62 protein-coding genes and 1 pseudogene (1 of these 63 running past the window's edge) are annotated in these 83,650 nt (G+C 65.7%); 38 read left to right on the forward strand and 25 right to left on the reverse strand.

The genetic code is table 11. The features are described from left to right. From nusA to K1X74_10180, 6 genes are all read left to right on the forward strand, one after another. Positions 1 to 954, forward strand: partial view of a transcription termination factor NusA gene (gene nusA, locus K1X74_10155; GenBank protein MBX7166696.1) — the 3' portion only. 402 nt of this gene lie to the left of the window's left edge; only the last 954 of its 1,356 coding nucleotides appear in the window; the start codon falls outside the window, past its left edge; it ends in the stop codon at positions 952 to 954. 311 nt (positions 955 to 1,265) lie between these two features. Next, a complete protein-coding gene (gene infB, locus K1X74_10160; GenBank protein MBX7166697.1) occupies positions 1,266 to 3,896 on the forward strand; it encodes a translation initiation factor IF-2 in 2,631 nt (876 codons plus the stop codon). A gap of 42 nt (positions 3,897 to 3,938) precedes the next feature. Then, positions 3,939 to 4,394 (forward strand): 30S ribosome-binding factor RbfA, encoded by a 456-nt coding sequence (gene rbfA / locus K1X74_10165; protein ID MBX7166698.1) that lies wholly within the window; start codon positions 3,939 to 3,941, stop codon positions 4,392 to 4,394. Between the two features lie 67 nt (positions 4,395 to 4,461). Beyond that, complete coding sequence (locus K1X74_10170; GenBank protein ID MBX7166699.1) at positions 4,462 to 5,460, forward strand: hypothetical protein; 999 nt, start codon at positions 4,462 to 4,464, stop codon at positions 5,458 to 5,460. A gap of 244 nt (positions 5,461 to 5,704) precedes the next feature. Beyond that, the gene (locus K1X74_10175) at positions 5,705 to 8,026 is read left to right on the forward strand and encodes a tetratricopeptide repeat protein (protein MBX7166700.1); all 2,322 of its coding nucleotides are present in this window, start codon (positions 5,705 to 5,707) and stop codon (positions 8,024 to 8,026) included. A 35-nt stretch (positions 8,027 to 8,061) separates the two neighbouring features. Continuing rightward, on the forward strand, positions 8,062 to 8,814 hold the full coding sequence (locus tag K1X74_10180; protein MBX7166701.1) for a YebC/PmpR family DNA-binding transcriptional regulator: 753 nt from the start codon (positions 8,062 to 8,064) through the stop codon (positions 8,812 to 8,814). A gap of 65 nt (positions 8,815 to 8,879) precedes the next feature. Here the strand turns inward: K1X74_10180 and K1X74_10185 are convergent, their stop codons facing one another. From K1X74_10185 to K1X74_10210, 6 genes are all read right to left on the reverse strand, one after another. Beyond that, positions 8,880 to 10,562, reverse strand: a complete 1,683-nt coding sequence (locus K1X74_10185) for a hypothetical protein (protein MBX7166702.1) — start codon at positions 10,560 to 10,562, stop codon at positions 8,880 to 8,882. A 191-nt stretch (positions 10,563 to 10,753) separates the two neighbouring features. Next, positions 10,754 to 11,941 (reverse strand): DUF1573 domain-containing protein, encoded by a 1,188-nt coding sequence (locus K1X74_10190; protein MBX7166703.1) that lies wholly within the window; start codon positions 11,939 to 11,941, stop codon positions 10,754 to 10,756. A gap of 68 nt (positions 11,942 to 12,009) precedes the next feature. Beyond that, complete coding sequence (locus tag K1X74_10195; protein MBX7166704.1) at positions 12,010 to 14,142, reverse strand: O-antigen ligase family protein; 2,133 nt, start codon at positions 14,140 to 14,142, stop codon at positions 12,010 to 12,012. Continuing rightward, on the reverse strand, positions 14,139 to 15,320 hold the full coding sequence (locus K1X74_10200; protein ID MBX7166705.1) for an undecaprenyl/decaprenyl-phosphate alpha-N-acetylglucosaminyl 1-phosphate transferase: 1,182 nt from the start codon (positions 15,318 to 15,320) through the stop codon (positions 14,139 to 14,141). The genes K1X74_10195 and K1X74_10200 overlap by 4 nt, the downstream gene beginning before the upstream one ends. Further along, positions 15,317 to 15,880 carry a DUF4416 family protein gene (locus K1X74_10205; protein MBX7166706.1) on the reverse strand — a complete coding sequence of 188 codons (564 nt, stop codon included), beginning with the start codon at positions 15,878 to 15,880 and terminating at the stop codon, positions 15,317 to 15,319. Before K1X74_10205 ends, K1X74_10200 begins: the two co-directional genes overlap by 4 nt. Positions 15,881 to 15,923: 43 nt before the next feature. Continuing rightward, complete coding sequence (locus tag K1X74_10210; GenBank protein ID MBX7166707.1) at positions 15,924 to 17,657, reverse strand: proline--tRNA ligase; 1,734 nt, start codon at positions 17,655 to 17,657, stop codon at positions 15,924 to 15,926. Positions 17,658 to 17,927: 270 nt separating this feature from the next. Here K1X74_10210 and K1X74_10215 point away from each other — a divergent pair, with 270 nt between their 5' ends. Then, on the forward strand, positions 17,928 to 18,914 hold the full coding sequence (locus K1X74_10215) for an HD domain-containing protein (GenBank protein ID MBX7166708.1): 987 nt from the start codon (positions 17,928 to 17,930) through the stop codon (positions 18,912 to 18,914). Next, a complete protein-coding gene (rnr, locus tag K1X74_10220; protein MBX7166709.1) occupies positions 18,911 to 21,301 on the forward strand; it encodes a ribonuclease R in 2,391 nt (796 codons plus the stop codon). Before K1X74_10215 ends, rnr begins: the two co-directional genes overlap by 4 nt. Positions 21,302 to 21,337: 36 nt before the next feature. Here the strand turns inward: rnr and K1X74_10225 are convergent, their stop codons facing one another. Further along, complete coding sequence (locus tag K1X74_10225) at positions 21,338 to 21,673, reverse strand: hypothetical protein (GenBank protein ID MBX7166710.1); 336 nt, start codon at positions 21,671 to 21,673, stop codon at positions 21,338 to 21,340. Positions 21,674 to 21,954: 281 nt separating this feature from the next. Here K1X74_10225 and K1X74_10230 point away from each other — a divergent pair, with 281 nt between their 5' ends. The 19 genes and pseudogenes from K1X74_10230 (at position 21,955) to K1X74_10320 (ending at position 43,962) form a co-directional block, all read left to right on the forward strand. Continuing rightward, positions 21,955 to 23,520, forward strand: a complete 1,566-nt coding sequence (locus tag K1X74_10230; protein MBX7166711.1) for a hypothetical protein — start codon at positions 21,955 to 21,957, stop codon at positions 23,518 to 23,520. Positions 23,521 to 23,764: 244 nt separating this feature from the next. After that, positions 23,765 to 24,916, forward strand: a complete 1,152-nt coding sequence (gcvT, locus tag K1X74_10235; protein ID MBX7166712.1) for a glycine cleavage system aminomethyltransferase GcvT — start codon at positions 23,765 to 23,767, stop codon at positions 24,914 to 24,916. Then, complete coding sequence (gcvH, locus tag K1X74_10240; GenBank protein ID MBX7166713.1) at positions 24,913 to 25,314, forward strand: glycine cleavage system protein GcvH; 402 nt, start codon at positions 24,913 to 24,915, stop codon at positions 25,312 to 25,314. The genes gcvT and gcvH overlap by 4 nt, the downstream gene beginning before the upstream one ends. Positions 25,315 to 25,374: 60 nt before the next feature. Further along, a complete protein-coding gene (gene gcvPA / locus K1X74_10245; GenBank protein MBX7166714.1) occupies positions 25,375 to 26,745 on the forward strand; it encodes an aminomethyl-transferring glycine dehydrogenase subunit GcvPA in 1,371 nt (456 codons plus the stop codon). After that, positions 26,738 to 28,189, forward strand: coding sequence for an aminomethyl-transferring glycine dehydrogenase subunit GcvPB (gcvPB, locus tag K1X74_10250; GenBank protein MBX7166715.1), 1,452 nt, complete (start codon positions 26,738 to 26,740; stop codon positions 28,187 to 28,189). The genes gcvPA and gcvPB overlap by 8 nt, the downstream gene beginning before the upstream one ends. Next, positions 28,177 to 28,995, forward strand: a complete 819-nt coding sequence (locus K1X74_10255) for a hypothetical protein (GenBank protein ID MBX7166716.1) — start codon at positions 28,177 to 28,179, stop codon at positions 28,993 to 28,995. The genes gcvPB and K1X74_10255 overlap by 13 nt, the downstream gene beginning before the upstream one ends. Before the next feature lie 4 nt (positions 28,996 to 28,999). Next, complete coding sequence (locus K1X74_10260; protein MBX7166717.1) at positions 29,000 to 29,653, forward strand: hypothetical protein; 654 nt, start codon at positions 29,000 to 29,002, stop codon at positions 29,651 to 29,653. 502 nt (positions 29,654 to 30,155) lie between these two features. Further along, positions 30,156 to 30,953 carry an FHA domain-containing protein gene (locus tag K1X74_10265; GenBank protein ID MBX7166718.1) on the forward strand — a complete coding sequence of 266 codons (798 nt, stop codon included), beginning with the start codon at positions 30,156 to 30,158 and terminating at the stop codon, positions 30,951 to 30,953. Between the two features lie 144 nt (positions 30,954 to 31,097). After that, positions 31,098 to 34,133: a hypothetical protein gene (locus K1X74_10270; protein ID MBX7166719.1), complete on the forward strand. Its 3,036-nt coding sequence runs from the start codon at positions 31,098 to 31,100 to the stop codon at positions 34,131 to 34,133. Between the two features lie 85 nt (positions 34,134 to 34,218). Then, a complete protein-coding gene (locus K1X74_10275; protein MBX7166720.1) occupies positions 34,219 to 34,464 on the forward strand; it encodes a hypothetical protein in 246 nt (81 codons plus the stop codon). Positions 34,465 to 34,612: 148 nt separating this feature from the next. Further along, positions 34,613 to 35,170, forward strand: coding sequence for an RNA polymerase sigma factor (locus tag K1X74_10280; GenBank protein ID MBX7166721.1), 558 nt, complete (start codon positions 34,613 to 34,615; stop codon positions 35,168 to 35,170). Continuing rightward, complete coding sequence (locus tag K1X74_10285) at positions 35,160 to 35,990, forward strand: hypothetical protein (GenBank protein MBX7166722.1); 831 nt, start codon at positions 35,160 to 35,162, stop codon at positions 35,988 to 35,990. The genes K1X74_10280 and K1X74_10285 overlap by 11 nt, the downstream gene beginning before the upstream one ends. A gap of 178 nt (positions 35,991 to 36,168) precedes the next feature. Beyond that, positions 36,169 to 38,070: a DUF3352 domain-containing protein gene (locus K1X74_10290; protein MBX7166723.1), complete on the forward strand. Its 1,902-nt coding sequence runs from the start codon at positions 36,169 to 36,171 to the stop codon at positions 38,068 to 38,070. A gap of 282 nt (positions 38,071 to 38,352) precedes the next feature. Beyond that, a pseudogene (locus K1X74_10295) lies at positions 38,353 to 38,625 on the forward strand (hypothetical protein). A 312-nt stretch (positions 38,626 to 38,937) separates the two neighbouring features. Continuing rightward, positions 38,938 to 39,708, forward strand: a complete 771-nt coding sequence (locus K1X74_10300; protein MBX7166724.1) for a tetratricopeptide repeat protein — start codon at positions 38,938 to 38,940, stop codon at positions 39,706 to 39,708. A gap of 192 nt (positions 39,709 to 39,900) precedes the next feature. Next, positions 39,901 to 41,526, forward strand: coding sequence for a phosphoglycerate dehydrogenase (gene serA, locus K1X74_10305; protein MBX7166725.1), 1,626 nt, complete (start codon positions 39,901 to 39,903; stop codon positions 41,524 to 41,526). A 36-nt stretch (positions 41,527 to 41,562) separates the two neighbouring features. Continuing rightward, complete coding sequence (locus K1X74_10310) at positions 41,563 to 41,967, forward strand: hypothetical protein (GenBank protein MBX7166726.1); 405 nt, start codon at positions 41,563 to 41,565, stop codon at positions 41,965 to 41,967. Between the two features lie 169 nt (positions 41,968 to 42,136). Continuing rightward, positions 42,137 to 43,534 (forward strand): M48 family metalloprotease, encoded by a 1,398-nt coding sequence (locus tag K1X74_10315; GenBank protein ID MBX7166727.1) that lies wholly within the window; start codon positions 42,137 to 42,139, stop codon positions 43,532 to 43,534. Between the two features lie 209 nt (positions 43,535 to 43,743). Then, complete coding sequence (locus K1X74_10320) at positions 43,744 to 43,962, forward strand: BON domain-containing protein (protein ID MBX7166728.1); 219 nt, start codon at positions 43,744 to 43,746, stop codon at positions 43,960 to 43,962. Between the two features lie 61 nt (positions 43,963 to 44,023). On the opposite strand, the gene K1X74_10325 is transcribed toward K1X74_10320, so the two are convergent. Then, positions 44,024 to 44,401 carry a hypothetical protein gene (locus tag K1X74_10325; GenBank protein ID MBX7166729.1) on the reverse strand — a complete coding sequence of 126 codons (378 nt, stop codon included), beginning with the start codon at positions 44,399 to 44,401 and terminating at the stop codon, positions 44,024 to 44,026. A gap of 327 nt (positions 44,402 to 44,728) precedes the next feature. Here K1X74_10325 and tpx point away from each other — a divergent pair, with 327 nt between their 5' ends. Next, positions 44,729 to 45,253: a thiol peroxidase gene (gene tpx, locus K1X74_10330; protein MBX7166730.1), complete on the forward strand. Its 525-nt coding sequence runs from the start codon at positions 44,729 to 44,731 to the stop codon at positions 45,251 to 45,253. A gap of 179 nt (positions 45,254 to 45,432) precedes the next feature. On the opposite strand, the gene K1X74_10335 is transcribed toward tpx, so the two are convergent. After that, complete coding sequence (locus K1X74_10335; protein ID MBX7166731.1) at positions 45,433 to 47,424, reverse strand: thioredoxin family protein; 1,992 nt, start codon at positions 47,422 to 47,424, stop codon at positions 45,433 to 45,435. Positions 47,425 to 48,039: 615 nt separating this feature from the next. Further along, positions 48,040 to 49,065, reverse strand: coding sequence for a Holliday junction branch migration DNA helicase RuvB (gene ruvB / locus K1X74_10340; GenBank protein ID MBX7166732.1), 1,026 nt, complete (start codon positions 49,063 to 49,065; stop codon positions 48,040 to 48,042). A 257-nt stretch (positions 49,066 to 49,322) separates the two neighbouring features. Here ruvB and K1X74_10345 point away from each other — a divergent pair, with 257 nt between their 5' ends. After that, complete coding sequence (locus K1X74_10345; protein MBX7166733.1) at positions 49,323 to 51,488, forward strand: penicillin acylase family protein; 2,166 nt, start codon at positions 49,323 to 49,325, stop codon at positions 51,486 to 51,488. Between the two features lie 5 nt (positions 51,489 to 51,493). Here the strand turns inward: K1X74_10345 and K1X74_10350 are convergent, their stop codons facing one another. The 3 genes from K1X74_10350 to K1X74_10360 all read right to left on the reverse strand — a co-directional run bounded on the left by K1X74_10350 (position 51,494) and on the right by K1X74_10360 (position 55,568). After that, positions 51,494 to 52,372 (reverse strand): cation diffusion facilitator family transporter, encoded by an 879-nt coding sequence (locus K1X74_10350; protein ID MBX7166734.1) that lies wholly within the window; start codon positions 52,370 to 52,372, stop codon positions 51,494 to 51,496. A gap of 58 nt (positions 52,373 to 52,430) precedes the next feature. Then, entirely contained in the window at positions 52,431 to 53,894 is a 1,464-nt protein-coding gene (locus tag K1X74_10355; GenBank protein ID MBX7166735.1) for a cryptochrome/photolyase family protein, read from the reverse strand. 99 nt (positions 53,895 to 53,993) lie between these two features. Next, a complete protein-coding gene (locus K1X74_10360) occupies positions 53,994 to 55,568 on the reverse strand; it encodes a long-chain fatty acid--CoA ligase (GenBank protein MBX7166736.1) in 1,575 nt (524 codons plus the stop codon). A 378-nt stretch (positions 55,569 to 55,946) separates the two neighbouring features. Here K1X74_10360 and cyaB point away from each other — a divergent pair, with 378 nt between their 5' ends. Together cyaB and K1X74_10370 are read left to right on the forward strand one after the other, a co-directional pair. After that, positions 55,947 to 56,492: a class IV adenylate cyclase gene (cyaB, locus tag K1X74_10365; GenBank protein ID MBX7166737.1), complete on the forward strand. Its 546-nt coding sequence runs from the start codon at positions 55,947 to 55,949 to the stop codon at positions 56,490 to 56,492. A gap of 41 nt (positions 56,493 to 56,533) precedes the next feature. Continuing rightward, positions 56,534 to 58,447, forward strand: coding sequence for a redoxin domain-containing protein (locus K1X74_10370; protein MBX7166738.1), 1,914 nt, complete (start codon positions 56,534 to 56,536; stop codon positions 58,445 to 58,447). Positions 58,448 to 58,493: 46 nt separating this feature from the next. Here the strand turns inward: K1X74_10370 and K1X74_10375 are convergent, their stop codons facing one another. The 5 genes from K1X74_10375 to K1X74_10395 all read right to left on the reverse strand — a co-directional run bounded on the left by K1X74_10375 (position 58,494) and on the right by K1X74_10395 (position 64,394). Next, positions 58,494 to 60,755, reverse strand: a complete 2,262-nt coding sequence (locus K1X74_10375; GenBank protein MBX7166739.1) for a redoxin domain-containing protein — start codon at positions 60,753 to 60,755, stop codon at positions 58,494 to 58,496. A 104-nt stretch (positions 60,756 to 60,859) separates the two neighbouring features. Further along, positions 60,860 to 62,194 carry a Gfo/Idh/MocA family oxidoreductase gene (locus tag K1X74_10380; GenBank protein ID MBX7166740.1) on the reverse strand — a complete coding sequence of 445 codons (1,335 nt, stop codon included), beginning with the start codon at positions 62,192 to 62,194 and terminating at the stop codon, positions 60,860 to 60,862. Positions 62,195 to 62,333: 139 nt separating this feature from the next. After that, a complete protein-coding gene (locus K1X74_10385) occupies positions 62,334 to 63,116 on the reverse strand; it encodes a DUF374 domain-containing protein (protein MBX7166741.1) in 783 nt (260 codons plus the stop codon). Between the two features lie 61 nt (positions 63,117 to 63,177). Then, positions 63,178 to 64,035 carry a diaminopimelate epimerase gene (gene dapF / locus K1X74_10390; protein ID MBX7166742.1) on the reverse strand — a complete coding sequence of 286 codons (858 nt, stop codon included), beginning with the start codon at positions 64,033 to 64,035 and terminating at the stop codon, positions 63,178 to 63,180. Positions 64,036 to 64,070: 35 nt separating this feature from the next. Further along, positions 64,071 to 64,394, reverse strand: coding sequence for a Rieske 2Fe-2S domain-containing protein (locus K1X74_10395; GenBank protein ID MBX7166743.1), 324 nt, complete (start codon positions 64,392 to 64,394; stop codon positions 64,071 to 64,073). A gap of 141 nt (positions 64,395 to 64,535) precedes the next feature. Here K1X74_10395 and K1X74_10400 point away from each other — a divergent pair, with 141 nt between their 5' ends. The 5 genes from K1X74_10400 to K1X74_10420 all read left to right on the forward strand — a co-directional run bounded on the left by K1X74_10400 (position 64,536) and on the right by K1X74_10420 (position 69,796). Continuing rightward, positions 64,536 to 65,333: a 2-dehydro-3-deoxyglucarate aldolase gene (locus tag K1X74_10400; GenBank protein ID MBX7166744.1), complete on the forward strand. Its 798-nt coding sequence runs from the start codon at positions 64,536 to 64,538 to the stop codon at positions 65,331 to 65,333. 35 nt (positions 65,334 to 65,368) lie between these two features. Beyond that, positions 65,369 to 66,607, forward strand: a complete 1,239-nt coding sequence (locus K1X74_10405; GenBank protein ID MBX7166745.1) for a Tm-1-like ATP-binding domain-containing protein — start codon at positions 65,369 to 65,371, stop codon at positions 66,605 to 66,607. After that, positions 66,604 to 67,449 (forward strand): phosphoenolpyruvate hydrolase family protein, encoded by an 846-nt coding sequence (locus K1X74_10410; protein MBX7166746.1) that lies wholly within the window; start codon positions 66,604 to 66,606, stop codon positions 67,447 to 67,449. The genes K1X74_10405 and K1X74_10410 overlap by 4 nt, the downstream gene beginning before the upstream one ends. A 28-nt stretch (positions 67,450 to 67,477) precedes the next feature. Further along, positions 67,478 to 68,185 (forward strand): methyltransferase domain-containing protein, encoded by a 708-nt coding sequence (locus K1X74_10415; protein ID MBX7166747.1) that lies wholly within the window; start codon positions 67,478 to 67,480, stop codon positions 68,183 to 68,185. Positions 68,186 to 68,308: 123 nt separating this feature from the next. Further along, positions 68,309 to 69,796 carry a DUF1570 domain-containing protein gene (locus tag K1X74_10420; GenBank protein MBX7166748.1) on the forward strand — a complete coding sequence of 496 codons (1,488 nt, stop codon included), beginning with the start codon at positions 68,309 to 68,311 and terminating at the stop codon, positions 69,794 to 69,796. Positions 69,797 to 69,874: 78 nt separating this feature from the next. Here K1X74_10420 and glnD read toward each other — a convergent pair whose 3' ends face one another. The 6 genes from glnD to K1X74_10450 all read right to left on the reverse strand — a co-directional run bounded on the left by glnD (position 69,875) and on the right by K1X74_10450 (position 79,872). After that, entirely contained in the window at positions 69,875 to 72,493 is a 2,619-nt protein-coding gene (glnD, locus tag K1X74_10425) for a [protein-PII] uridylyltransferase (GenBank protein MBX7166749.1), read from the reverse strand. 83 nt (positions 72,494 to 72,576) lie between these two features. Continuing rightward, positions 72,577 to 72,915, reverse strand: coding sequence for a P-II family nitrogen regulator (locus K1X74_10430; protein ID MBX7166750.1), 339 nt, complete (start codon positions 72,913 to 72,915; stop codon positions 72,577 to 72,579). A 115-nt stretch (positions 72,916 to 73,030) separates the two neighbouring features. Next, positions 73,031 to 74,560, reverse strand: a complete 1,530-nt coding sequence (locus K1X74_10435) for an ammonium transporter (protein MBX7166751.1) — start codon at positions 74,558 to 74,560, stop codon at positions 73,031 to 73,033. A 315-nt stretch (positions 74,561 to 74,875) separates the two neighbouring features. Then, positions 74,876 to 75,223, reverse strand: coding sequence for a hypothetical protein (locus K1X74_10440; protein MBX7166752.1), 348 nt, complete (start codon positions 75,221 to 75,223; stop codon positions 74,876 to 74,878). 156 nt (positions 75,224 to 75,379) lie between these two features. Then, the gene (locus K1X74_10445; GenBank protein ID MBX7166753.1) at positions 75,380 to 78,502 is read right to left on the reverse strand and encodes a DUF3971 domain-containing protein; all 3,123 of its coding nucleotides are present in this window, start codon (positions 78,500 to 78,502) and stop codon (positions 75,380 to 75,382) included. Further along, entirely contained in the window at positions 78,502 to 79,872 is a 1,371-nt protein-coding gene (locus tag K1X74_10450; protein MBX7166754.1) for a glycosyltransferase family 39 protein, read from the reverse strand. The genes K1X74_10445 and K1X74_10450 overlap by 1 nt, the downstream gene beginning before the upstream one ends. 381 nt (positions 79,873 to 80,253) lie before the next feature. Between K1X74_10450 and K1X74_10455 the strand changes: the two genes are divergently transcribed. Beyond that, a complete protein-coding gene (locus K1X74_10455) occupies positions 80,254 to 81,888 on the forward strand; it encodes an MFS transporter (GenBank protein ID MBX7166755.1) in 1,635 nt (544 codons plus the stop codon). Here the strand turns inward: K1X74_10455 and K1X74_10460 are convergent. Then, a complete protein-coding gene (locus tag K1X74_10460) occupies positions 81,835 to 82,896 on the reverse strand; it encodes a transposase (GenBank protein MBX7166756.1) in 1,062 nt (353 codons plus the stop codon). The two genes, K1X74_10455 and K1X74_10460, sit on opposite strands and share 54 nt — an antisense overlap. A gap of 250 nt (positions 82,897 to 83,146) precedes the next feature. Here K1X74_10460 and K1X74_10465 point away from each other — a divergent pair, with 250 nt between their 5' ends. After that, the gene (locus K1X74_10465; protein MBX7166757.1) at positions 83,147 to 83,563 is read left to right on the forward strand and encodes a transposase; all 417 of its coding nucleotides are present in this window, start codon (positions 83,147 to 83,149) and stop codon (positions 83,561 to 83,563) included. The last annotated feature ends 87 nt before the right edge of the window (positions 83,564 to 83,650 follow it).

The raw sequence follows: 83,650 nt of genomic DNA on the forward strand, positions 1-83,650 counted from the left end.
GAGCAGATTCCTGGCGAATCGTATCACGCCAACGAACGCGTCCGGGCCGTGGTCTGCGAGGTCCGCAAGCAGGGCACCCGGGTCAAGGTGATCCTGAGCCGCACGCGCGCCGACCTGGTCCGCCGGTTGTTCGAGCAGGAGATTCCGGAAATCAGCGACGGCGTGATCGAGATCCGCGCCATGGCTCGCGAGCCCGGCTATCGGACCAAGGTGGCGGTCAGCTCGAGTGATCAGCGGGTCGATTGCGTTGGCGCCTGCGTGGGCGTGCGCGGCAATCGCATCAAGAACATCGTCGAAGAACTGGGCGGCGAGCGCATCGATATCGTCCGCTGGAGCGACGATATGCAAACGCTGATCCCCAATGCCCTCCAGCCGGCCGAGGTCGACGAGGTAATCCTGTGCCAGATGCTCGGCCGGGCCATTGTGCTTGTGCGCGAGGACCAGCTATCACTGGCCATCGGCCGCCGCGGCCAGAATGTCCGGCTGGCGAGCAAGCTCTGCGGCTGGGACATCGAGATCATGACCCGCGAGGAGCTGGACGAGCAGATCGAACGGGCCGTGGCCGGTTTCTGTTCGATCGAGGGGGTCGAAGAGAGTTTGAGCGAGAGGCTGGTGGGCGAAGGCTTTTTGACCTACGATGATCTGTCCGTCATTGAGCCCGACGCCCTGATGGAAATGGGTGATTTGACGGAAGAGCAGGTCAACCACATCGTCGCCCAGGCCGAGGCGAAAGCCGCCGAGGCCGAGGCCGCCGCTGCCGATCAGCGCCGCCGCCAACGCGAGCAAGAGCGTGCCGCCGGCGAAGCGGAGGCAGCCGCCGTGGCCGAACCCGTCGCCGAGGCGGAAGGCGACGGGGAGACCGCCGCCGAAGCCCCGGCTGAGTCGGCAGAGGTTTCCGAATCGTCGGAAGGCGCAGACACGGCCGGAACGGGGGAAGTGGCGACCGACGCGTGAGTCGGCTCGATGACTGAGTAGATCGTCGGCGCATGGCCGGGACCGTTCGAGACCCCGACCCAACGCGTGTCCGACGGTCCTACCGAGTGGCGAGTTGGCACTGGTTGGCCCTGTGACCTGCGGCATTGGCCGCGGCACGGGCAGCCGACTGGCGACATGAACGCTTGCGTGACCGTGGCCTCTGGGCGCACGGCCAGGCAAGGCGGGCATCCAACAGGAGACGCGGAATGAAGTGGTAATTGCGCAAGACGGTTTCCGGAACCGGGGTGCGTACGAACCCACGGCCGGAACACCTGACGGGAGAATGACCTTTGGCATTGCGGATCTATTCGCTCGCAAAAGAGCTGAAAATCGACAGCAAAGAGCTCGTCGACATCTGCGCGAAGGCGGGTGTCACGGGCAAGGGGTCGGCGCTGGCGAGCCTGACGGACGAAGAAGTCGTCAAGCTCAAGGCCTACCTGGCCGGTGGCGCAGCGCGCCATGCTCCTCCCAAGCCGGCTGCGCCTGCGGCCCCCGCGCCGCCGAGCGCTCCGCTCGCTCCGCAGCCCCCGTCGCGCGATGCCATGCGGCGCGAAGATTACGTCGCCCCGACTGGTGCGAGCGGACGCCCGCCGGTCATGCCGCCCCGCACCGAACGTCCGGCCGGCGACCAGCGGCGCAAGCCCCCGGCCGGCGATGCTCCGCCGAAATCGGCCCCGGCGATCAAACTGGCGCCGTTGCCGCCTTCGCAGCAACCCGTTGCGCCGGCCGCCAGTAGCGAGCCGGCCCCGCAGAAGCCCGACATCAAATTGCCGCCCGACGCGATTCGGGCAAGCAAGCTCGGCAGCAAGCCGCTGCAGGAGCACATGCGTAAGCACGAGGCCCGGCGGCGCGACGCCGAGACCACCTCACCGCCATCGGCCACGCCTTCGCCCCCGGGAGGGCCGCGCGGTCCACAGCCCGCCACGCCGCCGCTCGACCTGACTCCGGGGCGTGAACGTCGCCGCACCGGCGGCCCCAAAGAAGTCGCGGCCACGGGCGAAGCCGTTGATCTCGGTGGGCGCGAGTTGCGTCAACTCAAGCGCAAGCGAGCCCAGACCGACCGCCCCCGCCCCGAGGACGAAGGGGACAGCGGACCCTCACGGCGGATCACCCGGCAGCGACGCGGGGGCTCGACTTCGCTCGCGCCGCACAAAGGCAAGGTGACCATCGAACTGCCCTGCACGGTGCGCAGCCTGTGCGAGACGGCAGGCATCCCGGCGCGGATGGTGCTCGGCAAGCTCCTGGCGCTCGGCAAGATGGGCAACATCAACGCCGAGATGGACGCCGAAACATTGGAATTCCTCGGCATCGAGCTGGGCATCGAGCTCGAAGTGAAGCGCCCGCTCAGCATCGAGGACCAGGTGCTCACGTCGCTCGAGCAGCAGGAAGACAGCGCCGAGACGCTCGAACCTCGTCCGCCGATCGTGACTTTCCTGGGCCACGTCGACCACGGCAAGACCTCGCTCTTGGACCGGATCATCGGGACCAACGTCGTCAGCGGCGAAAGCGGCGGCATTACCCAGCACATCCGCGCCTATCGCGTCGAAAACAACGGCCGCCCGATTGCCTTCGTCGATACGCCCGGCCACGAGGCGTTTACCGAGATGCGGGCCCGCGGCGCCAACGTCACCGACGTCGCCGTGCTCGTCGTGGCGGCCGACGACGGCATCATGCCGCAGACCGAAGAGGCGATCAGCCATGCCCGTGCCGCCGGCGTGCCGCTGGTCGTGGCGCTCAACAAGATCGACTTGCCGGGCATCAACATCAATCGCATCTACGAACAGCTCGCGGCCAACGATTTGCTGCCGAGTGAATGGGGCGGCGAAACCGAAGTCTGCAAATGTAGCGCACTGACCGGCCAAGGCGTGGACACGCTGCTCGAAACGATCCTCACGCTGGCCGAGTTGCACGACTATCGCGCCAATCCGCATCGGCAGGCGCTGGGCACCTGCCTCGAGTCCGAGCTGCACGAGGAGCGCGGCGTCATGGCCAAGCTGATCGTGCAGAAAGGCACCCTGCACGTGGGCGACGTCATCGTCTGCGGCGCCGCGCACGGCCGCGTCAAGGCCATGTACGACACGCTCGACGGCCGCAAGACCTATCAAGAAGTGGGGCCCTCGACGCCCGTCAACGTGACCGGGCTCGACATCGCCCCGGGCGCCGGCGAGCACTTCTATGTGCTCGACGACATCACCCAGGCCCGCGAGATCGCCGAGCAGCGTGCGGCCCAAAGCCGCAAGGTCGCGCTGGGCGGCGGGCGCACGCACATCACCCTCGAAAACCTGCTCGACCATATCGGCACCGATACGCCAACCTTGAACTTGATCCTGCGGGCCGATACCCGCGGTTCGATCGAGGCGATTCAAAAGGAGCTATTGAAGCTCTCGCATCCCGAGGTGCAGGTGAAAGTGCTGCAGGCCACGGTCGGCGGGATTACCGAGGCCGACGTCTACCTGGCCGATGCCTCGGACGCGGTGATCATCGGTTTCAACGTCGTGCCCGACGAAAAGGCCCGCGCCATGGCCGATCAGCGGCGGGTGCAGATTCGCCGCTACGACATCATCTACAAGTTGGCCGAGGACTTGAAAGCCGCCTTGGAAGGCATGCTCAAGCCCGAAGAGCGCGAGACGGAGTTGGGCCGGGCGCTGGTGCTGAGGCTGTTCACGATCAGCCGCGTGGGCACCGTGGCGGGCTGCCGGGTGTTGTCGGGCACCATCGAGCGCAATTGCCGGATCCGCTTGATCCGCGAGAACCGCGTCATCGGCGACTATGGCTTGGGCTCGTTGCGCCGCGAAAAGGACGATGCCAAAGAAGTCCGTGAGGGGTTCGAGTGCGGCATCCGCCTGGCGAACTACAACGACCTCAAGGAAGGCGACGTGCTCGAAGCCTACAAGATCGAGGAAGTTGCCCGCACGCTGTAAGCCGTGCCTGTCTGTTTCGCCCGTTATTTGCCGCGCTTGGTCATGAGCTCTCGACGCGTCCTGAAAGTTGCCGAAGCGATTCGTGAGGTGGTCGGCATGGCCATCCTCACCGATTTGAACGATCCGCGCATTCAGGACGTCACGGTCACCTCCGTCGAGGTCGCGCCGGATTTGCGCAGCGCCAAGGTCAATGTGTCGGTCATGGGCGACACGACCAAGCAAGAGCTGAGCCTGCGCGGCCTGCAAAACGCTGCCGGCTATCTGCAAAGCAAGCTCAAGAACCGCATCGACACCCGGTATACGCCGCGGCTGCAGTTCGTGCTCGATCAGGGCGTCAAGCGCTCGATCGCCATGGCCAAGCTGCTGCGCGAGGTGCTCCCTCCGGACCATCCCGCCGCGGCCGAACTCGATCTCGCAGACCACGGCTCGCTGGCCGCGGATGAATTGCCCCCGCCGGCGCCGACCCCCGACGAAGAGCCGTCGGAACCGGCGTCGTAGTGCCTGGGAGTGCCTGCCGCTCCTGGATTACCGTTCGACTCCACCATCCGATTGACGATTTCGAAGCATGCCCAACCTGAATCGCAACGCCTTGATCGCTCGGCTGCAGAAGGTGCTCCGCAAGCACTACAAGCCCTGGACGCCGACCGAACGCCCGACCCTCGAACAGCTCTTGTTCGCCTGTCTGCTCGAAGATGCTCCTTACGGCCCGGCCGAGCAATGCTTCGCGATGTTGCAGGAACAATTCTTCGACTGGAACGAGGTCCGCGTGAGCACGGTCAAGGAACTGGCCGAAGTGCTCAGCCCCTTGCCCGGGCCGGCCGAGGCCGCCGCTCGCCTGCGCCGCGCGCTGCAGCACGTCTTCGAGGCCACGTATACGTTCGAGCTCGACTCTCTGCGCAAGTTGAAGCTGTCGCAGAGCCAGCAAAAGCTCGAAAAGATGGACGGCGTCACGCGCTTCGGCGTCTCCTTTCTCACGCAGGTGGCCCTGGGCGGTCACGCGATTCCACTGGACCGCTCGACCTTGGCTGCCTTGTCGGTCGTCGGGCTGGCCGATCCCAAGGAAGTCGCCGCCGGTGCCGTGACCGGACTTGAACGCGCAATTCCCAAGAGCAAAGGCGTCGAGTTCGCGTCGTTGCTGCACCAGTTGGGCGCGGAATACGCAGTGAATCCTTACGCGCCGAGCCTGCACGAGATCCTGGTCGAGATCAATCCGGCAGCCAAGGACAATCTGCCGAAGCGTCCGACCAAGAAGCAGATCGCCGAGGCGCAGGCCGCGGCCAAGGCCGAACAGAAGAAAGCCGAAGAGGCCAAGCGGTTGGCCGCCGCCAAGGCCATCGCCAAGAAGGTTGCCGCGGCCAAAGCAGCGCACGAGGAAGCGGCCGCCGCCAAGCGCACCCCTGTTCCCGAGAAGGCGCCCGCTCCCGCCACTCCCAAGGCGAAAGGTGACGGCAAGAAATCGGCGGCCAAGGCCAAAGCTGCTCCGGCGGCGAAGCCGGCCGCCAAGAAACCAGCCACCTCGGCCAAGAAGAGTACCCCCAAAGTGGCATCGAAAAAGCCACGATAACTGCGTCCTTCTCGCGACTTACTCCGGCCAGGTCCGCCGGACGGCGAGCCCCGTCGCCAGGTCGGCGATAGCCTGCGCCGCGAGCCGGCGATAGACTATCAACAGCCGTGGACGAGCTTGTGGATTGCCCCAAGTGCAATGCGCACCTTGGCTTCCGCTTGCCGGCTCGCGATTCCCGACGGCCCTCGACAGTCCGGGCACAACGTGCCCCTTCCGCCGGGCAGCTCCGGCTGAGGAACTCGACGTGAACCGTTCTTTGCTGACCTCGGCAGTATTGCTGACCGGTTTCCTCGTGCTGCTCGGCGATTGGCTGCCGGCGCTGCGCGCTGAGGCGCCGGCTCCGGCCGCCGATCCGACCGACTCGAGGCCGCCCGCCGAACTCTCACGGCCACTGGCGACCGAAAAGCCGGTCAGCGAGGTCGTCACCGACGCAGCGGGCAATCCGCTCGAACCGCTCGATCCCAAACAGGTCGCGACGGAGGCCGATCGCGACCACCTCGAAGCCCTGAGTCTGTTTGCAGCCGCGCGCACCAAGCAGCAGCGCGAAGACCTGCCTGGTGCCTTGCGGCTATACCAACGCGCCCTGCGTTTCGACCCGGCGTCGGAAATGATTCTGCAGCAAATCGTCACGCTGGCCACCGAGCTCGAACGCATGGGCGAGGCGATCCGCTACGCGGTCAAGGCCGCCGACGTAACGCCCGAGGGCCCCGTCGTCTTGTTGAGAGCGCTGGCATTGCACCTGGCCGAACAGGGACAACCCGAGCGGGCCATCGCGCTGTACGAGCGAGCGCTCGCTTCGCCCGATCTCGATCGAGAGTCGCCGGCCTACATCCTGCTGACGTCTGAGTTGGCACAGCTATACATGGCCCACGACCAGGCGGACAAGGCGGCCGAGTCATTTCGCCTCGTGCAAGAGCGCATCGAAGCGCAGGGCGGTGGAGCCGGCGAAGAACGCGTCCGCGCCGTCGTGCTCGAAGGGCTCGGCGGGCAGCAAGGGGCCTACTTGAGCTTTGGCGATGCCTATTTTGCCGCCAACCGACTTGAAGAGGCCACGGCCGCTTTCCGCGCCGCCGATGCGGCCAAGCACGACGAAGCGCTGCTCGGCTACAACCTGGCCCGCGTGGCGTTCGCGCAAGCGAACCCCGACAAAGCCCTGGAAGAACTGGGCAAGTATTTGCATGCCAAGTCCGACAGCGCAGGCATCGCGGCCTACGAGCTGCTGGCCAATATTCTCGAGCGGCAAGGTGCAAAGGGCGCGTTGGTCGAGCGGCTCGAAGCCTTGCAGACCGACGATCCCAAGAATGTGCCCTTGGCCTATTACCTGGCCGAGCGCTACCGCGAAGCGGGCCAGTTCGACAAGGTTGCCGCCTTGCTGCGGCCGCTCGTGTCCGAACGGCCCACGGTCGAAATCCTGCAAGCCTTGGCCCGGGCCGATCGCGAGTTGAAACAATTCTCGGGGCTCGTCGATACGCTGGCGGTCTGCAGCGGCGAAGGCCGCTCGCTCGACGTCCTGGGCGAAGAGTTGGACGCCATCCTGGGCGATGCTGCGGTCATCGACGGCCTGATCGCGGCCCTGCGCCAGCGCATGGCCGACGAGCCCGACAAGCTCCCGGCGGGAGCGCATTTGGCCGTGGCGTTGCTCGCGCTCGAGGCGGGGCGGTTGGACGTGGGGCAAGAGTTTTTCACGCTGGCCCTGGGCCCGCGGTCGCCGCAGGAGCAGGGTGAACTGTTGATCGATTGGGGCGTCGCGCTGCTGTCTGCCGAACACCCGGCGGCTGCGGCCGAGCATCTGCGCCGCGCAGCCGACGTGCTGCCGAAGGAGGCCCCACAGTCGATCCTGGCGCGCTACTACCTGGCCGGCGCGCTCGAATTAGCCGGCCAGACCGACGAGGCCCTGGCCGTGGCCCGCGAAGCGACGAGCGCCGGAGAAAAGAACGCCCGATTTGCTCCCTTGTTGCAAAGCCGCCTGGCCTGGGTCCTGTACCATGCCAAGCGGTTCGACGCGGCCGAATCCGAATATCGCAAATTGATCGCCCTGTTTGATCAGGACTACACGATCGAAGAGACCCGCGAGGTGCTCCGCGACACGCGATTGATCCTCTCCAATCTGCGCGTGCTGCACGATGATTTGCCGGCCGCCGAAGAATGGCTCGAACAAGTGCTCGACGAATTCCCCGACGATATCTCGGCCCAGAACGACTTGGGCTACCTCTGGGCCGACCAGGGGAAACGCCTCAGCCACGCCCTGGCGATGGTTCAAGCGGCCGTGAAGGCCGAGCCCGACAACGGGGCCTATCGCGACAGCCTGGGCTGGACGCTGCACCGGCTGGGCCGCGATGAAGAAGCGCTGGCCGAGCTGCGGCAAGCGGTCGCCGGCGACGATCCCGACGGCGTGATCCTCGATCACCTGGGCGACGTGCTCCTGGCCTTGGGTCAGGTCGCCGAGGCGCGCGAGGCCTGGACCCGGGCCGTGGCGGCGTTCGACCCCGCGGTCGAGAGCAAGCAGATCGAGGCCACGCAGCAGAAACTCGCTGCACATCCGGTCGACGCAGCACCGCAGAACTAGGCAGCATTCCAGCGTTTCACGACGGACTTCCTGTTATGGCCGGTCATTCGCATTGGGCGGGCATCAAGTACAAGAAAGCCCTGATCGACAACAAGCGCGGCAAGCTGTGGAGCAAGCTGTCGAAGACGATCATCGTCGCTGCGCGGGTCGGCGGAGGTGACACCTCGACCAACCTGCGGCTGCGCTATGCGATCGACGCGGCACGTGCCGTGAGCATGCCCAAGGACAACATCGCCCGTGCCATCAAAAAAGGGACCGGCGAGCTCGAAGGCGGCAACCTCGAAGAGGTCTTGTACGAGGGCTACGGTCCCGCGGGCGTGGCCGTGTTGTGTGAAATCCTCACCGACAATCGCAACCGCACGGCGCCTGAGGTTCGCAAGCTGTTCGAAACGTACGACGGCAAGCTGGGGGCGACCGGCTGCGTGGCGTGGATGTTTGAACGCAAGGGGCTGTTCCTGGTTCCAGCGGCCGGGATCGACGAAGACCAGCTGATGGAAATCGCGCTGGAGGCCGGTGCCGACGACGTGCGTCCACAGGACGGCAAGTTCGAGATCACCTGCGACCCGAGCAGTTTCCAAAGCGTGTCCGACGCCCTGGCGTCGCACTCGATTGCACCCGAGGTCGCGGAGATCTCCCGGATTCCGCAGAACACCGTCGATCTCGACGCGGAGACGGGTCGCAAGGTGTTGCAACTGCTCGAAAAGCTCGACGACCACGACGACGTGCAAAGCGTCTCGGCCAACTTCAACATTCCCGACACGGCCATGGCCGAAATCACGGGGAGCTGAGCGTCTGGCTCACGCAGCAGGTCGCTCGGCGGCTGCGCACCAGTTCAGTGCCACGCCGCCGCGAACTAGTCGCGCCACGGGTGCGCGATTTCTTTCCAATACGTCTCGAAGTTGAACTCCGGACTATTGTCGTGGTCGTGACATTCGGCGCAGGCGCGCTTCTCCGATTCGGCCAGCGTCACGCGCATCGCGGCCCGTAGCTCCTCGGCGTTGTCGGCCGCGTTGGTCTCGGCGTCGACGTGCGCGGCGCCCGGCCCGTGGCAGTTTTCGCAACCATTGCCTTTCAGCGCCGGCGTCTCCTCGATGCTCGTGTAGCCCGTGAGGTAGGCGAAATACTGCTGCGGGTTCCACCCCGTCACGTGGCAGCTCAGACACTCCGGGTCGTGCAGCCGAGGCGGGTCGGAGATGTTTGCCAGCGTGTCGGTCGCATGCGCATGCGGCGTATTCTGCCACTTTTCGTACGCCTGCGAGTGGCAGGTTCCGCACGTTTCGGAGCCCACGAATTGCGCCCGCAGATCCTCGGCGTCGGTCCCCTTGGGATGCACAGCCGGCGGCGGGCAAAGCGCGGCGAACGTGGCCGCTTGCAGGCTTTCCTGGTATTCGACCATCAGTTGTTGCATCTCGGGATCGTCGACAAACCGCACGTCGAGCGGCACGCGCTGATAGACCAGCTTGCGGAGCGGGTTCTGTTTCGAAAGCCCCATCACCGCAGCAAACATTCCCTTGTGGCCCACCTCGACCAGCTTGCCCCGGGCCCCGGGGATCGGCAGCGGCTCGGCGGGCGGCTCCTCGTGCCCGCCGGCGGTGACGATCATGTCGATCTCGGCAAATCGTTTGGCCAGCGCCTCGCTCTCCTCGACCGGAGCGTGCGACAGCACGATGACGAAGTCGCAGGCCTTGCGCAAGTTCGGCAGAATCTGGGCCAGCACCGCCTCGGGATCGCCGAGTTTCAAGTCGGGATTCTTGATGTCACGCTGGTATTTCTTTCCCAGCACAGCGGTCACGCCGATCTTGTGCCCACCAACTTGCAAGACGCGCACCGGCTGACCGATCCGGTCCATGCCCGTGGTTTCGGGATTGAACTCGATGTTGGTGACGACGAACGGGTTGGTGTCGTCGGCCGCCGCGGCTACGAGCGACTCGGTCGAAAGCTGCAATTCTTGAGCCCCCAGCGCCACGGCGTTGTAGCCCATCTGCCGCAGCCCGCGGAGGGCGATGTCGAACTTGATTTCCTGCTGCGGCCCATAGCGGCGGACCTGCCCGCCCAGGTCGAGCAGCACCAGCGGCCAGCCGCGTTCTTCGCGCAATTGCTTGATCAGCGTGAAGCGGCGTTTGAACCCACCCTTCATGTTCTCCAGCCCGGCGCAACCACACGGTTCGAGATAGCCCAGTTGTTCGCCGGTGATGACGATCGCGACGTCGATATGCTGCCAGCGGTCGCCAACGAAGATGGGCCCGTTCACTTTGACCGGGTCGATCTTGGGCTGTTCCTCGCGCGGCTGCTCGTCGTTGGGCAGCTTCGGCACGCGGGGGGCGCGCACTTTGTCTTCCTGGGCGACGGCCGGTTCGACCGGCGCCGGTTCGAGCTCTTGCACCGGCAAGCCAACGGCCGCCGTCACCTCGGCGACCACAGGGGCCGGCGTCTCCGCCACGGCCGGAGGCAATTGCTCGGCTTGATCGTCGTAGACCTGCAACGGGGCAGGGGGGGCCGCTTCGGCCACTTCATCCGCGGTCGGGGAGGCAGACATTTCGATCGCAGGAGGCTGCGGCTGAGCTTCGCCCTGCGCCGGCGGCGCAGAAGACCGGTCGCATCCGTGAGCCAGCAACGCTGCCAAGACAAAGAGCACAACCGCAGGCACAATGCGCCGATCCATCAAGGTAGCCTTACTCTGCAGGAAACGAATTCTTCCGTGAACTCAAATCGGCCGCACTCGGGCACCTACCGCTCGCGAACGACGAACTTCAGCTTGATCTCGTAACGCGGAATCTCGGGGTGGTTGCTTTCGAGCACCAGGATTCCGTACGGGGCCGTGGCCGTGCCCAGGTGGGTCTGCGGGGGCAACTGGTTGGCAATCGTGATCGTGAGCGGGTACAGGACGGCATGCTCCGTGCGGCTCGGTTCTCCCAATTGGCCCGTGACTCCGGCCAGGTCGACCTGTGGCGTCTGAAACTTGATGGTGTCGCGCAGCGGGCCGGCAACTTTCAAGCTCAACTGCCGGGTCGCACCCTCTCCCGGGGCCAATGACCCGAGGTCAACCACCTGCGTCAGCCGGTTCCACCCTTTGCCCAGGATGTTGAAATCGCTGTCAAGGTAGCCCAGCACCGGCAGTTCGAACTCGGGGGCCTGCTCCAAGTTCGTGGTCAGCAAGATTCTCTGTTCAATCTGTCCGAGCGGCAAGCCGGGTTTCAGGTGTGCCAGCAGCTCATATCCGCTGTGGGCCGTATCGAGCCGAAACTCTTCGCGTGCTAGCGGTCTCAACTTCACCTCGAAATAGGCCGCGATGCTCGGATTGGTCAACGAGAACTGCTTGATTTCGAAGGGCCCGGCGAACTGGCTATAGACGTGAACGACGGCCGTCTTTTCCTCCGTCCGTAGCATGCGGCCGAAATCGAGGTGGTTCGGCACAGCCACGATTGTTTCGCTGATGCGCCCCTGAACGACCAGCACCAGCCGGGGACTTTGGCGGTCGTTGGTAAATACGACGGCTTCCTGGCGAAAGCTCTCGCCAAAGGCCGTGCGCACGGTCCACTCGAGCGTCACCTCGGCGGTTCCCCCGGGGGGCACCGGTTCAGTGCCGAGCTTGCTGATCGTGCACTTGCAGGTGGTATCGCCTTGAGTCAGGACCAGCGGACCCTCGCCTGTGTTACGAATATTGAAGACGTGGACACCCTTGGTGTTCGTATCGGCCGCCCCGAAGTCGTACAGCGGCTCGTCGACCACCGCCTTCGGCTGCGGCTTGCCCTCGGGGATCAAGGCCGGCGCGCGGGCATCGTTGACGGGAGCGGGCTGTGGTCGGGTGGGATCGGATACACCCCGCAGAATGCCGAACGTCGGCAGCGCCGATGCTCCGCCCACGGCAGCGCCCAGCAGCGCCGACAAACACGCCAACAGCAAGAATCTGCGCATCAGTCGCTCGGTCCAATAAGGCCTTTGCGTTCCGCTAACGTCGATCGTAAGAACGGTCTGCGCAACCGTCAATTTGCGCGCGGCTCGGGCCACCCCTGGCGTTCGAGTGCCGCGCGCAGCTCCTCGGGCAGCTTCTGGTCGGCATGCGGGGTAAGCTGATCGAGGCGCCAGGCTTGCTGGGCCTCGGCAGCCGACTGTGGATATTTGGCCTCGGCCAAGGCCAAGGCCAACTTGGCCCGCCGCACTGCATGGTGCGGGTACGTCTCGACCGCCCGGCGGTAGGCCTGCACGGCCGCGTCCAGGTCGACGGGTTTACCCTGCAAATGAAACGCGGCGAGGTACAGGTCGCCGGCGTGCAGCCACGCCGCGCTGCTCGCCGGGCTGGCATGCGCGAGCCAGGCGGCAGTTGCCTCGCGAAACGATTCCAGATCGCCGGGCCGCTCAGGGTCTTGCCGGGCCGACTCCAGCTCAAGCTGGGCCAGGTTCGACCAAGGCTCGGGCGCCAAGGGATCGGCGGCCGCGGCCTCGAGCAACAAGGCGCGCTGCTCGTCCGGCGGGTTGGGCATGGCTGAGACCGACTCCAATCGTGCCTGACAAGCGATCACCGGCAAGAACGAGCCGGAGTAGACCAGCAGCATTGCCGCGAGTAGGCACACCGCTGCGACCGCGGCCCGGAGCGGTTGCACGGCGGCGGCCGCGCTAGCTGGCGGCGCGATGGCCACGGTCAGCGCCACCAACAACCACAAGCTGCCGGCCACACTGGGAAAGCCGATGCCTCCGGCGGCCAGGAGATTGATCAGCAAAGCGGCCGCACCGTACAGCATCGCGCCACCAAGCGGGGCCATTGAGCGCCTCCAACCGATCAGCAGCAACCACGCCCCGCCGCCGGCCAGGTAGACCAGCAACAGGTCGATCGCCGTGAGCGGAACACCTATCAGGATGCTGGCCGCGAGCGCGACAATCGGTGCCGCGACCGCTCCCGCGGCGATCCAGTGCTCGAGCTGATCGTTGCCGGAGGGTTTCGTCGGCACGCTTGAAGGCTGCACGCCGCTACGAAAGAAACCCACCAGCACGACGGCAAGCAACACGCCCGCGAACATCCCCGAATTGGCCCAGGTTTCGAGCACGAAGTTGTGCGGATCAGCGATTTCTTCGCTGGCTTCCGGCAATTTGAACCGGGTGTATTGATCGGCGAAGTTGCCGTATCCGACACCCCACCACGGCGACTGCCGGATCATCTGCCCAGTGGCCTGCCAGTATTGAAGCCGGTAGCCGAGCGACTTGGGAGCTTCGGTCAGGACCTCGCGATCCAGCCCGCCCGTCGCCAGCGCGCCGGCGACAGCCGCGGTAAGCACGACGACGGCCAGCAGCACCCGCGGCCATGAAATCCAACCCCGGTGAGCGAAACGCCGCAACGCGAGCACGCCAAGCACCACGGCCCAAGCCACGAGCGCGCTGCGGCTCTTGGTAAGCAGCAGCACCACGCCGAGCGGCAGACCAACCAACCAGGGGCCCCAGCGAGCCACGAACGACACGGCCGGCACATCGGCGCGCGCGGCCGCCAGCACGACGAGCCACACCAGCAAGAGCCCAGCCAACGAATTCGTCAGCTCGAACCGGGCCAGGGGTTCCGTGCTTGCCAAGCGCTGCTCGAACAACGCCCTTTGGGCTGAGCCCGGTGGCGCGTCGATGCCTGCCTCCCGCAGCGACAATTCGGGCTGCGCGCGGTATGCGGCCCGGGTGGCGGGCATCGTGACGGCGTATTGATAGAGCCCCAGCGCCGCTTCGGCCACGGCCAAGGCGATCATTGCGGCCAACAATGCCCGTGCTGTTGACATGCTCGGAATCAGTTGCCGCAGCAGGAAATAGCTCAATGCCAGCGCGATTTGTTCGCCGGCGAGGTTCAGCGCCGGGCGCGTCGCACCCTCAGCGGCGCAGGCCACCGCGACGGCGGCCTGGATACCGAACAGCGCCAGCACCAGCAGATCGATCAGGCGCAACCGGACAGCGCCGACGCGCCCCAGCGCAAGGCACGCCGCCCAGACGGTGCCCAGCAGCAGCCAGGACACGACAAACAACTGGCCACCGCCGCGCGCGGCCGACATCTCGCTGGGCACCAACGGTCGGGCCACGACGAGCGCCGTGGCACACGCCAAGAGCAGCCCGGCCAGTGGTGGCTGCGGCTTGGGCGACGGTTTCATGACGTGGTCACGACCCCAGTTTTCGATCGCCGTGCCGCTTCGGCCTGTTCGCGGCGCAATTTTCGCCGAGCGCTCGTCTCCAGCACGCCGATCAGCACCAGCACACAAGCGACCAGCAGCACAATCACGATGGCGCCGCCGAAGTCGACCTGGTGCAGCAACAACGCCCCCAGCCCGGTCGTGGCCGTCGTGAGGTAAATCGTCAGCACGGCCTGGGTCTTGCTCAGACCCAATTCGACCAGGCGGTGCGAGAAGTGATTCTTGTCGCCTACGAAGGGGCTCAGGCCCGAACGCAGGCGAATGAGCACGACGGTCGCGGTGTCGTAGAGCGGCACGGCCAGCACGCACAAGGGGGCAAGGATGGCGTGCCGGGGCAGGGCCCCGCCCGAGAAGGTAGCCATCATCGTGCCCATCGCGATCCAAAAGCCAATGAAATAAGCACCGGCATCACCCATGAAAATCCGGGCCGGCGGTCGATTGTGGAACAGAAAGCCAGCCAGCGAGCCGACCAGCAGCAGCAAGAAACCCGCGACGAACAACTGAGGGTGATTCGTCGCGGGCTCGGGCGTGAGCAGCATCACGGCCGCGAGCATGGCCGACGAGATGGCCGCCACGCCGCCCGAGAGCCCGTCCATGTTGTCGAGCATGTTGAAGGAATTGATCAGCCCAACGATCCAGAAGACGCTCAGCAGGCCGGTCAGCAGGGGCGCATCGAGGAACATCGTCAACCGCCACCCGCCACCAAAGACCAGCAACGCCGCCAGGCCGAATTGAACGCTTAAGCGCAACCGCCAATCGAGCGCCCGACGATCGTCGGCCAGGCCCAGGGCCATCATCACCGTACCGGCCGCCACGAGCCCCCATAGCCGCGATGCTTGTTGTTTGAGCCCTCCCAGATGCGTGGCAGCCCGTTCGGGAAGCTCGATTCCCAAGACCGTGTGGCGCCCAGTCGCGGGCACATCGACCAGCCACAGCGCGACCTGGCCGGCGGCAATCGTCGCGACGACGCCGAGCCAGATGCCCAACCCTCCGCCCAAGGGCGTGGGATGCTCGTGGACCTTGCGATGCCCCGGGCGATCGACCAGGCCCCAGGTGCCGGCCTTGCGCCGCACGACGAACAACGCCAGCCAACTGACGAGTGCGGCCGGGATCGTGGCACCAGCGATCAGCTCAATCACGCGCCTGGTCCTTCGCTTGGCCGCAGTCCCTGCTGCCGCTGCCGATAGTACTGGCGACACGTCTCCAGAAACTCTTGCACATCGGCCCGACGATAGTCGGCATAGGTCCACGCCTGGGGCTGCCACCGGCGATCGCGCACGTGCAGGGTGACCTCGCCGAAAATCCCCTGGCCCAGATACAGACGGTGGGCATGATCCTTGGTCGAGGCCAACACCAGCTTGGCCGCGGTGACGTAGCCGGGGTCGAGATTCAACGGCCGCGCCTCGGGATGCCTCTGCCAACTAGCATACGTGCTTTCCCAGGCATTGGTTTGGTGCTTCCAGGCAGGCAGCTCCTCGGGCGGAGCCAGGGGTTCGAAGGCCCACAGCGTTTTCCACAAGCCCGGGCCCATCGACGGCGCGTAATAGTCGGTCTCGGCAAACTCAAAGCGGGGGCCTTCGAGCGCCACGGCGCCCCAGGCGGCGACGGCCTGCTCGCGCCCCCAGTCGAGAGCTGCTTCATAGCGGCTGAAGGCCGCTAGAATCCGTAACACCGGCGGGTGCGGGTGCGGATGGCCCATGGCGTGCAGCTTCGTGGCCCAAGGAAAGGGGCAGTCGACGCGCTTACCGGCCCACCTGGCAGGCCGCTTCGACCAAGAGCCGCTGGATGGTCTGCGCTGCGTCGGCCAGGGGGATATTGGTCGGCTCCGCATCGCGTCGCCACTTGATCTCCAACTGCCCAGCCTTCAAGCCTCGGTCCCCCACGACCACGCGCAACGGGATGCCGATCAGGTCGGCATCCTTGAATTTGACCCCGGCGCGGACATCCCGGTCGTCGAGCAGCGTCTCGATCCCGGCTGCCTCGAGTTCGTCGTGCAGTCGCTCGGCAGCGGCGAGCACTTCTGGCTGCGAAACGTTCAAGGGATCGACGATCACCTGGTAGGGCGCCAGCGCCAAAGGCCAGATGATGCCGGCAGCGTCGTGCGAAGTTTCGATCAACGCGGCCAGCATCCGGCTGACGCCGATCCCGTAGCAGCCCATGATCATCGTGTGCTGCGTTTCCTGGGCGTCGAGAAATTTGGCGGCCAGCGCATCGGAGTACTTCGTGCCGAGCTTGAACACGTGGCCCACCTCGATCGCCTTGCGCAGTTCGAGCGTCTGCTGGCAGCGCGGACAGGGATCGCCGGCCACGACGTTGCGCAAGTCGGCCAACGCCTCGACTTGGAAGTCACGGCCGAGATTAGCCCCGGTGTAATGCTTGTCAGCCTCGTTGGCGCCGACCACCGCATCGGCGACCGCGGCCACGTCGTAGTCGGCCAGGATGCGAATCTTCAGGCCGCACGGCCCGGCAAACCCGACCGGCGCCCCGGTCGCGCGCTCGATCACGTCCGGCGGCGCGAGGACGAGTTGTGCGGCGCCGCTGGCGCGGCGGACCTTGCCCTCGTTGGCCTCGTGATCGCCGCGCAGCAACACTGCCAGCGGCTGCTCGTCGGCCAGGTAGATCAGCGTCTTCAGCACCTGTTCCGGACGGCATTTGAGCAGTTTGCTCACCTGCTCGATGCTGCCGACCTGCGGAGTGTCGACCTTGGTCAGCGGCTTGCTGCTCGCAGCGGCCGTACGTCCGGCGCGCTGGCCGGTTTCCGCCCGCTCGAGGTTGGCCGCATAGCCGCAGCCCGGGCAATGCACGACGGTGTCCTCGCCGTTCTCGGCCGGGACCATGAATTCATGGCTGGCATCGCCGCCGATCGGACCGCTTTCGGCCTCGACCGGCAGGTAGGGGAGCCCGCAACGCGCAAAGACGCGGCAGTAGGCGTCGTACATCTTCTGGTAGCTGGCCTGCAGCCCCTCGACGCTCGTGTCGAAGCTGTAGGCGTCTTTCATCAAGAACTCGCTGGTCCGCAGCACGCCGAACCTCGGACGTTCTTCGTTGCGATACTTGGTCTGGATTTGGTAGAGCGTGATCGGCAATTGCCGGTAGCTGGAAATGTGGTGCGCCACCAGGTCGGTGATCACCTCCTCGTGCGTAGGACCCAGCGCCAGGTGAATGTCGCGGTTCTGCCGGCGGACCTTGAACTGGATCAACACCGAACCGAACGCCGAGATGCGACCGCTCTGCTCGAACAGCGAAATCGGCATCAAACCCGGCATCAGCAATTCGATCGCCCCGGCGCGGTCCATTTCTTCGCGCACGATCCGCTCGGCCTTTTTGAGCGCCCGCAGCCCGAGCGGCAGGTAGGTGTAGGCCCCGGCCATGAGCTGGTTGACCATGCCGGCGCGCAACATCAGCACGTGGCTGGGGATTTCCGCCCCCTCGGGCGATTCCTTCATGGTGGGGATGAACGTTTGGGTCCAGCGCACGAAAACCTCGGCATGGGCTGCGGTCGATGTTGCTTCCGCCTCGCTCGAAATTGAGGCGCGGTTCGCGAAAACCGTTCGCGCGGCATTCTACGGAAAGCCCGCAGGTTGAGTAAGGCGAGTCGCCGCCGCCGCGGCGGGGCCTTGCCTTGTGGGGCAGTCGAGCGCGTCCTAGAATCCAGGCCATAGCGATCGATTGCACCTGGTTCTTGCCCGATCTGGCGGCCGCGCCGGGGTTCGGTCCAAGCGCGGCAACCTGAGAGGCGCGGCATCATGGTCCGGCGGTTCATTGCGGAACTGGGTCACCAGGAACACATCGAAGAGGTCTACCTCGCCTCGGGCAAGCAACTGCGCCCCAACAAGAACGGCGACCTCTATCTCCAGGTCGAGCTGGCCGATCGCTCGGGCACCGTAACGGCCCGGCTGTGGAACGCCAACGACACAGTCTATCGCGCCTTCGAAGACGGCGATTTCGTCCGGGTCACCGGCACGGCCCAGGTTTACCAGGGCTCGATGCAGATGATCGCTACGCGCATCGCCCGGGTAAGCCCCGAGGAAGTCGACGCGGACGATTTTCTGGCGCAGCCCGCCGTGCCGGTCGACACGTTGTTGCGCCGGCTGCAGGCATTGCTGCGCTCGCAACAAGATCCGCAGCTCAAGGCGCTGGCCGAATGCTTTCTGCAGGACGCCGCCTTGATGCGCAAGTTGTGCCGCGCGCCGGCCGGCGTGAAGCATCATCACGCCTACCTGGGCGGCCTGCTCGAACACGTCGTCAGCCTGATGAATGTCGTCGACCGCGTCGTCGAGCTGTATCCGCAGCTGAACCGCGACTTGATGCTCTTGGGCGCCTTGCTCCACGATCTGGGCAAGGTCGACGAGCTCGACTTCGAACGCGCGTCGCTGGGCTATACCGACTCGGGCCAATTGCTCGGCCACCTCGTGCTGGCCATCTCGCTCTTGGACGAGAAGCTGCAGGAAGTCGCCCGGCAGACGGGCCAGGCGGTGCCCGAGGAACTCGTGCTGCGTCTCAAGCACATGATCGTGAGCCACCACGGGCAATACGAATTCGGCAGTCCCAAGGTGCCGATGACTCCCGAGGCGCTGGCGTTGCACTATCTCGACAGCCTCGACGCCAAGCTGCACTGTTTCCAGCAATTGATGGATGAAGACCCGAACGTCGAAAGCTCGTGGACGCTGTACCACCAATCGCTGGGACGAAAGTTGTTCAAAGGTCGCGGTGCTTCGGCGGGCGCGTCATGAATGCCGACGACGAACCGCTGGCTGCAGACGCAGATGATCCCGCGGGCGACGACGCTTCGCCGCCGGAGGCGAGCAACGAGGGGGACGATTCGCTCGCCGGCCGGGTGCTGGCGCTGGTACGGACGCCGGGCTATCGGCCCGCCAAACCGAGCGTGATCGCCAAACTGCTGGGCCTGAACGCCACGGAAAACCGGGCGCTGGCCCGGCTCGTCAAGCGGCTCGTGAAACGCGGTGAACTGAATTACGGCCCGCGCCACCTGGTCGAAGCCGGCACGCAGCCGCCGGCGCATCCGGCCCCGCCCACGCGCGCGGCGCGGCCACGCACTGGCCAAGAAGCCGGACTGACCGGCACCTTTATCCGCAAGGCGGGCGGCTTCGGCTTCGTACGCCTCAAGCGCCCCTCGGGTAGCGAACCGGGCGACGACATCTTCATTCCGGCCAAGGCCACGGGCGACGCCTCGACCGGGGATACGGTGCTCGTGCGTTTGACCCGCGACGGCCGCTACGGCGCCGGGAATCGCCAAGGTGAAATCGTCCGCATTGTCGAGCGCGACACGCACCAGTTTGTCGGCACCTATTTCGAGACCGGCGGCTCCGGCTACGTGCAGGTCGACGGCACGCTGTTTGCCGCGCCGATCTTCGTCGGCGACGCCGGCGCCAAGAGCGCTCGCCCCGACGATAAGGTCGTCTTCGAAATGGTGCGGTTTCCGTCACCGGCACACGACGGTGAAGGCGTAATCACCGAGGTGCTCGGAGCCCGCGGCCAGCCGGGCGTCGACACCTTGTCGATCGTCCGCGAGTTCGAGCTGCCCGAGGTATTCGACGAAGACGTGCTGGAGCAGTGCCGCCAACAGGCCGAATTGTTCGACGAAACGAACCTGGGCGACCGCACCGACTTCACGGCCGAAACGGTGATCACGATCGACCCGGTCGATGCCCGCGATTTCGACGACGCCATTTCGCTCGTCGAGCAAGAAAACGGCCATTGGCTGCTAGGGGTGCATATCGCCGACGTGGCGCATTTCGTCCCGCCCAAAACGGCGCTCGACCGCGAGGCCTATGCCCGCGCGACGAGCGTCTACTTGCCCGACCGGGTGCTGCCGATGCTGCCGGAGCTGATCTCCAACAGCCTGGCAAGCCTGCAGCCCGACCGCGTGCGGTACACCAAGTCGGCGATCATCGAGTTTTCGCCCGAAGGGGTCCCGGTGCATGTCGAGCTGCACCGCTCGGCGATCCGCAGCCAGCGGCGCTTCGCGTATGAGGAGGTCGACGACTACCTGGCCGCGCCTGACGGCTGGCGGGCGAAGCTGACGCCGGTTGTCCACGCGCTGCTCGAGCGGATGCACCGGCTGGCCATGATCCTCCGCCGGCGGCGATTTGCGCGCGGCGCGCTGGAGCTGTCGATGCCCGAGGTCAAGATCGACCTCGACCGCGAGGGGCGCGTGAGCGGCGCCCACCGTGTGCAGAACACCACCAGCCACCAAATCATCGAAGAGTTCATGCTCGCGGCCAACATCGCCGTGGCCGAAAAACTCCATGCAGCGGGTTGGCCGTTCTTGCGCCGCATCCATCCTACGCCCGACCCGCGCAAACAGAAGCTCTTGACCGATTTCGTCAACGAGCTGGGGTTCGCGGTCGACAGCCTGGAAAGCCGTTTCGAACTGCAGAAGCTGCTGAACCGCGTCGTCGGGCACCCGGCCGAATACGCCGTCAACTATGCCGTCTTGCGCAGCCTGCAACGGGCCGTCTACAGCCCGATCGAAGAAGGCCATTATGCCCTAGCGAGCGATTGCTATTGCCACTTCACGTCGCCCATTCGCCGGTATCCCGACCTGACGATCCACCGGCTGGTCGATGCGCTGCTACTGGGACGCAAGGTGCGCCACGACCTGGGCGAGCTGGCCGCTCAAGGCGAGCACTGCTCGGAACGCGAACAACGTGCCGAGGCGGCCGAGCGCGAACTGATCAAGCTCAAGTTGCTGCATTACCTCAGCGAGCGAATTGGCGATGAGCTGCGGGCCGTCGTGACCGGCGTCGAAGACTACGGCTTGTTTGTCCAGGGACTGGAGCTGCCCGCCGAAGGACTGATCCACATCACTTCGCTGCAGGACGACTTTTACCGTTACGACCGGGCCTCGCACACGTTGACCGGCCGCCGTGCTGGGAACGCTTTTCGCCTGGGCGATATCCTGCAAGTCGTCGTCGCCCGGGTCGATCTCGACCGTCGCGAGCTGGATTTCAGGCTTGCAGGGCGCGAAGCCTCGCCGCGCACTCCGCGACCGGAGCGTTCGCCGCGCGGCGACCGCCGCGGCACGTCGCGGCAGCCGGGCAAGACCCCGCAGCATCGCCCCCCGAACAAGGGCCGGCCCAAGCGCGGAAGGCGCTGAAGCCGCATTGCGCTTCGCACGCTTAGCGCCGCGGGCTCAGTTGCCCAGCACCGAGTAGACGTAATCGGACAGGGCCTGCCTCTCCGTCGAATTCAGACTCGCTCGCCCCGACATGTCGTCGATCAGGTGATTCCATTCGCTGGGGCTGTAGCTGGTGATCTTCTTGGCCGAATGGCACTCGGTGCAGCGCCCGGTATAGAGGGCGCGGCCAAGATCGATGCCGCTGAGATTCGTTCCGGTCACGGGCGTAGGGCTCGTGGCCTGCGTCACGCTGCTCGACTTCGAATTGTGCGAGCAGCCGTTTGAGACCAGCGCAACGACGCCGCACAACGCCAGCGCATAGCGCAGCCCTTGGTGCGCGCAAGTGAACATGCAACTCGTCCGTGAGTTGATCGCGCCCTGACTGGCACCGGAAGACCGCCGGGCAAAGAACCTTGCCCCGAATGATGCGAACTGCTGCCGAACAGGGCGGCAGAGTATTCGCGGTTTGCACGCCGAGCGGCAAGCGGAAATTACCTGACAACTCCCTTGCAAGAAGTTTATCTGCCGGGCCCGGGATGACCTTGCCCGTGCGGGTTTTGGCCCGGTAGAGTCTGCCACCCTGTCGGGCGCGCTGCTCTTCTCACACCGGCGCTGTCGCCGAGGTCACGGCCATGCCGATCGTTCGAGCGTTTCTTGGCTGCGCTGTTGCGGCGATGGCCCTCGCGGCCGCTACGGCGATGGCGCAATTGCACGAGGCGCCCGTGGCCGACGCGGCCCACGAAGGCGAAAGCGCCAGCACTGCCAGCCCCGAATCGACCGAGCCGGTACCGCGGCCCGACGCCGAAGCCGACGCCGAGCTGATGGCTGCTGGCAAACTCGCCTTCGAGCGATCGTGCGTGTCGTGCCACGACGCGGAGAAATCGCTGGCCCAGTCGAAGGACTTCGAAGCCTGGCAAGCGACCGTCGCGCGGATGGCGCAAAAAGACGGCGCCGAGATCTCGCCGGTGACGCACGAGGCGATCGCCGCCTGGCTGACCTCAGTGGCCGGTCCCACCGATCCCGCGCACCTGGCGGGACCGCCGTCGGGCGGTTTCGCGTTGCCCCCTTTGTCGGCCACGGCCGCCTTGGCGGCGACGTTTCGCGGCGGCGTCGAAGACGTCGAAAACCAGAATCATTTCGGCGACGTGTGGTTGGGCATTTTCGCGCAAAACGGCAGTCCGGTCAGTGGCCGGGTGACGAGTTGCGTCGCCTGCCACAACCAGGGTTCGCAATTCGGCAATCTCGAGCTGGTCGAGGCTTGTCTGCGGCTCGATCTGGGGCAATGCGCCTTCGGCGAAGCCGCCGCCGGCCTGCCCGTCCAAGCCAACATCGAGGCGGGGCGCTTCGTGGTGCCCTTCGGGCGGTTTTATCAACAGGTCAACCCGGGCATTCAGCGTTCGGTCACCGCGCCGTTGATCTACAACATGGGACAGATGGTCCACCCCAACGACCTGGGCGATCCGGTGCTACCGATGCCGTATTCCGACGAAGGCGCCGCGTTGAATCTGGCCGCGGCGCTGTCCGACAACTGGAACGCCACGTTCCACTTGTATCTCGTCAATGGACTCTCCGGCGGCCCGCAAGGCATCGACTTCGATTACAGCCGCGACTACGTCGACAACAACCGCAGCCCGGCCGTCGGCGGGCGAGTGGCCGTGGGCAACGACGTCATCTCCGTGGGCACTTCGGCCGCGACGGGGCGTTACTCGCGGAACGATCCGTATAGCCCCTGGCTCAACGATCTGCAGTACGCCTTGTTCGGCGGCGACGTGGCCCTGCATTGGCAGGATTGGTTCTGGTTTCAAGCCGAATACGCGGAGCGATGCAACGATCGCGCCGGCTATTGGTACGTCGGCCCCCTGTCGGCGACGACGGCCGATCTGCTCGCGCTGCCGCCGGTGCCGTTTGTGTTTCACGAGCATGTGCGCGGCGGCTACGGGCAGATCGAAACGCTCTTGTCGCGCGCCTACCGAATCAGCGCGTTTTTCCGCTTCGACGTCCAACAAACCGACAGCAGCGTGCCGCCACCGGGAAGCCGGTTGCCCAGCGGCAATTTCGACGTCGATCGATTCACCTACGGCCTCAATTTCACCCTGCCGGGCGGAAGCTTGTTGCTGCTCAATCACGAGCACTGGTGGCTGCCCCACCCGTTGCCCGGCGCCGACGTGATCGGCGTGCGCTGGGCGGCGACGTTCTAGGCCCTCGGGCAGGGTGGCGCTAGGGCAAGTTGACCGCGGCCGCGCGGCCATTTTTCGGGCCGAAAATCGAGCGGGCGCGTCCCCTGGCAGCAGCAGCCCACGGCGGTACAATACCCGCGGAGGCGTGCGACCAGCGGTGGTCGTCGCCTCTCTCTTTGGCATCTCGGCAACCCTCGTACACCCCCCGGGTTTTGGAACCTTCCGGCGGGGGTTGCATGTCCTTCGCGCTGTGAGTGGTCCACGGATGACCGACACCCTGGCAAAAACGCCGCTGGCGGACTGGCACGCCGCGCACGGAGGACGGATGGTCGACTTCGCCGGCTGGCTGATGCCGACGCATTACTCGTCGATCGTCGAAGAACACCTCGCCACGCGCACGGCCGTGGGCGTGTTCGATATCTCGCACATGGGCCGGCTCTGGTTCGTCGGCGACGCGGCGGCCCGGTACGTCGATTCGCTGGTCACCCGCGCGACGGCCGCGATGTCGCCGGGGCGGATTCGCTATGCCCTGGTCACCAACGACGCCGGCGGCATCCTCGACGACGTACTCGTCTATAACTTGACCACGACGGCGAACGAGCCAGCGCGGCTGGTCGTCGTCAACGCGAGCAACCGCCCCAAGCTCTTGAACTGGTTCGCGGCGCATCCCGCGCCGGCCGGCGTCGAGCTGCGCGACGGCACCGTCGCGACTGCGATGATCGCCGTGCAGGGCCCACGCGCCATCGAGTTGGTCGCTCCGCTCACGTCGTCGCCCGTCGGCGAACTGAAATACTACACCGCGTGCCACGCGCGGCTCGGCGACGTCGAAGCCGTCGTCAGCCGCACCGGCTACACGGGCGAGGATGGTTTCGAGCTGATCGTTCCGGCCGCGGCGGCCGAGCGTTTGTGGCAGGGGCTGGTCGAAGCCGGCGCTCAGCCGGTCGGCCTGGGTGCGCGCGACACGCTGCGGCTGGAAGCCGGGATGCCGCTGTATGGTCACGAGCTGAACGAACAGATCGACCCCTATCAGGCGGGCCTCGGCTCGTCGGTCGATCTGCAGAAGCCGTCGTTCGTCGGGCAAGCAACCTTGGCGCAGTTGCGCGACGACGCCGCGCGGCCGCGGCGCGTCGGCCTGGCCGTGGCCGGTCGCAGGATCCCGCGCGAGGGGGCGACCCTGCTGTCGGCCGAACGCTTGATCGGTCACGTGACCAGCGGCACGTTTTCTCCGTCGCTCGAGCGCACGATCGCCATGGGCTACGTCGAACCGGCGTTCTCGCCGCCTGGGACCGAACTGGTCGTCGAGGTCCGCGGCCATCGCGACACGGCCACGGTCGTGGCGCTACCGTTCTATCAACGCGGCGCCGCTCCGCAGCGCGCCGCTTCCCTGTCCTCTGCCGGGAAAGGATCGATCGCTTGACACCGCAAGAGCTGCGCTATGCGACCACGCACGAATGGGTACACGTCGGGCTCGACGAACGCGGCGAAAAGATCGCCACCGTGGGCATTTCCGCCTTCGCCATCGAAGCGTTGACCGACCTGGTGTTTATGGACCTCGCGAAAGTCGGCACGCAGGTCACCGCCGGCGAATCGTTCGGCGAAATCGAATCGGTCAAGGCCGTGAGCGATCTCTACAGCCCGGTCGACGGCGAGATCGTCGCCGTGAACGAAGCCCTGATCAAGAAGCTCGAGACGCTCAAGGACGACCCCTATGGCCAGGGCTGGCTGATCAAGGTCCGCCTCAAAGACGAATCGGCGCTCGACGATTTGCTCGATTACGACGCCTATCAGAAACAGTGCGCCGAGGAGGGGCACTAGCGCGGTCCAGGGGGCGCTCTCGCGACGGTTCCGCTAAGGAGACTCAGGGAACGGCAACGTATGGCATATTTTCTCAACACGGAGGACGATCGGCGCGCGATGCTCGAAACAATCGGCGTCCGCTCGATCGAAGAGTTGTTCGCAATGGTGCCCGACGAGCTGCGGCTCAAGCGGGCACTCGATCTGCCGCCGGCACTGTCCGAGCTGGAATTGACCTCGCATCTCGCCGAGTTGGCCGGGGCCAATCGCTCGGCCACCGATGCCGTGTGCTTTCTCGGGGGCGGCTGCTACGACCATTTCGTGCCGGCGGTCGTCGACGCGATCGGCTCGCGCAGCGAGTTCTACACCTCGTACACGCCCTATCAGCCCGAGGCCAGCCAGGGCAATTTGCAGGCCTTCTTCGAATACCAGACGCTGATCACGCAATTGACCGGCATGGACGTCTCGAACGCCAGCCTGTACGACGGCGGCAGCGCGGCGACCGAAGGCGTGCTGATGGCGCTGTCGACCTCGCGTCAGAAAGGGCGCGTCGTCACGTCGGCCGGCGTCCACCCCGAGTACCGCGCGATCCTGCGGACCTATCTGCAAAACCTGGGCGTCGAGCTGGTCACGGTGGGAACCCCCACCGGCACGCTGACGCCCTCCGACCTGGCCGCCGCGCTCGACCAGAACACCGCGTGCGTGTTGCTCGCGCAGCCCAACTTCTTCGGCTGCGTCGAAGACACGGCCGAACTGGTGCGCGTCGCACATGAAGTCGGCGCCGCGGCGGTTGTGGCCGTCGACCCGCTCAGCCTCGGCGTGCTCAAGCGTCCGGGCGACTACGGCGCCGACATCGTCGTGGCCGAGGGCCAATCGCTGGGCACACCGATGTCGTTCGGCGGTCCCTTCCTGGGCATCCTGGCCTGCCGCGAGCAGTTCTTGCGCAAGATGCCAGGCCGCGTGACGGGACAAACGGTCGATCGCCGCGGCCGGCGCTGCTGGGTCCTGACGCTGCAAACCCGTGAGCAGCACATCCGCCGCGAGAAAGCCACGAGCAACATCTGCACCAACCAGGGGCTCTTCGCCCTCCGGGCCACGGTCTACCTGTCGCTGCTTGGTCCGCACGGCCTGCGCGCGCTAGGTTCGCTGTGCCTGAACAAGTCGCGCGACGCGATCGAGCGCATCACGTCGGGCGAACGGTTTTCGCTGGCCTTCGATCGGCCGACGTTCAAGGAGTTCGTCCTCCGCGACGCGCAGGGGCGCGTCGCCGACCTGCTGGCCGAAGCGGCCGACGAGGGCGTGTTCGCCGGCGTGCCGCTGGGGCAATGGTACCCGGAGATGTCCGATTGCTTCCTGGTGGCCGTCACCGAGCAGCGCACCCGGGCCCAGATCGACCGGCTGGCAACGACGCTGGCCCAAGCCACACGGGAGACCGCGCCGGCCCATGCGTAATACCCGCGCCACGCAACTGCTGTTCGAACTTTCCAAGCCCGGCCGGGGCACCAACATCCTGCCGGCGTGCGACGTGCCGGAACACGCGCTGGGCGAGCTGCTGCCGGCCGACGCGCTGGCCGAAGGCCCGCCGCCACTGCCCGAGCTGGCCGAGCCCGACATCGTGCGTCATTTCGTGAACTTGTCGACGCAGAACATGTCGGTCGACACGCACTTCTACCCGCTCGGCTCGTGCACGATGAAATACAACTCGAAGCGCAACGAGCGGGTCGCCGCGCTACCGGGCTTTGCGCAATTGCATCCCTACCAGCCGGAATCGTCGCTGCAGGGCATGCTCGAGCTGCTCTATCGCTGCGGACAGATGCTGGCCGAGATCGCCGGGTTGCCGGCCGTCTCGCTGCAGCCGGCAGCCGGCGCGCAGGGCGAGTTGACGGCCCTGCTCGTGGCGGCGGCCTACTTTCGCCACCTCGGCCAGGAGCGCACCCGGGTGCTCGTGCCCGACAGTGCCCACGGCACCAATCCGGCCAGTGCTGCGATGGCCGGGTTCGAAGCGGTAACGGTCCGCAGCACCGACGACGGGCACGTCGACTGGGACGACCTGACCCGCAAGCTCGACGATCGCATTGCCGTGCTGATGATCACCAATCCGAACACGCTGGGGCTGTTCGAGCCGCGGATTGTCGAGATCGCCGCGGCCGTGCACCAGCGTGGTGGGTTGGTCTATCTCGACGGCGCAAACATGAACGCGATCCTGGGCATCACGCGGCCGGGCGATTTCGGGGCCGACATGATGCACTTCAACCCGCACAAGACGTTCAGCGGCCCGCACGGCGGCGGCGGTCCCGGCGCGGGGCCGATCGCGGTGCGCGACTTTCTCGAGCCGTTCTTGCCATCGCCGGTCGTCGTCAGGCAGGGCAATCGTTTTCATCTCCAGCACGATCGGCCGCAGTCGATTGGTCGCGTGCGGTGTTTCTTCGGGCAGGTTGGCGTGTTGATTCGCGCCTATGCCTACCTGCACACGCACGGGCCCGAGGGCTTGCGGCGAGTTTCGGAAGAAGCCGTGCTGAATGCCAACTATCTGCTGGCCAAGGTGAAGCACATTCTGCCGGTGCCGCAAGGCGACCGCTGCATGCACGAATTCGTCGCTTCGGCCGCGCGGCTCAAGGCCGATAAAGACATCTCGGCGATGGACATCGCCAAACGGTTGCTCGACTACGGATTCCATGCGCCGACGGTGTATTTTCCGCTGGTCGTCCGCGAATCGATGATGATCGAGCCCACCGAGACCGAAAGCCGCGAGACGCTCGACGCGTTTGCCGCGGCCTTGTTCCGCATCACGGAAGAACCGGCCGAGCTGTTGCACGAGGCGCCGCATACCACCACGATCAGCCGGCCCGACGAAGTGCGCGCCGCGAAAGAGCCCGTGCTCGTTTGGAAACCCTGACTCCGCCCTACGACTGCCGGCTGTTTCGCGACCCGCCGCTCGCCGGGGCGTTCAACATGGCGCTCGACGAGTTGCTGCTCGACGAGGTGTCGGCAGGCTCCGGACCGACGCGCGGGGCAGGGCAGCCCGGTGCAGCAGAGCCGGGGCCGCAGGCGCCGCTGCCCGCCTGGCGTTTCTACCAGTGGGCCGAGCCGACCGTCTCGCTCGGCTACTTTCAGCATCACGATGAGCGCACGCAGCACGGGCCGAGCGCCGCCTGCGCCTTGGTACGGCGACCCACCGGTGGCGGGGCCATCGTCCACGACGCCGAGTTGACCTACAGCTTCGTCGTTCCGGCGGGGCACCCATTGGCCGGCGATGCGATGTCGCTCTACCGCGCCATCCACGGCACGCTGATCGAGACCCTGGCGAGCTTGGACGTGCCGGCCGAGATGTCGGCCATCGCGACCGAGGGCCCCGCAGCCGAGCAACCGTTTCTGTGTTTCGAACGCCGGGCGGTGGGCGACGTGCTGTTGGGCGGTGCCAAGATCGCCGGCAGCGCTCAGCGGCGCCTCGCCGATGCGGTGCTTCAGCACGGCAGCATCCTGCTGCGGGCCTCGGTTGCGGCCCCAAACGTGCCCGGCATTGCGGAGCTGACCGGCCGCGAATTGCCGGTCGCCGAACTGATCGACCGCTGGCAAACGGGCCTCGCCGCGGCGCTGGCCGTGCGCTGGCAGATTGCCCGCTGGACTTCTCGCGAGCTTACGGCCGCCGAACGTCTGGCGACGACAAAATACGCGACTACCAGGTGGAATCGCTTACGCTGAGGGGATGTCCCCGAAGGTCAAGCGACTGTCGCTGCTGGTGGCCACATCGCCGCTGGCGATTCTGCCGGTTTCGAGCTGGCTGGCGACGCAACCGTTCCGACTCTGGGATTACTTCCTCCTGGATGTGATCGTGGTGTTCGCGGCTACCGGCGCACTGCTGACGCTGCCCATCGTCGGGGCGATCTATCTGGCGTTTGCCCTATCGGGCAAGTGGGACGCGTCAGGGCAGCGAGTGCGGCTCTATGTGCATGCGGCCCTGCTACTCGTCGTATGCACATTCCTTCCCACTCGTGTTCTTTGGCCCTTGCGCAGGCTTGGACTCGACGCGTTCAGCCGGCGAAGCCAAGAGCTCGTCACGGCCATTTCGACGTACGAACGCGTCAACGGTCGCCCGCCGGCGGCGTTGGCTGAGCTGGTGCCCAAGTATTTGCCGTCGATTCCCTGGACAGGCATGTCGCGTTACCCCGACTACGAATATCGCTGCGACTCGAGCACGCCCAAGGAGTACGGAGGTAACCCTTGGGTGTTGCTGGTCGAGACCACCGTGGGCTTCATGAACTTCGACCAGATGCTCTACTTCCCCAAACAGAACTACCCCGAGTATGGTTACGGGGGCTCGCTCGAGCGGATCGGCAACTGGGCCTATGTGCACGAGTGACGCGCTGCCTGTGCGGCGGTCGGCGGCGAACGTGAATGACGATCTCTGCCGAAATTTTTTGACTTTTCTCGACCGCTTGGACTATCATCCGAAGGTTGATTCGGGTGGTCGCCCATATATCATCCAGACCGCCTGGACTGCCCCAGATCGTGGGGGTTGAGTGCCGACTGTGGCACTCCATAATTCGTTTATCCGGCATCGGTTACAGACGAACCTGTTCGCACGGCATCATTTTCGCTTGTCATTTGTTGGTTGAATCGCAGTTTGGGTTGGTCTGAAGGTTCGTTGATCGTAACCCGATGCTGACAAAGGAGGCTCCCGGGGAGCCTCAGCCGAACGCGGAAGTGGGGAGCGGCAAACGCCGTAGTGATTCGTCGCCAGTGGGGACTCGCGCGGCGATCACGGACTTCTGCTGCTGCGGCAGCTTGGCGCAAAGGGAAGGTGTTCGAGGCCGTCGTCCCGAGGAGCGCTAAGGCGCATGCATTGCGCCAGACGAAACGACATGGTGGAGGTCAAGCTCAAGGTCAAGGCGGGCAAGGCGGCCGGGCAGGAAATTCGACTGCCAGGCTCCAAATTCATCATTGGCCGCGCCGAAGATTGTCATCTTCGGCCCAATAGCGATCTGGTCAGTCGCCACCATTGCGCCATCCTGTGCGACGAGGGGTTCGTCGTCGTCCGGGAGTTTGGCAGCAAGAACGGCACCTACGTCAACGGCAACCGCATTGCCGGCGAATGCGAACTGAAGACGGGCGACACCCTGAAGGTGGGTCCGCTCGAGTTCGACGTTGTGGTGACGGCCAGCGCCGTGCCTGCGGCACCCGTGACCGCGGCGAAAGGAGCCACTTCGCCTGGGCCGGCCGCGGTGACGCCGGCGAAGAAGCGTCCTGCCGTGCACAGTATCAAGGAAGCCGCCGCGCGTACGGCGCAGAACGCCTCCGCGGGCAATTCGGGAGGCTCCGACATCGACGAATGGCTGGCAGAACCCGCCACGGAATCGACGTCGCAAACGGTCAACATTCGCGATGCCGAAACCGAAGAAATCGCCCTCGGGGGCACGATGTCGATCCCCGCGATGCCGACCCTTCCCGTCAACACTCCGCCTGTGAATGTAGACCCCGGGACCGACGCAGCCACCATTGCGCCCGACGCCCCGACGCGAGAAATCTCGCAATCGGGAGTTACGCCCGCAACACCGGCGGCCCCCAAGCCGATGGGCAAGATGCCGCCGGCCGCGCCCAAGGGCAAAGACAGCGGCTCCGCGGCTGCCGAGACTTTGCGCAAGTTCTTCAATCGCCGTTAGACGGCCGCATCGCTCGCGCCGATCGAGTTGCCGGCCGACGGCCGACGGCTTGCAGCCACCGGCGCCCGGGTCCATGATCTTCCCCGGAATCCAAAGTCGGGGTCGCGCCTCGACCTTCTACTAGCACTCCGGGAGAACGGTGGCGTGCGCGTCGAACGTCTGGCCCGCCGATGTCTGGTTGCCTCGTGCGCGTGGGTCGCCTTGGGCGTCGGCCCCGGGTTGTTCGCGGCTGAGGCGCCCGACACGCAACAAGACCCGCCACCCCGCGCCACGGCCGAGCAGGCCGCGGCGTTGATGCAGGCGCCGCCGGGATTTCGCGTCGAAGTGTTCGCCGCCGAGCCGCTCGTACGCCAGCCGATTGCGATCGCCACCGACGCGCGAGGTAGGTTCTGGGTTGCCGAAAACAACTCCTACACGATCGAACACCGCGACGACGAAGCCGCGCTGCGCGATCGCATCGTCTGCCTGATCGATACCGACGGTGACGGCCGCGCCGACGAACAGCACGTGTTCTGGGACCAGGCTTACGAGTTGACGAGCATCGAAGTCGGCCGCGACGGCCTCTGGGCACTTTGTCCACCGCGATTGTTGTTCCTACCCGATCGCGATCACGACGATCGCCTCGACGGCGATCCGGAAGTGGCGCTCGACGGCTTCGATCTGGTCGCGGCGAATCGGCACAACTTTGCCAACGGGCTGAAGTGGGGACCCGACGGCTGGCTCTACGGCCGCAATGGGATCACGCACACCGCGCACGTCGGCCGCCCGGGAGCCTTGCCCACGGAGCGCGTCGAGATGGGCCCGGGCATGTGGCGTTTCGACCCGCGCAGCGGCCGCTTCGAGGTCGTCGCCACCGGGACCACGAACCCCTGGGGACACGATTGGGACCGCCACGGCGAGTTGTTCTTCATCAACACCGTGATCGGTCACCTCTGGCATGTGGTGCCCGGCGCACATTTCAAGCGGATGTTCGGGGCCGATCCGAACCCCTACGCATACGAATTGATCGACCAGACGGCCGATCACTTTCACTGGGACACGACCGAACCGTGGCACCAGATCCGCCAGGGCACCTCATCCACGACCGCCGCGGCCGGTGGCGGCCACGCGCATTCGGGCCTGTTGATCGATCAAGGCGGCAACTGGCCGGCCGCCTATCGCGATCGACTGTATACCGTCAATCTACACGGCCACCAGTTGAACTGCGATCGGCTCGAACGCGTCGGCGCAAGCTACGTGGCCCGGCACGGCGAAGACCTATTCGCGACGAGCGATCCCTGGTTTCGCGGCATCGACCTCTTGAACGGTCCGGACGGCGCCGTATATCTGGCCGATTGGTCCGACGTCGGCGAATGCCACGAGCGCGACGGCGTGCACCGCAGCTCGGGGCGCATCTATCGGCTCGCCTACGGCAAGCGGAAGTCCAAGTCGCCGGGTGACTTCAACCGGCTGTCGAATCCCGAACTCGTCGCGCAGTTACGCAGCGACAATATCTGGCACGCCCGCTGGGCACAGCGCGTCCTGCAATTCCGCCATGAGGCGGGCCAACCGGTTGCCGAGGCGCGCGACGAGTGCCTGGCCCTGCTCGAATCGACGGCGCCGGTCGAACATCGATTGAGGGCCTTGTGGACGCTGCACGTCACCGGCGGCGTCGACGAACCGCGGTTGTGCCGCCTGCTCGCGACAGCCGAGGACGAACATCTGCGCGTCTGGGCGGTGCGGCTGTTGGTCGATCATGGACCGCCGTCGGACACGGCAATCGACGACCTGGCGAAGCAGGCCTCGACGGAAACATCCGGCCTGGTCCTCGTACACCTGGCATCAGCGGCCGGCCGTCTGCCGCTCGACCGCCGGGAAGCTGTGCTTCAGCCGCTGGTCGCCCGCGGCGAGCTGGCCGACGATCGGGTGTACCCGTTGATGTTGTGGTACGCCGTCGAGCCGCTCGTGCCTTTGGCCCCGCGGCCGATGGCGCAACTGGCGGTCGAGACGCGCATCCCGCGCTTGGCGCGGCTCGTCGCGCGGCGCGTGGCGCAGGGCTATCCGACCGCCTGCCATGAAGGTCTGGACATCCTGTTGGCTGCGATCGCAGGTGGCGAGCCGAACGCGACGGTTTTGTTGCCGGGCATCGGCCAAGGGCTGCATGGCCGCCGCCGGGCCCCGAAACCGCAGGGGTGGGACGCGGCTGCCGAACGCGTGCTACGCGGCGCCGATGCCGGCCAGGCAGCGCTCGTCCGCCGCCTGGCCGCAGTCTTCGGCGATGGCCTGGCCGTGGCCGAACTGCAGGATTTGGCGCGCGACACGAGCGCCGACGCCACTGCACGACGCGACGCGATCCGTTCGCTCGTCGAGACCGACGCCGCCGGGACGCTCGAACTGCTCGCGGCGCTGCTGGCCGACCACGACGTCGCCGCCGAAGCGGTCCGTGGATTGGGCGCGCTGGCGCCGAACGAAGCGCGAGCTGCGATTCTGGCCCGGCTCGGCGATCTGATTCCCCCGGCGCGCGAGGCGGCTCTCGGGGTGCTTGCCGCCCGACCCGCGTCGGCCGTGTTGTTGCTCGAGCGTGTCGTTGCCGGCAACATCGCGCGCGACGACGTCGCACTGGCCGACGTGCGGCTGATGCAATCGTTTGCCGACCCGCGCGTCGCCGAGCTGCTGCGCCAGGCATGGCCCGAGCTGCGCCCCGTGACTGCCGACAAGCAGGCGCACATCGCCCGTCTGAAGCAGCAATTGCAGGGCGCAGAATTGGCCGCGGCCGACATGCAAGCGGGACGCGGTCATTGGGAACGCCTGTGTGCCAAATGCCACACGTTGTTCGGCAGCGGCGGCAAGATCGGACCCGACCTGACGGGAGCCCAACGGGCCAATCTGGACTATTTGTTGGAAAACATCGTCGACCCGGGCGCCAGCCTGGCGCCGGCGTTTCGTATGTCCACCTTGGAACTCAGCGACGGGCGTGTCGTCCAGGGTGTGATCGTCCAGCGGACCGCCGAGTCGATTGAAGTGCAAACCGCTACGGAACGGTTGACGTTGGCGGTCACAGATGTCGAAACCACAGAAGAGTCGGCCCTGTCGCTGATGCCCGACGGCCTGCTCGATTTGTTGTCCCCGGCCGATACGGCCAGCCTGATCCGTTTCCTGCAAAGCGATGGCTCGGCGGCAGGGACGGGTGCCGGACGCTGATCCTGCGTATAATCAAGGACCGCCGCAACCGGTGGATATCGGTTGGTCCGGCGGCGGCCACACGCCTTGCGATGGATTCCCGCCCGTGAAATCTGCCAAGAAAGACCAGCCGCGCACGGCACTGTTGGGGCTCGGATTGGACGGTACGGACGGCCATACCCGCATCACCCGGGGGGACAGCGTCTTCCTCGTAGGCGGCTCGCAGGAGACGCACGCCCGGATGCAGGAAACCGTGATCAAGGTGACCGAGCGGCTGGAAAAACGCGGCAAGCGGCTGGAAGAGACCGGTCTGCGCGAGTTGCGCGACGTTTTTCACGACGTGATGAAGTAGTTTGGCTGGCTGCGGCAACTCCTTGAGGGATGCCCCTCTATGGGGGAAATCCCCAGGTCTGGCCTGCGACATTCTGCCCGAAACCAGCCACCCGTCGAATGGGTAGTCTCCTATAGACTGGAGCGGCTCCAATCGGGGGAGCGGCCCTTTGTCGGACGAAATCCGTGATCTGGTCCAGCGGTGCCTGGCCGACGACGAGTCGGCCCGTGTCGATTTGGTCGAGCGCTTCCGCGGCCAGGTATTCGGCCTGTGCTACCGCATGTTGCGGCACCGGCAGGACGCGGAGGACGTCACGCAAGAGGCGTTCGTCCGGGTGTTCCGCAGCCTGAAAAGCTGGGATCCCGAGCGAGACTTCCGGCCTTGGCTGCTGGCGATTGCAGGCAATCGTTGCCGCAGTTGGCTGGCAGCCCGCAGCCGCCGCCCCCAGTCGAAAGACCTTTCCAGCGAGCTGGCCGACGACAGCCCCGATCAGGGGGCCCATCGGCAGCTGGCCGAAGAGGTCGAGTTGGCACTGGCCGAGTTGAGGGACGAATACCGCAAGGCCTTTCTGCTGTTCCACGAGCAGCAGTTGAGCTACCAGGAGATCGCCGACGCGCTCGGCTGCCCCCTGGGGACGGTCAAGACGTGGGTCCACCGGGCTCGGCGTGAAATGGCCGACTACCTGCGGCGCCGCGGCGTGGTCGAGGAGATCAGTAATGAACTGTGACGAATTCGAACTGCGGCTACAGGACACGCTCGACGAGCGCCGGCCCCTCGAAGCGGAGAGCGCTCTGCGTGGCCATGCGCGTTCATGCCCGGCCTGTCACGAACTGATGCAATCGTTCCAGTTGCTGCTCGAAGGCGTTCGTCGCCTGGAGATCCCCACGGCTTCGCCGACGCTCGCCACGCGCGTGCTCGTCGATCTGCGGCGTGAAGAATTGCAACCCCGGAGTGCGGAGCCGTCGACCACCGCGCGACAGACTTTGCGCTGGGCGATGGGCTTGGCCACCGTGGCGGCCGTCGTAGCGTTGGCCGCTTGGCTTTCGATGCCCGCGCCGGGCAATCGGCCGGAACGGCTGGCAAATGCCCCGCAGACTGGTGTCGCGCAGAACGCGTCCGCGCCGGCACCCGTTACGCCTGCGACAGCGGATTCTGGTGCGGTGGAATCTGCTCCGGCGGATGCGGCGGCTCCCAACCAGATGGCTGCCGAAGCGTCGCTCCGCCAACTCATCGCCAACAGCGGCGAGCAATACGAAGAATTTCTGCACACGACCGGTACAAGTTTGAGCCAGTTGGCACTGTTGCTGCCGGGCGCCTTGGCAACCTCGCCCCAGCAGGCTGCTCCGCAGGTAGAACCAGCCGCCGACAGCGACCAGGCTCCGGCAGCCGACGTTGCCGCGCAACCAGAGAAGGACGATGCCTTGCCCCAAACCGAGTGGGTCGAGGAGTTGGGCCGGGGGCTCCGTCCGGTGCGCAAATCGACCGAAGGCGCTTTCAGCTTCCTGCTCGACCTGGTTCCGGAAATCGAAACTCCTCCGAGCTCCTGATTCGTGGCAAGCCGCCAGGCGTCCCGGCGCAGAGCGTTGTGTTGTGGTGCGAACTAGACTGAGCCCGACGCCGCCATTGGGGCCAGATGTTGCGTTTCACGAGTCTTTGCTACCCCCAGTCTGCGAAGTGTTGCCGCGACGGGGCAGGGGCCATCGCTAGATGACGAACCGGGTTTTCATGCTTCGCTTTGCTGCCGCGTGCCTGGCAACCATTGCGCTCATCTGCGGCAGCGCTGCTGCTTGTCGAGCGGACGAACCAGCCGGAAAGTCGCTCGTCGAACTGGTGCCCGACGACGTCGGCGTCTGCATCGAGTTGCGAAACATGCAGGAGCATGGCACGCGCATTTTCAGCAATCCGCTGTTCGACCGCCTGACCAAGTTCCCGCCGTTGGCCGAGTGGGTCGAAGACAACGGCCTGCAATTGACCGAGATTGCCGATCGCATGGCAGCAGCGTTGGGCGTGCCCACCGATGAGTTCAGCAGCAAGCTGTTCGGGCAGCATGTGGTCATGGCGGCCTGGCCCGCCGACGCCCCCGGGTTGCAAGCCACGGACGAACAGGAGCAGCAATGGGGTGACGGGGTCGGGCTGGTATTGCTCGAGGCCAGCGACCGGGCGCTCTTGGAGCGGTTCTTGAATGCCCTCAGTCCCATGGGCCCGCCCGCCAACCCTGCGGGCGTCAAGCCCCTCGCCGAGGCTCGGCAACATGCCGGGCTGACCTACCGCGCGCGGCCGCTGCAGCACGGGGACGAGACACTGCAGGTGTTTTTGACCAGCCTCGGAAACACGGCCGTGTTGACCAATTCCGAGGCGCTGATGCGCCGCACCCTGGAGCTACAGGCCGGCGAATCGACCAACGACTTGAGCCGTCAAACAGCCTATCGAGAAGCGATCACCAAGATCGATCCGCAGGCCGCGATTCGTGTCTTCATGAACCCGCGTGTCTGGGACGGAGCCGTGCTGGCGACCGTCGAGGACAACGTCGACAACCTGCTCACCGCGCGCGACACCATCAACCAGGTCTGGAAAGCGGCCAGTTACTCGGTGGCCGCCATCGACCTGGATCACGGGCTGCGCGTCGACGCGCACGTGCAGTTCGACCCCGTCAAGCTGGGCGAACGGCTGACGAAGGCGATCAGCGGTTTGCAGGGCGGGGCGGACGGTTTAGACCACATTCCGCAAGACGCGATTTTTGCCGCGGCACTGCAGGTCGACCTGGGTGAACTGGTCAACGCCGCGATCGAATCGCAGGGCGACGACCGAGTCGAGCAGCTGGACGAGTTCCGCGACATCGCCCAGAGCATGTTCATGGGCATGGACGTGCTCGAAGAAGTGCTCCCGCAGCTCGGCCCGGAGATCAACATCAGCCTCCGCGATCTGCGCGGGCCCGATGCCCGCCGCGCCGAGCCGGGCTGGGTCGTCAACGTAAAGACCAAGCCGCGGCCGGCAAATTCGGACCAGCCCGAGGTGGCCGAGGTCCTACAGTCCGGCCTGGTTTCGGCGATGAACGTGGCCGTAAACTTTCTGAACAACCGCCTGCCCAAGGGGCAAAAAGGCGCCGCAGTCCTCGAAGAAGAAATCAACGGGGTCCGCGTCACGTCGCTGACCGGCATGCGGTTCTTGCCCGCCGGACTGGTCCCGGCGTTCGCCGTGCACCAGGGCTATTTCACGCTCGGCACTTCGCGTCAAGCCGTGCTCGAAGCGACGGCCGTCGACCCGGCCAAGTCGCTCGGGGCCCAGGAACACCTGCGCAAGCTGCTCGGTCCGCGGTTCTCCGAGGCCAGCCAGGTGGTGTACATCGATTGTGCCCGGATGCGACAGCTGCTGGACGAGCGCCCCGAGGTGATTCGCTTTGTGCTGGGGGTCGCGCGCGGCATGACCACGCGGCAGGTCAACAGCAGCCTGCAACGGCTCGACGACGTGTTGGCCCTGGCTGAAACCATCGTCCTGGCAACCAAGTTCCAGGGCGACGCCCTGAGCGGCTCGTTGGTGCTGTCGATGGACCCGCCGAACCCGGCGGGCGTGGTTCGCGCAACTGCCGCCCCCACGGTCGTGCCCAGCGCCGGGCCTGCGTCACGCTAAGTGACGGTTCTGCCGAATCTGCGGGCGTACCTTCTCTACAGCCGGCATCTTTGCGCACACGGTCATCTTTGCCGGAACCGCATCGTCGCGAAAAACCAGCTATTTTTTCTAGGCGTTGTATTTTCACAACGTCCCGCGTCGATGTGTGTCTCGCAGCCTTGAAGGCAACCGCCTGCCCCCAGCAGCGGTGAGGGTCATGGAAGCCCGACCCCGGTTTCTCCCTCCCCATGCCCCCAGGAACCGCCTCCCGTGCCCACCAAGAAGCCCACCTCGGAATTGAAACTGGATCGTCGCGGTCGCAGCGAGCGCCGCAACCAGAAGGACAAGGACCGCCGCGGGGCCGATGCCCCTGTCGCGGTCGAGCGACGCCAGGGCGAGCGCCGCGAGAAGGTGCAGCGCCGCCGCCAGATCGACCCCACGACTTGCGAACGCGAATACACGATTGAAGAGATCGAATTCATGCGGGCCATGGACCTCTACAAACGGACCAGCGGCCGGATGTTTCCCACGTGCAGCGAGGTGCTCGAGGTGATTCGCGGCCTGGGTTACGTCAAACAACCGCAAGCCGCCGAGGTCGACGCAAATCCGGAGTTGACCACCGTCGACGAAGCCACGGCCTAGCTAGCGCATCGCCGCTACCATGCCGCCGCATGCGTACGCCGCGATGCGACCAATTCCTGCCGCGAGCCTCCCGCGCCGCGGCTGCGACTCGCCTTGTGTCGCAGCCGCGGCGTGTTTATTCTCCGCCCCGATTGTCATCGGGCCTTGCGCGACGATGACGTTGGCGGTGGGTGCGTTTCAGCACGACGGAATGCCAACGCGTGAGGGGCGTACCAAGGCGACTGGCCCTGACAGGAGGTCGATGTCGTGAAGCTCTGTTATCAACCGTCGCACCATGACCGCGCGGCGCTGTTGCCGTGCGCCGCCTTGATGATGTTGGCCACGGCCGGATGCGGAGTCGTGGCGCACGGGCAGAACGCCGACGGCGTGCGTCTGCAGTCGCAAGGCAGTTACGACAAAGCGATCACGCGGTTTCAACAAGCCGTGGCCAGCGATCCGAACAACGCCGACGGCTACTACAACCTGGCCGCGAGCTACCACCAGCTCGGCAAATTGCAGAACAACCCCGAGCAACTGAAACTCGCCGAGAGCTATTACAACCAGTGCCTCGACCGCGATCCCAACCATCGCGATTGCTATCGGGGCCTGGCCGTCTTACTCACGGAACAATCGCGGCAGGCCGAGGCCTTTCGGCTGATCGAGGGCTGGGTCGAGCGCAATCCGACGATGGCCGAGCCGAAGATCGAATTGGCGCGGCTCTTCGTCGAGTCGGGCGATCGCGAAGCGGCCAAGCAATATCTGCTCGAAGCCCTGGCCGCCGATCCAGACAACGCCGCTGCGTTGGCCTCCTTGGGAAAGATTCGCGAAGACCTGGGCGACTCGGCCCAGGCGTTGGCCGACTATCAGCGGTCGCTCTGGTACGATCGCTTCCAGCCCGAGGTGCAGGCGCGGATGGCTGCCTTGCAACAGGCCTTTAGCAGTTCGCCCTTGACCGCGACGCCGACGACGGCGCCTTTGGTCACTCCGCCGGCGACGACGCAAACCGTGGTGACGCCCCCAGCGACCACGACGCGTTAAGTCAAACGCCGCCTGTAACTGCGGCCATCGATCGTCGCCGCGCCACGGCGGTGGCGGCTTCTCTGCCGCACCCCCCATCGTCAATCTGGGCAGGCAGGGGTACAATTCCCGCTTTCTGGCCGCCGAACAGGCAGCCCCGTTGCGCGTGTTGTTGAATTTGTTTCCCTTGAGTGCTGCAGGCGAGACCCTCCGATGCCCCGTGTGATCGTTCTCGACAAACTTTCGGCCGAGGGCCTGGAAATCCTGTCCCAGGCCGGCATTGAGCATGAGACCCGAACGGGCCTCAAGGGCGAAGAGCTGAGGGCAGCGCTGGCCGAGTTCGACGGGGCCATTTGTCGCAGCGGCGTGAAGATCACGCCCGAGTCGCTCGTGGGCAACAAGCGGCTGCGCGTCATCGTGCGGGCCGGCGTCGGCGTCGACAACATCAACCTGCCGGCCGCCACGCGGCAGGGCATCGTGGTGATGAACACCCCGGCGGGCAACACCGTTTCGACGGCCGAGCAGACGATGGCCCTAATGCTGGCCCTGAGCCGCTCGATTCACCCGGCGTACCAGAGCCTGGTCGAGGGCAAGTGGGAACGCAGCAAGTACATGGGCAGTCAACTTGCCGACAAGACCCTGGGCATCGTCGGGCTGGGCCGCATCGGCCAGGCCGTGGCGGCACGGGCCAAGTCGTTCGAGATGCGCGTGCTGGGCTATGACCCGTTCATCAGCGCGGAGCGCTGCAAGGAGCTGGGGATCGAGAGCATCGCTTCGGTGCGCGACATGCTTCCGCAGGTCGATTACTTGACCGTACACACCCCGCTGACCGATGCCACGCGCAACCTGGTCGGCATGGAAGAGCTGGCGGTGCTGAAGCCCGGCGTGCGGCTGATCAACTGTGCCCGCGGCGGCATCTACGACGAGGCGGCGCTGGTCGAAGGGCTGAAGAGCGGGCGAATCGCCGGCGTGGCGCTCGATGTGTTCGCCGAGGAGCCGTGCACGTCGAGCCCGCTGTTCGGCATGCCCGGCGTGGTCTGTACGCCCCACCTCGGGGCGAGCACCGAAGAGGCTCAGGCGAACGTCGCCATCGAAGGCTGCGGTTTGCTGGTCGACTTCCTCACCAAGGGCACCATCCGGCACGCGGTCAACATGACCCCCTTGGATGCCAAGCTGCTCGAAGGTTTGCGCGGCTATCTCGACGTGGCCTACCGGTTGGGCCTGTTGCACGCCCAGATGAATCGCGGCGCCGCGAAGCGCTGCAAGCTCGTCGTGCGCGGCGACGTCGCGGCCAAAGACACGAAGCTGCTGGCGGCGAGCTTCGCGGCCGGGCTGCTGAGCAAGGCACTCGAAGAAGAAGTGAACATCGTCAATGCCGAGGTATTGCTCCGCGAACGCGGCATCGACCTGGCCGAGGAAAGCCGCTCGGACCGCGGTGATTTCAGCAGTGTGATCACAGCCGAGGTCGTCACCGACGTGAAGACCTATACGGCGGCCGGCACGATCTTCGGCAACAAGCTCGTCCGGCTCGTGCGGCTGGGCGACTATCGCCTCGAGGCCTATCTCGACGGCGTCTTGCTCGTGTTCACGCATCGCGACGTGCCCGGCATCATCGGCAAAGTGGGCACCATTTTCGGCAATCACAAGGTGAACATCGGCCAGATGTCGGTGGGCCGCGCCTCGGAAACACCCGGCGGCGAGGCGATCGGCGTGCTGAATCTCGACACCTTGCCCCCCGAGGCCGCGATCAATGACGTGCTCGCCACACCGGACATCACCAGCGCACGGGTCGTGAAATTGCCCGCTGCTGGCGAACTGCCGGCGTGGATGGTAGGCTGACACGCGCGAATCAACCTTCTTCTCCGGAGTAATCCGATGATCAGGCTAGGGTGGGTGTGCTGCTGCGTGTGTCTGGCGGTCGCCGTTTCGGGCTGCTCGAAGGCGGACTCGAGCGCCAACCAGGCGTCGGCCACGGAGGCGCCCGCCTACACTCCGGGTCAGGCACCCTCGGCCCCGGCCGCCGCCGAGACTTCGGCCGAGGCACCGGCTGCGACGCCGGCCGAACAGACGACGGCGGCAGAGCCCACCAAGGACGAGGCCAACACGCCCGCTGCAGACCCGGCAGCCGAGCCTGCGCCGGCGGAGGAACCGAAGGTCGAGACCGCGGCCCGGCCGAGCCTGTTGCTACAGCTGATGGCCAAGCCGATGAGCGATGCGATGGGTGACCTGACGAAGAATCTCCCGGCCCCCAATCTGGGCGGTGCGGCCGGTGGCAAATAGGCTTGGTAATCCGCTCTCGCCGCATTCCGCGCTGTACGGCCGAGGATGCCGGGGGTAGGCCTGCCCTGGCGATTGGTGGCCCGCGGTAGCGCAATTACGCTGGTACTTTGGGCGACCGAAGTTCCGTTTGCCCCGGATAACTTCCGCGCTGCGTGATGGCGAGCTTCGCATGCCCCTTTCGATCGCCCTGGCAATTCTGCTCGCGCTCGTGGCGGCCGAATTCCCGCCAGAGTTTGCCTGGGGTAGCTTGGCCAACCGGCTGCTGTTTGTGGGCACCGCCGCGATGGCGGCGCCGCTCGTTGCCATGGCCGCGGCCGCATGGACGGCTCGCGGGGTTTCGGCCCCATCGGTCGCCTCGGGCCCCTTGCTCGATCGCTTTGAACGATGGCGCGGCAGGGCACATGCGCTCTGGCTGATTTCGGTCGTCGCGCTAGCGTTTGCCGCCGGCTGGGGTGAGATCGTTCGCCAACGATTCGGCCTTCAGGATTGGGTGCTGGCCGACGAACTGCTGATCCTGCTGCCGGTGCTGGGGCCCTTGCTCTTGCTGTGGGCGGCCACCTATCGCGTCGAAGAGGCCCTCGCCCGCCGCGCCGCGCGCTGCGGGATTCCATCGCCGGGGCACCATTCGCGTCTACGCTACCTGGTCCGGAACCTGCGGCAGCAAGTGTTGCCAGTGGCGGTGCCGGTACTTCTGGCGGCGGCCGCGTCCGATCTGTTGGGTTGGCTCCCGCCGGGCCCGCTGACGAATGCCGCGCTGGTGATTGCCGGCGGCATGTTCCTGGCGTTGCTCGTGTTGGGCTATCCCTGGCTGCTGCGAATGGTCTGGCCCACGGCGGAGCTTTCCGAGGGACCGCTCAAGGAACGCCTGCTCGAGTTGTGCGCGGCCAGCCGCGTGCGCATCGATCGATTGCTGGTCTGGCAGAGCGATCGCCGAATCGTCAACGCAGCGGTCGCCGGCATCGTGCCCGGCTGTCGGTTTGTGTTTCTCAGCGACGGGCTACTGGCCACGCTCGCACCGCAGCAGATCGAGGCCGTGTTCCTGCACGAGTTGGGGCATCTGCGCTACCGGCACCTATTGTCGCGGGCCTGCGCGGTGTTCGCACCGGTGGGTCTTGCGGCCGTGGGAGCGGCCGTCGCCGGCCTGAAGGCCGAATGGCCGGCCAACGCGACGGGAATGACCATCGTGTGGATCGCCGTCTTGGGCGGATTGTATGTCTGGTTCGGCATCGGCCGTCTGGCCCGGGCCTTGGAGATCCAGGCCGACGCCTTTGCTTGCCGTGCCCTGGCCGCGCAGCGGCTGGCCGCATGCCCCGTGTCGACGACACCGGCGGCGGGGCTCGATCAGGCCGTCGAGGATTATCTCGCCACGCTCGAGCGTTTGGTGGCCCACTCGGGCGCCGCAAATCGGGCGACCTGGCAGCACGACGGGCTGGCCCGGCGCGCGAACCGGCTGCGTCGGGTGCTCGCTTCGCCGCAGTCCGAAAAACACTTCGAGCGGCGGCTGGCCCTCGTCCGATGGCTCTTGGGAGCAGCCAGCATCGCGACTCTGATGGCGTTGCCCTGGTAGCGTGCGGCAAGAGCCGCCGAATCATGCCGTTATGGGCCGCATATCCGGCAAAGTGGCCCGGCCTTGCGGCACCGCTCCGGCTTTCTTGACGGTTAGACTTTACCCGCTTCCCGCCGCCTGCCGATTGATCGAAGGACCCGACGGTGCCTGCACGCTGCCGCCGCGAATCTCCTGCCCCACCGCCCACCCCGCCGATCCCCATGAACAAGATGCTCGACGCTCCCTGTCTCGATGAACGGCTCGACGAGATCGCCTCGCGCAATCCCTACCTGGCCCGGCGCAATCTGCGCATCGAGTCGCAGAACGGCCGCGTGACCCTTAAGGGCACCGTGGCTTCCTACTTCCACAAGCAGATGGCGCAAGAAGCGCTTCGCCAGGTGGACGGGATCGGCGAAATCGAGAACCAGCTCGAAGTCGAGTGGGTCTGATCGCGGTCTCGCACCGCTCGTGCTTCTTCATCTGGACGCCCGGTTGCACGCCGAACCGGTGTTAGCGCGGCTTGCTCGGGCGATGGCCCATAACTGCCGCGCCGCGGTCGGCGTAGTTGTGGAACCGCGTGTCGAGCCTGGCCGCTTGCAGGACGCACTGATTCGCGGTGCTCAGCCCACACAGCCGTAGCAGGCCGCCTTGAGCGGCGATGCGCTTGTGGAGCAGCACCAACTGGCCGATCAATTCGCTGCGCAAGACGCCCACCTGGTCCATTTCGAGCACCACGCGGCTGACGAGGTGCTGCTGGGCCAGGCGCCAAATATCGTCGGCTACACCGTCGCCCGCGCACGGGGCATCTGCCACGGGAAGCAGCCGCACGAACAGCCAATCGGGCCCCCGGTCGACGGCATATTGCCAATTGCTTACGACCTGAGTCATCGCCGACACTCCATGCGTCAGGGGGAAGAGCACCCGCTGGGGTGGTCGCGGACCGAAGATTGGTGCGACCACTTCACCATACGCATTCTGCTCAACCATACAAGTCTTTCTCCGCATGCTATCGCGAACATCCACTGCGGTCAGTAGATGCGCTCCGCCTTCGCGCGGGGGAGCGCCCTCCGCATCGACGCCGGAGCAGAGCGGTTTGCTAAGCCGCGCGAGCAGCGGAATAATGTCAACTCGCGTTGAGGTTTTGGCTTCCCCGATCGCGGAGGCCGACCTCGGCACCCTCCATCAATCACGGCCTTCGACAAGGATTTGCAAGCGATGTCACGAAGCGGAGCAGTAACGTTCAAGGGCAACCCGATGACCCTGGCCGGCGACGAAGTGAAGGTTGGGCAGCAGGCGCCCAATTTCTCGCTGCGCCGCTTTGCCGACGGGGCCATGCAAATGGTCACGCTGGAAACGCTCAAGGGCAAGCCAACGATGCTGAGCGTTGTCCCGTCACTCGATACGCCGGTGTGCCAGCAGCAGACCAAGCGATTCAACCAGGAGCTGGCGAGCCTGGGCGACAAGATCAATGCCGTGACGGTAAGCGTCGATCTGCCGTTCGCGATGAACCGTTTCTGCGGTTCCGAGCAAATCACCAATCTGATGAGCTGCAGTGATTATTTCGATCGCAATTTCGGCCGCTCGTGGGGCATGCTGATCGAGGAGCTGCAATTGCTGGCCCGCGGCACGTTCGTGCTCGACGCCAACGGCAAGGTCGTCTACGCCGAAACGGTGAAAGAAGTCGCCGAGCATCCGAACTACGACGCGGCCCTGGCGGCGCTCAAGTCGCAGGTGAAGTAAGCCGCACCGGCTCGCGGCCGGCGGCATTGCTTGCCATGCCGCCCCCAACAAAAACTCCGAGCCGCCTCGGGCGAGGAATCGTCCGGGGCGGCTCGAGTGTTTGGGGCTTGGATAATTCGGGTCCAGGGATGTGGGACCGAGTGGGCCCGCGCCCTCTCGAGCCTGGTGGCTTGGACTTCTCAGTCGCCCGAACCTTCGGTCGCCTCGTCGACAGCGATCTCTTGCGCTTGGTCCGGCTCGGTGGCTCCGGCCAGGCCCTGCGCACGGTCTTGCGGGTTGTCATGCGGATCGATCCACACGTACCAGCCGAACATCATTTCATCCCAGGTCTGCTCGCCGAAGACGACTTCGGCCGACGGATCGGGGTTGTAGACGTTGTCTTCCGAGTTGTCATAGTGCGCCGTGCAGATCAGCTTGCTGCCCTTGGGCAGCAGCACCGGCTCTTTCGGCTCGTACCACAACTGCCAATTGAAGTCGTAGCGCGGCACATCGAGCAGGATCTCGGTGTGGCCGTCCGGGTAGACCGCTTCGTAGCGGAAGGCCGTGCCACGCACGTGCAGGTGCGGCATAAAGCCGACCAGCAGCGTATCGCGACGAATTCGGTGCTTGGCCGTGACCACGTAGTCCGGATCGTTGGGCGGAATGGCGAACGAGACCGTGCCGCACACGCCGCCTTGGACTTCATGCTTGATCGTGCTCGGATCGGCAAACACGACGCCCAGGCAGCTCCGGTCGGGCTGCTCGGTGCCGGCGGCTGTGTAGTGCATCTGGAACACGAACTTGCTGCCGGCCGGGACGCGGAGGCCCCACCCGTCTTTGTAATTTGCCGGCGGCATTCCCGGGGCATAGCCGATCTGAGCGCCACGTCGTGCCGAGGTCGCGCCACCCGAACCGCGTTCGTCACCCGAGCCCACGTATTGGCCGTTCACTTCGCTCGGTAGCGGTGCATCCTTGCCGGGCACGTAGGCCGGAACCGGGGTCCGCTTGCCGCTCGGCTCCTGAATAAAGGCGATGATGTGGTGCACGACCGCATAGTTGCCCGGCCGACATTCGAATGCCTTGAGCCAGACGTCTTTGGTGTAGCCCGGATCAACGACGAAGTATTGGTAGTCGATCACACCTTCGCCGGCCACCTGGTAGGGCTGTTCGTCGATGTAGTAGATCGCGTCAGGCGTGGGGATACCCCAGCCCTCGCCGAAATTAGGCGGCGACGGCATCTGGCTGAGATCGCCCTCGGGCATGCCGTTGGCGACCCAAGTCGAGATCAACGACTTTTCTTCTTCGGTCAAGCGCGGATCATTGGCAAAGTGACCGTACTCGGGACTGGCGTGCCAGGGCGGCATGCGATTGTCGTTCACCACTTCGCGAATCATCTCGCCCCAACCGACGATCTCGTCGTAGCTGGTCATCGCGAACGGACCGATCTGGCCCTCGCGGTGGCACTGCACGCAGCGATTGTTGATGATGCGGACGATCTGATTCGAGAAGGTCACGTCGCCGTGCGGCGAAACCTTCGGAACGCGTCCGATGTGGCAGCCCGGCGCCGGGGTCACGGCCACGCTGACCGGCTTGCCCGCGAGCACTTCCTCAAGGGCGACGATCAGGTCTTCGCGGGTAATTTCCTTCTTGCCGTAGCCGACGCCGGTGGTGAAGCCGTATTGATCGTCGACGCGGCCCCAGTAGCGCACGACGCGATCACGATCGAGCACGAAGATCTCCGGCGTACGGATCGCGTGAAACTGGTCCGCCACCGCGTTGTCCGGGTCCTTCAGAATGGGGAACTCGACGCCAGACCGCTGGGCGAACGCGCCGATCTTGGTCGGCGGGTCCTGACGGTTCGAGTTGATGCCGATGACCGCGACGCCCTGGTCGGCGAAGCGATTGGCGATTTCCTGCAGCCGCGGAGCGTACAACTTCACCAGCGGGCACTCGACTCCCAGGAACGCCACGACCAGCACCTGGTGGTCGGCATAGTCGGCCAGGCTGTGATCCTTGCCGCGGTAGTCCAAGAGCTTGAAGCCGTCGATCTTCATGCCGATAGGCGAGGCGGCCTCGGCGGCGCCGGCCACTTCGGGCTTCAGACCAACGGCCTCGGCCGCCTGAACCGTCGACGCCATCGTCAAACCTGACAGCAGGGCGAACGTTGCAAGGGGCAGGAAAATCTTTCTCATGTCGGTTCCTTCACTCTTCCTTCGCAGGCGGCAAAACTTCGCGCGGTGATCCAACCGCACGCACGTCGTTTTGCAAAGGGTTCGCTAGGGGATTACCTGATCCGTTGGGGACCAGTTTCGATGGAGGGCCGGTTCGATCGGTGCTCCTTCAGGGCCGCTGCCCGCCCGGAGCTCAGCATTGGGCACCCGCGTTTTCGCCGCAGGCAGGCGCCTGTTTCTCGGGATTGGCCCACGGTGTGCAAACCATGTGCCCGCAAACGAATTAGCGTTGTGTTGGGCAGTGGTCGTCCGGTGGTCCAAGGCGCGTCCCTCGCAAGCACCGCTGGCCATCGCCTAGGGACCCGAAAAAACTCGCCTTCACGAGTTCTTGCCCCCACAGGGAAGCATCGGGACACGCGGGAAAAAAATAAAAAATCCGCTGAAAAAAGCGTGCTGCAGGTGTGCGAGAGGGCCGCACTGTGCGTGCGGTGCTGCGCACCTTTGCGCCCTGCCGCACGCAGCACGTGACACGGAATTCGGCGGCAATTCATGCGAGCCAGCAACCGCCCCGAAGGTGGCATTCGCCGGGGCCTTGGCCGGGGGTGAACATTGGCCGGCTGGAACAGGGGCCGCCGCCTAGAACAGGGTCCGCTGTTCAGAATCGCCCGAGTTGGGGGCAGCCACGCCCAGGTGCTCATAGGCCGCGTCGGTGAGCTTGCGACCCCGCGGGCTGCGAATCAACAGCCCCTGGCGCAAGAGAAACGGCTCGACGTCGTCGATCAGCGTATCGGGCGGCGTGTTCATCGTATAGGCGACCGACTCGACGCCGACCGGCCCACCCTGAAACACACGCACGATCGTCTCCAGATAGCGGCGATCCTGCACGTCAAGCCCCAACGTGTCGATGCCTTGCATGTCGAGGGCCGCTTCGGCGACGGCCACGGTGATCCGACCGTCGGCCTTGCTCGTGGCATAGTCGCGAACCCAGCGCAGGCGGTTGTTGGCCACTCGGGGCGTGCCGCGACTGCGACGCGCGACGATGGCGGCGGAAGTGTCGTCGATGGCCACGCGCAGCTTGGCCGCGCTGCGCCGCACAATGTCGGCCAATTCGACGACCGAGTAGAAATCCAAGTGCTCGCGCATCTGGAACCGGTCGCGCAGCGGCGCCGACAACAGGCCCGGCCGTGTCGTCGCGCCGATCAGCGTGAACCGCTTGAGCGGCATGTTGATCGTCCGGGCATTGACGCCCTCGCCCAGGGCGATGTCGATGCGGAAGTCTTCCATCGCCGGATAGAGAAACTCCTCGACGGCCTTGGGCAGGCGGTGAATCTCGTCGATGAACAACACGGCCCCCTCCTCGATGTTAGTCAAGTAGGGGAGCAAATCCTTGGGGGCGTCGAGCGCGGCGCCGCTGGCGATTTGCAGCGGCACCCCCAGGTCGCGCGGAATGACCGTGGCAAAGGTCGTCTTGCCCAGTCCCGGCGGGCCGTCGAACAAGATATGCCCTAAGGGCTCGCCTCGTTTGCGGGCCGCATCGACGGCGATCGCCAGCCGGGCCATTACCTCGCGCTGGCCCACCATGTCGATCATCCGCTGCGGGCGCAGGTCGCGATCGTCGTCCTGGGGGTCGTCGGCCGGGCGGAGGATCGCTTCGCGGGTCATGGCAGGAAACAAGAATCGTGAAATCGTCGCGCGCCGCAGTCGACGGCCCCGTCGCTCGCCGCGGCACGCTGAACACTTGTCAACGTCCCTGCGAATATAGCCGATTTCGCTGTCGAGGCAGAAGAGGGAACGGCGCAGGCCCTTTGCGCTGCGCCCCCTGCGACGCGGACCACCTGTTAGACTTTCCGGCGCGTGCGGCTGCGACGATCGGCGGAGACCGGGCCGCAACGCTTGATCCAGGCACAGGTAACCACTCGATGTTTTCCAACACACTGCGTTCGAGTTGGTCGGGGTCGTTGGTCTGCTGGCTGTTCCTCTACGTGGCGGCTTGTGGCGCCGAGCAAGCGGATTACAACCCGCCACCCGCGGGGAAGGTGCGGATCGTCCGCGATACGTACGGGGTGCCGCACGTGATCGCTGCCGGCAATCGCGAGCTGCTCTTTGGCGTGGGCTACGCGCAGGCCGAGGACCAGTTGGAGAACCTCGCCACGAACTTCCTCCGCGGCCAAGGCCGCGCCGCCGAACGCGAAGGGGCTGCTCAGCTCGAAATCGACCATCTCGTGCGGTTGTTCGAACTGCCGGCGCGTGCCCGCGCGGGCGTTTCGCAGCTCGATGCCGACGCGCGTCGCGACCTGGAATCCTTTTGCGACGGCGTGAATGCCTATCTGGCCGAACATCGCGCGCAAACTCCGTCGTGGGTCTCGCCGGTCGAACCAGCGCACGTGCTGGCGTTTGCCCAATACATCGATCTGCTGTTCTGCCTGCGCGATTGCCGAGGCGATCTCGAAAGGGCAGGAGTCCGGCTCGCGGCTTTGGAAGCGCTGCCGCGCGATTCCGACGAACTGTGGGGATCAAATCAGTTTGCCCTCGCGCCGCGGCGGTCGGCCACGGGCCAGGCGCTGCTGTCGATGGATCCCCATTTGCCCCTGAGCGGTTTCTTTCGCTGGTACGAGATGCACACGGTGGGGCCCGAGACGAACGTCATGGGGGCCTGCTTCTTCGGGTCGCCCTATGTCAGCATGGGCCGCACCGATCACAGCGGCTGGTGCATGACCGTCAACGGGCCCGACCTGGGCGACGTGTTCGTCTTCGAAGTGCGGCCCGACGACCCGACCCAATACAAGGACGTCGACGGCTGGCAAGCGTTCCGCACGGCGACCGAGGAATATGCGATCGCATCGGCAACCGGCGGCGACGGCGCGTCAAACAAGCGGGCACGCGCGTGCAAATGGACCTCGGTCGGGCCCGTCGTTGCCGAGGCCGCGGGCAAGGCCTACGTGTTTGCCCTACCGCTGCCGGAAATCGGCGGCCGAGTGGAACAACTGGCCCACATGGCGCAAGCGGCCAACGTCGGCGAGTTCCGCGACGCGCTGCGTCCCTTGGGACTATCGATGTTCAACATCGTTTACGCCGACACGGCCGGCGACATCTACTACGTCAGCAACGGGCGCGTGGCCGAGCGCGACACGCGCATCGATGCCCGCGACCTGCGTCCGGGCGACGCAGCGTGGGCCCGATGGCAGGGGTTTCACCCGCTCGAAGAGCTGCCCCAGACGCTCAATCCGCCGGCCGGGTTTCTGCTCAACGCCAACAGCGGCCCCCAGAACGTCACGCCGGAAGGCGCACCGGACCTGAGCACTTTTCCGCCATACATGAATCGTCAATTGGCGAACAGCCGCTCGCGGCGACTGAACGAGCTGCTGTCCAACGACACGTTGGTCGATTGGGATGAACTGGCGGCGTATGCAACCGATACGCAGATCGAAGCGGCCGGGCGATATGTCCCGCCGCTCGTGGCCGCGCTGTTGCGCCAGGCCGATCACGATGCGGAGCGGCGCGCGGCCTTGACCGAGGTGGCCACGGTGCTCGACCGCTGGGATCGACGGACTGATCTGACCTCGCGCGGGGCGGCGCTGTTCTGGCACCTGGCCACCGACAAGACCGTCGCCGCGCTGCTTGGCAAAGAACCGCCCAGCGATGACGCCCCGCTCGCGGCGGCCGTGCTGGCCGTTACCGATCGGTTGCGCGGCGCATCGCAGCCGCTGGATCTACCGTGGCAGGATTTCTGCCGCATCCGCCGCGGCGACGTTGAAATGGGCATGATCGGCTGCGGGATCCCGCGCGGGGCAGGCGCCACGGCTCTGATCGGCGCCGCCCTGCGACCGAGTTCGGGCAGTGTCCGCGACGGCCGGCTCTGGTGCGATACGGGTTCCAGCTATGGCATGCTGATCGACTTTTCGGGCCGCACCCGGGCCGTCAGTTGCCTGCCGTTTGGCATCACCGACCACCCGGAATCGAAGCATTTCGCCGATCAATTGCCGCTCTATGCGGCCGGACGGTTCAAACCCGCCTGGTTCTGGCCCGACGAGCTTGCGGCAAACACGGAAAGCGAGCGGACCTTATCGGTCCCCGAGGCGAATTAGGGGCCTCACTCCTCGGCAGGCTCGATGTGGATCAAGACCTGTTCCACGCTGGGGTGCTGGGCGCGAATGTGCGCCTTGACCTTACCGGCCAAGGCATGCGCGGTCCGCACGTCCATGTCCGGCGGCACGTGCAGGTGCAGATCGATGTGGTAACCGCGGCCGCTCTTGCGGGCATGGACTTTCTCGATCAGTCGCACGTCCGGCAACTGCGCGGCGCTGCGGCGGACGTCGGCCGCCAATTCGTGCGACACCGCGTCGAGCAGCTCACCCAGCGCCGGACGGATCAAGCGCACGCCGGTCAGCACGATGATGCCGCTGGCGAGGATCGCGGCCGCCTCGTCCGCCAGGACGAGCCGCTCGTAGCCGAACCAGCCGGGGCCCCAGACCGCCAGGGTCACGCCCACCAACGCGGCTGCCGAGGTGATCGCGTCGCTGCGATGATGCCAGGCGTCGGCCCGGGCCGCGTCGGACGCAAACTCCTCGGCACCTTGCAGCACGAGCCGGAAGAGCCCCTCTTTGACGACCAGCACCACCAGCAGCACCAGCAGCGTCCACGCGGCGGGGGCCTGATGCGGCGTCATCATCTCGCCGAACGCCTTGACGACGATCAGCGTCGCCGCGAGCAGCAATAACCCGCCGACGACCAGCGCCGCCACGGCCTCGGCCCTGCCGTAGCCGTAAGGATGATCGCGATCGGGCGGTCGATCGGCCACGCGCAAACCCTGCCAGACGACGATCGAGCCCACGGAATCGGCCAGCGACTCGACTGCGTCGGCCACGAGTGCCGTGGAATGGCCCACCACGCCGGCCACAAGTTTCGCCCCGGCCAGACCCAGGCTGGCGACGAGCCCGAGGATTGCGTTGCGTTGGAGTGGCGATGCCATGTTGCACGCGGCCAGACTTCGGACGAATACCCGGACGACCAGCGTAGGGCGGCCGCGGCTAGCCGTGCAACCTGGCAAGAAAGTTCTCCGCCGTGCGGTGATGCTCGACAAGGCGGCTGCCCAGGCGCTCGCACTGCGCCACCATGACCGCCATCCGCGGATTGCCGGCAAAGAACTCGCGGTGCCGATCGATGAAGCGCCAGTAGAGCGCGTCCCAGACCGCGCACCAGGGCCCGCGCTGGAAATTGCTCATCTTCAGCACGTAGCTCGAGCCGCTGATGTACGGCTTGGTCGTGATCAGCCCGCCGTCGGCGAATTGGCTCATGCCGTAGACGTTGGGCACCATCACCCAATCGTAGGCGTCGATGAACAGCTCCATGAACCACTGATAAACCGCGTCGGGGTCGATCTCGCAGAGCAACATGAAATTGCCCAGCACCATCAATCGCTCGATGTGATGACAATAGGCATGCTGGAGCACGCGATGGATCACCGTGTCGACGGGGTCGATGCCGGTGGTGCCGTCGTACATGGCCCGGGGCATCGGGCGGCGATGCCCCCAGAAATTCAACGTCCGTTGCCGCCGGCCCCAGCGGTGATAGACGCCGCGGACGTATTCCCGCCAGCCGATCACCTGGCGCACGAAACCTTCGAGCGAGTTGAGCGGTACGCGATCAGCTCGTTCCAGAGCTTGCTCGATCACCTCGGCGGGGGAGAGCAGGCCGCAATTCAAGGCGGGTGTAAGCACCGAGTGGAACAGGTAGCTTTCGCTGGCCGCAATCGCGTCTTCGTAGTCGCCGAACAGCGGCAATCGCTCGTCGAGAAACTGGCCGAGCCAGGCCTGAGCCTGTTCGGGCGTCGCCGGGTAACGCAGTTCGCAGCCGGAGCCCCGGGCACGCGGAAACCGTTCAGCGACATACCGCCCGGCCGCGGCGGCGTGCGCATCGGGTGTCGGCCGGTCAAGCCAAGGTATTGCCATGCGGCGCGGCAGTTTGCGGCGGTTGGCCGTGTCGAAGCTCCACTTGCCGCCGTGGGGCCGGCCCTGCGGCGTGAGCAGAATACCTAGCCGCTGTCGCTGCCACTGGTAGAAATCGGCAAACAGCAGCCGCGGGCGACCGTCGCAAAAATCGTTGAAATCCCGGAGCGGCGTGAGGAAATGCGGGTCTTCCAGCAAGGTCACCGGCAACTCGGCCGCGTAGAGCCCTCGCGACAACCGGGTCAGCAGCCAATCGTCGCAAGGATCGACCAGGCGCGCCTGCGTGGCGCCGAGTTGCCGCAACAGCGGCGCGATGCTGGCCGTGTCGCAGAGTTGGTGCGCCTCGGCGACGTGCACGGCGATGCCGCGGCGGCGCACGCGCGCCGCGAACTGCTGCATCGCCGAGCGGTGCAGGGCCAGCTTCAGCGCGTGAAACCGGTATTGGCTAAACAGCAGCGGCTCTTCGACCAGCACACACGCCGCCGCGCCGTCCAGCGCCGGATGCTCGGCGAACAATTGATGCGGATAGACGAGCGCGATCTGCATGGGCCCAAGGCTCGGCACGACCCCGAATTCGCGCCGGACACAGCCGTCCGGCGGGAGATTCTAGTCGCCCCGCTGCCGCTGGCACCTGGGCACATTCGCCTACGTCGCCGAGGCCGTGGCCGTCGACTTTTCGCTCGCGAGCTTGGTTTGCGTGTGATCGCGGTTCCATTGCTGGCTCGCGTCGCGCAACTCGCGCTTGAGAATCTTGCCCGTGGGGCCCTTAGGCAGCTCGGGCAAGAATTCGTATTCTTGCGGCAGTTTGTACTTGGCTAGCCGTGCGCGGAGATGCGCATCGACGCCGGCAGGCGACAGCGACATGCCGGGCTTACAGGCGATGATCGCCTTGACCAGTTCGCCCTTGGCCTCGTCGAACACGCCGATCACCGCCGCCTCGGCCACCTCGGGCAGCTCGTAGATGGCTTCTTCGATCTCGCGCGGGTAGATGTTGAACCCACCCTTGATGATCATGTCTTTTTTGCGATCGACGATGTAGTAGAAGCCGTCGGCGTCGCGATAGCCCATGTCGCCGGTGTGGAACCAGCCATTGCGCATGGCCTCGGCCGTTTCGGCCGGCTTGTTCAGGTAGCCCTTCATAATGTTGGGGGCGCGGATCACCAACTCGCCCACCGTGCCGTCGGCCACTTCAACGTCCTGCTCGTCGAAGATCCGCATGTCGACGCCCTTGAAGGGGCGACCGATCGATCCGACCTTGCGAGCGTCGGGCAGATTGATGCTCACGCTGACCGTGGTCTCGGTCATGCCGAAGCCTTCGTAGATCGGCGCCTCGACGGTCTTTTCCCACTGGTTGAGCACTTCGACCGGCATGGCCGCGCCGCCGGAGATGCAGTAGCGCAGCGCCGGGAACTTGGCCTTGCCGACCTGTGGGTGCTTGAGCAGGTAGAAATACATCGTCGGCACGCCGGCGAACGACGTGATGCCGTCCTCGACGAGGCTCTTGAAACAGCCCTCGACCTCGAACCTCGGGTGCAGCACCACGCAGGTGCCGTGGCGCACCGAGGCGTTCAGGATGCCGTTCAGAGCAAACACGTGGAACAACGGCAGCACGCACAGCCATTTGTCGTTGGTTTCGACCGGCAGCAACGATTCGAGCATGTCGAGGTTGGCCTCGACGTTGGCCGCCGTAAGCTGGGCGCCCTTGGGCTTGCCGGTGGTGCCCGACGTATAGAGTGTCATGATCGGCAGCGACGGATCGACGTCGGTCGGCTGGAATGACTCGTCGATGGCAGGCATCAGGTCGTGGTAAGGGCGATGCGAACCGGGATCTTCGCCGACCACGAAGACCAGCGGCGGGTTTTCCATTTCGCTGACGGCGTCATGAACCTGCTGCAGGAACATTTCGAACACAATGATCACGCGGATGTTGCTGTCCTGGATCAGGTACTGGATTTCGTTCTTCTGCAGCAGCACGTTCATCGTGACGACGACCGAGCCATTCATCAGCGTGCCGAAATAGCTCGACACAAACGGCGGGATATTTGGCAGCATCACGCCGACGCTCTCGCCTGCTTGGATGCCTACGTTGCGCAGTCCCTGGCAGACCTGCTTCGCCTGCGTCGCCACGACGAAAAAGGGGATCTGCATTCCCATGAATTCAAGGAAGATCCGGTCCGGAGTCCGTTCCGCGTGGCTCAACAGGTACTCATGCAATTTCATGCCGGGACTACTCCCCCCAGACGGGCTTCACGGAGAAAAACACGATTGGATGGATCAAAGGCTGCTGCTCGGTGCTGCCGGGCGTCGGGACTGCGCTCCTGCCCCGGCTTCTCACGGCCCCGCTTCATACGGTCCCGCCGGGACAAGCTTCGACACCCGGTTCTGTCACGGGCCGCACAGGGTGGCGCAAGACGCCTGTCATCGCCCCGATCCCCTGGGCGACTTGCCGCTCGATACCGAGCCCTTGGGCACGCATAACCGAAATTCTTTCATAACGAGCCGATTGCGCACTGTCAAAAAGAATCGCCCCGGCATAGGCTTACGACGCGCCGGGCGAGTCGCCGATCGCGCACCACGGCACGCTAGAATTAACCTCCCATGCTGGAAGTCGAGCAGAAATTCCCGCTGGCCGATCCGCCCGCGTTCGTCGCTCGGCTGGGCGATCTGGGCGTTTGCCTGGCCGAGCCCATCGTGCAAGTCGACCAGTACTTTGCGCACCCGGCACGCGATTTTGCCCAAACCGACGAGGCCCTCCGCATCCGGCGTGTCGGAAGCGAAAACCGAGTGACCTACAAGGGCCCCAAGCTCGATGCTGCGACCAAGACCCGGCGCGAGATCGAGCTTCCTCTGGCGCCGGGTGACGACGCCGCGGCCGGTTACGAGGCCCTGCTCGTGGCCCTGGGCTTCCGCCCCGTCCGGGCCGTGCGTAAGGCGCGCCGCAAGGCGGAACTCGTCTGGGAAGGGCGCACTTGCGAGATCGCCCTCGACGAGGTCGAAGGGCTCGGAACCTTTACCGAACTCGAGTTTCAGGCCGAGCCGGCCCAGCTTGATGCGACCCGGGCGGCGCTGACCAGCCTGGCGTCACGACTGGGCCTGTCGCAGTCCGAGCGGCGCAGCTACCTGGAATTGCTCCTGACACCCTGACCGCTCGACGGCAGTATAGGTTGGGGGGTGATCCTCCCCGTATGTCCTACCGGGTTCTCGCGGCCATGCAAACAAATCGGCACCAGCGTGCCTGGCTGTTGTTGACCGTGCTCACGGCGGCATTGCTCCCTTCGTCCGCGCAGGGGAAAGAAGCAGTACGGCTCTGGTCGCCGGACATGGACGGGTGCCGTGTCGTCGATACGGCCGGCGTCGAGCACCGCTTGGGCGACGATCCGGCGGTGCGCGGATATGCGCTGGTGCTGCTGTCGCCGGAGTGCCCGATCGCTTGTAAGTACGTGCCCGAATTGAACCGCCTGGCCGAACAGGCGCGGGGCCTGCGACTGACGTTCGTGGGCATCCTGGCCGATCGCACGAAGTCGCGCGCAACGGCTCAGGCATTTGTCACAGAATACGACCTGGGTTTTCCGGTCGTATTCGACGCGTCGTTGGCGCTGGTACAGCGGCTATGCCCGACGCACACTCCCGAGGCGTTTGTGTTCGATCGCGACGGCGCGCTGGTCTATCGCGGGCGGATCGATAACCGGTTTGCGGCCGTCGGGAAAGAACGCCCCCAGCCCGACGAACACAATCTGGGCGAGGCGCTGAATGCCGTGGCCGAAGGGCGCGCCGCCGTCGTGACGTATGCCGAGCCCGTCGGCTGCCGCTACGAGGGACTCGCGGCCACGCCCGAGGCCACTGGCCCGACGTTTTGCCGCGAGATCGCCCCGATCGTCTGGCATCGCTGCGCCGCGTGCCACCGCGAAGGCCAGGTCGCACCGTTCGCGCTGTCGAGCTATGCCGACGTGCGTAAACACGCTGCGCAAATCGCCGAGGTCGTGGCAAGCGGCTACATGCCGCCGTGGAAAGCGGCACCCGGCTTCAATCAGTTCGTCGACAGCCGCCGGCTCGACGACAGCGAACGGGCGTTGATTCGCGCCTGGGTCGCCAGCGGCGCGCCCGAAGGTGATGCGGCCGATCTGCCGCCGCTGCCCGCATTTCCTGACGAGTGGCAATTGGGCGAACCGGACCTGGTGCTCGAGTTTCCGGAGACGGTCGAAGTGCCGGCCGACGGCCCGAACATGCTCCGCTATTTCGCCCTGCCGATCCCGCGAGAATTCACGGGCCGCGAGGTGGCCGCCTGCGAATTCCGCCCCGGCAATCGCCGCGTCGTGCATCACGCGATCACGTTTCTCGACCTGAGCGGCCAGGGACGACGACTCGATCAGGCCGATCCGCTGCCGGGCTACGATGGCCAGGCCGGGCCGGGCTTTGTTCCGATCGGCTACCTCAACGCCTGGGTGCCCGGCAGCGTCGTACGGCGACTGCCCGAGGGCATGGGCATGTTGATGCCGCGCGGCAGCATGCCGGTGGTGATGATGCACTATGCACCGACGGGCAAGGCCGAAACCGATCGCTCGTCACTGGGGATTTATTTCACCGACCGGCCTGCGCAGCGCCCGGTGACGGCGATTCCCGTGCTTACGACCTCGATCAACCTGCCGGCCGGCGACGCGCAGGCCCCGGTGAAAATTGCCTACACGCTGCCGCTCGACGTCACGGCGCTGGGCGTGACGCCGCACATGCACTACCTCGGCCGCGAAATGAAAGTCGTGGCCCGACTGCCGGGTGCCAGCGAACCGACGCCGCTGGTCTGGATCAAAGACTGGGACTTCAACTGGCAAGGGCAGTATGACTTCCGCGAACCGCTCCGGCTGCCCAAGGGCACGGTGATCGATGTGGAGGCCGTTTACGACAACTCGGCCGGCAACCCCTTCAACCCGCATTCGCCGCCGCGAACCGTGACCTTCGGGCAAGGGACCAACGACGAAATGTGCCTGTGCGGCATTCACGTCGCGCTCGATCGGCCGGGCGATTTCGCCGCGCTGGCCGCCAGCTTGATGCGGCAGTTCATTCAGGTCCAGAACGGCCGGCTGGTGATCACGCCGCTGCAGTGAAGCAGCGCCGGGCCAACCCAGGGACCGCATGCGCGCGACCGGTGCGCTAGATGTCGACGCCCTCGGTCTGCGGCGCGTTCTCCGCGGGCGCAGGAAGTTCCTCAGGGGGCGGCGGCGACCCGGGCAGGGTCTCCGGAGCCGATCCCAGGGGCCAGGGGACCGGTTCGACCTGCACCTCGCGAATGTCGTTTTCCGTCAGCAGTTCGCGCAGTGCGCCCGCGCCGCGCTGCATGAACGCCGCGCCGCGCCGCATCCGGGTACCGGGCACCCGCACACCGGGCAAGACTTCGTCGCCGCCAGGCTCGACGGGGCGCAGCAGTCCCTGCTTGCGGGCCTCGGCAAATCCGCCCATGACGATGTGTTCGGCCTCCTCGATGCGCGAGCCGCTGTGGCCTTGTCGCAGCCGCGCGGCGGCGCGGGCCAGGTCGAACGAGCGGCGCGTCCAGCGTTCGATCTGCACGCCTTCGCCCGACGCCTGGGTGCCCTCGGTCGCGGCCGCCTGCACGATGCGGCGCACGGCCCCGGCGACCTCGTCGAGCGAGCGCTCTTCGACGGCGCTGCGCGGTTCGCTGACCGTGAAGAAGCCCAAGAGCATCTCCTGCCAGGTCTGCTCGCCGAAAGTGACCCAGGCCTTCGGATCGGGGTTCGCGGGGTTGCCGGCCGAATTGTCGTACACGGCCTTGCAGGTGAGCAGGGTACCGGCCGGCATGAGTTTCGGTTCGGCCAGCGCGTACTCGAGCTGCCAATTGAAGTCCCAGCGCGGCACGTCGAGCAGCACCTCGCGGCGCCCGTCGGGGTAGGTCGCTTCGTAGCGGAACGACTTGCCGCGCACGTGCATGTGCGGCACGAGCTTCAGCAGCAGCCCGTCGCGACTGAATTGGTAGGTCGCCTCGGCCGGGTAGTTGGCCGCCCCCGGCGGAATCTGGAACATCAAGTTCGAGACCCGCCGCATCGTGGCCTCGCGTTCGACGTTGGCCGGGTCGGCAAACTTGAAGCCGACATAGCTCAGGTCGCGGCGCGGAATGCCATTGGGCGTATAGTGCATCTGAAAGATAATCTTCGACCCTGCTGGTACACGATACGCCGTGCCATCGGGCAGGGTTGTATTCCGGAGCCCCGGCACGAAGCCGCCGATCAGCTCGCCCGGATAGACGCCTTCGTACTGGACGCCCGGCCGGCGGACGAAGATCAGCACGTGATGCACCACCGAGCGTTCGCCCGGATACATCTGCGCACGCGTGATCCAACGGTCTTCCTTCCAACCCGGGTCGATCGCCAGGTATTCGTAGTCGACAACGCCCGTCGCAGGCACTTCGAAGGCCCGGTCCGAGACCGGGTACACGACGTCGGGCACGAAGTTCTCTTTGGCCACTGCCAGCTCTGCTGCCGGCGGCAGCCGGTTCGGGTCGCCCTCGGGACAGCCGGCCGCGACCCAGCGGTGGAGCAATTGCCGATCGGCGTCGCTCATCCGGTGCTCGTTGACGAACTTGCCGTAACGCGGATTGGCAGGCCAGGGGGGCATGCGCCCTGCATCAACGGCCTCGAGCAAGGTTTCGCCCCAGGCCGAGGCCGAGGCAAAGTCGGTCAGCTCGAACGGGGCGATGTCGCCCGCCCGGTGGCAGGCGGCACAGTTGCGGGCCAAGACCCGCGCGACGTGCTCGGCGTAAGTCACGTCACCCCCGGCATCGGCCGCTGGGACCGCGGCCCGCGGCTTGGCCCGGCCGATCAAGCAGCCCGTGGCCTCGGTGCTGGCCGGCGCGACCTCTTTGCCGGCCGCCAGCGCCTCGACGGCTTCGAGCAGAAACCGCTGCTGGGGACCGGAACGCTGGTAGCCGGGCGCAAATTGATCGTCGATCCGGCCGCGGTACCGAATGGCACCGGCCGCGTCGAGGACGAAGGCCTCGGGTGTGCGTGTGGCACCGAGCGCATCGGCCAGGCGCGCCGGCTGGTCGCGAAGCACCGGAAATGATGGTTTGAATTCTTGAATCAGCGTGGCGAGTTCTGCGGCCGAATCCTGCGTATTGGCGTCGACAGCCACCAGCGGCAGACCGCGGCTGGCAAACGTCGGCGCCAACTCGGCCAGACGCGGCAAGTAGAGCTGTACGACGGGGCATTCGGTGCCAATGAACACCACAACCAGGCCGCGCTCGCCGCGCAAATCGGCGAGCGATCGCGTCTGGCCGGCCGGGTCGGTCAATTCGATCCGATTCCACTCGACCGCGGCCGGCAGCGGCAACTCTTCTGCCGATTGGGCCCCTCGCGCGACTCCGAGCAGCAGGGTCGCGGCCAGCACGTATCGCAGCGCCATGGAGAGCTTCTCCTCTGTTCCGCTGATCAAGCCCCCCGGAAATCACCGGACGGGACTGACCCGAAGTTGCCGCAGCAGCAAACGCTTGCGGCCGTACGCAGATTCTACACCTGCGGCTCCCAGCCGGGGCGATATTCTCGGGCCCAAAGGGCCTCGGCCTCGGCATTTCCGGCCGGACGGCCCGTCGCGGGGTCGGTCTTGACAACCTGGCCCGTGCGATAGGCGATATTGCCCAAGTGACACATGAGCGTGCTGGTCACGCCGATCTCGATTTCGGCGCGCGGCGCCCGGTTGGTGCGCACGCACTCCAGAAAATCGGCGAGATGCTCGTTCTCGCCGCTGGTGGTTTCCTGGCGATCGAGTTGTTTGCCGTCCATGTCGTAGAAGGTGCACGCGTTCGAGGTGATCACGAGCGAGCCGCCGTCGGCGTAGAGGTGGGCGCCAAACGCCGAGTCTTCAAAACCGCGTTTGTTCCAGGTGCGGTGTTCCCAGTGGATGGCCTTGTCCGGCGTTTCGCCCCCGGGGCCGAACAGAAACGTCGCCAGTTGCGTGTCGGGGGTTTGCTGGTCGTCTTGGAAGAACAGCTTGGCGCCGCTCGAAGTGACCTGACGCGGACGGTCGACCTGCAATCCCCACCGGCAAAGATCGAGCGCGTGGATGCCGTTGTTGCCCAGCTCGCCGGTACCCCAGTGCCAGAACCAGTGCCAGTGGTAGGGAATCATGTTGTCGCGATACGGCTGCTCGGGCGCGGGGCCTTGCCAAAGCGCGTAGTCGAGCCACGCCGGCGGGGAGCCGCCTTGCTGCCGGCCGATCGTCGGGCGCGTGCTCACGATCCAGCCGCGGGCAAATCGCGCCGGACCGATTTCGCCGGCGTGCAGCCGCTCAATAGCCTGGCGAATGGGCGGCGCACTACGGCGCTGGGTGCCCATTTGCACGATGCGCTGGTGCTTCCGCGCCGCGGCGATCATCAACTCGCCTTCGCGGCCGTTGTGGCAGGCCGGCTTTTCGACGTAGACATGCTTGCCCGCCGCGCAGGCCAGCACGGTGGCCGGCGCGTGCCAGTGGTCGGGAGCCGCGCAGACGAGCGCGTCGACGCCCTGATCGTCGAGCAGCCGGCGGAAATCGCCGACTTGCTCGACAGGGCGGCCGGTCAGGCTCGTGACTTCTTCGGCCACTTTGCCGCGCAGCCGTTCGTCGACATCGCAAATCGCCGCGATGCGGCAACCGGGAATCCCGGCAAAGGCCTTGGCCAGTTGATGGCCGCGGTTGGCAACGCCCATGATGCCGAGCACGATTTCGTCGGCGGCGCTCGATGGGGCGGCGGGGGCCTCTTCGGCCTGCGCCGCACGCCTCCGCGCGGCCCACGACAGGCTCGCCACGGCGCCGCTGGTCGACAAGGCCGCGTGCAAAAACCGCCGCCGATTCCAGGAAGTGCTCATCGCTCGCCCTCCGGTGTGCTGTTCGACCCAATCGCGCAGAACGCGTCGGTCGATTATCGGGCACGAGGGGGCACAGTCCAAGCGAATTCTCAGCGCCGTAGCCGCTCGCAACCCGGCGAGCGAAACGCGCAGGCGCGAATCAGGCCGCCGGTGCGAGATCGTGATCGAGCCAAGGGGCCGGCTCGGGCATTGGCGATCCGCTACGGCGGCGCAGTCCGCGGGCCGCTTCGCGCCGCACCGGCAAGTCGCCTTGGCGCGCGTGACCGCTTTCGGCCCAGAGTTCGGCCTCGGTGGTCAAGCGATTGAGCAGCCGCTCGACTTCGACGCGGTAATGCTCGATGCCGTCGCGATCCAAGCGCGGCGGCAGATACAGCGGCGGGCTCACGACTCCTCGCGCGCGGGAATAGGGGCGCGGCAGCGCAAAGCGATCCCAGCTCCCTAAGCGCCACGGCCGATCGAATCCCAGGCCCAGGAGCACCAGCGGCAGTTGCAGCTTCGAGGCCAGATAGATGGGCCCCTGTGCCAGGGTGCGCCGCGGCCCGCGCGGACCGTCGGGCGTAATCGTCAGGTTCATCGTCGCGCTCTTGGCCAGCAGCTCGCGCAGCGCTGCGACCCCGCCGCGCGAAGACGAGCCGCGTACAAACTCGAAGCCCAGGTGCCGGGCAGCGAAACTCAGCAGCTCGGCATCGTGATGCCGGCTCAGCAACATGGCCAGATTGCAGTGACCGCGGAGGCTCAACGGGAACAGGATGTACTCGTGCCAGAACAAGTAGATCTTTTGACCGCGATAGGACGGATCGACCGGATCGACCGAGCGGTCGTAGAACAGGGCCCGGTATTCGAGTGTGTCCATCCAGCCGCGAATCGCGGTGGCCCCGGCCAGACCGATGATCCGATTGAGCGTGCGGCTGCGGATTTTCACGGGCACGACGTCCTTGTCGGCTGGCGGAGCGAATCGGCGGGGCGCGTTGGGCCCCAAGAATTCAACTCCGGCGTGGCTCCCAGTCGCCGGAAAACACTTCGACGGCCGGCCCCGTCATGTAGACATGATCGTCCGCAGCCCATTCCAAGACGAGGTCACCTCCGGGCAAATGGGCCGTGATCCGGCGGTCGGTACGTCCGGAAAGCACCCCCGCCACGCAGACTGCGCAGGCCCCCGTGCCGCATGCCAGCGTCTCACCGCTACCACGCTCCCAAACCCGCATGCGGACCTCGTCGCGCGCCAGCACCTCGACGAACTCGGCGTTCACGCGGCGGGGAAAGTGCCCGTCGCGTTCGAACTGAGGACCCAAGCCCAGGACCAGTTCGTCGGTGGCCCGTTCGACGTAGGTGATGCAGTGCGGGTTGCCCATCGAGACGCAGGTGACGGCAAACGTACACCCGGAAATAACCAGCGGCACATCGACGGCCGGCGCGTCGTCGCCGCCGATGGCCTGCAAGGTCGTCGGCACGTCGGCCGGGCGGAGAATCGGCCGGCCCATGTTGACGCGAACCTGCTCGGCACGGCCTTCGCGCACCACGAGCTCGAGCTCGAGCACGCCGCGCCCGGTTTCGATCCGCAACCGGTCTTTACGCGCGAGCCCGTGGTCGTGGACATACTTGGCCACACAGCGGATGCCGTTGCCACACATCTCGCTTTCCGAGCCGTCGGCGTTGAACATCCGCATCCGCGCGTCGGCCACGTCCGAAGGGCAGATCAAGATCATCCCGTCGCCGCCGACACCAAAGTGCCGATCGGAGATCTGCCGGGCCGTCTCGGCTGGATCGTGGGGCACCGGCTGCGCAAAACAGTCGAGGTAGACGTAGTCGTTGCCGGCGCCTTGCATCTTCGTAAATCGCATCGGGGCAGCTCTCCGGCGAGTTGACGCAACGACCGCTAGGGAACCTGGACTTGGATCTCGTCGCCAACGACCCGCAGCGCGAAGGCGTCGACCTTCAGCCGCGGATTGTCGCACCAGGTACCGTCGCAAACCCGAAAACGCCAGGCATGCCAGGGGCACGCCACGACTCCCCCCTCGACCTCGCCCGAGCCGAGCGACGCCCCCTGGTGCGGGCAGAGATCGTCGATGGCGAAATACTGGCCGCCGTCGTTGAACACGGCCACCTGGCGCTTGCCCACGGCGAAGGTCGCCCCCTGGCCGGGCGCGATCGATCCGACCTTGGCCACGGTTACGAAAGGCGCGGAACTTTCCTCGGACATCGACAGACACTCCAGGCGGGCATGGGGTTCGTGCGGCCGGGGCTTGTCGGCCCGGGCGGGGTGTGCCAAAACTGCGGCACACTCAGGCGGGCACCTGCTTCTCACCCCATCGACTGCATCGCAAACTACCCAAGCTAAGACATGCGAACAAATCCCGTCAAACGCAAACTTCAAGCGGGCCAACCCTCGTTCGGTACCTGGCTGTCGCTCGGCGATCTGTATGCGACCCGCGTCCTGGCCCGCATGGGCTTCGACTGGCTGACGCTCGATCTGGAGCACTCGGCCATCGACTGGTCGCAGGCGGCCACGATCTTCGCCGCCGTGGCCGATGGAGGTTGTGTCCCCCTGGCACGCGTCCCGCAGGGCAGCCACGACTACATCAAACGGGTGCTCGACGCCGGCGCCTGGGGCATCGTCGTGCCAATGGTCGACACGGTCGAGCAGGCCCGCGTGGCCATCCGCGCCGCCAAATATCCGCCAGTCGGCAACCGCAGCCTGGGCGGGGGCATGCATGCGCTGAATTTCGACGCCACCTCGGGTGAGTATTTCGGCGGAGCGAACAAGGAAATCCTCGTCGTACTGCAAACCGAGAGCCCGACGGGCGTCGCCAATGCCGAGGCGATCTACTCGCTGCCAGGCGTCGACGCGATCTTCGTCGGGCCGGTCGACCTGCGAGCCCAGATGCGCGCGAGCGACGGTACCGAGGCCACGGACGCCGAGTTCGAGCAAATGTTGGCGCGCGTGGTCGCAGCAGGCAAGAAGACCGGCACACCGACCGGCATGCACACGATGGACCCGGAGCATGCCTTACGGCGAGCGGAACAAGGCATGCGGTTCATCGCCATCGGGAGCGATTTGCGTCTCATGGCCACTGAGGCGCAGCGTGTCCTGAAGACCGTCTACCCAGAACTCGCGAGCAAGGACCTGGCCCGGTACTAATCGGACGGCCTGGTCGACCCACGCGGCACGAGCCCATGCACGTATACCTGCTGGCAACGCTCGACACAAAGGGCGCCGAGGCCGCTTACCTGCACTCGCGATTGGTGGCCTGCGGCGTGCAGGCGCGCCTGGTCGACGTCGGCTGTCTCGGCGAACCGACGATCCAGGCCGACGTATCGCGCGAGCGGGTGTTTCAAGCCGCCGGCATCGATCGCGCCGAGCTGGTCGCCGCCGGCGATCGCGGCCGCGCCGTGACCGCCGCGGCACAAGCTGCGCAATGCTGGATTCAAGCCGAGCAGAGCGCAGGACGCGTCGCCGGCGTGATTTCGATCGGCGGCTCGGCCGGCTCGACGATCGGCACCGCGGCCATGCGTGCCTTGCCGCTCGGCGTGCCCAAGCTGATGGTCAGCACTCTGGCCTCTGGGCAGGTCCGCCAGTACGTCGGCGACAAAGACATCTTCATGCTCAACTCGGTAGTCGATATCTCCGGCGTCAATCGCATCAGCCGGACGGTGCTCGACCAGGCGGCTCGCGCCATGGCGGGGCTCGTCGGCCATCCGGCCGATCGCGATACGGGCCACGATCGTCCGCTAGTCGCCGCCACGATGTTCGGCGTTACGACGCCCTGTATCACCCGGGCGCGCGAGGTCCTCGAAGCCGCCGGATACGAGGTGCTGGTGTTTCACGCCACGGGCAGCGGCGGACAGGCCATGGAATCGCTGGTGCGCGACAGGCTGATCGCCGGCGTGCTCGACATCACCACGACCGAGCTGGCCGATGAACTGGTCGGCGGTTTTCTCACGGCGGGACCCGATCGGCTGACCGCGGCCGGCGAGGTGGGAATTCCCCAGGTCGTCTCAGTAGGAGCGACCGACATGGTCAATTTTCACGGCTTCGACTCGGTGCCGGAGCGGTTCGCCGGCCGGAAGCTGTATCGCCACAATCCGTCGGTCACTCTGATGCGCACGACCGTCGAAGAGAACGACCGCATCGGCGCCGACATCGGCCGCAAGCTGAGTGCGGCGCGCGGACCGTCGGCGATCCTGTTGCCGCGCCGGGGCGTGTCGGCCATCGATCGCGAAGGCCAGCCGTTCGACGATCCGCAGGCCCGGTCCGCGTTGTTCGCGTCGATCCGCCGGAACTGCGGCGATTGTCCCGTCACGGAACTCGACTTGCACATCAACGACGCTGCCTTTGCCGAGGCAGCCGCGCAGCGTTTGATCGCGCTGATGCAGGCGCCACATCCAAGAACCGGTAGGGAGGCTTCGAGGTGAGTCTGTTTCAGCGCGAAGAGATCCTGGCCCGACTACGCGCCAAGGTCGCGGCGGGTCAGCCCATCGTCGGTGGCGGCGCCGGCACCGGCATCAGTGCCAAGATGGCCGAGGCCGGCGGTGTCGACTTGTTGGTCATCTACAACTCGGGCAAATTCCGCATGGGCGGTCGCGGCTCGCTGGCCGGCATGATGCCCTACGGCGACGCCAACGCCATCGTCATGGACATGGCCCGCGAGGTGCTGCCTGTCGTCTCCCGGACCCCCGTCCTGGCTGGGGTTTGCGGTACAGATCCTTTTCGGATCATGAAACTGTTCTTGCGCGAAGTGGCCGCCGCGGGCTTCTCCGGCGTGCAGAACTTTCCCACGGTTGGGCTGATCGACGGAATGTTTCGGGCCAACCTCGAAGAGACCGGCATGGGCTTCGGGCTCGAGGTCGACATGATTCGCGAGGCCCATGAACAGGGGCTGCTGACGACGCCTTACGCCTTCGATCCGGACGAGGCCGAGGCGATGGCCCGCGCCGGGGCCGACGTCTTGATTCCGCACGTGGGCCTCACGACCAAGGGGAGCATCGGGGCGCACACCGCGCTGTCGCTCGACGACGCGGCGCGCCGCGTCCAGGCGATGCACGACGCGGCTCGGCGCGTCAACCGCGAGGTGCTGGTCTTATGCCACGGCGGTCCAATCGCCGAGCCGTCCGACGCGCAGTACATCCTCGATCACACTGAAGGTATCGTCGGTTTCTACGGCGCCAGCAGCATGGAGCGTTTGCCCGTCGAGCCGGCAATCGCCAGTCGCGTACGCGAATTCACCGAACTCAAGTTTCAGCGCAAACGGGCCTAGCTGAACGAGCAGGCGCAGGTCAAGTGCCATGTCGAGCGAGCTTGTCTCGAATGACGATCGCGCCTGGCGCGAACTATTGCCGCCGCTGGCGGCGCGGTTTCCCCTGATCGAAGACCGGGTGACGATCGGCGGCCGCACGTTTGAATTCCTCCGCCCGCCCAGCGCCGATGCCCTGATCAGCGAAGAGGATTTCAATCGCGACGAACGGTTACCCTACTGGGCCGAAATCTGGCCCTCGGCGGTCGTGCTGTCCGAGATGCTGTCCGCGCTCCCCGGCAAGGGGCGCCGACTGCTCGAATTGGGCACCGGCATGGGTCTGCCTGCGCTCGTGGCCACGGTGCAGGGCTTTCAGGTCACGGCGACCGACTATTACACCGAGTCGCTCGATCTGCTGCGTTTGAACGCCCTGCGCCAGGGACTCTCGCCGCCCGTCACGCGGCTGGTCGACTGGCGGGCTTTGCCCGAAGACCTCGGCACCTTCGACGTCGTCGTCGCTGCCGACGTGTTGTACGAGAAGCCCTATTCGAAGCTGGTCGCCGCGGCCGTCAGCCGCTGCCTGTCGGCCGAGGGTTTCGCCTTGGTGACCGACCCCCAACGCATGGCGGCCGAGCGGTTCCCCGCGGCCTGCGCGGCGCAAGGTTTGGAGCTTATACGCGACGCTCCGAAAAGCGCGGCGCACGGCGCCGTACGTCATACGGTGGACCGTTTTACGCTTCGGCACACCCGCCGGCTGTGAATCCCGCGCCGTTTACTTGACTTAAACCCGGTGTCCTGAGATCGTAAACACAGTTGGCGTTTGGACTTTGCGCGGATGCGGGGGCATCGCGCACGCTAGGAGCACCGGCGCACAATGAGGCACATGGCCTGGACGACGCGGCAACGCCGCGCTGGTCGGCTGGGGTACTGCGCGCTGGCGCTGGCCCTGACGTCCGTCGCGCGAATGCCTGCGGCCCTGTCCGCGGAAGTCGCCAACGAGCCCGCTTCGAGCGCAGCGAACGCGGATTGGCCGCTCGAACGTGTCGCGTTGCACGACGGTCGCGTCTACCGCGGGTTGTTGCGCAGCGAGACCCGGCAAATGCTCGACTTTCTCCAGGTCGAGCGTCCCGCGGGCGCGCCGATGTACGTGGTCGGGCTGCGGCTGCGGCGCAGCGAGATCGCATCCGTTCAGCGACTCGAGCCCTCGCGGCACGAGACCTTGCAGGAGCGGCTGGAGCAGTTCTTCCGCCATGCGCGCATCGAGGCCGAAGACCTGGCCGCCGTCCAACTGCGCCGGTTGGCAGGGAAGAAGCCGCCGGTGTTCGAATTTCGCGATGCGGACTTCTTGTTGACGAGCACGGCCGACGACCTGACGACGCGCCAGGCCGTGGTCCGGCTGCGCCAGTATTTCGCCGGCTTCGCACAGTTGTTGCCGCAGATCTCGACGGGAACACCCGTGCACATCTACCTGCACGCCACGGCGGACGAGCAGCGCCGACACCTTGCAGACTTGCAATTGCCTCTCGATCGCACGGCCGTCTATCTGGCCGATCGACGAGAAATCATCGCCGCGGCCGACATCCGCCAGCTGGCCGCTGAGCTCACCGCGACCCGCGCCGAACACGAACAGATAATCCGCCAGTATGAAACGCTCGTGGCGGGCCTGCCCGAGCGGCTGCGCGAAGAAAGCCGCCGGCTGCGTGAGCAGGGGGCCAGCAGTTCCGAGCTGCGACAGCTCAATTTGCTAACGCGGCGCCAGCTTGAAGACGAAGTCGACCGCGTGCGCCGCACGATCAACGACTATGAACGCCGCAACGCGGCCGTGTTCGACGAGGCCGCGGCGACTCTGCTGGCAACGCTCGCCCACGAGGCGCTGCACGCCTGGCTCGACGCCCGCTTCAGCACGCCGCGGCACGAGCTGCCCCGGTGGCTGCACGAAGGCCTGGCCCAGGTTTTCGAGGCGTCTTGGTTCGAGGCCGGGCAGTTGCGGATCGATGCACCCGACCCGCGGCGCCTGGCGCTGCTGCAAGCCGACCTGAACGGCGACGAACCACTCGCGCTGGCCGAGCTGCTCGCAGCCGACGGTCCCAGTTGGCTGCGCGCTCATGACGATCGTGACGCGGCCCAGCGACAATACCTGTACGCCTGGGGCGTGGCCTGGTATCTGGCCGTCGAGCGAGGCGATTGCACGGCCGACCGGCTCGACGCCTTGGCCGCTGCGCTGGCGGTCGACGCCCCCGCGGCAGAGGCCTTCGCGCGGCTGAGCAGTATGCCGCTCGGGGAATTCGAGCCCCGTTGGCGCGAAGCCATGCTCGCGCTCAAACCGCCTGTGATCGCCAACCCCGTGCCGCTGCGCACGGTGCCGCGCTAATCGCAGCCGACGGGGCTCGCCTGCCGACGTGGTGCCCAGCTGCCCTCACGCCGACTGGCCGATCGGCAATTCTCGGCGTCAATCGCTCCCAGCCACCGATTCCAGCAGCGCCTGGCGAATCGAATCCAAGCGGTCTTCGTCCGTGATCTTGCGCCCCTGTGGATCGGTGACATAAAACACGTCGACGACCTGGTCGAGGTACGTGCCGATCTTCGCCTTGAGCACCGACAACTCCAGCTCATAGATCTTTCGCGAGACCAGGAACAACAGGCCCGGGCGATCGTGCGTGATCACGGTCAGGATCGTCGCACCGGTGGCTGTGCTGTTGTCGAATCGTACCTGCGAGGGCTGCGGGGCCAGCGCCTCTTTCTGCTGTCGGTTCGCGGCGAAGTAGCTCCTGCGAAAGAACGGGAGCTGTCCGTCGGGCATGCGCAGCGATGCGATGAGCGTCTGGCAGACGGTGTCGATCCGGTCGGGCGGCGGTTCGCCCTGGTAATCGGCGTCCTGCACGATAAACCGGTCGAACACCAACCCGTCGGACAGAGTGTTGATGTCCGCGTCGAGGATCTCCAATCCCTGCGACGACAGCCCACCCGTGAGCCGATGGAAGATGCCCGGCGCGATGTCCTCGTTGGCGATCACCGTGTATTCGGTGATCTGCGACTTGGCGTTGAAGCGTCCACGGGCGCGGACCTCGCCGTGCTGCAGGGCCTCCATCTCGCGCAGCTCGTCGGCAATCTGGTCGGCCGAGTTGGCATAGATATAGGAGGCCGGCAGCGCGTCGATCTGGCGATAGTACCACTCGACGTTGTTGTCGCGCGCGAAGTAGGCGCGCAGCTCGCTCCGGCGCGAGTGCAGCTTCTCGCTGGGCACCAGCGCCGGGTCGTCGCTGGCCAGCCGTTGGATCGCGCCTTGATAGAGAATACTCAACATCTCGGCGCGCCAGCCGTTGTAGGCGCCGGGCCCGACGGCTTGGAAATCGGCGACTGTGAGCACATACAGCATCTGCAACACCTCGGCCGAGCCAACCTCGACGGCGAACCGCGTGACCAACTGCGGGTCGGTCGGGTCGAGCCAGAGCGCGTTGCGGCTCATCAGCAGATGCTTGTGGACGAGAAACTTCAGAATCTCGGTGTCGTGCTCGGGCAGGCGCAGGCGCGCGGCCGTCTCGGCGGCAATCCGCTGGCCCAATTCGCTGTGGTCTTCGACGTATCCCTTGCCCAGGTCGTGAATCAACAGCGCCAGGTGCAAGATGTCCTTCTTGCCGATGGCGCGGTAGATCCGGCCCAGGAGCCCGCGTTCGTACCGGAACGCCGCGGCGGCTTCGACGGCCCGGAGCGAGTGTTCGTCGACCGTATACCGGTGATACTCGTTGAACTGCAACAGGCTGCGGGCATGAGCGAACTCGGGCACGACGCGCTCGAGCACGCCCATTTCGTGCAGGTTGCGGAGCTGCTCGCCGAGCCGAGCGGGGCGCGCCAGCAGCGAAAGAAAATGGCGCCGCGCGGCCGGGGTGAGCGTATGGTCCATTTGCGGCACGGCCAACCGCACCGCCTCGCACGTCGCATGATCGACCGACATGCTGTACAGGTTGGCCAGATCGGCCATCCGCAGCACCTGGTCGAGCGACGTCGTGATCTTGCTCAGCCCCGAGCCCGTGGCCCAGATCGTCCGGCGGCCGACCCGAAAATCGCCCTCGACCTGGTGACTCCACAAGTGCTCGACCCACCGTGCGAGGCGCGAGCCGGGTCGCGCCGTCTCGATGAACCGGTTGATGACGGTCGTCGCGGCCTGCGTGCAGCGAAAATATTCGCGCATGAACTGTTCGACCGGCAACATGGCATCGGTACCCGTGTGCCCGAATGCGGTCGCCAGCCGAACTTGTTCGCTCTTGTCCAGCACGTCGTGCGACTTGCCGGCGCTGAAGTGCATTTCATTGCGCACGCGCAACAGAAAATCAGTCGCCTGCCGAATCACGCGGTGATCGGAAGGGGCCAGCGCGCCGTTTAGCTGCAGCCCCTCGGGATCGGCCTGACCGTAGATCAAATAACCAATCCAGCGCAACAATTGCAGATCGCGCAGCCCGCCTTGCGAACGCTTGATGTGCGGCTCGAGCAGGTACACGGTCTCGCCGTATTGCTGCCGTTCTTCGGACCGGACCCGTTCGATGGCCGTAAACAACGTGGACTGGCGGCGGCGGAGGCGCGCTTGAAACCGCCGCGTGAAGCGCTCGTACAGGTCGCCGTTGCCGGCCAGCAGGCGCGCCTCCATCAGCGCCGTGCAGGTCTTGGCGTCTTCGGTGCCGAACTGACAGGCGTCGGCGATCGTGCGTACTTGCAGGCCCAGTTGCAGGCCCGAATCGTAAACGTCCTCTAACAAACGTTTCGACAGCGACCGAATCCGTCCATCGCATTCCTCGGGGTAGAGCAGCAGCAAGTCGACATCGGAAAACGGCGCCACGTCGCGGCGGCCATACCCGCCCAAAGCCACCAGTGCGACCTGCCCGGCCAAGTGCTCGGGCCCCGCTTCGTGCAGGTCGAGCAGCTCGGAGGTGTAGAGCTTGATGACGACCTGATCGTAAAGATCGGTCAACGCCGTGCAGACCTGGATGCCCGGACTGCCCTGCGAATGCCGGTGGCGCAGTTTTTCGCGCCCGGCGATCAATTGCTGCTTGGCCTCAATGACCCAAGGTCGCATGCGACGTGGTCCTGCTCACGGGATCGGTCGGCTCCCCGGGCAGCCGGAGCAGCCGCCGGGCCCTGATATGGAGCGGCCCCGGGTCAGAGCGCGTCTTCGCCCGTTTCGCCGGTGCGAATGCGGATCGACTCTTCCAGGTTGATCACGAAGATCTTGCCGTCGCCGATCTGGCCGGTTTGGGCGGTGCGCAACAGCGTATCGATCACGCTCTTGAGACGGTCGTCGCTGACGACTACCTCGACCTTGACCTTGGGCAGGAAATCGACGGCGTATTCCGTACCCCGGTAGACCTCGGTGTGCCCTTTTTGGCGGCCAAAACCGCGGACTTCGGTGATCGTCATCCCGGCCACCCCTTGCTCGGTCAGGGCAAGCTTGACGTCCTCCAGCTTGAAATGCCGGATGATCGCTTCGACCTTCTTCATCGTCCGCCTTCCGATCGCTTGTGGTACACCAGGCGGGAGACCGAAAAAACCCGGCCCGCCTGTGGTCCATTGTCCAACAGGCGGGCCGAGTCGACAAGCGAATCTGGCGAACGGCTTACAGGAAGATGTAGCCTTCTTCGCCGTGCTGGCTGAAGTCGAGACCTTGGATCTCGTCCTGTTGCGAGACGCGCAACCCCATCGTGACGTCCAGCACCTTCAAGATGATGAACGTCGCGACGGCAGCCAAGATCCAGGTGATGACCACCGCGGCGACCTGACCGCCGAACAGCGAACCGTTTTCCAAGAGGCCGAGCCGCATCAGGTTGCCGTCCTTGTCGGCAAGGCCGTAGACGTTGCGGCTGGCGAACACGCCGGTCAGCACGGCACCCAACGTACCGCCCACGCCGTGCACGCCGAAGGCGTCGAGCGAGTCGTCGTACTTGAAGGCGCCCTTGAGCGTGGTGCAGGCGAAGTAGCAGACCACGCCAGCGGCCAGACCCATCGCGATGGCCGGCATCGGCTGGACGTAGCCCGAGGCCGGAGTGATGCAGACCAGCCCGGCCACGGCGCCCGAGCAGGCGCCCAGCACGGTCGGCTTGCCGCGGGCGATCCATTCAATGCCCGCCCAGGCCAGGGCCCCGGCGGCCGCTGCGAAGTGTGTGGCGGCAAACGCGCTGGATGCAAAACCGTCGGCGGCCAGTTCGCTGCCCGCGTTGAAACCGAACCAACCCACCCACAGCAAGGCGGCGCCCATGACGGTGTACGTCAGGTTATGCGGCGGCATCGGGTCGCTACGGTAACCGAGGCGCGGACCGAGGACCAAGGCACAGATCAAGGCCGACACGCCCGAGCTGATGTGCACGACCGTGCCGCCGGCGAAGTCGAGGGCCCCGGTGTTGAAGCCCAACTTCATGGCGTTCTCGGTGTTGAAGGCGAGCAAGCCACCACCCCAGACCCAGTGCGCCAAAGGGCAGTAAACGACCGTGCCCCAGATGATCATGAAGACGCACATCGTGCTGAACTTCATCCGCTCGGCAAACGCCCCGCAGATCAACGCCGGCGTGATCACGAAGAACATGCCCTGGAAGAGCATGAAAGTGAGCCGGGGGATATTGCCCAGGCTGTGCATCGGAATGTCGATCGAGTTCGTGCTTTCGTTGTAGACCGTCTGCACGTCCTTCATGAACAGGTGGTCGGCATTGCCCCAAAAGGGATCGGTCCCGCCGAAGGCGAGCGAGTAGCCGTAAATGGCCCAGATCACGGTCATCAGCGCCATCAGCGTGAAGCACTGCATCATCACGCTGAGCACGTTCTTCTTACGGACCAGACCGCAGTAGAACAGCGCCAGGCCCGGACCGGTCATCATCAGCACCAACGCCGAGCTGGTCAGCATCCAGGCGTTGTTCCCCGAGTCGAGCGGCGGCGGAGCGGCCTCGACCTCGGCAACTTCTACTTCGGCCACCTCGGTGGCCGGGGGGGTCTCGGCGGCTGGAGCTTCCGCTGCCGCCGGCGTCTCGGCCGCCGGGGGTGTCTCGGCAGCGGGCTCTTGTGCCCACGCCGAACCCGCCCAAGCAAACGCCATCGCCCATGTCAAACAAGACAACCAAACCGCCTGCCCCAGCCTGGGGCCAAACAATCGAGACATTGCAGACTCCTCAAGAAACATCAGAACCAGAAGGAAGTAAGGAGTTCGTCGGCAGGATGCACAGACAAACGAAATCGTCAGGCCGCCCGGACGCAAATGGTGCGCCTTGCTAGCAACGCCAAACCGCGCGCTCTGGCAGGCCGGCGGTTGTGTAGCCGCAAGCCATTCATTTGTAAGGCGTTAAATATTGCGCAGAAAAAACCGCCGCACGGGTCTAGAACTGTCACATTTTTGTGACAACGCAACGAATGCTGCCGGGCCCCAAGGCACGTCCTGCTCAGGCCTTGGGCAACTCGGTCTCGGTCGCCGGTGCGTTCAGCCCGCTAAGTCGATGAGAGTACCGCTGTTTCCGGTAATATCGCGGGCCGGGCGCGGCGTCGGTTCCCCGGTGCCTTCCTTTTGTTCACCGGCTTCCTTGGCGGCGTCGTGCCGATTTTCCGGTGACTCTTCCCAGAGTCGACGACCGTCGGCGTCGCGATCTTGAGTGGCGCGATCCTCGTCAGTAGTTCCAATCCCGGCGGCGGCCTCGGCCTTGTCGCCGCTGGCAACCTGGCGCTCTTGATTGGCCCGATCTTGCCGTGACCGTTCGACGTCGGTCGCCCGGCCCTGCGTAACTGGAACGCCGCCGAGGCTACCCAAGAAACCCGTGGCTCCGATGCTCATCGATCTTCTCCCATGCGCTTGAAAATGGGCGGAAGGGAAGGTTACGAACGCTCAGGGGGGGCCAATCCGGGTGGGAAGTCTGCAGACCCAGGGTTGTACACCGTGGCGTAATTCAAGTGTGACACACGATTCGGCCGGCAGTCGGGCGGCCGGGTACTAGCGGAACAGTTTCTCACTCCCTCCGCGGAGGGCTTGGAGGACATGGTTGATTCCTGGCAGCGGCTCGCGGTAGGTCGTCGGTGCATCGAGCGTGCCGCCGACGTGAATTTGCAGGATTTGCTGGCTCGCCTCGCCCATGACCTCGCGCAGCACGGGGACACGGATCTCGTCGCGGCCCACCAGCGCGTGGAATCGCAGGTCGACCCGGCGTTCCAGATCCATTTGTCCTTTGCCGCACAGCGTGATGGCGTCGCCATTGAAATCGAGGCGATCGAAATAGACGTTTTCGCCTTGAATCCGGAAGTCGATTTGGCCCTTGCTGAAGCCCGAGGTGTCCGGAGCGCGCACGCTGAGGATCTTGAGCAGTGCCACCATCAGCGGCAGCTCGTAAATGTCGGCTTCCGAAAGTGATATGGAGCCACGACCTTCGAGTGTGTGCACGCCTTGACCGCTGCCGCGCAGTTCGATCGCCGCCGAGGCCTTGCCTTGCACGTCGCCGCTACGATGCCCAACGTCGCGCGATAGATAAGCTAGATCGGCCCCCGCGAGCGAGGCGCGGAGCACGTACGTGGCCCACTGGCCGAGCATGACCTGGGCATCGGCCGCGATGGTCCCGCCGTCGACCAGGGCCGTGATGCGGCGCGGCGTTTGCCCTGGCGCACCCGACTGGACCCAGCCCCCCAGCCAGACGGCGCGGTCGTCGAAATAGATCGGCCCGCGCACCTCGGTGAACTGGACGTCGCGAAACGACGCCGCGTCGAGCTGGAGTTCGCCGCTACAGCGGACCCCCGCGGCCGTGGAACTGCCGGAAAGTAGCACGCCGCCGTGCAAGTTGGTGATCGGCAATCCCACTTCGCACGAACCGCCATGGGTATGAATGGCCATTCGCCAGCTGGTTTCGAGCGGTCGATTGTCGACACCCGCGACAAATTGGATCTGCCCGTCGCGGATGCTCAGCGGACCGTTCCAGCGCAGCCGTTCGATCGCGCTCTTCAAGCGCGGCGGCAAAGCCGGGGCCAGATCGTCGTCGACCTGCAGACGGTCGACGGCCAGCCGCTCGAGCGACAATCGCCAGCCGCCGCCCGGCAGCATGTCGCATCTGCCTCCGGCGGCCACGTTGACCCGATCGTGTTGACCGGTGATCCGGTCCCAAGTCACCTGGCCGTCGCGGTAGTGCAGCGTGCCGCGCAACTTCTCCAGGCGATAGGGAAACGAATGCGGCTCGATCGACGTCGTCTCGCCAACGGGCGTGACGTCGCAACTGACGCTCAACCGGCGCGCCGGCGACTGAAAGCGCACCTCAGTCGCCAGGTTGACGCTGCCGTAGGGTTTCATCTCGGCCCAGATCCGACGCACGTTCGGCGACAGCGCCTCGCGCAGCTCGGCTTCGAGCGGAATGTTCTGCCCGTCGATCTTCAAATACAGCTCGCTGCCCTCGGCCGTGGGCCGCAGATAGCCGCTGCCGGTCACCAGGCCGTTGTCGTTCGTGGCTTGAAGCTGGCGGAATTCCCACACGGGGCCGTTCACTTCGACGGTGCCGCGGACGTTGTCGAGCGGGTACGGGAAATCGTTGAACCGTACCGAGCAGCGCTTCAGGCCGATCCAGATGTACTTGTCGATAGGTCCATCGGCCAGCGTGCGGTTGAGCCGGAAATCGACGTCGAACGTGCCTTGTGGATTAAGCGACTCGATCACCTTGCGCTGCGATTCAACCAGCGCGCCGAGCAGCGTATCGCTCACCTGCAGATCTTCTCCCTTGACGATCAGCTTGCCGGAAAAGTGCGCGCCCGGCTGATGGATCCGCCCTTCGATCCGTACGTCCTGCGTGCCGGAAGATGCCTTCAGGTTGATCGTCAACTGCTCGCCGACCAGGTCGAGCGTGCCGCGCGTGCGAACCAGGCGGTAGGGAAACTTGTAATACGTGAACGCCACGTCGCGACAATGGACACGCGCCTCGGGCTGCCAAACCTGCCCGTCGAAGGCGAGCTTGACGTCGGCATCGACGACCCCGGCGGGCAGGAACTTGTTCCAACTGTCATGCCATTCGCCGGCGAGCGATTGCTGCAGCCGCTCGTCGAGCACCATTTGCCTGACCCTCAGTTCGAGCGCCAGCGGGCTCGACGGCTGCAGGCCGTGGCTCCGCGCCGTCAGCCAGAACGTGGTCGGCCCGTTGCGCGCCGTGAGCTCCTGCACGACGATGCCCTGATTGTCAATCGACAAGTCGGCGGCGACGTCGGCCAACGGGTAGGGCAGCCGCGGATGCTCGATGCGTCCCTGGCGGAACTGGGCGGTCAGGCGAAACTGCAAGGGAGCCTGAGGGTCGGCCGACTTGCCCAGCTCGAATTGCATGTCGGCCACGGCCTGAATCGCCGCGAGGTCGTCGCTCCACTCGTTGGCGGGCAGCGGCAGCGCGGCGAACAAGTCGGGCGACACCTGCACGCCCGCCGCCGTGCCGGTGCCGCGAATCTCGCGGCCGTCGGGGGTCATCTGGCCGCGGATATCGACGCGGCGGAAGTGATCGCCCACAAGTTGGCCGCTGAGCGCTAGGACTTTCCCGGTCGGGTGCTGCGCGTCGATTCCTTGCGGCTCGAGTTCGAGCTGAATCTGGCGCAGCTCGAACTCGTCGCTCGGCTGCTTGCCGGCTTCGGCCAGGATCACGCGCCCGTCTTCGATTCGGCCGCGCACCGGGTTGCGGCTGAACTTCGGCAGCGGCATCAACTGGGCGGTCGACCATGTACCGTCGGCGCCGCGCGTCGCCCGAACGGTCATCCGCCGCAAGATCAGCCGGTCGATCTTGGGCCCGGCGATTAATTCCTTGAGGTCTTTGATGCCCAATAGCACCAGTTCTTCGACGTGCACTAGTTCGGCGCGTTCGCCATCGCCATTGGGCTCGGCGATGGTGATGCCGCGCACTTCGATGCCCTCGCCGCGCAGCCAACGTGCCGACCGGACGCGGACGTCGAGGTGCGTATAGTGTTTGCGCAGCAGGCCCTCGATGTGGCTGCGAATGCCTTCGTCGAAGCCGAAGTAGAGATAGCCACCGACGGCCAAGGCCACGACCGCGCCAACGAAGACCGCCGTCTTGCAGAGTTTCCAGCAATGATCGAACCAGCAGTGCATCAGTCGCCTCCGCTCGTCGAGGCGAAACGACCACGGCCGCACAAGTGCACGGCCGCCGCGGCGGCGACGACGGCCAGCGGCAGCATCGCCGGTTCGCGATAGCGCAGCGAACTGACGAAGACCACGTGCAGGGCCGTGAAATAACAGGCCGGCAGCCAGCAGAGCAGCACCAGGCGCGGCTCGAAGGTGCCCGCGAGCCGCACACCGCGCAGCGCGAGCACGCCGCCGACGATCGCCAGCGCGATCACCGGCAAGTATCCGGCCATCACGCCCAGCCGCAAGGACCAGCTGCGAAACTCGGCCTCGTTGGGCCAGATGTTCCACAACCGCGCGAACTTGAGCGCGGCCAACTCGACGACCCGCCGCGGATGCGCGACGGCCCACGCGACCGCTTCGTCGCGCAAGCGGCGATCGATGCGGTATTCCAGCGGCTCGGCGCCGGCCGCCTGCGCGCGCACCTGGCGGGCCACCTCCTCGGCCCATTGCAAGTCGCTCGCGCCGGTGGCGTGTGGACTGAGGCCGTCGTACAAGCTCGCGCCAACCTGCAGCGTCGTCGGCACGAAATGCCCTACCACCTGGTAATTGCGATACCACCACGGCGCCATCACGACGACCATGCCGGCGACGGCCGCAACGGCGCGGACCAGCGACCCGCGATTGCGCCCCGTCAACACTTCGGCCACGGCCCAGGCGGGCGTGAACAAGAGCCAACTCGGGCGCACCAAGGTCGCCAATCCGCCGACGGCCCCGGCCAGCAGGCTGTTGATGGCCGGAAACGCGTGGCCGCTCCCGCGCCAGGCCTGCTTGGTCAGCAGCAGTTGCACGACCAGCAGCGGGCAGAATGCCGCTTCGCTGAGCAGGAACACGCTCATCGCAATCGCACCGGGATACAAGGCCACGACCAGCGCCGCGAGCACACCCGTCACGATGCCGCCGGCGCTCCGGCCGAGGAAATACGTCAACAGCGCGGTGATCGCCCCCAGGGTCGCGCCGGCATAGCGTGCCCTCAGCGTGCGCTGGGTGAACCAGTAGTCGTCGTCACCGATCAGCGTGAACCAGCCGGCCAGCAAGGCCGGATATCCGGGCGTGCGAAAGATGCGGGCGTCGGGGCCGCCATAGGCGTACGGTTCGCAGCGGTAGATGCGCTGCGCGAGATACCAGTACGACGCGCTGTCGCCGAATTGAAACGGCGCATCGCGATCGCCGGCCTGCCATTGATGCCACAGCCGTTCGTCGATCACCCGCGCCGCAACGAACCTTACGCCCAGCGCGAGCACGATCGCGCCGCACATGAAGAGCAGCAACACGGTTTCCAACCAGGGCCGCTTGCGCATCCGGGCGGGGTCCCAGGTTTCGCGGTTCAATTTCAAGCTACGAGCAAGCCTATCCCGGTACGGCGCGGCGAGATACGACGCCGCCGCCGCGACAAAAGCGGGGCATCGTACGCAGGCCGAAAATCCAAGGTCAAGGCGGGTGAGAGGCTCACCCTGGCCGAGCCAAGCGAGGGCGCCGACCGAGTGAGTCGCGCATGATGCGTCGCGCTGCGCTGTTCGCACTGATGGGCAGACCTGGCAAACCAGGAAGACGGCAGCGAAGACACCGACTTTGCGCCCAACCGCTTGTCAGCATTTGGTTTACTTGACGCAGTCGGCAACTATACTGCTAGCTTTTGTCGAGCTGGCCCGGGAGAGCTTGAGGAGTCGGGCCGGGCTCGTTCTGCCGCACGCCGCCCTTTGGGGAGCCGCAATCCAATGCATGCACGCTGGCTGTTCGTTTGTAGCTGTCTGGCCCTGATCACCTCGGCCTTTACCTTCATCATTCGCGGCGACGTGCTTCAGGACCTGGGCAACTTCTTCCAGTTCAGCCAGCAGCAAAAGGGTTCGATCGGCGACGGGGCCTTCCTGGGCATGGCCGTCTCGATGCTCGGCGGCGCGTTTATCTGCGACTACCTGGGCATGAAGCGGATCCTGTTCCTGGCCCTGTTCTCGCACGTCGCTTCGACCTTGGGCGTGCTGGCGATGGCGGTCGGCGGCGAGCCCTACTTCTCCGATCCCCAGACGAATCTCTGGGTGCTCTACGGGCTGTTCTTCCTGCAAGGCTGCGGCAACGGTTTTACCGAGGTGGCGATCAATCCGCTCGTGGCCACGCTCTATCCGCGCGACAAGACGCACTTTCTCAACATCCTGCACGCCTGGTGGCCGGGCGGTTTGATCCTCGGTGGTTTGCTGGCCCTGTACGTCGGGCGCGGCATCGACTTGGGCTTCTTCGCCGTCGACGGGATGAACGTCGACTGGCAAACGAAGATGTGCCTGATCCTGCTGCCGGCGGCGCTGTACGGCCTGATGCTGATTCCCAGCAAGTTTCCGCAAACCGAGGCCGTGCAGTCGGGCGTTTCGCTCGGCCAGATGTTCATGGAGATCTTTCGGCCGCTGTTCTTGATCTGGGCCTTCTGCATGCTGCTCACCGCGGCCACCGAGCTGGGCCCCCAGCAGTGGCAAGAATCGGTCATGACGAGCGTCACCGGCGGCAACGTCTCGGGCACGTTGATTCTGGTCTACACGTCGACCTTGATGTTCATCTTGCGACACTTCGCCGGGCCGATTGCGCACCGCATCTCGCCGATCGGCCTGCTGCTGGTCTCCTCGGTACTGGCCGGGACAGGGTTGTACCTGCTCAGTTTTGCGAACAGCACGGCCACGGCGTTCGGCTATGCCACGCTGTTCGGGCTGGGCATCGCCTACTTCTGGCCGACGATGCTGGGCGTGACGGCCGAGCGTTTCCCGCGCGGCGGCGCCTTGGCGCTCGCGCTGATGGGCTGCGTGGGCAACCTGTCGATCTCGCAGATCCTGCCGCAGATGGGCCGGTTCGTCGATCACTACGCCGTGGCCGAGCTCGACAAGTCCGGCGGCCAGGCGACGGAATTCATCAAGGGCACACCTCCGAATCGCGCGGTCGATACCGACAAGCTGATGGCGCTCGAAGGCCAGATCATGGATCAACTGGTCACGATTCAGAAGCAGCAGCCCGACGTGGCGGCGCAAATCGTGGCCAATCCGCGCGTCGAGAAACAATTGGCGCATGTCGCCGCCGAGGAAAAGCCCGATACCGGTAGCCTGAAGGTCAAGGCCCTGGCTCAAGGCGCGCTCAATCTGGGCGAGATCGACAAGCTGGCCCCCGGCAATCCACAGGTCGCCGAGCTCGATCAACAGCTCAAACAACGCCAGCCGGTGCGGGCAGCCGAAGCGGTCGGTTTTTCGATGGCCTTCCGCTGGGTCAGCGCGCTGCCCTTGGTGCTGATCGTGATCTTCGGCGCGATCCTGCTCTACGACCTCTCACGCGGCGGCTACAAGGCCGAAGTACTCACGGGCACCGACGAAGCCCACTGACGCAGCTTGCGTCCAACCACACCACAACTCGCCGCGCGACGCGATCGCGCACCTACTAGGTGCACAACATAAACAGTTCTGACCTGCTCCGTAGAAAACCCTGCTACGTCTGAGGATCATCACGTTCAGCGTGATCGCTCGCAGGCAGAGTTCGCGGCACTGGGAATGATAACGTCGCGCCCGCAGCGCCGAACCCAGCAGCCGCTTGAGCATACTGTTGACGGTCTCGACCTGCCAGCGTTGCGTGTAGCGCGTGAGATATAACCAGCGTGCCATTCGCCTGCGCCAAAAGCCGCTCGGCGGCTTCGCGGTCGGCCGGCCGATCTTCGCGGGAATGAACGTGTTCACGCCGCACTCCTCACGGGCATACTCATGCACGTGCTCGGCATCGTAACCGGCATCGGCCACGAGTGTGGTGATCGCAATCCGCGAGAGCGCGTCGTCGAGCGCCGCGTGGAAGTGCGGCACATCGGGCGCAGGTCCACGGCCCGGCACCAGGGCGAGGATCAGGTGACTGCGGCAATCGCAGAGCAGGCCCGCCTTGGGAAACCGCCGATAAGTGGTGTTTTGCCAGGTTTTTCCGCCCTTCGCCCGGCGGCGCACGAAGTAGTCGCTCGCATGATGCGACTCCCAGCCAGTGCCGTCGAGCGCGGCAAGGTGACTGCGCTTGCCCAACTTGCGCTGCTGCCGCGCTTGTCCGAGCGACGCCTCGAGCAGTCGTCGCACCGGTCGGATCGACAACAACCGCTCGGCCGCTTTTTGAAATGTCGTGAAGTGCGGGATCGCATGCAACTCGATCGTCGCCGCCAGCTCGGTGCAGTCGCTCAGCAGCGCCGCCAGCTTGCGATAGTCGAGCTGCAAGAACTCCTTGAGCACCAGGCAGGCAAAGAGTTGCGGCTGCGTGAACTTCTTGGGACTAGAGCGATGCGCGTAGGGCGCCAGCGCCGCGCAACCGATCCGATAGGCAACTGCCAGCACCCGCTTCGGACTCTTGGAAGTCGTACTCATCCAAGCGTGCTACGCACGCCGAGCCGCTAGCGGATGAAGCTATCGGCGGGTTTTCTACGGAGCAGTTCTGACCCGGTTTCTGGTCCTGACCCGGTTTCTGGTCCCAAAACTGGTCTTTGTTAAACGTCAAGTCGGGGGTTAGGTTGTGGCCAGCGAAGCACGGTGGCTTCGCAGTTTGGCAGGAGGCCGACCATGAATTCCGAACGCATCGCGACCGAGTTTCGCATCCCCGACGAAGTCTGGGACCTGGATGGAGCCGCTGCTGCCCAAGCAACGGAAGCGGACCAAGAAGGGTGGGCGACCGCCGTTGGCCCTGCGCGACGTCGCCGACGGCGTGTTCTATGTGCTGCGGACCGGCTGTCAGTGGAAGGCGGTGCCCAAGGTGTTCGGTTCGGGCAGCAGTCTGCATCGCTACTTTCAGTTGTGGGTCCGCAAGGGCGTGTTCCGCGCCTTGTGGCGTGCGGGCTTGCAAGAGTACGAGGCCTTCGCCGGCATTCAGTGGGATTGGCAGAGTATCGACGGCGCGATGACGAAGGCGCCGTTGGGTGGGGAAAAAAACCGGGAGAAACCCTACCGATCGCGCCAAGAGCGGCACGAAGCGCTCCCTGCTTACCGATGGCGCCGGCGTTCCGCTGGGGATCGCCGTCGAAGGCGCCAATACGCATGACATGCGACTGGTCGAAGCGACGCTCGAGAGCATCCCGATCGACCGACCGCCCCCGACTCCCAGGAACCCCCAACATTTCTGCGACGA

The organism is Pirellulales bacterium (genome assembly GCA_019694435.1).
GTDB lineage: Bacteria > Planctomycetota > Planctomycetia > Pirellulales > JAEUIK01 > JAIBBZ01.

Bases quoted from the DNA above. Each gene is read 5' to 3' on its own strand.
- rbfA (MBX7166698.1), top strand. From the start codon at position 3,939: ATGAGCTCTCGACGCGTCCTGAAAGTTGCCGAAGCGATTCGTGAGGTG.
- K1X74_10170 (MBX7166699.1), top strand. From the start codon at position 4,462: ATGCCCAACCTGAATCGCAACGCCTTGATCGCTCGGCTGCAGAAGGTG.
- K1X74_10180 (MBX7166701.1), top strand. From the start codon at position 8,062: ATGGCCGGTCATTCGCATTGGGCGGGCATCAAGTACAAGAAAGCCCTG.
- K1X74_10185 (MBX7166702.1), bottom strand. From the start codon at position 10,562: ATGTCTGCCTCCCCGACCGCGGATGAAGTGGCCGAAGCGGCCCCCCCT.
- K1X74_10190 (MBX7166703.1), bottom strand. From the start codon at position 11,941: ATGCGCAGATTCTTGCTGTTGGCGTGTTTGTCGGCGCTGCTGGGCGCT.
- K1X74_10195 (MBX7166704.1), bottom strand. From the start codon at position 14,142: ATGAAACCGTCGCCCAAGCCGCAGCCACCACTGGCCGGGCTGCTCTTG.
- K1X74_10205 (MBX7166706.1), bottom strand. From the start codon at position 15,880: ATGGGCCATCCGCACCCGCACCCGCCGGTGTTACGGATTCTAGCGGCC.
- K1X74_10215 (MBX7166708.1), top strand. From the start codon at position 17,928: ATGGTCCGGCGGTTCATTGCGGAACTGGGTCACCAGGAACACATCGAA.
- rnr (MBX7166709.1), top strand. From the start codon at position 18,911: ATGAATGCCGACGACGAACCGCTGGCTGCAGACGCAGATGATCCCGCG.
- K1X74_10225 (MBX7166710.1), bottom strand. From the start codon at position 21,673: ATGTTCACTTGCGCGCACCAAGGGCTGCGCTATGCGCTGGCGTTGTGC.
- K1X74_10230 (MBX7166711.1), top strand. From the start codon at position 21,955: ATGCCGATCGTTCGAGCGTTTCTTGGCTGCGCTGTTGCGGCGATGGCC.
- gcvT (MBX7166712.1), top strand. From the start codon at position 23,765: ATGACCGACACCCTGGCAAAAACGCCGCTGGCGGACTGGCACGCCGCG.
- gcvPA (MBX7166714.1), top strand. From the start codon at position 25,375: ATGGCATATTTTCTCAACACGGAGGACGATCGGCGCGCGATGCTCGAA.
- gcvPB (MBX7166715.1), top strand. From the start codon at position 26,738: ATGCGTAATACCCGCGCCACGCAACTGCTGTTCGAACTTTCCAAGCCC.
- K1X74_10260 (MBX7166717.1), top strand. From the start codon at position 29,000: ATGTCCCCGAAGGTCAAGCGACTGTCGCTGCTGGTGGCCACATCGCCG.
- K1X74_10265 (MBX7166718.1), top strand. From the start codon at position 30,156: ATGGTGGAGGTCAAGCTCAAGGTCAAGGCGGGCAAGGCGGCCGGGCAG.
- K1X74_10285 (MBX7166722.1), top strand. From the start codon at position 35,160: ATGAACTGTGACGAATTCGAACTGCGGCTACAGGACACGCTCGACGAG.
- K1X74_10290 (MBX7166723.1), top strand. From the start codon at position 36,169: ATGCTTCGCTTTGCTGCCGCGTGCCTGGCAACCATTGCGCTCATCTGC.
- serA (MBX7166725.1), top strand. From the start codon at position 39,901: ATGCCCCGTGTGATCGTTCTCGACAAACTTTCGGCCGAGGGCCTGGAA.
- K1X74_10310 (MBX7166726.1), top strand. From the start codon at position 41,563: ATGATCAGGCTAGGGTGGGTGTGCTGCTGCGTGTGTCTGGCGGTCGCC.
- K1X74_10315 (MBX7166727.1), top strand. From the start codon at position 42,137: ATGCCCCTTTCGATCGCCCTGGCAATTCTGCTCGCGCTCGTGGCGGCC.
- K1X74_10320 (MBX7166728.1), top strand. From the start codon at position 43,744: ATGCTCGACGCTCCCTGTCTCGATGAACGGCTCGACGAGATCGCCTCG.
- K1X74_10325 (MBX7166729.1), bottom strand. From the start codon at position 44,401: ATGACTCAGGTCGTAAGCAATTGGCAATATGCCGTCGACCGGGGGCCC.
- tpx (MBX7166730.1), top strand. From the start codon at position 44,729: ATGTCACGAAGCGGAGCAGTAACGTTCAAGGGCAACCCGATGACCCTG.
- K1X74_10335 (MBX7166731.1), bottom strand. From the start codon at position 47,424: ATGAGAAAGATTTTCCTGCCCCTTGCAACGTTCGCCCTGCTGTCAGGT.
- ruvB (MBX7166732.1), bottom strand. From the start codon at position 49,065: ATGACCCGCGAAGCGATCCTCCGCCCGGCCGACGACCCCCAGGACGAC.
- K1X74_10345 (MBX7166733.1), top strand. From the start codon at position 49,323: ATGTTTTCCAACACACTGCGTTCGAGTTGGTCGGGGTCGTTGGTCTGC.
- K1X74_10350 (MBX7166734.1), bottom strand. From the start codon at position 52,372: ATGGCATCGCCACTCCAACGCAACGCAATCCTCGGGCTCGTCGCCAGC.
- K1X74_10355 (MBX7166735.1), bottom strand. From the start codon at position 53,894: ATGCAGATCGCGCTCGTCTATCCGCATCAATTGTTCGCCGAGCATCCG.
- K1X74_10360 (MBX7166736.1), bottom strand. From the start codon at position 55,568: ATGAAATTGCATGAGTACCTGTTGAGCCACGCGGAACGGACTCCGGAC.
- cyaB (MBX7166737.1), top strand. From the start codon at position 55,947: ATGCTGGAAGTCGAGCAGAAATTCCCGCTGGCCGATCCGCCCGCGTTC.
- K1X74_10370 (MBX7166738.1), top strand. From the start codon at position 56,534: ATGTCCTACCGGGTTCTCGCGGCCATGCAAACAAATCGGCACCAGCGT.
- K1X74_10375 (MBX7166739.1), bottom strand. From the start codon at position 60,755: ATGGCGCTGCGATACGTGCTGGCCGCGACCCTGCTGCTCGGAGTCGCG.
- K1X74_10380 (MBX7166740.1), bottom strand. From the start codon at position 62,194: ATGAGCACTTCCTGGAATCGGCGGCGGTTTTTGCACGCGGCCTTGTCG.
- dapF (MBX7166742.1), bottom strand. From the start codon at position 64,035: ATGCGATTTACGAAGATGCAAGGCGCCGGCAACGACTACGTCTACCTC.
- K1X74_10395 (MBX7166743.1), bottom strand. From the start codon at position 64,394: ATGTCCGAGGAAAGTTCCGCGCCTTTCGTAACCGTGGCCAAGGTCGGA.
- K1X74_10400 (MBX7166744.1), top strand. From the start codon at position 64,536: ATGCGAACAAATCCCGTCAAACGCAAACTTCAAGCGGGCCAACCCTCG.
- K1X74_10405 (MBX7166745.1), top strand. From the start codon at position 65,369: ATGCACGTATACCTGCTGGCAACGCTCGACACAAAGGGCGCCGAGGCC.
- K1X74_10415 (MBX7166747.1), top strand. From the start codon at position 67,478: ATGTCGAGCGAGCTTGTCTCGAATGACGATCGCGCCTGGCGCGAACTA.
- K1X74_10420 (MBX7166748.1), top strand. From the start codon at position 68,309: ATGGCCTGGACGACGCGGCAACGCCGCGCTGGTCGGCTGGGGTACTGC.
- glnD (MBX7166749.1), bottom strand. From the start codon at position 72,493: ATGCGACCTTGGGTCATTGAGGCCAAGCAGCAATTGATCGCCGGGCGC.
- K1X74_10430 (MBX7166750.1), bottom strand. From the start codon at position 72,915: ATGAAGAAGGTCGAAGCGATCATCCGGCATTTCAAGCTGGAGGACGTC.
- K1X74_10435 (MBX7166751.1), bottom strand. From the start codon at position 74,560: ATGTCTCGATTGTTTGGCCCCAGGCTGGGGCAGGCGGTTTGGTTGTCT.
- K1X74_10440 (MBX7166752.1), bottom strand. From the start codon at position 75,223: ATGAGCATCGGAGCCACGGGTTTCTTGGGTAGCCTCGGCGGCGTTCCA.
- K1X74_10445 (MBX7166753.1), bottom strand. From the start codon at position 78,502: ATGCACTGCTGGTTCGATCATTGCTGGAAACTCTGCAAGACGGCGGTC.
- K1X74_10455 (MBX7166755.1), top strand. From the start codon at position 80,254: ATGCATGCACGCTGGCTGTTCGTTTGTAGCTGTCTGGCCCTGATCACC.
- K1X74_10460 (MBX7166756.1), bottom strand. From the start codon at position 82,896: ATGAGTACGACTTCCAAGAGTCCGAAGCGGGTGCTGGCAGTTGCCTAT.
- K1X74_10465 (MBX7166757.1), top strand. From the start codon at position 83,147: ATGGAGCCGCTGCTGCCCAAGCAACGGAAGCGGACCAAGAAGGGTGGG.